This is a genomic window from Streptomyces sp. NPDC059740, assembly GCF_042733155.1.
GTDB lineage: Bacteria > Actinomycetota > Actinomycetes > Streptomycetales > Streptomycetaceae > Streptomyces.
The window spans coordinates 366,883-482,225 of sequence record NZ_JBHWGP010000001.1 but is presented as its reverse complement, the minus strand read 5'-3'; the positions used below and the strand labels follow the sequence as shown (position 1 = coordinate 482,225).

Below are 115,343 nucleotides of genomic sequence, written 5' to 3'. Positions count from 1 at the left end.
AGTCGGGGTAGACCGGGCGCACCGTGGGCAGCTCGTCGCCCGGGGGCCCGTAGCCCTCGCCGCTGGAGGCGTAGGGGTCGCCCTGCCCGCCGTAACCGTCGCCGTGCCCGCCGTAACCGGGGTGCGGGTCGTGCCCCTCGCCGCGTCCCGGGCCGTAGCCGTCGGCCATCCGTCCGTCGTAACCGCCGGCGGGCCGGCCGGCCTCGTACCCGTCACGGCCGTCGGCGACGTCGCCGCGGCGGCCGTAACCGTCGTTGTGGTCGGCGGTGCGCGGGTAGCGGTCGGCCGGCCGTTCGTAGTCGCGTCCCTCGCGGGGCTCGGGCTCCCGGTCGTAGGGGCCCCGGCCGCCCCGCTGCTCGTAGGACTGCCTGTCGTAGCCGGCGTGCTCGTAGGCCTCGCGGCCGTCGTAGCCGCCGTCGCGCTCGCCGTAGCCGTCGTAGCCGGTGGGCCAGGCGCCGCGGGGACCGCCGTCGGAGGTGGCGTGGGCGCTGGGCGCCGGGGCAGGGGGCGCGGGGGCCTCGGCCGAGTCGTCCACCGTGATGGCGATACGGATGGGGCGGCCGCACTCCTTGGTCAGGCCCTCGCCGATCAGCGGGGCGAGACGGCCCTCCAGGACGCCCTTGGCGAACTCGTTCGGCACGGCCAGCAGGGCGGTGTCCGCCACCAGGGCGAGCGGCTGGGTCCGCCGGAGCCAGTCCTGGTCCTTCGGCTTGAGGCTGTCACCCTCCGCACGCAGGAGGTGGTCCAGCACGCGGGGCCACACTGCGGCAAGATCGGCGGGTACGTCAGCCACAGGGCACGCTCTCTCGATGGGCCACGAAGGTGTGGGTCTCCGGACGGATGGGAAGGAAGTCGAGTTCGGCCACGGTAGTCAGCGGGGGTGTGCTGCATCAAGTCGTTGTCCACAGCCTGTGTACAGTCTGCCGGGTTTTGCCGTGTCCCCCTTACCACCCGGGCCGGACGAGCCCGGTGACGCCGCGCCCGAGGGCGTGCGGATCGGTGGCCGCAAGCACCTCCGTCCGGTCGGTTTGACCGGACGGCGCGGCCGCGCGTACCGTGACGAGGTCTAGTTGTCGATGGCTGCTGCCGCCTGCCTCCGAAGGGCAAGGACCGCAATCGCGTGGTCACATAGCGGTGCACTCGGGCGTTGCGAGCTTCTCGTGGGCGCACGGTGACAGCCAGTCGACGCCCCACACGCGTCTCGGCAGAGACACCAAGCATTACTGGAGCCCCCGAGTGAGCAAGCGCACCTTCCAGCCGAACAACCGCCGCCGCGCGAAGACCCACGGCTTCCGCCTGCGCATGCGTACCCGTGCCGGCCGCGCGATCCTGGCGACCCGCCGTGGCAAGGGTCGCGCCCGCCTGTCGGCCTGAGCAGCACCGACCTAGGTCCATGACGTGCTGCCTACCGAGCATCGGCTGAGGCGGCGCGAGGACTTCGCAGCCGCGGTACGGCGAGGGCGTCGGGCAGGCCGCCCGCACCTGGTCGTCCACCTACGCAGTGGTTCACGTGACCCGCACGACGCGGGGGGAACGCCTCCCCCCGCGCGTGCGGGTTTCGTCGTGAGCAAGGCCGTGGGTGGCGCGGTGATCCGCAACCGGGTCAAGCGTCGCCTACGTCACCTCATGGCAGAGCGCATCTCCCGGTTCGACGCCGGTAGCCTGGTGGTGGTACGGGCGCTGCCCGGTGCGGGTGACGCCGACCATGCCGAGCTGGCCCGTGAACTCGATGCGGCGCTGCAGCGGCTGTGGGAACACCCCGGCCCCCGTGCCTCCGGTCGGAACCCCTCCGACGGGCCGGCCCACGGAAGGCCGCAGGGATGAAGTACCCGCTGCTGCTCCTGATCAAGCTCTACCAATGGACCATCAGCCCTCTGCTGGGCCCGGTCTGCAAGTACTACCCGTCGTGCTCCCACTACGGCTTCACGGCCATCGACCGGCACGGCGCGGTGAAGGGGACCGCGTTGACCGCGTGGCGCATCCTTCGGTGCAACCCGTGGTCACTCGGTGGCGTCGACCACGTCCCTCCCCGGAAGCGTCCGGTCTGGCACCAGCGGCTGAGGAGCCGACTGGGCGGGCGACATGACGAGGATGTCCCCACCGCACAGTCCGAGACCCAGCCCAACGTCCAAGGAGCCTGATTCGTGGACACGATTCTCAGTCCCCTCTATACCGCCGTTTCCTGGATCATCGTCCAGTTCCACTCGTTCTACAGCCTGTTCTTCAACGCGAACAGTGGCGCGGCGTGGGGTCTGTCCATCGTCTCGCTGGTGGTCCTCATCCGGATCTGCCTGATCCCGCTCTTCGTCAAGCAGATCAAGGCAACGCGGAACATGCAGGCGCTCCAGCCGAAGATGAAGGCGATCCAGGAGCGCTACAAGAGCGACAAGCAGCGTCAGTCCGAAGAGATGATGAAGCTGTACAAGGAGACGGGTACCAACCCGCTCTCCAGCTGCCTTCCCATCCTCGTGCAGTCGCCGTTCTTCATCTCGCTCTTCCGGGTCCTCAGCCACATCGCCAAGGGCCAGACCGTCGGTGTGGTCGACCAGCCGCTGGTGGAGAGCGCGCAGCAGGCGCACATCTTCGGCGCTCCGCTGGCAGCCACCTTCCTGGACGGCGCTGACAAGATCGCGGCCCTCCACGCCTCCGTGGTGGACGTCCGGATCGTCGCGGCCATCATGATCGTCCTGATGTCGGCGTCGCAGTTCTACACGCAGCGCCAGCTGATGACCAAGAACGTCGACCTGTCGGTGAAGACGCCGTTCATGCAGCAGCAGAAGATGCTGATGTACGTCTTCCCCGTCATGTTCGCGGTCTTCGGTATCAACTTCCCCATCGGTGTCCTCATCTACTGGCTGACCACCAACGTCTGGACGATGTGCCAGCAGCTGGTCGTCATCCGGCGGAACCCCACCCCCGGCAGCAAGGCATTCCAGGAGCGTCAGGACCGGCTGCGGGCCCAGGGCAAGCTCAAGGAGGACCCGGCCGAGGTCGAGGCGAAGAAGGCGGCCGAGGAGGCCCGCCAGAACCGCCAGCAGCCCAAGCGCCAGACGAAGTCGAAGCGCACCGGTGGTGGTGCCGCCCAGCAGCGGACCGGTACCCAGGGCGCACCCCAGGCGCGCACCCGGGCCACCTCGTCCCAGCAGGCCTCTGCCACGTCCGAGGGTGAGCAGTCCGGACAGGAGCAGAAGTCCGAGGCCGGCGGTGCCACGAAGTCCCAGGGCGGGAAGTCCAAGGGCAGCTCCTCCTCCGGGTCCCGCAACACCAAGTCCGGCCAGCGCAAGGGGCAGCAGCGCCCCAAGCACCCGTCCAAGAAGTAAGAAGGAGTCCCTTCGTGACGGACACCACCAGCACCTCGCCCTCCCCCGCGGCAGCGGCAGAAGGGGACACCCTCTCGCGGCTGGAACAGGAGGGGGAGATCGCGGCTGACTACCTTGAGGGCCTGCTGGACATCGCCGACCTCGACGGCGACATCGACATGGACGTCGAGGCCGACCGCGCCGCTGTCTCGATCATCGGTGAGGGCACCAGCCGCGACCTGCAGAAGCTGGTGGGGCGCGATGGTGAGGTGCTGGAGGCCCTCCAGGAGCTGACGCGACTGGCGGTCCACCGGGAGACGGGCGAGCGCAGCCGTCTGATGCTGGACATCGCGGGGTTCCGGGCGCATAAGCGTGAGGAGCTGACCGCGCTGGGTGCCAAGGCGGTCGAGGACGCGAAGAACACCGGTGAGGCCGTGAAGCTGAAGCCGATGTCCCCCTTCGAGCGCAAGGTCGTCCACGACGCCGTGGCTGCGGCGGGGCTGCGCAGCGAGTCCGAGGGCGAAGAGCCCCAGCGGTGCGTGGTGGTCCTCCCCGACTAGGACGTCTCTCCGCCATGGGGCCGGCTGGGTTCTTCCCTCCTCGGCCCCGGTTCGGGAGGGGACTCCCGAACCACCTGGTTCCACGTGTGACCCTGGCCCCGTCTGTCCGCAGGCGGGGCCGCATGTTGTCAGCCCCTGGACGAGCCCTGAGGAAGGACCTATCTCGTGACGGAAGAAGCTGCGGAACTTCCCCCTGCGCCCGATGCGGCACGGGAGGTTTTCGGTGAGCGTCTGCCGGAGGCGGTGCGGTACGCCGAGCTTCTCGCCGACATCGGTGTACGCCGAGGTCTGATCGGTCCGCGGGAGGTGCCCCGGCTCTGGGAGAGGCACCTGCTGAACTGTGCCGTGCTGTCCGAGGTGGTCCCCGAGGGGGTGACCGTGTGCGACGTGGGGTCGGGTGCCGGCTTGCCCGGTATCCCGCTGGCGCTGGTCCGGCCCGACGTCTCGATCACCCTCCTGGAGCCGTTGTTGCGGCGGACCACGTTCCTGCAGGAGGTGGTCGAGTTGCTGGGGCTGGACCACGTCGAGGTGGTGCGGGGCCGTGCCGAGGAGGTCATGGACAAGATCCCCCCGAAGCACGTGGTCACCGCTCGCGCTGTGGCGCCGCTGGACCGGCTGGCGGGCTGGGGTGTTCCGCTGCTGCGGCCCTACGGGCAGATGCTTGCCCTGAAGGGCGACACGGCAGAGGACGAGCTCAAGGGGGCGCGGGCCGCTCTCAGCAAACTGGGAGTGGTGGACACCTCGATCGTGCAGGTGGGGGAGGGCCTGGTCGAGCCGCTCTCCACCGTCGTGCGGGTCGAGGTCGGAGAGAGCCCCGGAGGGGTGCGGTTCGCGGCCAAGCGCGCCAAGGCGGCACGTAGCGGTAGGGCTCCTCGGAGCGGTCGCCGACGCCGATGACCTGGAGCGGGGCGCGACGCTCTGCTCCATACAAGCAGCCAAAACTACACATTTCGGAGTGTCGCGGACCTGCGGTCTGTGGGGCGCATGCATCGTGTTTCACGTGAAACGTCGTTCTCTGTTGCATGGAATCATCGGCCGCGGTCGTGCGGCTTCCGAGCTGCGGGACCATCCACCCAGACGGGGCACGGATGTATCCACATCGCTGCGTTCATCCACAGGAGAACGGACCTCACTGGTTCATCGCCCCGAAAGCATGGCAGGCTCTGAACATTGCGAGCCTGAAGTCGAGGAGAGTGAATCCTTGCGGTCCGACGCCCATCTTGCGGGACCGATGACCGATCCGGTCCCCGGTCCCCGCACCGAGTCGTCCGGGGAGGACGTTTCACGTGAAACGCTTCCTCCCATGGATGACGAACCGATTGGTCGCGCGTCTCAGCAGGAGGTGACGGCCATCGCTCGCGGGGGCGAAGGCCTGCCGCGACCAGAGCAGACCAGAATCATGGTGGTCGCCAACCAGAAGGGTGGTGTCGGTAAGACCACCACCACCGTGAACCTGGCTGCCTCCCTGGCCCTTCACGGAGCCAGGGTCCTGGTGATCGACCTTGACCCGCAGGGCAATGCCTCCACTGCTCTGGGGATCGACCACCACGCCGAAGTGCCGTCCATCTACGACGTGTTGGTCGAGAGTAAGCCGCTCTCGGACGTGGTGCAGCCGGTGCCCGATGTGGAGGGCCTCTTCTGTGCTCCGGCGACCATCGATCTGGCCGGTGCGGAGATCGAGTTGGTCTCCTTGGTGGCCAGGGAGAGTCGACTGGACCGGGCCATCAAGTCCTACGAGCAGCCGTTGGACTACGTGCTGATCGACTGCCCGCCCTCACTCGGCCTGTTGACGGTCAACGCGCTTGTCGCGGGCGCTGAGGTGCTCATCCCCATCCAGTGCGAGTACTACGCGTTGGAGGGGCTGGGGCAGCTTCTGCGCAACGTCGACCTGGTGCGGGGGCACCTGAACCCGAGCCTTCACGTCTCCACGATCCTGCTCACGATGTACGACGGTCGGACACGACTCGCCTCTCAGGTGGCCGAGGAAGTGCGGACTCACTTCGGGGCGGAGGTGCTGCGGACCAGCATCCCGCGCTCGGTGCGTATCTCCGAGGCTCCTAGCTACGGTCAGACGGTGCTGACCTATGACCCCACTTCAAGTGGCTCTCTCTCCTATCTCGAAGCGGCTCGAGAGATCGCGTTGAGGGGGGCGCCGAGGACCGGTGGTCAGGGGATCGGCGTGAACTATGAAGGACAGCCACGGCTGTCGGAGGAGTCCCAGTGAGTGATCGACGCAGAGGGTTGGGCCGCGGGCTGGGAGCGCTGATCCCCGCAGCGCCACCGAACTCCGAGGAGAACAACCTCTCCATGGGGGTGGGAGCGACCTCGCCCACAGCGGTTCCTGTCATCCCTGCGGACAGAGGGGTCGCCGCCGCAAAGGTGACCTCTCTGCCGCGGCGGGCCGTTTCACGTGAAACCAGTTCTGAGGAGGCGGCGGAGGCCGGCGAGGAGATCGCGGCCGTAGCCGGCGCCCACTTCGCCGAGCTGCCCTTGGACTCCATCACGCCCAACCCGCGCCAGCCACGTGACGTGTTCGACGAGGACGCGCTGAGCGAGTTGGTCACCTCCATCCAGGAGGTGGGGCTGCTCCAGCCGGTGGTGGTGAGGCAGCTAGGGTCCGAGCGGTACGAACTCATCATGGGTGAGCGCCGTTGGCGAGCCTGCCGGGAGGCGGGGCTGGAGAAGATTCCGGCTATCGTCCGGGCTACCGAGGATGAGCGCCTTCTCCTGGACGCGCTGCTGGAGAACCTCCACCGGGCTCAGCTCAACCCGCTCGAAGAAGCTGCGGCCTACGATCAGCTGCTGCGCGACTTCAAGTGCACGCACGACGAGTTGGCAGACCGCATCGGGCGCTCCCGTCCTCAGGTGTCCAACACCCTGCGTCTGCTCAAGCTTTCCCCTTCGGTGCAGCGGCGGGTGGCGGCCGGGGTGCTGTCGGCCGGCCATGCGCGGGCGCTTCTGGGAGTGGACGAAGCGGAGGAACAGGACCGCCTCGCACACCGCATCGTGGCCGAGGGGCTGTCGGTCAGGGCGGTCGAGGAACTGGTCACGCTGCTGGGTTCTCGCTCCAAGGCTGCGACCAAGGCCAAGGGCCCGCGCGCAGGGGCGCGGGTCTCCCCGGCGCTGTCAGACCTGGCGTCACGGCTCTCTGACCGTTTCGAGACCCGGGTGAAGGTCGACCTGGGGCAGAAGAAGGGGAAGATCGTCGTCGAGTTCGCCTCCATGGACGACCTGGAGCGCATCCTCGGCACGCTCGCTCCCGGAGAGGGAAAGGTCCTGGAGAGCCGACTCTCCGAGGATCAGGACGAGGAGGGCTGACACAGCAGCCCGCGTCCTGCGACACCTCTTTGCAAGGGGACGGTTAGGGAAGGCCGGCACGGCCGCCCTCTCCGTCCCCTTTGCTGTTTCGCGGTGTCACCGTGTGCGTGCCCTGGTTACGATGCGAGCGGACGGGCCGTGGCGGGGTAGACCACTCTCCAGATGCTGGAGGGTGGTCGAGACAGTTAGGGAACGGGCTTCATGGGGCGTCGGCTGGCACCGCTCACACTGGACAACCTTTCTGACGTGCCGGAGGCTTGCCGGACCTGTGTCTTCTGGGAGTTGGACCCCGTGAGTGGGGAAGCCGCCGCGAAGGCCCGGCGGTCAGCGTCCGAGAAGGAGGCGTGGGTTTCCGCCGTGCTCCTTGAGTGGGGCTCCTGCGGGCGTGTGGTGTACGTGGACGATGAGCCGGCAGGGTTCGTGATGTACGCCCCGCCCGCGTACGTGCCGCGATCGATGGCCTTCCCCACCAGCCCCATCTCGCCGGACGCCGTCCAACTGCTGACCGCCTCCCTGCTGCCTGCCTACCAGGGGCAGGGACTGGGCCGCGTGCTGGTGCAGACGGTGGCCAAGGACCTGGTGCGTCGAGGGGTGAAGGCGATCGAGGCGTTCGGAGACGTCCGCTGGAAAGGGCCGGCCTGCCTGCTGCCGACAGAGCACCTTCGGGCAGTCGGCTTCAAGACCGTGCGCCACCATGAGCGCTTTCCCCGCCTCCGCCTGGAGCTCCGCTCCACCCTTTCCTGGAAGGGAGACGTCGAAATGGCCTTGGACCGGCTCCTGGGAGCCGTACAGAAGGATCCTGCGCTGCGGCCTCTGTGAGCAGGGTCTGCGGTAACGGCTCTGAAGGCCGCACAGCGAAGGGCCCGCGCCTCCTGGCGCGGGCCCTTCCCTCTACTGCTCGTCAGGTCCTCAGGCGAGGAACTCCGCGAGGTCACGCTCAAGGCCCGCCTTGGGCTTCGCGCCCACGAGGGTCTTGACGACCTCGCCGCCCTTGTAGACGTTCATGGTCGGAATCGACATGACGCCGTACTTGGCAGTCGTCGCCGGGTTCTCGTCCGTGTTCAGCTTGGCGATGACGATCTCGTCGTGCTCAGCGGCAATGGCTTCGAGCGACGGGGCGATCTGGCGGCACGGGCCGCACCAGGTGGCCCAGAAGTCGACGAGCACCGGCTTGTCGCTGTTGAGGACGACCTCTTCGAAGTTGTCGTCGGTGACGGTCACCGTGGCACCGGCCATGGCTCTCTCCTTGGATGGAAGCGGGTGGGGGCGGGGAGGTTCCGGAGTCAGACGGCGGCCGTCTTCTCAGGCTCCGGCGTGGCCTCGCCGTCGGTGAGGGCGGCGAGGAAGCGTTCGGCGTCCAGGGCGGCAGAGCAACCGGTACCGGCCGCGGTGATCGCCTGCCGGTAGGTGTGGTCCACGACGTCGCCGGCAGCAAAGACACCCGGGAGGTTGGTGTGCGTGCTGGGCGAGCTGACCTTGAGGTAGCCCTCATCGTCGAGGTCCAGCTGGCCCTTGAACAGCCCGGTACGAGGGTCGTGTCCGATGGCGATGAAGAGCCCTGTCACGTCGAGGGCGGAGGTCTCACCGCTCTTGACGTTGCGCAGCGTCAGGCTCGACAGCTTCTGCTCACCGTGGACCTCGCTGACCTCGCTGTCCCAGACGAAGGAGATCTTCGGGTCGGCGAAGGCCCTCTCCTGCATCGCCTTGCTGGCGCGCAGGGTGTCCCGGCGGTGCACGATGGTGACCGACTTGGCGAAGCGGGAGAGGAAGGTCGCCTCCTCCATCGCCGTGTCGCCACCACCGATCACCGCGATGTCCTGGTCCTTGAAGAAGAAGCCATCACACGTGGCGCACCACGAGACGCCTCGGCCGGACAGCTCGTCCTCGCGGGGCAGACCCAGCTTGCGGTGCTGAGAACCGGTCGCCACGATCACTGCCCGCGCGTGGTGCACTGCCCCGGAGGTGTCCGTGACCGTCTTCACGTCGCCAGTCAGATCCGCGGAAACGATGTCGTCGGGGACCAGTTCCGCACCGAAGCGCTCGGCCTGGGCCCGCATGTTGTCCATCAGGTCAGGGCCCAGGATGCCCTCGCGAAACCCGGGGAAGTTCTCCACGTCGGTGGTGTTCATCAGCGCGCCGCCGGCGGTCACGGCGCCCTCGAAGACCAACGGCTTCAGGGAGGCGCGGGCGGTGTAGAGCGCGGCGGTGTAGCCCGCGGGGCCGGAGCCAATGATGATCACGTTGCGGACGTCGCTCACGGGTTTCTTCCTTGTCTCTGCCGACTGCTTGCTGGCTGACTGGGGCACTCACCCCACCCAACGGAATCCTACGGGGCCGCATTCCCGGCAGGCTCCGCCGCAGGGTACGGGGCTCAGCGAGGCACCGCAGCCGGGCTTGTCCATCTGCTCACGGTCAGCGACGCGGATAGGACCGGGAGAGAAGCACCTCACCCGGGTGCGTCGAGGACGTCCGTGTGCACGAGGAGGCCACCAGGTAGGCGGTGACCTGTCGGAGGTCGGAGGAGTGCGGGAGGACCAGGAGATAGGCGGCCTGCCCCTGGTAGGTCTCGCGTGAGGCGGCGAGTGGTGCCTCGTTCCGTCGTGTGCCGGCCGCCACACATGGGGGGACGTTGAGGATTGTTCCCCGCAGGGGGGCAACGGAGGATCCGTGGGCTTCCGACTGCCCGGCCCCGGTCCCTGAGGCTTTGGCGGTGTGCAGGAGGGCATGCACGCGACGGTCGACGTCGGCTTCCGAGAGCCCGTCCCGACCGGACGTGCCATGCGGAGAGGCCGCCGCAGTGGTCGACTCCGGTGGCCTCGTCTCCAGGGAGGCTCGGACGACCGCGATGCCCGTGCCGAGAACTGCCACAGCGGCTGCTACCGCGAGCGACCGGCGTGCCCAGTGACGATGCTGACGCGGCTCGCCCGCCCCCTGCCCGAGACCGCTGGTCTCGGGCGGGGCAGCTGCCGTCCTCCCGGTAACCCCGCGGGCCCACCTGGCGCGCGGCTTGGACCCGCTCTGCCGTGAGGGGTGCGTTTCACGTGAAACACGCCCGCTGCACTCAGACGACTTGGTGGACCTGGGGGCTCCCAGTGCATGAGGGGGTTCGTGCGACCGAGCCGCCGTTTCACGTGAAACCGACGGGGAGGCTTGCTGGCTGCGGGTGGACTCGAGCAGTGCTTCGGCTGCGAGTGCCGCGTCGATACGCTCCTCGACGTCCACGGGGGTGCGCACCGGGCCTGGGAGCCTACCGAGCAGTGACCGGATCTCCTCCAGGGAGAGGCGTACGTCCTGACAGGTGGCACACGCCGCCAGGTGCCTGCGAAGTTCTACGTCGCGCGCGTGGGGCAGGAGGCCGTCAGTGAGCGCCGAGATCTCCACTACCTCGGGATGCTGTTCCGCACCGGTACTCGACGTCACGTCTTTGCACCTCCGCCCTTCACTCCACCTGGCTGCTGTGGTGCTGTCGCATGTGGGACGGCTGTCCCCTGCGACCGGTTCCTTCCCCCTCCCCCGCCGTCGTTACCCCCGCGATGGGGACGCAGATGGGTGAGCAGGGGGAGGAGCCGAGCCCGACCGCGTGAACAACGGCTCTTCACGGTTCCCGCCGCCACACCGAGGATCTCCGCGGCCTCGGCCACCGGGTAACCCTGCATGTCCACCAGGACGAGGGCGGCGCGTTGCTCGGGCGGCAGCGTGCGCAGCGCCTTGAGGAGTTCGCGGGTGAGGTCCTCGCGCTCGGCCGGCACCTCGGCGGACTCGTGAGGCTCGAGTACCTGTTCCAGACGCTCGGTCTCCGCCACGGGGTCGGTCCGGCGCGAGGCGGCCTTACGGGCCCGGTCCAGGCAGGCATTGACCGTGATGCGGTGCATCCATGTCGTCACCGCCGCGTCGCCACGGAAGGTTTTGGCAGCACGGTAGGCGGAGAGCAGCGCGTCCTGGAGGGCGTCCGCCGCTTCCTCACGGTCGCCCAGTGTGCGCAGGGCCACCGCCCACAACCGGTCGCGGTGCCGGCGGACGAGTTCGGAGAAGGCATCGGGATCGCCTTCCACATGGCGGGCGAGCAACGCCCGGTCGCTCACGTCGAGGGGTTCGTCGCCGCGGACCGCCACATGTCCCCCAGACGCCGGCTCCAGGTGCCCCAGTCATTGAAGCCGCTGGGTCACCAGAAGTAAACAGAGCAAAGGCGCACGGTAGGGCCCTGAACAGGCCGATGGGGCGCCGCGCAGGACGCCCCATCGCAGGATCCGGCTGACTCAGGAGCGGGGCCCGGAGAAGGAGACCTCCTTCAGGGCCTGCTTGTAGCCCGGACCGCTGTACCCCACCTGGCCGGATTTGGGCACAGCCGTGATCCAGACCACGATGTACCGGGCCTTCTCAGGGTTCTTCAGTGAGACCTTCGCCTGGTTCCCCTCGGTGGTCTGCGCACCGAGCTTCTTCATCGAATCGACCGATGCGTTCGTGGAGAGGGAGTCGGCGGCGTAGAGGGAGACGGCGGTGTACGGACCGGAGTCCCGGAACTTCAGCTCGGCCTCGGAGACCTTGTGGTCGGCCCCGAGGTCGTAGACGATGCCGACGCCCTTCTTGAACGGTGCCAGTTTCGGGCCGTCGTCGTAGGTCTTGGTGTCCCAGGAGGTGCTGTCGTTCTTGTCGTACGTCAGGTCCACCTGGTTGGGGTGCTGCGGGCTCTCGTCCGGTGCGTACTCCTGGGCACCGGCGATGGGCAGTTTCTGTACCGCTGAGCTCGGTGTGGTGACCCGGCTGTCGCCCGTGGAGGTGTGGGTGTTCTGGTCGCCCTCGTGCTTGAGGAGGGTGTCGGCCAGCTGCCAGCTGCCCAGGCCGAGAGCAGCGATCAGCAGGGCCGACACCGTCCACTTCAGGGCTTTGCCGGTGCGGCTCTGCAGCGGCTGCGGCGGGACCGGCGGGGCGGCCTGGGGACGGGGCTGACCGTTCCGGTTCGGCGGCTGGCCGTATGCCCCCTGGGGGCGCTGGTACTGCGGTGGGGCGGCGAAGGTTTGCTCCGGCGGGCGGATTCGGGGCATCGCCGCGACGGCTTTCGCCAGCTCCTCCGGGGTGGTGCAGGGCTGCTCCAGGCGGGAGGCGGTGGCGCCGTCGTTGACCAGTGCGCGCATCGCGAGCTCTGACAGGCCTCGGTGGACCCCGGCCCGTACCTGGTCGGGCGGGAGAAGCCCGACGTCGCGCGGCAGCCCGCTCATGCCGTAGGCGTCGCTCTCGTACGGCCACCGCTGGGTCAGCGCGGCGTAGAGCAGCGCGCCGATGGCCTCGGTGTCGGTGCGCTGCGGGGCGTCACAGGTGATGCCCCGCAACGCGGCCATCACGGCGAGGCCGCGGATGCGGTACTGGCCGGACTCGGTACGGAGCACCGAGCCGGGGGTGAGCCGCAGGTGGGACAGACCTTCGCGGTGGGCAGCCGCCATGGCCTGGGAGACCTGGCTGACGAGCTGGTACGCGTCGTGGGGCTCCAGCGGGCCCGAGGCGAGGACGGCTGTGAGCTCGGTGGCGTCCGGCAGCCATTCGTGGACGACGTAGACGAGGTCGTTCTCCTCGACGGCGTCCAGCACCTGGACGAACCGCGGATCACCGAGAAGGGCGGCGGAGCGGGCCGAAGAGAGCACGGGACGGGCACGTGGGTGGTCCGCCGGGAGGACGTGCACGCCTACGGCGCGACGCAGCTTCTCGTCGACCGCACGCCAGCTGCTGAACCCGTCCAGTCGGGTGAGGCACTCCTCAAGGCGATAGCGTCTTGCGAGCTTGTGGCCGCTGTGCAGTTCCGGCGGCTGCGCCTCGGACGTGCCGGTCGGCTCGGTGCCGTGTTGACCACCGTGCTGGTTTCTTTCGGCTACCCTCTCGGCCTTCGCACCGTCGGCCGTGGCTTTCCCCGCCTTGGCGGGCGGCGGTTCCTCACCGCTCGTATCAGCCACGTCGACGGCAGCCGTGCTCCGTTCCGCCACCGTCGTTCCTGCCTCCCCATCCGTTCATGCTCCAAGAGCCACGACAATTGTGCCCACAGTTCGCCGCCATGCACGACACATGGAGGTGAGCGATGGTTGCGCCGATTCAGCGACCGAGCTTCCGCCGCACCATTCCGACCAGCGCGTTCATCTCCTCCACACGCATTCTTCGCGCGGCGAGGAAGAAGACGACGGCCAGCACGAGTGCCCCTGCCACCAGCGCGGCGAGCGATCCGAGGAGGCCGCTGCCCAGGGACTGCATGAGGACATACACCACGACACCGGAGAGGGCCGTCGCAGGAATGCTTGCCCCGGCCAGCCGGGCGTATGTCCGGACGATGCGTGCGCCGTCCAGGTCTACGCCCATCCGCTGCCGAAGACGGCGCCAGGCCACGCCCACCCCGATGATGTAGGCGAGCCCGTACGAGGCCGCCATGCCCACCACCGCCCAGCGGGCCGGCAGCACCAGGAAGCAGAGAGCGGAGGCGGCGGCGTTGACGCCGGCGACGATCACCGTGTTGTAGAAGGGCGTCCGCGTGTCCTCGTATGCGTAGAAGGCGCGGAGGACCACGTACTGCACCGAGAACGGGATGAGGCCGACGCCGAAGGCCATCAGCATGTACCCCATCGAGACACCGGCACCCGAGGACTGGTAGATGAGGGTGCACATGGGCACGCCGAGGGAGAGGAAGCCGAAAGCGATCGGCACGATGGCCACCGCCGAGGTACGCAGCCCCTGGGACATGTCGTCGCGCACCGCTCCGGCGTCGCCGTCGCTCGCCGAGCGGGAGAGCCGGGGCAGCAACGCGGCCATCACCGAGACGGTGATGATGGCCTGGGGCATGTTCCAGATCAACTGGGCGTTGGAGTACGCCATGTATCCCGTGCCGGAGACGCCCTGCTTGTCCGCGGAGTTTCCGGCCCAGGTCGCGAGCTGGGTGACGACCAGCACGCCCGCCTGGTTGGCCAGCACGAACAGGACCGTCCACTTGGCGAGGCGGGCGGCCTTGCCGAGGCCGTGGCCCCGCCAGTCGAACCGCGGACGCATCCGGAAGCCGGCCTCGCGCAGGTAGGGGACCATCGCCAGCGCCTGGACGACCAGGCCCAGGATGGTACCGACCCCCAGCAGCCGGATGCCGGCGTCCGGGATCGTGGTGACCCCGAGGTGTGAGTGCTTGGCGGACCCGTACACCCAGATGAACAGGCCGAAGGTGGCGATCATGACGACGTTGTTGAGGACGGGCGTCCACATCATCGCGCCGAAGCGGCCGCGGGCGTTGAGGATCTGCCCCATCACCACGTGCACGCCCATGAAGAAGATCGTGACGACGCAGTAGCGGGTGAAGGTGACGGTCACCTCGTTCGTCGCGGGGTCCTGGGAGAAGTCATAGGACATCGCCTTGACCAGCAACGGGGCGGCGGCGACCGCGATCACGGTGACCGCACCCAGCACGACGACGACCAGGGTGAGCAGCCGGTTCGCGTAGGCCTCGCCACCGTCCTCGTCCTCCTTCATCGCCCGCACCAGCTGCGGGACGAAGACGGAGTTCAGGCCACCACCGATGGTCAGGATGAAGATCATCGTGGGCAGTGTGTACGCGATCTGCCAGGCGTCACCCAGGACGGCGGCACCGAGCGCCGAGGCGATCAGCGCGGAGCGGACGAACCCGGTGAGGCGGGAGACCATGGTGCCGGCCGCCATGACCGCACTGGACTTCAGCAGGCCCCCGCCGCGCTTTGCTGCTGCCACCCGGGGCTGGGGCTGGCTCTGCGGCCCGGGCGCCTCGCCCGGCTGCGGCGGCACGGACTCGTCGGCCGGCTCCGGGGCGAGCGGCTGGGGCGGATAGGTGGGGTACGCCGTGGCGCCCGTCGACGGGCCCTGCGGGCTCCCCTGGAGACCTGGGGAGGGCGGGGGCTGCGGCGGACGATAGCTCGGGCCCGGGTGCTGTGGCTGCTGCCAGGCCGGTCCGGAAGAGGACGGGGCCCCCTCCTGGTCCTGGGCCGTGACCGCCTGCCGAGCCGGCCCACCGAAGCCGTGAGCGGGCGCCTGAGGCCTGGCGTCGCCGTAGCCCTCCTGGTCGCGGAAGAGGTGGGCGAAGGCGTCCTGGGCGGGCTGCGGGGCCTGTGGAGGGGCCTCCTGGCCGCCTCCGGAGTACGGCCCCTGCCCGGCGTACGGGGTGGGGGTGCCTCCGTACTGCTGGGGGGGCTGCCCCGGTGCCCACGCGTCGGCGTCGGCGGTGGAAGCCGGGTGTGGAGCGGACGGGTAGGGGCCGGCAGGGGCCTGCGCCGCCTGGTACGGCGAGGAACCCGCGCCGTCACCCGCAGTCGGGGAAGCCGCCGTCTGACCGTCGAAGGGGGACCCGGGGCCGGCCGGAGAGTCGTGGCGGTAGGAGCCGTAACCCTCCGGAAAGGGGCCCCCGGCCTGGTAGGCGCCCTCACCCGGGTAGGCGTCCTCGCCCGGGTAGGCGTCCGGCGCCGGACTGCCGTTCTGTCCGGGGTACGCAGCGGGCGGGACGGGTTCGTTCCCCGGCTGGGCGTCTGATCCACGCCGACCGCGGTCACCCTCGTACGGCGCGTTCATCCTTGCCCCACTTCGTCTCTGTCCGGTGCTGGGAGCCGGTCGTGCATCAACGGTCCACCTTCTCACCCGGGCCGGGTCCGTCTGTCGTGCGCGATCCGGTGTCCGGGGTGGGGTCACTCGGGTGCGCGGGGCCCTCGTCGGCGCCACCGTTCCCGTCGTCCCCAGGGCCCTCGTCGGCTCCGCGCCGCTTGCGCTTGAGGTAGATCCGCACGCCCGCCAGCACGAGCAGCAGTACTCCGCCCGCGATCACCAACATCACCGCAGAGGTGATCTCGGTGACGTTGACGACGAAGTTCATGGGCCGGCCGTACGGCTTGCCGTCGGCGGTGTACAGCCGGGCGGTGACCCGGACCGGGCCGTTGGCGTGCGCCGTGGTGTCGAACTTGAACGACTGACTGTGACCACCGGTGACGGTGATGACCTGCGACTTTCCGGTATCCAGACGGTTGGGCTGGGAGGACTTCATCACCAGCCGCAACCCCTTCACGTCCTGGACGAGGTTGTTCTGCACCGTCACGGGAATGGTCGCGCTGCGACCGGAAAGCGTCGCGTTCGATTTTTGGATAAGGCTGACCTTGTGGGTCAGGCCGTTCAGGTAGTCACGGACGGAAGCCCGGAACCGCGTGGCGCCTTCCGGGTCCCCCCGCCACTGGGTCGACATCGCGCGCATCATCGCGTTGCCGAACGGGGTCTCCACCCGCTCGGGCGAGGAGAGGACCGCCTTGAAGGCGGTCACCGAGGACTGGATCGACTGGATGTCCTGGAACGCCTCGGTGGGCAGTTCGCTGCGGCTCAGTGACGCTGGGTAGCTACGCCGGCCGGGTACATGACGCGTGGCGGACGGGTCCGGGGAGGCCTTGGAAGCGTCCTCGAGGGAGAGGGCCTCGGTCCACCGATCGCCGCTCAGCGCCTTCAGGCCGGCCGCCATGGCCTTCGCCTGGTCAGTCGAGGGGGTACGGGAGGGGGCCACCACGATGCTCCGCTGCCGGGCGGGGTCCTGGAGGCTGATCAGGAGCGTCTGGGCCGCGAAGTCCTGCGAGGCACGGGAGATCGCCTCCTTCGTGGACATGTCGCCCTCGAAGGCGGTGGACAGCGTGTCGTCAGCGACGACCGCCGTCGTCCCGCCGCCGATCGGACGGGCGGCCGTCGGCGTGTACGGGAGGCTGGTGCTCTCGCGCATGCTGTCGCTGCGGGCGATGACGTTGTGTGCACCCGCGGAGGTGGCGACGTCCACGATGGAAGGGTCGACCGCACCGTCAACGGGCCAGGCAAAATCCGTCTTCGGCTTCACGTGGAGGACGGTGTCCACCGTCGTGTTCGCCAGGTCCGTCGCCGCCCCCAGGTGCCCGAGCGCGCTCGGCACGTTCCGCCCATGGTGGGCGAGGGAGGCCAGGTCAGGGTCGGCGAAGGGCAGTGCCACCACCTCGTGCGACTTGGCCAGGCCCTCCACGTCGTCGAGCCACTCGTTGGCCACCTTCTGGTGCTTGCCTTCAACCGTGCCGTGGCCCGTCTCGACCTTGTAGTCCTTGCGCATGGCGTCGACACTCGCCAGCAGGTCGGGGTCGATGACCAACGTCACGGGGAGCTTCTTCGCCAGGCTGACCATCTGCTGCAGACGCCCGCCCGGAGCGATCTCCTTGGCGAGCTCGTCGTCGCGGAACACAGGTGTCTGCGTCAGGTTGGCATCGGTCTCCGCCGTCAGGTGGGTGGTGGAGATCAGCGGCCACAGGTAGGTGAGCTGGGTCTTCTTGGCCGCGTCCGAGGTCTTCCAGGGCAGGAAGGTCGTCTGGGTGCCCAGGACCTGGTCGTAGGTGGTGCGAGGCTTCCTGCCGGTGAGGCTCACACCCAGCTCGTACACGCCGTCCCGGCCGAGGTGGAGGTCCTTGGCCGGGACCTCCAGGGTGAAGGGCTGGTGGGCGCCGGCCCCGAGCGTGCCGATCTCCTGCTCGTGCCCCTTCACCTCCTGGCCCACCGCCTGCGGGGAGAAGCCCCCCCGGCCCGCCGCGTGAGCCAGTGCGCTCCTGCTGGTGATCTCCGCCCCTCGGCGCAGACCGACCTGGAGGGAGGAGAGCGATGCGGTGGTGTCGTTGGTGACAGTGCCCGAGACGGTGACCTTTCCGTCCTTGGTCGGAGCGGAGGGGGAGACCGAGTTGATGGCGATGTCCACCGGCTGCGAACCAGTGGTCTCGGCTCGTGCCGCGGGAGCCTGCGGCAGTTGCCACGCGGTGGCCAGAACGGGCACTGCGACGAGTGCCGCCACAGCCGAGTGCAACCATCGGCGCCGCGGCCGTTCAGTCGCCTGGAACCCTGCCGCCTCGGCCACGCGCTCGCCCGTCCCTCGTCGTCGTCAGTGGTCGTCGGTGTTGCGTCCACGAATGGTAACGAGGGCCGGCAAGCGGAAGTGCTGCGGACCGGCGCTCCAAGGCGGTGAGACCGCCCACGCGAAGAGCGCCGCTGGTCGGGCCCGGTGTGTGCGACCTCTCAGAGGACTACACGGAGAGAAAGCGGATGGCGGTTCCACGGGGCGGCCGGCCGGGTCGCCGGACACGTAACCTGTTCTGCTGTGCCGAACGCCAACTTTGACTCCCAGAACCAGAGCCCCGGACGGTCCGCTCCGGCAGCCGACGCACTGAACGCGGTCCAGCGCCGTGCGGTCAGTGAACTGCTGCGGGTCTCCCCCGTGGCAGACGACCTCGCTCGCCGATTCCAGGCGGCAGGTCGCTCCCTCGCGCTGGTGGGAGGGTCGGTGCGGGACGCACTGCTGGGCAGGCTGGGCAACGACCTCGACTTCACCACTGACGCCCGCCCCGAGGAGATCCTGGAGATCGTCCGACCCTGGGCGGACGCAGTGTGGGACGTCGGCATCGCCTTCGGCACCGTCGGCTGCAAGAAGAGCTCCTTCGACATCGAGGTCACCACCTACCGGTCGGAGGCGTACGACCGCAGCTCGCGTAAGCCGGAGGTCTCCTACGGCGACTCCATCGAGGAGGACCTGGTCCGCCGGGACTTCACGGTGAACGCGATGGCAGTGGCCCTGCCGCAGAAGGAGTTCATCGACCCGCACAACGGGGTGGAGGATCTGGCCGCCCGCGTGCTGCGCACCCCGGGCACCCCCCAGGAGTCCTTCTCCGACGACCCGCTGCGCATGATGCGTGCGGCGCGTTTCGCCTCCCAGCTCGACTTCGAGGTGGCAGCGGACGTGGTGACGGCGATGACCGACATGGCCGACCGTATCGAGATCGTCTCGGCGGAGCGCGTCCGGGAGGAGCTCAACAAGCTGCTGCTGGGGGAGAAGCCGCGGAAGGGACTGTCCCTGCTGGTCGCCACCGGCCTGGCCGAGCGGGTGTTGCCGGAGCTGCCGGCGCTCCGCCTGGAGAGGGACGAGCACCACCGGCACAAGGACGTCTACGAGCACTCGCTGACGGTCCTGGAGCAGGCCATCGACCTGGAGGAGGAGGGGCCGGACCTGGTCCTCCGGCTCGCCGCCCTCCTCCACGACATCGGCAAGCCGCGGACTCGTAGGTTCGAGGACGACGGACGGGTCTCCTTCCACCACCACGAGGTGGTGGGCGCGAAGATGACCAAGAAGCGCATGATCGCGCTGAAGTACTCCAACGAGATGGTCAAGGACGTCTCCCGCCTCGTCGAGCTGCACCTTCGGTTCCATGGATACGGCACCGGCGAGTGGACCGACTCGGCCGTGCGGCGGTACGTCCGGGATGCCGGCCCGCTGCTGTCCCGGCTCCACAAGCTGACCAGGTCGGACTGCACGACGAGGAACAAGCGCAAGGCCAACGCTCTGGCCAGGGCCTACGACGGGCTGGAGCACCGCATCGCCGAACTGCAGAAGCAGGAGGAACTGGACGCCATCCGTCCTGACCTCGACGGCAACGCGATCATGAAGGTTCTGGAGATCGGTCCGGGGCCCGAGGTGGGGCGTGCCTACAAGCACCTGCTGGAGCTTCGGCTGGAGAACGGTCCGATGGAGCCGGACGTCGCTGTGGCGGCCCTCAAGGAATGGTGGGCCACCCAGCAGTGATGTTTCACGTGAAACGGGCCAGAGAAGCCCGTTTCACGTGAAACCACGGGGTACCGGACCTCTACTTGTCCTTGAGGCAGAGCACCACGGAGGACCGGTGGCGACGTGAGCCACTGGTCTCTGCGTACGCCGAGTACTTGGTCCGGTCGCACTGGCTGAGATCGCTGGTGCTCTCGTGCACCTCCGCCACCTCGAACTCGGCGTCAGCCGCACCGCAGTCGACGGTCTCCATGTCCGGATCCGCGTCTGTCCCGCTGTTTTTCATGCAGTCGCCCACCGAGACGGTCTGTGCGTCCGTGCCGAAGATGTTGTTCCAGACGCTGTAGAAGCCGGCCAGCGCCGCGATCACCACGCCGATCACCACGAACGACATGATGACCCGCACGATCCTCCGTCCCACCGGCACCGGCTGGACGATGCTCGACCGGGGAGGAACGGGCTGTCCCTGCGGGGCGCCGTAGGGGGCCTGCTGCGGTGGGAACTGCCCCTGAAGGGGCGGCTGTTGCCCTGCGTGAGGGATGCCGGCGTACCCCTGGGGAGGTTGCCCGTAAGGCGGCTGCGGCCCCCCTGCGTAGGGGCCCTGCCCGGGTGCGGGTGCACCGTAGGGGTTGGGGCCGGGAGGCGGTGGTGTGGACACGAGGTTCCCCCTTGACGTGAGCCTGTCGGCTGCATGAACTCCGTAACGTAGCGCGGCGTTACGTGGGGGCGTGAGCGGGGACGCCGGGAGGTGTCTAGTCCCGTCCACTGCGCGGGGGGCCTCGGCGCGTTCCGCAGTCGAGACGGCCCCCGGCTGTCCGCTTGTCCGTCCCCCCGGCAACGCGACAGGCCCCCGGCAACGTGCCGGGGGCCTGATCAGCGGAGGAGGGTCAGCGCTCGACCTCACCGCGGATGAACTTCTCGACGTTCTCCCGCGCCTCGTCGTCGAAGTACTGCACCGGCGGCGACTTCATGAAGTACGAGGAGGCGGAGAGGATCGGGCCGCCGATGCCGCGGTCCTTGGCGATCTTCGCCGCGCGGGCCGCGTCGATGATGACGCCGGCGGAGTTCGGGGAGTCCCACACCTCGAGCTTGTACTCAAGGTTCAGCGGCACGTCACCGAAGGCACGACCCTCCAGGCGCACGTAGGCCCACTTGCGGTCGTCGAGCCAGGCGACGTAGTCGGACGGGCCGATGTGCACGTTGTCGGCGCCGAGGTCCCGGTCGCGGATCTGCGAGGTGACGGCCTGGGTCTTGGAGATCTTCTTGGACTCCAGGCGCTCGCGCTCCAGCATGTTCTTGAAGTCCATGTTGCCGCCGACGTTCAGCTGCATGGTGCGGTCCAGGACGACACCGCGGTCCTCGAACAGCTTGGCCATCACCCGGTGGGTGATGGTGGCGCCCACCTGCGACTTGATGTCGTCGCCCACGATCGGGACGCCGGCCTCGGTGAACTTGTCCGCCCACTCCTTGGTGCCCGCGATGAAGACGGGAAGAGCGTTGACGAAGGCCACCTTGGCGTCGATGGCGCACTGGGCGTAGAACTTGGCAGCCTCCTCGGACCCCACGGGGAGGTAGCAGACCAGAACGTCGACCTGGCGGTCCTTGAGTACCTGGACCACATCGACGGGAGCCTCGTCGGACTCCTCGATGGTGGCCTGGTAGTACTTGCCCAGTCCGTCCAGCGTGTGACCGCGCTGGACGTCCACGCCGGTGCGCGGCACGTCGCAGATCTTGATGGTGTTGTTCTCGCTCGCGCCGATGGCGTCGGCGATGTCCAACCCGACCTTCTTCGCGTCCACGTCGAAAGCGGCAACGAACTCGAGGTCCCGCACGTGGTATTCGCCGAACTGCACGTGCATGAGACCAGGCACACGACTGTCGGGGTCGGCGTCCTTGTAGTACTCGACACCCTGCACCAGCGAGGCGGCGCAGTTGCCCACACCGACGATCGCTACGCGAACCGAACCCATTCCGGTTGCTCCCTGTGTTCTCGTGAGGCCCCGCGGGGCGGTGCCTCAGGTGGTGGTCTCGTCGGAGGGGCCAGTACCGGTTTCGCCCCGGTGGTGGAATCCGCCGTCCGTGTCGTCGACCTGTTGCTTGTGGTCCGTGTCGGCGGGGTCCCCCGGACGCCGTTCGCGTCCCGCCCGCTCGCTCTCGATCAGCTCGTTCAGCCAGCGGACCTCTCGCTCGACCGACTCCAGCCCGTGGCGTTGCAGCTCAAGGGTGTAGCCGTCCAGCCGTTCGCGGGTACGGGCCAGCGAGGAACGCATCTTCTCCATGCGTTCCTCAAGTCGGGTGCGCCGTCCTTCCAGGACGCGCATGCGCACGTCGCGAGAAGTCTGACCGAAGAACGCGAAACGCACGCCGAAGTGCTCGTCCTCCCAGGACTCCGGGCCGGTGTTGGCCAGGAGTTCTTCGAAGTGCTCCATGCCGGCGTCGGTCAGGCGGTAGACGATCTTCGCCCGGCGGCCTGACAGGGAGGTGGAGGGGACACCCTCGGGTGGCGGGGAGCTCTCCTCGGCGATCCAGCCATGGGCCACGAGGGCCTTCAGGCAGGGGTAGAGGGTGCCGTAGCTGAACGCCCGGAACACCCCCAGTGAGGTGTTGAGACGTTTACGCAGTTCATAGCCGTGCATCGGGCACTCTCTCAGCAGGCCGAGCACGGCGAACTCGAGGATGCCGGACCTTCTGCTCATCCTCGCCTCCCTGCTCCCGGACCTGTGTCGAGCTGATGTATCGACCCGATACATCGAGACGATAGAACGCGGGGCGGAGAGGGGCAAGAGGGGCGGTAGTGAACGGCGTCACAAACAACTTCGAGGGTTGTCTGTGCCGATTTGGAGTGAATTTCGGTACTGGGCTTCTTTTGGCCCTGCGTAGTCTGTGCGGCATGCAGACCGCCAGGAGCCGAGGGGCGCGCGACGACGTCCCGGCCCCTGGTGCAGTGCGGCCTGGATCTCTGGGGAGGGCCGCGCACGGGGGGACCTACGAGTCATTGCCGCCTTCAGGCGAGAGAGCGCGCCTGCCCTAGGAGTTTTCGTTCCATGAGCGAGCACCGTCGCAAACCGCCGCCACCGGCCGGCGGACGTGCCGCCGCACGAAGGGCTGCTCAGCAGTCCTCCGGCCGTCGTGCCGCGCCCCCGCGCGGTTCCGCAGCCGGACCGGCGTCACCGCAGGCCGAGCCGGAGCGGCCCTACGGCGGCAGAGCCGAGGCCCGCCGTGCAGCACAGCGCGGCGGCCGTCGACGCGCGGCCGAACCAGCGACCATGGCGGAAGGCGGTGGCCGCGGCGGACGCCGTGGCTCCGGCGGTGGCCGTCGCGGTGGCGAGCCGCCCAAGAAACGGTTTGTGGACTACCCCCGTGCCGGACGGTACGGCTGGAAGCGGTGGGTACCGTCCTGGCGCCTGGTGACCGGTACGGGAATCGGCTTCTTCGGCGCTCTCGTGGCGGCGGCGGGCATCTCGTACGCGATGGTCGGGGTGCCGAACATGGCCGATTCCGCCAAGGCCCAGAACAACGTCTACTACTGGGCCAACGGCAAACCGATGGTCGCGGCCGGAGGCTCGGCGACCAACCGGCAGATCGTCGACTACGACGACATCCCGAAGTACATGCGGTACGCGGTGATGTCCGCCGAGAACAAGACCTTCGAGACCGACAGCGGCGTGGACCCGATGGGCATCGCCCGCGCCCTGTTCAACATGGCCAAGGGTGGCGAGACGCAGGGTGGTTCGACCATCACCCAGCAGTACGTCAAGAACGCCATGCTGGACGACCAGTCGCAGTCGATCAGCCGGAAGTTCAAGGAACTCTTCATCTCGATCAAGGTGGGGGCCGAGGTCCCCAAGGACGAGATCATGAGGAACTACCTGAACACGGCGTACTACGGCCGCGGTGCCTACGGCATCCAGGCTGCGGCCCGGACCTACTTCAACAAGGACGCCTCCAAGCTCGACCCGAGCCAGTGCGCCTTCCTCGCCTCGATGCTCAAGGGCGCCACGTACTACGACCCCGCCGGCAACGCGGCGATCGACCCGGTCAACGCCACTCCGGACAAGAACCGGAAGCGGGCGGAGGCGCGGTGGTCGTGGATCCTGAGTGAGGAGAAGAAGGACCACCCGTCCGAGCGTGCGAAGCTGAGCCGCTACACCAGCTTCCCGAAGGTGCAGGCCCCGCACAGCAGCGGCCAGTTGAGTGGTCAGATCGGGTACCTCGTCGACCTCGCCAACGCTTACGTGGAGAACCACTCCGGTATCTCGGAGAAACAGCTCCAGCGCGGCGGATACGAGATCCACACGACCTTCGACAAGGCGAAGGTCGACAAACTCTCCCGCGCAGTGGAGAACGTCCGCAAGAAGAACATCGATCCCAAGAAGCGCCCTGACAAGGACACCTACGTACAGTTCGGTGGCGCCTCCGTCTCGCCGAAGAACGGTGCGATCCAGGCGATCTACGGCGGTGAGGACGCGACCAAGCACTTCACCGACAACGCCGACGTGACCGGTGCGCAGGTGGGATCGACCTTCAAGCCGTTCGTGCTGGCCGCCGCGCTGCGGGACGGCGTGCGTGACCCCGACGGGCCGAAGGACCAGCCGGCGAGCATGCGGACCCCGGTCTCCCTGAAGAGCCTGTACAGCGGCAAGAACAATCTCAAGATCAAGAACTATGACGGCACGACCTGGACGGACAAGAAGGGCAGGGAGTGGCTCCAGGCCAACGACGGCCACGAGTCGGTCAACCCGCCCAGCTACCTCGTCGACCTGCGCAGGGCGATGATGCTGTCCACCAACTCCGTCTACGTCCAGCTCGGCATGGACGTGGGGCTGGACAAGGTCAAGCAGTCGGCGATCGACGCGGGCATCTCCCCGGACAGCCTGACGGGTGCCGCCGACTACCCCTCCTTCTCGATCGGCACCACGGACCCGAGCGCCATCCGCATGGCGGGGGCCTACGGGACCTTCGCCAACCAGGGACAGCAGAACGATCCCTACTCCGTGGAGTACGTGAAGCGGGAGGGCGACGAGGTCTACCGTCACCACGAGCAGACCAAGGCGGCCTTCGACCCGAAGGTGGCCAACAACGTCACCGACGTGCTGAAGTCCGTCGTCGACGGTGGTACGGGCACCAACGCCCAGCTTCCCGGTCGTCAGGTCGCGGGAAAGACCGGAACCACCGACGGCAACAAGTCGGCATGGTTCGTCGGCTACACCCCCCAGCTGTCGACCGCGATCACCATGTACCGGTACGACGACAACGCCAAGAGTCAGGGCCGCAAGTTCCTGGAGATGTATGGCACCGGCGGTCAGGACAAGATCCACGGTGCCTCGTTCCCCTCGGAGATCTGGCACGACTACATGGCGAACGCACTGGCCGGAACCAAGGCGGTGAACTTCCCGGCACCCGAGCCCATCGGTTCGGTGGTGGGCCTCCACAGCCCCTCGCCGACCCCCTCGCCTTCGGCCTCGCACTCCGACGAGCCCTCCCACAGCCCCTCGCCGTCCACCTCGGCTTCCGGTTCCGGGCAGCCCAGTCCCAGTGACACCTGCTCACCATGGGATGTGGCCTGCAAGAACCAGACCGGGGGCGACGACGGAGGTGGCCAGACGGGTGGCGACACGGGAGGACCCAGCTCCGACCCGTCCACCGAGCCACCAGGGCAGGACAACGGCGGCTGGTGGGGTGGTGGCGGCTGAGAGGGGTAGAAGTCGGGCACTCTTCGTGACCGCTCCTGTTTCACGTGAAACAACCCCGATGAGACCGTCCGCCACGCACCCGCGCGGGTCCGGATAGGACGGGCCTCGGCCGGCGCCGGCCACCGCTTCGACAAGCCGAAGCCTCCGCTCACGGAGGCTTCGGCTTGTTCGGTGCCGGGGGTGGAACGAGGCGGCTGACGGCCTCCGGCAGGCCGGTGTCCCGGCGGTTCCCTGCCCCGTTCTCGGCACTGCGCGCGGCGCACCAGCAGGGGCAGCGCACACGCCGATCCGGGAAATGTCAGCCGACTGGGCGACGAAGTCGGAGCGATCGGGTTACTGCGCGTACGGACTGTGGCCTTACCGCGAGATCCGTCACTCTCCGGCGTGGTCTTCCTCGTCCTCAGCCGGTACGGCTTGCGGCAGGATGGTGGGCATGACGCGAGTGCGAGAGGACGAGCCCGTCGCGCCCACTGTCCGCGACGACGTGGCGGCCTCCGGAAGTGAACTCTTCGGTGGCCCGATCGGCCGGCACGCCCTGCTGGGCCGGTCCTGGTGGACTCCGGCGCGAGTGATCGTGATGGTGGCCATCGCCATGTTCGCCCTGGGCATGGTGCAGAAGCTGCCCTGCTACGACGGCGGCTGGTTCTTCGGCGCGACCGCGCAGTACACGCATGCCTGCTACTCCGACATCCCCCACCTCTACGCCGGCCGTGGGTTCGCCAGCGGGCTGATCCCCTACTTCGACAAGCTGCCCGGCTCCATGGACTATCTGGAGTACCCGGTTCTCACCGGCCTCTTCATGGAGGTCGCGTCCTGGCTGACCCCCTCGGGGGACGGTGTGCACCAGGAACAGGTCTACTGGCTCGCCAACGCGGGCCTGCTCCTGGTCTGCACGGCGGTGGCGGTGGCCTGTGTCGTCCGTACCCACCGCAGGCGTCCTTGGGACGGCCTCCTGGTGGCGTTGGCGCCGGCAGCAGCCCTGACGGCGACCATCAACTGGGACCTCTTCGCCGTGGCTCTGACGGCCGCGGCCATGCTGATGTGGTCGCGCAGCCGGACGGTGGCCGCCGGCGTCCTCATCGGGCTGGCGACTGCGGCCAAGCTCTACCCGGTGTTGCTGCTCGGCCCCCTCCTGGTGCTCTGCTGGCGCGCCGGGCGCTGGCGGGCCTTCGGCGGGGCGCTGGGGGGAGCGGTGGTCTCCTGGCTCGTCGTGAACCTGCCCGTGATGGTCGTGCATGACGGGAGCGGCTTCCACCTGCGCGAGGGCTGGCTGAAGTTCTACACCTTCAGCCAGGAACGCCCCGTCGACTTCGGTTCGCTGTGGCTGATCATCTCGCAGCGGACAGGGAACCCGTTGGCCGACGTGAACACCTGGGCGACCGGGTTGATGCTGGTGGGCTGTGCGGCCATCGGCGTACTCGCCCTGCTGGCACCCCGGCGCCCGCGGTTCGCGCAGCTCGCGTTCCTCGTGGTGGCGCTGTTCGTGCTCACCAACAAGGTCTACTCGCCCCAGTACGTCCTCTGGCTCGTCCCCCTGGCCGCACTCGCCAGGCCCCGCTGGCGCGACTTCCTGATCTGGCAGGGCTGCGAGGTCGCCTACTTCCTCGGCATCTGGTCGTACCTGGCCTACACCGGCAGCGGGGACAAGCACCAGGGGCTCCCGGTGGACGGCTACCAGCTCGCCATCGCCGCACACCTCCTGGGCACGGCCTACCTCTGTGCGCTCGTCGTACGGGACGTGTGGTGGCCGGATCGGGACCTGGTCCGCCGGGACGGGGAGGACGACCCCTCCGGCGGCGTGCTGGACCAGGCACCGGACGTCTTCGCGCTGCGGTCCCGGCCGCGCGAGGGACACGAGGCCATGGAGAGGGCAGGGACCACGGTGAACTGGGGCGCGGAAGCGGACTGACCCCGCGCGTGCACGAGGGGCGGCCCGGCAGGGGAGCGATGCTCCTGCCGGGCCACCCCTCGTGCCGCGTTCCGGGCCGGGGCGCCGGTGTCAGCGGTCGACGATGCGGTCGAACTGCGTCGTGGTGTGCCGCAGGTGTGCCACCAGCTCGTCCCCGACCTGCGGCTGGGGTGCGTCGGAGGGGACGAAGAGGATGGAGACCTGCATGTGCGGGGGCTCTGCGAACCAGCGCTGCTTACCCGCCCACACGAACGGCGAGAGGTTGCGGTTGACGGTCGCCAAACCGGCGCGGGCGACCCCCTTGGCCCGCGGCATCACGCCGTGCAGTGCCTTCGGTGACTCCAGCCCCACCCCGTGGGAGGTGCCGCCCGCCACCACGACGAGCCAGCCCTCCGCGGCGGACTTCTGCTGGCGGTAACCGAACCGCTCGCCCTTGGCCACCGGAGAGACGTCCAGGACGGAGCCGCGGTACTGGGTTGCCTCGTCGTCCCCCAGCCAGAGCCGGGTGCCGATGCGGGCCCGGAACCGGGTCTGCGGGAACTGCTGCTGGAGTCGTGCCAGCTCGTCCGCCTTGAGGTGGCTGACGAACATGGTGTGCAGCGGGAGACGGGCTGCTCGCAGCCGGTCCATCCAGGAGATGACCTCCTCCACCGCGTCGGAGCCGTCGGTGCGGTCCAGCGGGAGGTGGATGGCGAATCCCTCCAGCCGCACGTTGTCGATGGCCGCCGCCAGCTTGGGGAGGTCCTCAGGCGTCACGCCATGGCGCTTCATGCTGCTCATGACCTCGATGACGACGCGGGCCCCCACCAGGCCGCCCACACCGTCCACCGAGGAGACCGAGCGCACCGCACGGTCGGGCAGCGGTACGGGCTCCTCCCCCGGGCGGAAGGGCGTCAGGACGAGCAGGTCGCCACCGAAGTAGTCCTTCATGCGTGCGGCCTCGTAGGTGGTGCCGACGGCGATCATGTCGGCGCCCAGGGCGGTCACCTCGTCGGCGAGGCGTTCGTGTCCGAAGCCGTAGCCGTTCCCCTTGCAGACGGGGACCAGGCCGGGAAACTGCTGCACGATGGTGTGCTGGTGCGCCCGCCAGCGCGCGGTGTCGACGTAGAGGGAGAGCGCCATGGCCGGCCCGAAACCTTTCTCGTAGCAGCGTGGGAGGTCGGTGGCGCCAGGGGCGCCACCGGATAGAGCGACAAGCGTAGGGGGAGGAGATGCAGGTGCGCGTCAGCGCAGCGACATGGCGACGTCGAAGGCCTTCTGCAGCAGCTTGTTGAGTGTGAAGTCCCACTCGCCGAGGTACTCGGCCGCCTGACCACCGGTGCCGACCTTGAACTGGATGAGGCCGAAGAGGTGGTCGCTCTCGTCCAGCGAGTCACTGATGCCCCGCAGGTCGTAGACGTGGGCACCCAGGGCGTGGGCGTCTTGCAGCATCGTCCACTGCATGGCGTTGGACGGCCGCACCTCGCGCTTGTGGTTGGCGGACGCTCCGTAGGAGTACCAGACGTGACCGCCGACGATCAGCATGGTGGCCGCGGCGACGTTCTCCCCCTCGTGCTGGGCGAGGTAGAGACGCATCCGGTCGGGGTCCTCCTTGTTCAGGGAGGACCACATGCGCTGGAAGTAGGAGAGAGGACGGGGCCGGAACTGGTCACGCTCGGCCGTGATCTCGTACAGGCGCTGCCACTCCTGCAGGTCGTCGTAGCCACCTCGCACGACCTGGACGCCGGCCTTCTCGGCCTTCTTGATGTTGCGCCGCCACAGCTGGTTGAAGCCCTTGTGGATCTCTTCGAGGGAACGGTCCTGCAGCGGCACCTGGAAGACGAAGCGGGGCTGGACGTCGGCGAAGCCGGCACCGCCGTCCTCGCCCTGCTGCCACCCCATGCGCCGCAGCCGGTCGGCCACCTCGAAGGCGCGGGGCTCGATGTGGGTGGCCTCCACGTCGCGCAGCCGCTTGACGTCCGGGTTCTGGATGCCGGACTTGATGGCGGCCGCGTCCCAGCGCCGGATGACCACGGGCGGGCCCATCTTCACGGAGAAGGCGCCCTTCTGCTTGAGGTGGGCCAGCATGGGCTGCAGCCAGTCCTCGAGGTTGGGCGCGTACCAGTTGATGACCGGGCCCTCCGGCAGGTAGGCGAGGTACCGCTTCATCCTGGGGACCTGCCGGTAGAGGACGAGGCCAACGCCCACCAGGCGACCGTCGGTGTCGAACCAGCCGAGGTTCTCCGACTGCCACTCGGCCTTGACGTCAGCCCATGCCGGAACCTGCATGTGACTGGCCGAGGGCAGGTCCTGGATATAGGCCAGGTGCTGCTCTCGGCTGATGGTCCTCAGGGTCAGGCTCATGCGGGGCGCTCCTCAGCAGGTGTGTCCCCGATGGTCGGGGTTCCGGCTCTCGCGGCGAAAGCCTACTGCGAGCGGGGAGCACCTGGCCTGGGCACACGGCCCGCTTGCCGCAAGCCGAAACCCTCAGGAGCGATCCGTGGGACGGACACGGCTGATCGACCCTCCGCAGCGGCCGGTGCACGGCCCGCCACCGCAGAGGGCATGCGCACAGCGGGGCCCGTCCCGGCCAGGTACCGGTGGGACGGGCCGAACGGCGCGAACCTGTCAGACGACGCCGCCCAGCAGTCCCCCGTGGGCCAGGCCCAGACCGAAGCCGAGCGCCGCCATCCCCATGCCGATGACAAGGAGGAACCGTTCCCCCGTGGTGGCGGAGATGAACTGTCCCCAGGCGCCGGTGACGATGGCCACGAGGCCGAACCAGCAGGAGATCAGATGGAGGTTGTAGAAGGCGGCGGTCGCCACGGCCACTGCGCCCAGTACGAAGGTGATCGCCGCCAGGGCGTTCTCCTTCGGGTGCGACCTGCCGTCGTTGTTGAGGAGGGAGAGGAGACCGTGGTGGGGTCGGGCTGCCTGAGTCATGCGACACCTCCAGGACGAGGCGGCGGATGTTACGCCGCTCACAGTCGTCGTAGACCAGATTGACGGCATCAGGGTCGGGATTTCAACCGGAAGGCCTCAGGCAGGTAGTCTGTAGCGTCTGCGCCCTGGTCTGTCCGGATTGCCTCCAGCGACCGAGCAGGGAGGGCGCGGCAACGCATACGACCCTCCTGCCACGGAACGACCGTGGCCGCTGAGTCCAGAGGAGGTGGGTTCCACATGCGTCACTACGAGGTGATGGTCATCCTCGACCCCGATCTCGAGGAGCGCGCTGTCTCCCCGCTGATCGAGAACTTCCTTTCCGTCGTCCGTGAGGGCAACGGCAAGGTCGAGAAGGTCGACACCTGGGGCCGTCGTCGTCTCTCTTACGAGATCAACAAGAAGCCCGAGGGCATCTACTCGGTCATCGACCTGCAGGCCGAGCCTGCGGTCGTCAAGGAGCTCGACCGTCAGATGAACCTGAACGAGTCGGTTCTGCGGACCAAGGTCCTCCGTCCCGAGACCCACTGAACGCTTCAGCGTCAGCGGTAAACGGGTTCGAGTAGCAACAGCAGCCAGCAGCACACCCGCCGAGAGGTTCCCCTAATGGCAGGCGAGACCGTCATCACGGTGGTCGGCAATCTTGTCGACGACCCCGAGCTGCGCTTCACCCCGTCGGGTGCGGCGGTCGCGAAGTTCCGTATCGCGTCCACCCCCCGCACCTTCGACCGCCAGACCAACGAGTGGAAGGACGGCGAGAGCCTGTTCCTGACCTGCTCGGTGTGGCGGCAGGCGGCGGAGAACGTCGCAGAGTCCCTCACTCGCGGTACCCGCGTGATCGTGCAGGGGCGCCTGAAGCAGCGGTCCTTCGAGGACCGTGAGGGCCAGAAGCGCACGGTCTACGAGCTCGACGTCGACGAGGTCGGCGCGAGCCTGCGCAACGCCACGGCCAAGGTCACCAAGACCAGCGGTCGAGGCGGCCAGCAGGGGGGCGGCTTCGGCGGTCAGCAGGGCGGCGGAGGCGGTGGCTGGGGCGGCCAGCAGGGCGGTGGCGGCGCACCCGCCGACGACCCCTGGGCGACCAGCGCTCCCTCCGGCGGCCAGCAGCAGGGCGGCGGAAGCTGGGGCGGCGGCCCCGGCGGCGGCTACTCGGACGAGCCGCCCTTCTAGCCCCGGCGGTCACGCCCGAAAGGCGTGTGATCGCGCCGTTTCACGTGAAACATCGCGGAACGGGCGGGCTGGCGAGGGCCAGCACACACTTCTTGAATTCACTGGAGAGAGACAATGGCGAAGCCGCCTGCTCGCAAGCCGAAGAAGAAGGTTTGCGTGTTCTGCAAGGAGAAGATCTCCTACGTCGACTACAAGGACACGAACCTGCTGCGGAAGTTCATCTCCGACCGCGGCAAGATCCGTGCCCGTCGTGTCACGGGTAACTGCACCCAGCACCAGCGTGACGTCGCCACGGCCGTGAAGAACAGCCGTGAGATGGCGCTGCTGCCCTACACCTCCACCGCGCGATAAGGGAAGGGTGACCGACCAATGAAGATCATCCTCACCCACGAGGTCTCCGGCCTCGGCACTGCCGGTGAAGTCGTGGACGTCCGCGACGGTTACGCCCGCAACTACCTGGTCCCGCGCGGTTTCGCGATCCGCTGGACCAAGGGTGGCGAGAAGGACGTCGAGCAGATCCGCCGCGGTCGCAAGATCCGGGAGATCGCCACGATCGAGCAGGCCAACGAGGTCAAGGGCCAGCTCGAGAACGTCAAGGTGCAGCTGGCCGTCCGTGCCGGTGACGCGGGCCGCCTGTTCGGCTCGGTGACCCCGGCCGACATCGCCTCGGCGATCAAGGCTGCCGGTGGCCCGGACGTGGACAAGCGCCGCGTCGAGCTCGGTGCGCCGATCAAGAGCGTGGGCGCCCACCAGGTGTCCGTGCGTCTGCACAGCGAGGTCGTTGCCCAGCTGGGCATCGAGGTCGTCGCTGCCTGATTCAGGCAGCCCACCCTGAGCGGTGGACGAGGGGCCGCATCCCGCAGCGGGATGCGGCCCCTCGGTCGTTCGTCAGCGCCTGCTGAAGATCCGTGCGCTCAGCGAGTGGCGCCTGTGACCAGCCATCGCCCGGATCGGGAGCGAAGCCAGAGGGTCACCATGCGGGTCACCATCATGAGGCCCATGGCGCCCCACAGGGCTGTCAGGCCGCCGCCCAGGCTGGGGACGGCGAGTGCCACCGGCGCGAAGACGGCGAGCGTGACGATCATGGCCCAGGCCAGGTACCGGCCGTCGCCGGCGCCCATGAGGACGCCGTCGAGGATGAAGACCACCCCGGCCACCGGTTGGACCACGGCCACCACGAGCAGTGCCAGGAACAGGGCGTTCCGCACTGCCGGGTCCGAGGTGAAGACCGGGATGAAGAGCGGACGGGCGAGGACGACCAGCAGGCCGAGCACGACCCCTGCGAGCAGGCCCCACTGGACCATGCGGCGGCAGGCGGCCCGTGCACCCTCCGGGTCCCCTGCCCCCAGGTAGCGGCCGATGATGGCCTGACCTGCGATGGCGATCGCGTCGAGAGCGAAGGCCAACAGGGACCACAGAGTGAGGACGACCTGATGCGCGGCCACGTCAACATCGCCGAGTCGGGCTGCGACGGACGTGGCGATCACCAGAACGGCACGGAGGGAGAGCGTGCGCACCAGCAGCGGGACGCCTGCCCGTGCGCAGGCGCGGATGCCGGAGACGTCCGGTCGGAGTGAGGCACCGTGGCGTCGGGCACCGCGGACGACCACGCTGAGATACACGGCGGCCATGGCGCACTGGGCGATCACCGTTCCCCAGGCGGAGCCGGCGATCCCGAGCCCGGCCCCGTAGACCAGGCAGAGGTTGAGGACGGCGTTGGCGCTGAAGCCGCCGATGGCCACGTACAGGGGGGTCCGGGTGTTCTGAAGACCGCGCAGCACCCCGGTCGCGGCCAGGACCACGAGCATCGCGGGGATGCCGAGTGCACTGATCCGCAGGTAGGTGACCGCGAAGGGGGTGGCGGTGGGAGAGGCGCCGAGGAGGCCCACGATCAGTGGGGCGGTGGGGAGGACGGCCGCGATGACCAGCACTCCCAGGAGGACGGCGAGCCAGATGCCGTCCATGCCCTGCCGGATGGCGGCGGGCAGGTCCGCGGCACCCACCCGGCGTGAGACGGCTGCCGTGGTCGCGTAGGCGAGGAAGACGAAGACGGAGACCGCGGTGGTCAACAGGGAGGACGCCACGCTGAGGCCGGCCAGCGGGGAGGTACCCAGGTGCCCCACCATGGCGCTGTCCACCATGACGAAGAGTGGTTCCGCGATCAGTGAGCCGAGGGCGGGAAGGGCGAGCGCGACGATCTCGCGGTCGTGGCGGCGGAGTGCCCGTCGCGGCGTGGCGGGAGCCTGCGTCATACCGTCAATCTAATCTTCCACAGGTAAGAGTCGCAATGGTCTGTGGGCCATTACATGTCCGCTGTGCGGAAGTGTGCCGGTGAGGCATACGGACGGATCTTCGCGCAGGGGTGAAAGTTTTTCTCCCCCACAGCCTATGGACGACAAACGGGCAGGTCAGATGGTGTTCGTCTGAGGGCGTGTGGGCTTGTCCACACCTGTTTCCCCCGGCGCGTGCACAGGTTCGGCGGGGTTCTCCACAGGAACGGGCCCATCATCCACACGCCCTGTGGATAACCAGATTGGTGCACGGTGCCCGGGGGCCTACCGTAGAGCGGCGCAGCAGACCCGGTTCAGGCCTTCCGGCCCGGTCCCCGAGGCGCCGAGGCCGACGCAGGACGTCGACCCGAAGTCAGCATCGTGCCCCTGGAGACCGGAGGGTACGGACGAGGTTCGCGTGGCGGACGGGAGGAGGTGGCTGTCGTGAGCATTCCGGAGCCGCTGGACGATCCCTGGGCCGAGAGCGGACCGAGTGACAGGCTGCCGGCCGCCCGTGGCCGCCGCGGCGACCGGGGACGTGGCCGTGAGGACCAGGAGGACGGCTCCGGCCCGTGGTCCGGTGGATTCGAGCGGGTACCGCCGCAGGACCTGGAGGCCGAGCAGTCCGTGCTCGGCGGCATGCTGCTCTCCAAGGACGCGATCGCCGATGTCGTCGAGGTCCTCAAGGGCCACGACTTCTACCGTCCGGCGCACGAGCTGATCTACACCGCGATCCTGGACCTCTACGCACGGGGCGAGCCGGCGGACCCGATCACCACGGCCGCCGAGCTGACCAAGCGGGGCGAGATCGGCCGGGTCGGCGGCGCCTCGTACCTGCACACCCTGGTGCAGTCGGTGCCGACGGCGGCCAACGCGGAGTACTACGCCGAGATCGTCCACGAGCGGGCGGTGCTGCGTCGGCTGGTCGAGGCCGGCACCAAGATCACGCAGATGGGATACGCCGCCGACGGGGACGTCGACGAGATCGTCAACAGCGCCCAGGCGGAGATCTACGCCGTCACCGAGCAGCGGACCAGCGAGGACTACCTGCCGCTGGGCGACATCATGGAGGGCGCACTCGACGAGATCGAGGCGATCGGCTCGCGCCAGGGCCAGATGACGGGTGTCCCGACCGGCTTCACCGACCTCGACTCGCTGACCAACGGCCTGCACCCGGGCCAGATGATCGTCATCGCGGCCCGACCGGCGATGGGTAAGTCCACGCTGGCCCTGGACTTCGCCCGCGCCTGCTCCATCAAGAGCAACATGCCCAGCGTCATCTTCTCGCTGGAGATGGGGCGCAACGAGATCGCCATGCGCCTGCTGTCTGCCGAGGCCAGGGTCGCCCTGCACCACATGCGCTCCGGCAGCATGACCGACGAGGACTGGACGCGGCTGGCGCGACGCATGCCCGACGTCTCCTCGGCCCCCCTCTACATCGACGACTCGCCCAACCTGTCGATGATGGAGATCCGGGCCAAGTGCCGGCGCCTCAAACAGCGGCAGGGGTTGCAGCTGGTGGTCATCGACTACCTCCAGCTGATGCAGTCCGGCGGCGCCCGGCGGCCCGAGAGCCGCCAGCAGGAGGTCTCGGACATGTCGCGAAACCTCAAGCTCCTCGCCAAGGAGCTGGAGATCCCGGTGATCGCCCTGTCCCAGCTCAACCGTGGTCCGGAGCAGCGCACCGACAAGAAGCCCATGGTCAGCGACCTGCGTGAGTCCGGCTCCATCGAGCAGGACGCCGACATGGTCATCCTGCTGCACCGCGAGGACGCCTACGAGAAGGAGTCCCCCCGGGCCGGCGAGGCCGACCTCATCGTGGCCAAGCACCGTAACGGCCCGACGGCGACCATCACCGTCGCCTTCCAGGGCCACTACTCCCGCTTCGTGGACATGGCTTCCACCTGAGGGGCGGCTGCGAGGCCTGGAACCCGGCTGCGTCATCACCGCTTCGAGCCGCATGCGGGGGCCGATGCCTCCGAGGCCACCCGGGCTCTCGCCGACTTCTCCTCGACGCCCCCGGTGTCCACACGGTCTTCGCCGACGTGGAGCTGTCGAACCCGGCCTCCGTCCGTGTGCTGGAGAAGGCCGGCTTCCAGCGATGGGGTACCCAGGAACACACGGCCGCTCATGCGGCTGACGCCAGCAGCTTGGAGTGCACGCCAGGTCAAGGGGTGTCGACGACCCCGGGTGGCGGCTGCCGGGAGCGCAGGCCACAGCGCCGGCGGGTGACGGACCTGCGGACCCCCGCTTTCGCACCGGTCGCCGGGGCCGAGGCGCGCGGGTTCCGCGGTGCGGTTCAGGCGGAGAGGGGCTGTGGCTGCTCCTCCGGTCCGGCTTCCTGGGCGCAGGCGGCGGCCAGTTCGTCCAGTGACACCCCCAGTGCGGTGGCGAGGGCGGCCACGGTGAAGAAGGACGGAGTCGGGGCCCGTCCGGTCTCGATCTTGCGCAGGGTCTCTGCCGAGACGCCTGCCGCTGCGGCCACCTCGACCATGCTGCGGTCGGCACGGGCCTGCCGCAGCAGCGTGCCGAACAGCTCTCCGCGCTGTCGTTCCCAGGGGCTCAGGGGAGTTCGCACCATACCCGTGATACTAATACCGGTATAAGTATTGGGTGGCGTCGGGCCGGGTGCTGGTGTCAGTGCCGGTACGGCTGCGAGAGCAGGGAGTGCGGAACATGGTGGAGATCAAGACGGACGCGGCGCTGGAGGCGATGCGGGAGGCCGGGCGGGTCGTGGCCCGTGCGCTGGCTGCCGTACAGGACGCCGCCGCGGTCGGTGTGTCGCTACGGGAGCTGGACGAGGCGGCCCGCGCGGTGCTGGACGAGGCCGGAGCCCGTTCGCCCTTCCTCGGCTACCGGCCCTCCTTCGCGCCCACCCCTTTTCCTGCGGTGATCTGCACGTCGGTCAACGACGCCGTCGTCCACGGCGTCCCCAGCGGCTACCGGCTGCGTGACGGCGACCTGGTCAGCATCGACTGCGGCGCGGAACTCGACGGCTGGACCGGTGACGCCGCCGTCACGTTCACCGTCGGCACCCCGCGACCGGACGACCTGGAGCTGATCAGCGCCACCCAGCGGGCTCTCGACGCCGGTATCGCCGCGCTCACCGTGGGAAACCGCATCGGCGACATCTCCCATGCCATCGGCAGCGTCGCCCGGGCGGCAGGTTGCGGCATGCCGGCCGACTTCGGCGGCCACGGCATCGGCCGGCGTATGCACGAGGACCCCCACGTCGCCAACCGGGGACGTCCCGGCCGTGGCTTCCCCCTCCGGCACGGCCTGGTCCTCGCCATCGAACCCATGCTCATGGCGGGCGGACGCGACGACTACCGCACCGGCACCGACGGCTGGACCCTCTACAGCGTCGACGGCAGCCGAGCCGCGCACATCGAGCACACCGTCGCGGTCACCGAGCAGGGGCCCCGCGTCCTCACCGCCCTCTGACCGGTAGTCGGGGGCAGCGGCGCCGACGGGCCCCGGGGGCGGCCGCAGCCGGAGGACGTGCGGGCCGTCGGTCAGCCGGACCTCCCGGTGGAGCGGCCGGTTCCGGAGGCGGTGCCTCCCGCCCGGAACGCCCGGCGGTAGGCGCCGGGAGTGGTACCGAGGGCGCTGTGGAAGCGCCTGCGGAGATTGGTGGCGGAGGACAGGCCGACGTGCCGGGCGACGCCGTCCAGCGGCAGGTCGGAGGACTCCAGGAGTTCCCGGGCCGCGTCGATGCGTCGGGCGAGCAGCCACTGACCGGGGCTGGTGCCGAGCTGGTCGGCGAACCGGCGGGCGAGTGTGCGTGCCGAGAGGCCCGCCTGTGCCGCGAGGTCGTCGAGGGACAGCGGTTCACCGAGTCTGCCAGTGGCCCATGCCAGCAGCGGGGCCAGCGTGCCGTCGATCTGGGTCGGGTGCGGCGGCGCCGCGTACTGCTGCTGCCCGCCCTCCCGGTGGGGTGGCATGACCATGTGGCGTGCCACCTGGGAGGCGTACCGGGCGCCGTGGTCGGTGCGGAGCAGGTGCAGACACAGGTCGATACCGGCGCCCGCGCCTGCGCTGGTGGCGACGTCGCCGTGGTCCACGTACAGCACGTCGGGGTCGACCCGGACGGCTGGGTACCGCGCGGCCAGCTCCGCTGTCCGGGCCCAGTGGGTGGTCGCCCGCCGGCCGTCCAGCAGCCCGGCGTGTGCCAGGGCGAAGGCACCGGAGCAGATGCTGACCACGCGCACGCCTCGGGAGTGGGCCTCGCGCAGCGCCCGGACGACCGCCGGCGACGGGGGTTCGCCGACGGGCAGCCAGCCGGGGACGATGACGGTGTCCGCGTGGTCGAGTGCCGCCAGTCCGTCGGTGACGTGCAGGGTGTACCCCGCGAGCGTGGCCACCGGACCGGGCTCTTCGGTGCACACGGCGAAGGTGTAGCGGGTGGTGAGACCACCTCGTGGGATGCCGAACACCTCGGCCGCGCAACCGAGTTCGAAGGTCGACTGGGGCGGTCGCACGAGTGCCAGCACACGATGCATGGCGAGAAAGTACCGCAGCGTGTCTTTCCTGACACTCCGCCGGGGGCAGACCGCACGGCAGGCTGACGGCATGACGAGAACATGGGACACCACAGGCTGCGAGTGGGCGACGGTACAGGACGCCCCCGTACGCGAGATCTTCCCCGGCATCCGGGTGCGACCGTTGTGGAGCGGGGACGGCGGCGCGAAGGCCCAGGTGCTGGAGATGGATCCGCACGCCTGCTGGCAGGGGGTGGACGTGCACGCCCCGGGCCCCGAGGAGGTCTACGTGGTGTCCGGCGTCTTCAACGACGGGGACCGCGACCACCCCGCCGGGTCCTTCGTGCACGCCCCCGCGGGCTCCTCCCACGTTCCGCAGACGACGACGGGTTGCACCTTGTTCGTGTTCTATCCGCAGGGATGAGCGGACGGGCACGTCAGCCGTCGACACCGACGTCAGGAGGTGTAGGCGCGGCGTGCCAGCGGGGAGGAGTAGACGACGCTGGTGGTGACGGGGCCGAGGGTGGAGAGCCGGCCGGTGAGGGCCTCCAGGTCTCGCATGGACCGGGCGGTGAGCTTGATGACGAAACAGTCGTCACCGGTGGTGTGGTGGGCTTCGAGGATCTCGGGCATCGCGTCGAGCAGCTCGTGGAACGCCTTGTCGTTTCCGTGGGGGTAGCGGAGCCGGATGAAGGCCAGGAGGGGGCGGCCCAGACGCTCGGGATCGACCAGGGCGGTGTAGCCGGATATCACCCCGCTCCCCTCCAGCCGCCGGACCCGCTCGGCGACGGCCCTCGCGGACAGGGAGACAGCGCGGGCGAGTTCGGCGTAGCTCATCCGCCCGTCGCGTTGCAGGGCTTCCAGGATGCGCCAGTCGACGGCGTCCGGGGAGTACTCGGTCATCGGCTCAGCCAACCCGTGAAACCCCCACCCGACAAGGGAGTTGCCGGTCGACCGTGGTCCTTCTGACACCGGGGCACCACCAGCGTTCCGGGCATGAGCGAGCCCGTACCGACGCCCTCCGAGCCCCCGGCCCAGAGCGACTCGACGGCCTCGCCAGCACAGCCGGTGCCCGCCGGCCCGGAGCCTCGTCGGGGTGCGGCCCGAGCGCCGGCACCGAGCCCGCAGGCCACCCGGCCTCGGAGCGGTGCCGGCCCGGCCGGGTCGGAGGGTTGCGGCTGCTGAGGCGGTGGCGGTGAGGATGCCTCCTGCCGCCGGTGTGGGGCGCCGGAGAGCGCCGGACGTACAGTCGGGCGTGACCCGGAGCCGTGGCGAGAGCGGCTCTCACCCGCTGGAAGGCCGTCGTGACTGCGAACGTTGATGCCCCCGTCCTGTTGGACCTGCCGCCGTTGACCGCTGAGCACTTCGCGCGCATCGAGGACAAGGTGGCGTCCCTGATGCGGACGCGCGCGAACGTGGTGACGATGCAGGGCGAGGCGCTGCTGCCCCTGGAGGCCGCCATCCGCGGGGTGGCCGGCCCCGGGACCGTGGCGCTGAACATCATCACGGGGCCGTACGGCGAGACCTTCGGGCGCTGGCTGCGTTCCTGTGGGGCGCGGGTCGTCACGATCGAGGCCCCCTTCACGGGAGCCGTGGCCCCGGAGCAGGTCGCTGAGGCGCTTCGGCAGAACCCCGAGATCGACTTCGTCTCGCTGGTGCATGCCGAGGCCGCCACCGGCAACACCAACCCGGTGGCGCAGATCGGTGCCCTCGTGCGTGACCACGGGGCTCTCCTGATGCTGGACGCGGTCGCATCGGTGGGAGCCGAGCCGCTGCTGACGGACGAATGGGGGGTCGACCTGTGCATCATCGGCGGACAGAAGGCCCTCGCCGGGCCCGCGGGCGTCTCCTCGGTGTCGGTCAGCGACCGCGCCTGGGAGCGCATCACGGCCAACGAGCAGGCCCCGCGAGGGTCCTACCTCTCGCTCCTGGACTGGAAGGAGCGCTGGTGGGACCGGGGCCGAGCAGCGCTGCCCCACGCCCCCGCCCAGTGGGAGATGCTCTCCCTGGAGCAGGCCGTCGACCGGATCGAGGCAGAGGGCCTGGACCGCACGATCCAGCGTCACCGGGCCGCCGCTGCGGCGACGCGAGCCGGTGTGCCGGAACTGGGCGGCCTCACGCCGTACGTCATCCGTGACCAGGACGCCGCCCCTGCCGCCACGACGGTGCGCACCCCTGCGGGAGTGGACGCCCGCCAGGTGGTCACCGCCGCTCTGGCCGCAGACGCTTCGGTTCCCGTCCAGGCCGCCGCAGGAGCCCTGGCCGGAGAGATGATCCGGGTCAACCACTACGGTCAGGCCGCCGACCAGGACGTGGTCCGGGCATCCCTCGCGGCCCTGGGCGCCGGCATGCAGGCGCTGGGGCACGCAGTGGACCTGGAGGCCGCCGCCCGCCTCGCGGACACCGCCTGGGCTGAGGTCACCGGACGCTGAGCCACCGGTCACCGAGCCACACCGCCCGCGGACGCCTCAGGTGTCCGCGGGCAGCCTGACCGCGCCGGACCATGACCCATGGACGGTCCGGCGCTCGTTCCACGTGAAACATCGGCGGCCTTTGACGAGGTACTCCGACCTTCCGGAGTGACGGGCCCTTCGGACGCTCGGCCGCCCGACTCGGACAACCAGCCCGCCCCGCCCGGGCATCCGCCGGTTCGGTGCCTCACCCCACCTCACGTCCGAGGAGTCCTCCGTCAGTTCGGTCGCCCAGCTGTGCCCTGCCCTGCCCTCACGTCCGACGCGTCCTCCGTCGGTCCGGGCGCCCAGCTGTGCCCTGCCCTGCCCTCACGTCGAGCGCGCTGCTCTCGCCGGTTCGGCGTGCTCTTCCCGTCGGTTCGGTGTCCTGTCCTGCCTGACATCGGGTGTGCTCTTCCCCGCTCCTTCCCTCCTCGGTCGGTCGCTCCTCGTCCGGGCACTCCCTGGCCGGTCCCACCTCGTCCGGTCTCTCCTCGTCCAGGCCCTCCTCGTTCAGGCCCTCCTCGTCCGGTCCCTCCCCGGCCGGTTCCGTCTTTCCCGGCCCGGTGCGGGAGGTCGGTTACCGCGGTGGTCGGGAGGTGCTGGATAGAATCGGAACCTACGACCCGGTTGCTGGTCGGTCGGCCGGTGCCGTCCGGAGGCAGGAGGAGGCGCGGGTGGCGGAACGTCGTGCCGGATCGCCGGAGCGTGCTGACGCGCGGCGGAACCGTGCGCAGGTGCTTCGTGCGGCGAGGGAGGCGTTCGAGGAGCGGGGTTCGAGAACCTCACTCGGGGAGATCGCGCGACGGGCGGGGGTCGGAGCCGGCACGGTCTACCGGCACTTCCCGTCCAAGGAGGCCCTGTTCCGCGCGACGGTGGAGGACCGCATCCGGCTGTTCACCCTCACAGCGCGCGACCTGGCCGAGGTCGACCGTCCTGACCTGGTGTTCTTCCGATTCCTCGCGTCCATGGTGCGGGTGGCGAGTCAGAACGGTGCGTTGTCCGAGGCCCTGGCGGAGGTCGGCTGTGCCGATGCGGGGGCGTTGCCGGCAGCCGAACGCGAGCTGGACAGAGCGTTGGAGGTCCTCCTGGAGAGGGCTCGGCGGGCCGGTGCGGTCCGGGGCGACGTGCTCGTCGAGGACGTGTGGACGCTGGTCGCCGGCTGCCTGGCCATGGAGCGTGCGGCGGCCCGGCGCTCAGCACGGACCGCCGCGGAGCGGGCGGGAGGCGGACCCTCAGGGGTGCCCGGCAGAGCGACGCTGTTGGCGATCGATGCCCTGCGTCCCGGGCGACACGTGACGAAACTGCCCAGGAAAGCCCGGAAGCGTGACGAAAGAGCCTGTGCGGGCTGCGGGGAACCGGTGGGCGCCGCGAGGACGGGACGTCCGGCGCGTTACTGCGGAGCCGCCTGCCGGCAGAGGGCTTACCGAACACGCCGACGCGCGGCAGGCGCGGCAGAGCCGTCGGGAGAGCGCGGTGCGAGCAAGGCGCGGGGGCGAGAGCGGTACGCGGAGGAACACGACGGGGCGCGGCGGGTGGCGGAGTCGTTCCGCGAACTGGAGCGCCACCTCTCGGAGGAAGCCGCTGACCCGCCGGACTGAGACCCACCGGACTGAGACCCGCCGGACTGAGGCCCACCGGACTGAGGCCCACCGGACTGAGGCCCACCGGACTGAGGCCCACCGGACTGAGGCCCACCGGACTGAGACCCGCCAGATTGAGGCCCGCCGGACTGAGGCCCGCCGGTCTGAGGAGCCACCTGACTGCGCCTGGGACCGCACCACCTGGGACCGCACGAGGTGGCCGGGGCCGGCACCTGGCACGGGGGGCCGGAGAGTTGCACGGAGCGCCCCCGGGACCGGACTGGGAGAAGGCTGAACCGGCGGAAGCTGCACCGTGACCGCCCCCGACCGGCGGAAGGCCGCACCCTGACCGACCAGACTGACGGAACGCGGCACACAAGCCGCTCCGGACCGACCGAGCCCGGCTCACAAGCCCCGGTGCGTTGCGGCAGTGAGGTCAGAGGCTGAGTTTGAAGCCCAGGTGGGAAGCCTCGAAGCCGAGGCGCTCGTAGAAGCGGTGGGCGTCGACCCGGGTGACGTCCGAGGTGAGCTGCACCAACTGGCAGCCGAGCGTGCGGGACTCCTCGACGGCCCAGGTGATCAGCCGGGTACCCAGGCCTTCGCTGCGGACATCGCTGTGGATGCGTACGGCCTCGATGATGGAGCGGACCGTGCCCCGCCGGGACAGGCCGGGGATCACGCTGAGGTGGAGGGTGCCGATGGGCTGCCCCTCCCGCACGGCGACGACCAGGTGCTGGTTCGGGTCGGCGGCGATCCGCTCGAACGCCTCGTGGTAGGGCCGCAGGTCGTCCGGGGTCTCCCGGGCGGCGCCCAGGGGGTCGTCAGCCAGCATGGCGACGATCGCGGGGATGTCGTCGGCAGTCGCACGGCGGATCTCGACAGGGCTCATGGGGGGAAGCGTAAACCGCGCCCGGACGGGGAACGCGGGTCCCCCGGGTCTTCCTTACCGCGGGTACGGCATTCTCGTGCGCAGCGCTCGGAGCCACCTCGCAACGGCGGCTCGCAGGGCGCTCGTCAGGTGCTGTGCAGCCTCGGTCCGGTGCTCGGGTGGGGGAGCACAAAGGCTCCGGAGGTGGCGTAGCGAGACCGAACGGTAGCGGAGAGAGGTCATAGCGGGCCGGACCGGTGATCTGACGGGGCATTATTTTCAGTGAAAGGGCGTTGCATTCCGTGCGGGGCGATGCATTCCGGCTGTGGGGAGGATCACCGGGCGTAGGGACCGGACCGGGGCGTAGAAGCCGGGTGTTGTGGTTTCCCCCGGTGCCGGTATCGTCTGGCACGGTTCGTGGAACATGTATCTCCGCCCGGTTGCGGGGCGCTGTGAACCCGAGCGGACGCGCAGAGCCTGCCAGCTTAGCGTGCGCACGGCGTCGTCGCGCGGGTTCCGGAGAGAGATGGGGCCCGTTCCGGGTGACGATGGCAGGCTGTGCGGACCGGAGCGCCCCGCGGGTAGGCGCCCGTTCGCCGTCAGACGGTGACGGAAGCGTCCCGTACGTACCGAGGATGGAGCTTGTCCGCTTTGGAGAGCGTTGCCGGTTGGTAGGAGACGAATAACAATTCCGGAGCGGTGCGGGGGATTTCGGGCAGGTTCCTTATTGTGAGGAAACTGCGAAAACGAGTGAAAGACGTTCGAGGCGAGGCAGACCATGGACGCTCCGACCACCACGGCAGCCGGAAACGGCTCGTCCGGCGGCGACAGTGGCGATTGGGGTTGGTTCACTCGCGCGAAGAAGTCGCGTGAGGAGCAGGACGCGGACCCGGCCCGTCCCGACGAGGCCGCGGCTGCCGGCCCGGAACGCCCGGTGAGCCCGATACGCCCGGTGGGGACCGCTGCCGAACGGGGTGCCGCAGGGGCGGCCGCCGCAGGTTCCGCCGCGGAGGGCCGTGCCAGGGGGGACCAGGGGCCCCAGCCGGAGCAGGAGCGTCACGGCGTCTCCCGCGAGCCGGAGCCCGACCACCGCGGCCACCGCACGTCCTCGCCGCTCCGCGGGCAGGAGCCGGTGACCGGCGAAGGAGCAGGCTGGTACCGCCCGGAGCCACCGCACCCGACCGCCTCCCACAGCTCCGCGGCCGCCCGCCACCCCGCCGCACCGCACCCCGCCGAGGACGAGGTCCAGGCACCGACGCGCGAGCCTGCGCCGACGCCGACGCCGACGCGAGGGCCGTGGACGCCACCGGCCCCCGCCACGAGCGTTTTCGAACCGGCCGCGCAGCGGCCCGGAGCACCGGCCGAGGAGCCGGCCGGACCCGCACACCACGCGGCCGGACCCGCACACCACTCGGCCGGGCCCGCCTACGGCTCCATGCCGTCGGCCCCGCGGCACCCGGACTCCTCCGAGGTGGGCCACGCGCCGCGGGAGCGGTCCACCCAAGAGGCCGCCGCCCCCGTCTCGTCCTGGTTCAGCGCCCCCGCGGAGCCCCGGCGCGCCGCCGAGGGGGACCGTCCGGTGCCCGGGCCGGGTGCCGACGGCCAACCAGGTCGACAGGACAGCGGCGCGGCGTCCCGGAGCGCGGAGGAGGCCCACCTCGCACGGGCGTCCTCCGACGTCTTCGTCCCGCCCCACCGACGTCCGGCAGCCGACGCACCCGGCGCTCCCCGGCGCGCCGAAGCGCCGGCCGCCGACCGCCCGGCGGCGCCACCGGAGCCCACCCACCCGCTCCCCGCGACCGGTCCGGCGGCGGAATCCTCCTCGGTGGCGGGTCCGACCGACGAGGGCTCCCCCGACGCGATACTGATCCGGCGCACGCTGGAGGAAGTCGAGCCGATCGCCGACAAGCTGACGGCCTACTTCTACGCCCTGCTCTTCGTCCGCCACCCGCACCTGCGCGACCTGTTCCCGGCGTCGATGGACACCCAGCGGGACCGGCTCTTCAGCGCCCTGCTGACCGCCGCGCGCAAGGTCGACGACACCGACCGGCTCAACGAGTACCTCACCCATCTCGGGCGCGGCCACCGCAAGTACGGCACGCTGCCCGAGCACTACCCGGCCGTCGGCGAGTGCCTGCTGGCCGCACTGTCGCGGTACGCCCCGCACACCTGGGGCGAGGAGGCGGAAGCGGCATGGGTGCGGGCCTACACCGAGATATCCCAGACCATGATCGACGCGGCGGCCGAGGACGAGGCCTTCGCACCGGCCTACTGGGAGGCCGAGGTCGTCTCGCACGAGCTGCGCACCCCCGACATCGCGGTGGTCACCGTCCGCCCCGACCAGCCGTACCCCTTCCAGGCCGGGCAGTACACGAGCCTGGAGACGCCGTGGTGGCCGAAGGTCTGGCGCCACTACTCCTTCGCCGCAGCCCCCCGCTCGGACGGCCTGCTCTCCTTCCACGTCAAGGCGATTCCGGCGGGCTGGGTCTCCAACGCGCTGGTGCACCGGGCGCGCGCCGGTGACGTGGTGCGCCTGGGCGCGCCCGCAGGCACGATGACGGTCGACCACACCAGGGACAACGGTCTGTTGTGCCTCGGGGGCGGCACCGGCATCGCGCCCATCAAGGCGCTGGTCGAGGACGTCGCCGAACACGGCAGACGCAGACCCGTCGACGTCTTCTACGGCGCGCGCAGCGACCACGACCTGTACGACATCGACACCATGCTGCGCCTGGCCCAGACCCACCCGTGGCTCCAGGTACGGCCGGTCGTCCTGCAGACACCCGTCGCCGATGTGCTGGACAGCGTGGTCGGCCAGCTCCCGGAGGCGGTCAGACGGTACGGGCCGTGGAGCGGATACGACGGCTACCTCTCCGGACCGCCCGGAATGATCCGCAGCGGTGTGGAGGCCCTGGTCGGGGCAGGCATCCCGACCGCACGCATACGGCACGACTCCCTGGACGAGCTGATCGCCGCCGGCGCTCCGCCCACCGCGGACCTGTGAGACGGCGGTTCGGGGCGACCCGTGACGGCAGCCGACGCCGCTGGGCGCCGGCAACGGATGAGTGGTGGCACCGGGAACACACGACGGAGGAGCAGTGCACGATCGATACGGCCAAGAGCGGGAGCAGGGCCCCCGGGAGGAGGCCGGCGACCGGTCCGAGGCCGCCGCAGGTCCGGCCCGGCACGCCGGCGCCCCGGCTGAGCCGTTGACGCCGCAGGTTCCCGGTGCGTCCGGCACTGCGGAGGTACGGGACGCCGCCCCCGGCGCTGACCGCCCGCAACCGCCCGCCACGGCACCGCGGCACGCCGCGCCGCAGGCAGCGCAACGCCCCCTTCCCGAGGCACAACCGACCGGTTCGCGCGAGGCCGAAGCCCCCGAGGCCGCGTCCACCGGAGCCGCGGCCGGCGCGGAGGGCGAGGAGAAGCCCATGACGGCCGCGGGCCTGCCGTTGCGCGTGCCCGCCCCGGAGCCGGCCATCTCCGCCCGGCGCCGCGCGCGACTGGCCGCCCGGGCCGCAGCCGAGACGGAGCAACGGGCCGCCTCCGCCACGGCGTCGGCCCCGCCTGCCGGCCCCGGGGGAGAGTCGCCCGCCGGTACCGGCGGGGAGACGTCCGCAGCCTCGTCGTCCGCCACCGGGCAGAACTCCCCGACGGGCCGGGAGACGGCTCCCGCAACGGTCGTCCCGCTGAGCGACGCACGCGCCTTCGGCGGCGGTGCCGTGGGTGGGGCTCACACCACCGGCCCTGAGGCGGCAACGGGGCCCGAGGAGGCCACCCGCCGCGACGGACCCGCCGGCCCGCTGCCCCAGCAGGACCCGGCGGCGCGATCCCGGACCGTCTCCGCCACCGCGGGAGCGGCCCCGTCCGCCTCCTCGGAGCCCGGCGGCTCCGCCTACCCGACCACCGGGTCCGCGCTCAACTCCGCGCCTCCGGCATCCGGTGCGTCCGCCGTCGCGCCCCCGGCGTCCGACGCGTCCGCCGTCGCCTTCGGCACGTCCACCACCGCGACCGGGGCCGCCGGTGCCGCCGGTGCGTCCGGTGCGACCGACGCACCTGAGGAGCCTGCGCCCCAACGGCCGTCCGCGGCCGCGCCCGTGCCTCAGCAGCCGGCCCATGACGCCTCCGTGCCCCAGCAGCCGGCTTCCGACGCGTCCGCCGTGTCCCAGCAGCCGGCTCCCCCTGCCGCCGCGCGCCCACAGCAGGTTTCTGCCACCTCCGGAGCCCAGGGGCAGGTCCTTGCCGGCCCCGAACCGGAGCAGCTGGTTCCGGCCGTCGCCGCCGCGGTGCCCGAGCCGTATCTCCCGCCCACGATCCGTCCGGTGGCGGTCCCCCGGTCGTCGGCCATCCTGCCGAGGGGGACGGCCGGCCTCACCTGGACGCCTCCCGCCCACCTCTCGTCCGGCTCGCGGACCTACGCGCCGGGTGCCTCGTACATGTCCGTACCGGGCGTCGTGGAGGGCGGTCACACGGAGGTCATGCCCGAGCGGCCGGGCAGTGACGGCGAGCACCTCGTGCAGCGGTGGATGGGCACGACGGAACGGGCGGATCGTTTCTACAACGAGCAGATGCTGGACCGGCTCAACGAGCAGATGCAGGAGTTCGTGGCCCGCCAGGAGATGTTCTTCCTGGCGACCGCCGACCGCAAGGGCGAGTGCGACTCCACCTTCCGGGCCGGTCCGCCGGGATTCGTGCAGGTCCTCGACGCCCACACGCTGGCCTACCCGGAGTACCGCGGCAACGGCGTCCTGGCCTCCGTCGGCAACCTCTCGGAGAACCCGCAACTGGGCATGATGTTCATCGACTTCACCCGGGACCGCATCGGGCTGCACGTCAACGGAAAGGCCCGGATCAGCCTCGACGAGGAGATGCGCGAACGCCACCCCGACCTGCCCTTCGAGACCGCCCCCGGGCGGCGTCCGCAGCTCTGGGTGGAGGTGGAGGTGGAGGAGGCCTTCATCCACTGCCGTAAGCACATCCCCCGCATGGTCCGGGTGGCGCCGCAGGACGGCAGCGACCGCAAGTGGGGAACCGACGACAAGCGCCACAAGGGCGGCGACTTCTTCGGAGCCGCGGCGGAGGCGGCCGAGGAGGCATCGGTCGTCCAGGCCGCGGTGACGGCGGGCGGGCCGGTGGAGTACCCGGCGGAGGCGGCCGTGCCCCCGCAGACCCCGGAGGGCTTCCGCCGCGAGGCCCGACGGGCCCTGGAGCGGGCGGGCCTGGACGCCGGCACGCTGGAGGAGACGCTTCCGGTGACGACGGCGCCGGATGCCTGGGTGGCGGCCGGGACCGGCCCCTGGCCGGCGTCGGACGCCGGTCCCTGGCCGGCTGCGGGCTCCGGCGACGACGCGGCGCTACCGGGCCCGCAGGTGGAAGCGGAGAGGTCATGGCTCCCTGCGGTCGCCGACCGGACCGCGGGCAACGGCTGGAACGGCGGACAGGCGGGGGAGGAGCCGGCTGCGGACGACGGCCGGTCGCGGCGCCCGCAGGAAGCTGAACGCTCCTTCGCCTGGTTCGACTGACCGGCTCCGCAGGCGGTGGGCGGGGGCCGCGTGCCGCCGCCCACCGCGAGGCGGCGTACGCCGCCCGGCACCGCCCCCGAAGTCGCCTCGCCGGGACGGGCGCACGCGAAGTCGCCCCGTGCCGAGGTCGGTCCGGGCGAGGCCGTGGTTGACGCGCAGTCGGGCCCAGCGGAACCGTGACGCAGGACAGTCGTGCCTCACGCGGAAGCGTGGGTCATGCGCAGTCCTGCCTCACCCGAAGTCGACGGCGTGCATGGCCCGTACGCCCTCGATGTTGCCGTCCAGGAAGTGGCGGAGCGAGAGCGGCACGACCTCCACCGAGGCGATGCCGACACGGGTGAAGGGGACCCGGACGATCTCGTACTCGCCGCACGGCTCCTCGACCTCCGGGCCGTGCCGGCGGGCGAGGTCCATCGACTTCAGGCGGCAGAGGAAGAAGTGCTGCACCTTCACCCCGTCCTCGCCCTCCTCGTCGAAGTGCTCGACGGTGTCGACGAACACCGGCAGCACGTCGGTGACCTCCGCCCCCAACTCCTCGTCGAGTTCGCGGTGCAGGGCGTCGAGGACCGTGGCGTCCGAGGGCTCGACGCCGCCTCCCGGGGTGATCCAGTACGGCGGATGTCCGGGTTTGGTGCGCTTGATGAGGAGGAGGTCCTCCCCGTCGAGAAGGACGGCGCGGGCGGTGCGCTTGACGACTGGACGTGCGGTCATACGCCACAGATGCCGCGGCGTCCCCCTGCCGAAACCCCCGGTTCCGGTGGTGTGCGCGAAGTGCCCGGCCGCCGGGCGGACTTGCGTGCGCCGGTCACTCGGCGTGCCGGGCGGCCGGGGCCCCGTCCGCCGGGGAGGGAGGACGCGCAGGGGCCGCCCGCCACGGGGAGACGCCGCCCGGGTGCCCCTTCCGCGGGACGGAACGGCTCCCGGGCGCCCTTCGCTACGGTCGCCGGGCCGCCTCGTCCAGGGCGCGGGCGACGTCGGCCACCAGGTCGTCGGTGTCCTCCACGCCCACCGAGAAGCGCACGAACCCCTCCGGCACGTCGTCCCCGCCCCACCGCCCCCGGCGTTCGGCGGTCGAGCGGACCCCGCCGAAGCTGGTGGCGTCGTCGACCAGGGTCAGGGCGGCCAGGAAGCGTTCGGCGTGTGCCCGGTCCGGCAGGGTGAAAGAGACCACACAGCCGTACCGGTCGCCGTGCATCTGCCGCCGGGCCGGCTCGTGCGCGGGGTCGCCCGGCGCGCCGGGGTGGCGGACCGAGGTGACCTCGGGGCGGTCGCGCAGCATCCCGGTCAGCGCCAGGGCGGTACGGGCCTGCTGGTCCACCCGGAGCGCCAGGGTGGCCAGCGAGCGGTGCGCCAGCCAGCTCTCCATGGGGCCGGGGACGGCACCGCTCAACTTGCGCCAGGACCGCACCCGGTCGGCCAGGTCGGCGTCCCGCGTGCAGACGTACCCGAGCAGCACGTCGCCGTGGCCGGTGAGCGCCTTCGTGCCGCTGGCCACCGCGAAGTCGGCGCCCAGCTCCAGGGGACGCTGTCCGAGCGGGGTCGCCAGCGTGTTGTCCACCGCCACCAGCGCCCCCTCCCGGTGTGCCGCCGCGGCCAGCCGACGCACGTCGCACACGTCCAGGCCGGGGTTGGACGGCGTCTCCAGCCACAGCAGCCGGGCGCCCGCCACCGCGTCGAGCTGGGCGTCGCCGGCGGTGGGGGCGGTGCGCACCACCACCCCGAACTCGGTGAGGCGTTGGCGCACGGTCGCCAGCAACTGGTAGCCGTCGCTGGGCAGTACCACCACGTCACCGGGGCGCAGGCAGGAGAAGAGGACGGCGGTCACGGCGGCCATGCCGGAGCCGAACGCCACGGTGTGGGCACCGCCGGACGGGGACTCCAGCTCCCCGACGGCCTGTTCCAGCCGTGTCCAGGTCGGGTTGGCGTCGCGGCCATAGGTGTACGGACCCACCGCCTCACCGGGGAGGTGGTAGTGGGCAGCGAACACGGGCCCGGGGAGCGCGGGCTCGTAGGCGCCCGGCTCAGGGAGCCCCGCCCGTACCGCGCGGGTGCTGTCACCGGTCATGTGCCCTCCTCGACGTGGCTTTGGGGCGCACCCGCAGACCTGTCAGTCGTCGTCCGGCAGGGCGGCGTGCACCGCCCAGGAGACCACCGCGATGATCACACCTCCCAGCACCGCCGTCCAGAACCCGCTCACGTGGAAGGCCAGATCCAGCTTGCCGGCCAGCCACGAGGTCAGGAGCAGCATCAGGGCGTTGATCACCAGGGCGACCAGGCCCAGCGTCAACAGGAACAGGGGGAGGGAGAACAGCTTCACCACCGGCTTGACCAGCAGGTTGACCAGCCCGAACAGCACGGCCACGGCGAGCAGGGTGAGCACCCGGGTGGCGAGGTTGGTCCCCGTCAGCGTGATGGAGTCGAGCAACCAGACGGCTACTGCGAGTGCTGCCGCGTTGGCGACCGTCTTGACCAGAAGATTTCGCATGGGTGGGATCGTCGCAGAAACCCCTCGGGGCGTGCCCGGCGATGCGGCACACGACCGCCGACGAGGCCGTCGGCCCGCCCGTGGGGACCGGGACAGTGGCCGCAGCGGGACCACGAGGAGAGCGATGAGGGAGTTGGGGGCGTGAAGGCATTTCGGCTCGACGAGCTGGAGGCGGAGCGGGCGGCGCACGACGGTGCGTACCTGCGGTTCCTGCGGGAGCGGAACATGTCCGTCGGGCTCTACGCCCTGGACGCCGGCCAACTCGATCCGCAGCAGCCGCACCGGCAGGACGAGGTGTACCTGGTGGTCAGCGGGCGGGCCTCGCTGACCGTGGGCGCGGAGACGACGCAGGTGGCGCGGGGCAGCGTGGTCTACGTCCCGGCGGGCGCCCCGCACCGGTTCCACCACGTCACCGAGGACCTCCGCGTCATGGTGGTCTTCTCGCCGCCCGAGGCGTGACCCTCCTCGTCCCGCCCCGTCCCCCGGGCCCCCGGGGAGGGTACGACCGGGCCCTGGCGGCCCCTCGCGGACGCTCCCTGACCTGCGTGTCCCAGGCGTCCGCGGTGTACGGCGGGCAGGCGTGCGGGGCCCGCGGCGGGGCCCTGGGCGGGAGCGCTCCGGGGGACGGGGTTCCGCATCCCGTAGGGGTCGGTTCAGGGAAGGGCCCGGGGCGACGGGGGCCCCGCAGGCTCCCGCCGCGTCCTAGCATCGGGGGTACGAGGCGACATCCGTCGTGGGAGAGGCGCCGTGCGGGGACGTGCGGCCCGGAAGGCAGGGCAGAGCGGTGGCTGTGAAGGACGTCTTCGCTGGAGTTCCGTGGTGGGTGAAGTGGATCGCCGTACCCGTCATCGTGATCGTGGTCTTCGGCGGGCTGATCGGCACGCTGATCGGGTTCCTGGTGGGCCTGCTGTTCAAGGTGCTGGTGGCCGCCGCCCTCATCGCCGGGGTGCTCTACCTCGTCAGGCGGGCGAAGGGTTCCGGTTCCGCCTCGCGCAAGGACTGGTGAGGCCTCCGCGGCTGCCCCGGCCCGAGGGCCCGGCCCCGCCGGCGGCACCGCCGCGCACCCGCTCCGCACCGGCCTCCACGCCCCGTGCCGCCCCAGGCGGTCACGGGGCGTCCGTCTGCCCGCCCGCCCCCCGGCCGCTCCCGGGCCCCCTGTTCACGTGCGGGGGCGGACCGCTACGGTGGGGGCGATTTGCCATCGCGGGAGCTCGGAGCACCGGGCTGAGAGGGCGCTGACCTCCGCGGAGGGCCATGGGCGTGTGCACGCGCACCGGGCCGGCTCCGGGAGACGGCTGCGTCGACCGCTGAACCTGTTACCGGGTAATGCCGGCGTAGGGAGTGGGTCTTCTCATGACTCTCAAGAATGCACGTACGCCCGAAAACGGTCCGCAGGGCGCTCGCCCGGAGGACGCGGCCGGAGCCGACCGGGGCGCCGCCGCGCAGCCGCTCGGCTCGCACAAGGGCTACCTCAGCGGCTCGCGCCCCGACATCCGGGTCCCGGTCCGCCGGGTCCACCTCACCGACGGACGGGACGTGACGCTGTACGACACCTCGGGTCCGTACACCGACCCCGAGGTCGACACCGACGTCCGCCGCGGTCTGGCACCGCTGCGGGAGAACTGGATCACCGCGCGCGGTGACACCGAGGAGTACACCGGGCGCCCGCCGCGGCCGGAGGACGACGGCCTGCGGCACACCAGCCCCCGCGGCGGGTTGCGCAACCTCGACGCGGTCTTCCCCGGCCGCCCCCGCCTGCCGCGGCGCGGACGCGAGGGCGCGGTGACCCAACTCGCCTACGCCCGGCGGGGCGAGGTCACCGCGGAGATGGAGTACGTCGCGGTGCGCGAGAACGTCTCGCCGGAGTTCGTCCGGGAGGAGATCGCCGCCGGCCGGGCGGTCCTGCCCGCCAACGTCAACCACCCGGAGATCGAGCCGATGATCATCGGCAAGAACTTCCTGGTGAAGGTCAACGCCAACATCGGCAACTCCGCCGTCACCTCGTCCATCGAGGAGGAGGTGGAGAAGATGACCTGGGCCACCCGCTGGGGCGCCGACACGGTCATGGACCTCTCCACCGGCCGCAACATCCACACCACCCGCGAGTGGGTGCTGCGCAACTCGCCCGTCCCCATCGGCACGGTGCCGCTCTACCAGGCGCTGGAGAAGGTCGACGGCCGGGCGGAGGAGCTGAGTTGGGAGGTGTACAAGGACACCGTCATCGAACAGGCCGAGCAGGGTGTGGACTACATGACGGTCCACGCCGGGGTGCTGCTGCGGTACGTGCCGCTGACCGCGCGCCGCAAGACCGGCATCGTCTCCCGCGGCGGTTCGATCATGGCGGCCTGGTGCCTGGCCCACCACAAGGAGTCCTTCCTCTACGAGCACTTCGAGGAGTTGTGCGAGATCCTCGCCTCCTACGACGTGACGTACTCGCTCGGCGACGGCCTGCGCCCGGGTTCGATCGCGGACGCCAACGACGAGGCGCAGTTCGCGGAGTTGCGCACCCTGGGCGAGCTCAACACGATCGCCAAGCGGCACGGTGTGCAGACGATGATCGAGGGCCCCGGCCACGTCCCCATGCACAAGATCAAGGAGAACATCGACCTCCAGCAGGAGATCTGCGAGGAGGCCCCGTTCTACACGCTCGGCCCGCTCACCACCGACATCGCGCCGGCGTACGACCACATCACCTCCGGGATCGGCGCGGCGATGATCGCCTGGTGGGGCACCGCGATGCTCTGCTACGTCACGCCCAAGGAACACCTGGGCCTGCCCGACCGGGACGACGTGAAGACCGGCGTGATCACGTACAAGATCGCCGCCCACGCGGCCGACCTCGCCAAGGGCCACCCCGGGGCGCAGGAGTGGGACGACGCCCTGTCCGACGCCCGTTTCGAGTTCCGGTGGGAGGACCAGTTCAACCTGGCGCTCGACCCGGACACCGCCCGCTCCTTCCACGACGAGACGTTGCCCGCGGAACCGGCCAAGACGGCGCACTTCTGCTCCATGTGCGGTCCGAAGTTCTGCTCGATGAAGATCAGCAGGAGTATCACCGAGCAGTTCGGCGGTGACGAGCCGGCGGCTTCCGAGGCGGAGATCGCCGAGGGCATGCTCAAGAAGTCCGCGGAGTTCGCCGCGGCGGGGAACCGGGTCTACCTGCCGCTGGCGGAGTGAGGACCCGCGCCCCGCGGTGACGGCCGGGCCGGGGCCGGGGCGGGGAGGGCGCTGCCGTCGCCGCGCAGCGGGCCGGCGACCGCTCACCGGCGCGGCTGCCGGCCCCGCCCTCCTCGGCCCTTCCCGGTTCCGTGCCCCCAGCCGTCCCCGGCACCGGCTGCGCCTCCCCTCAGCCGTCCCCGGCTCCGGCTGCGCCTCCCCCCAGCCGTCCCCGGCTCCGGCTGCGCCTCCCCTCAGCCGTCCCCGTCCCGGCCCCGCCTCCCTCAGTCGCCTCCTGGCCCCGCGGCCTCCGCCGTGGGGCCGGGGTCGGTGGTGCGGGGCCGGGGGCGGGGGCGGAGCCTGCCGAACGCCGCCGACCGGTCGTCCTCCGCCGGGCCCGGCCGGGGTACGTGGTGCGGGGCGGTGGCCGGGTCGGTGAGCACCTCGCGGAGGAAGGGCTCGATGCCGCGGTGGAGCAGCGCCTCGTGCCAGGCGTCGCGGGCCCGCCCCACCTCCGAGCAGTGCTGCCCGTCCGCGTCCCGGCCCCCGTTCGCTGACGCTCCTGCCGGGCCACCGTTGCGCAGGGCGGTCAGCAGCAGCCCCACCATCGCGCCGAGCACACCGACCGCTGCGAGGAGAGCGAAGATCCACCCGGCTGTCACCAGGGCGCCCGCGGTGGCGTCGGTGGGGACGAGGGCCCGCGTGACGTAGCCGACGAGCAGGAACAGCACGGCCGCGACGGCGGAGAGCACCGGCAGCAGCACCGTGGTCATCGCCACCGCCCCCGCCTTCGCCCCCCGTCCCGCCTCGGTCCCGGTCCCGGCTCGGGCGGGGAGCACCGGGAAGTTGCCCGCACCGCCGTCCTCGGCCCTGGCGGACACGTCCGCCGCGTCCGGTGCTGCGGGGCGGACGGGTACCTCGGGTGGGGCGGGGCGGGCCTCGGCGGCGCCCGCCGCCTCACCGATGGTGGCGGGGCCGGTGGCCCGCGTACCCGCCGGCTCCTCGGTCCCCCCGTCGGCCGGTGGTGCGGAGGGCCCGCCCGGTGCCGGTGCGGTCCGGGCCGCTGTACGGACCTGGACGTAGCGCTGGTACTCGGCGGTGGCTCCGGCGGCGATCGCGGGCATGGCGGAGAGGGCCATGAGGCGCAGTTGCCCGGTCGCCGGCCGGTCGGCGACCGCAGGGCCGCCGGACGCCCGGGTGCTGGCCAGGGCCTCGTCCAGCAGGCGGACGAAGTCCTCGCGGTCCTCGCCTTCCAGGTGCCATGTGGTGTTCATCGCGCATCCCCCGATGCTCCGCAGGGCGTGGCGGTGGACGGCAGTGGGCCGTTCAAGGAAGCGGAAGAAAGCCCTCTACGGATAGGTCGATGGTAGGGCGGTGGCTGAAGTCCGTGACAGAGGGATTCCGGAAAACGCCCCGCCGGAAGCGGTGTTCAGAGCCGTAGTTGAGCTTCGGGCAGCAGAGCCCGCGCGCCGCCGGAGACGTCGGGGACTCATGGGACTCACGTGGCGCACGGGGCGCACAGGGCGTGGAGGCCGTCGGGAGCAGTGGGGCGGACCGGGGCAACCGGGAGCCCCGAGGAGAAGCACGGCCACCGGGAGCCGCGGGGCCGGCGGGTGCGCACGGCCGGGTTCGCACGGCCGGGGGCGACGGCCGGGACGGCACGGCATCAGGGACCAGCCGCATGCGGACGGGAACACATCGGCCACCGAGCAGTCAGCCTGCACGGGGACGGATCACATCGGCCACCGGCAGACCGAGGCCCGGAACATCGCCCACCGAGCCCGTCTGCACCGGACCGTGCGCACCGCACCGAACCGCCCCGAGAAACCGGTGGCCTCGGGACCTCGGGGTCTCCGGGGCTCGGTGTCGTGGGGCTCGGTGCTCCGGCCCTCAGCCCACCAGGGGGAGTTGGACGACCAGCAGCTGTCCCGCCATGGTCACCCCGCCGTCCATCGCGACGGCGAGCCCGTCCGCGTAGACGTGCGGGCCGTCCACCGTGATGCCGCCGTCCTCGCCGTCCTCGCCGCCGACCTCGCCCAGCAGGTAGGGGATCGGGCTGTGGCCGTGGACGACGCGGTGGCCGCCGTAGGCGCCGAGGAGTTGGCGTACCGCCTCGGCACCGCCCTCGTCGCGGAAGGCGAAGCGCTTGGTGAACTTCCGGAAGAGGTCCCACACCTCGTCGGCGTCGCTGCGGGTGAGGATGTCGTGGACGGTGTCGTTGACGCCCTCGATGGTCTCGCCGTAGTCCAGGTAGGCCGTGGTGTCGGAGTGGACCAGCAGGTGGCCGTCCTCCTCCATCACCGCGTCCAGCCGCGACATCCACTGCAGGTGGTGGTCCTCCAGGCGGTCCATGTCGGTCTTCTGGCCGCCGTTGAGCAGCCACGCCGCCTGGAACGAGGCGGTGCCCGCGCCGGAACTCACCGGGGTGTCGCCGAACCGCTTGGCGCCGAGCAGCAGCAGCTCGTGGTTGCCCATCAGCGCCTTGCAGTAGCCGCCGGCGGCCGCGGCCTCGGCGGAGAGCTGCATGACCAGGTCGATGACGCCGATGCCGTCGGGGCCGCGGTCGGTGAAGTCGCCCAGGAACCACAGGCGGCTGGTGCCGGCCGCCCAGTGGCCCTCGGCGTCGATGAGCCCCTCCGCCGCGAGCGCCGCACGGAGTTGGTCGAGGTAGCCGTGGACGTCACCGACGACGTACAGCGGCCCGGGGCCCGTGGCGGGGTCCTGTGCCGAGCGGGTCTGCGGGACGGGCACGTCCTCCTGGCCCTGTCCGGCCGGTGCCTCGCCGAGGGGCCCGCCGAGGACGGGGAGGTCCCGCACGGTCGGGGTGTACTCCTCGGGGACGTCCTCGGCCGGGGCGGTCGCCGGTGCCGGGGCGGGAACCCCGGGGGCGGGGGCGTCCGTGGTGCCGCCGGCGGGCGGTTCGGGGAGGGCGGCACCGGGCGGAGGGTCGAAGGGCGAGGGGGTGAAGGGCGAGGAGCGGGTGTCGGTGCGCAGGTACGCGACCCCGCCGGCGACCGGTGGCACGGGCGTGGGGACCACCGAGGAGGGAGGCTCTCCCTCCGTGGTCCGCACCATGGGTCCCTGACCGGCCCCCTGAGTCATCGACCCCTCCACCGTTGTGCCGCCGCCGTGCGCCACGGGGACCCGGCCTGGTCGAGGGCGGTCCGTGGTGCCGTGCGCCCATCATAGGAACGCTGCTTGCTGCTTGTGACGCACCCGGGGGTGGTCATTCCACCCCGCAGCGGCGTTCCCTGTCGGTTTCTCCCCGTCTGCGCGGTATTTCCGTCAGGGCCCGCCGCCTTCACCGCGACCGCTGCGCCCCCACGGCCGGGCCGTGGGGCGGCGACGCCCGGCCGGCGTCGGGCGGTCTGCCGGTCCGTGGGCCGCCGCGAGGCGTGCCCCTCCCCCGGTAGTCGTGCCCCTCCGCCCCGCTCAGTACTCACCACGGGGCTCGCGTGGCGGGACGACCGTGGCGCGCCGAGGGGGACGTCGCTGGGAGGAGGCCCGCACGATGAGGTGGGTGGGGACGATCTGCTGGACCGGTTCCCTGCCGCCGTGCCCCTCGATCGCGTCGATGAGGAGGTGGACCACGGCCGTCCCGATGTGCCGGGGCTTGAGGGAGAGGGTGGTCAGGGGCGGGTCGGTGGTGGCGTAGGCGGTGGACTCGCTGCAGCAGACCACCAGGAGGTCCTCCGGGACGCGCAGCCCGTAGCGGCGGGCGGCGGCCAGCAGGTCGGTGCCGTTGGGGTCGAAGAGGCCGTAGACCGCGTCGGGCCGGTCCGGTCGGGCCAGGAGGCGGTCGGCGGCGAGGGCGCCCGCGCCCGGGTCGTGCGCCGGGTACGCCTCGTAGACCGGGTCCTGGCCCCGACGGCGGCACCAGTCGAGGTAGGCGGTGGTGGACAGCCGGGTGTAGGTGTCGGTGGTGGTGCCGGTGAGGAGGCCGACGCGCCGGGCTCCCGCCTCCGCCAGGTGGTCGAGCAGACCGGAGACGGCCGCCTCGTGGTCGTTGTCCACCCAGGCGGTGACCGGGAGGGAGCCACCGGGCCGGCCGTCGGAGACGACGGGGATGCCGTGCCGCAGGAGTTCGGTGACCACCGGGTCCCCCTCGGCGGGGTCGATGACGACCGTGCCGTCGAGCGCCACGTTGGACCAGATGTCGACGGGGCTGCGGCGGGAGGGCGCCGGGAGGATCACCAGGGCGTAGCCGCGGGCCAGCGCAGCCGAGGTGGCGGCCCGCGCCATCTCCGCGAAGTAGGGGAACTCGGTGAAGGTGAACGGTTCGTCACCGTAAGTGGTCACCGTCAGGCCGATCAGTCCCGACTTGCCGGTGCGCAGGGTGCGTGCGGCAGCCGAGGGGCGGTAGCCGAGCCGGTCGGCGACCTCCCTGACGTGACGGCGGGTGGCCTCCGGGAGCCGCCCCTTGCCGTTGAGGGCGTCGGAGACGGTGGTGATGGACACACCGGCGGCGGCGGCCACGTCGCGGATGCCCGCCCGGCCCTGCCGGTTCTTCGGGCGTGCGGCCTCCGCACGATTCACCTGGTGCTTCCCTGCTGCTGTCATGGCGAGCCGATAGTAGAGGTCTCCGTGGGCCCTCACGGTGATGCTGAGATGCCTGCTCAAAGGCACGTTTCTGCAAGGTGACGGGGCGTCAGTTCCGTTGTTTGGCAGCTTACTTCTCTCCTGAGCCGCAGTTCTGCCGGGCGTAGGTGACGGCTGGCCTGTCGTCCCCCGCAGATATCGAACAGGTCTCAAGTCACCGCTTCGGGTGATGCGCGCCAGGGCGTGAGCCAGAGGCGCGGACCGGAGGGAAGGGGCGCGCTCCCATTTCCTGCGCGCTCCTGGGCGGCGGAGGGGCGCAGACGGGCCGGGGCGGCGGGTGGGCCGGTACGCCGTGACGTGGAGCTGGGCGGGCCGCTGGTCACGGTCGGTGACGCCGGGGCTGCGGGACTGTGGCGCATGCCTCGGGGCGGGTGTGCGCCACGCCCTACGCGTGCCGGCGGGCCGCGGCCTAGGCTGAGGTGTTCCCACCCCACAAGGACCGGACACCGGTCGAGGAGGACCCGAGGTGAGCGAGAACACTCCCCCCAGGCTGCGTGCCGCGCTCGACGGCATCCCTGCGTACAAGCCGGGCAAGCCGGCAGCCGCGGCGGACGGACCGGTGTCCTTCAAACTCTCCTCGAACGAGAACCCCTACCCGCCGCTGCCGGGGGTGCTGGAGACCGCCGTCGCGGCTGCGGGCACCTTCAACCGGTACCCCGACATGGGCTGCACCGCTCTGGTCACCGAGCTGGCGGCCCGCCTCGACGTGCCGGCCGCGCACCTGGCGACCGGCACGGGTGCGGTCGGCGTGGCGCAGCAGCTCCTCCAGATCACCACGGAGCCCGGCGACGAGGTCGTCTACGCCTGGCGTTCCTTCGAGGCGTACCCGATCATCGCCCAGATCGCCGGGGCCCGGTCGGTGCAGGTTCCCCTCACCGCGGACGAGCGGCACGATCTCGACGCGATGGCCGACGCGATCACCGACCGGACCCGGCTCGTCTTCGTCTGCAACCCGAACAACCCGACGAGCACCGTGGTACGGCGGCGGGAGCTGGAGGCGTTCCTGGCGCGGGTGCCGCGGGACGTGCTGGTGGTCCTGGACGAGGCCTACCGCGAGTTCGTCCGGGACGAGGACGTGCCGGACGGCCTGGAGCTGTACCGGGAGCACCCCAACGTCTGCGTGCTGCGCACCTTCTCCAAGGCCTACGGGCTGGCCGGCCTGCGGGTGGGGTACGCGGTCGCGCACGAGCCGGTCGCTGCGGCGCTGCGCAAGACGGCGGTGCCCTTCGGGGTGAGCCAGCTCGCGCAGGACGCCGCCGTCGCCTCGCTGCACAGCGAGCCCGCGCTGATGCAGCGGGTGGAGGCGCTGGTGGCGGAGCGCGCGAAGATGGCGAAGGCGCTGGTGGCCCAGGGGTGGGCGGTGCCGGAGTCGCAGGCGAACTTCGTCTGGCTGCGGGTGGGGGAGCGGGTCGCCGACTTCGTGGCCGCCTGTGAGAGCGCGGGTGTCGTGGTCCGTCCCTTCGACGACGGGGTCCGGGTGAGCATCGGCGAGGAGCGTGCGAACGAGCTGTTCCTCTCGGTCGCCGAGGCGTTCCGGGGCGAGTTGTAGGACTGCGGAGGACGACCGCGCGGCGCAGCCGCGGCCGGTCGGGCCCGGGCGGCGGCCCGCTCACCGAGAGGTGGGCGGGCCGTTCGTCGTAGGGGGCCGCGTGCAGGGCCCGCGCCCTCGCGCGCGGAGGGGCCCGCTTCCTCGCGTCGCGGGGGGACCGCCGGCGTCCTTCGTCCGCGGTCCGCGGGGGCGGCCGGCTGCTGTCCGGTGCCGCCGTGGAGCGGTGTCGCAGGTGGGGTCAGGGGTGCCTTTGCGGTGGAGCGGGCGGCCTTCTCCGCATCGTGAGGACCGTCACGTACCCCCAGGTCTGGGGGGATCCGCCAGGTGGGTGATAATAGCTTGTGAATGTGAACGCTTTCACAAGCGCACGCGCTTTGGGGATGTTCGTCCCCGTTGGTGATCTGTGCGCGAGGCGATGCCAACCGCAGACGGCGACGTAAGGAGGGCCCTGAGATGAACCTGGCGTTGGCGCCGGAGACCCTGGCCCGATGGCAGTTCGGGATCACGACCGTCTACCACTTCCTCTTCATCCCTCTCACGATCTCGCTCGCCGCCCTGGTGGCCGGCCTGGAGACCGCGTGGGTGCGCACCGGCAAGGAGAAGTACCTCCAGGCGACGAAGTTCTGGGGCAAGCTCTTCCTGATCAACATTGCGATGGGCGTGGTCACCGGCATCGTCCAGGAGTTCCAGTTCGGCATGAACTGGTCGGACTACTCCCGGTTCGTCGGGGACGTCTTCGGTGCGCCGCTCGCCTTCGAGGCGCTGATCGCCTTCTTCTTCGAGTCCACCTTCATCGGGCTCTGGATCTTCGGCTGGGACAAGCTCCCCAAGCGGGTCCACTGCTTCTGCATGTGGATGGTGTCGATCGGCACGATCCTCTCGGCCTACTTCATCCTCGCCGCCAACTCCTGGATGCAGCACCCGACGGGGTACCACTACAACAAGGCCACCGGACGCGCGGAGCTCACCGACTTCCTGGCGGTCCTCACCCAGAACACGACGCTGGTGGTGGTCTTCCACACGCTGACCGCCGCCTTCCTCACCGGTGCGGCGTTCATGGTCGGCGTCTCCGCCTTCCACCTGATGCGCAAGAAGCACGTCCGCGTCATGCGTACCTCGCTGCGGCTGGGCCTGGTGACCCTCCTCATCGGCGGCATCATGACGGCCATCAGCGGCGACACGCTCGGCAAGGTGATGTTCGAGCAGCAGCCGATGAAGATGGCCTCGGCCGAGGCGCTCTGGGACACCGAACAGCCCGCGCCCTTCTCGGTGTTCGCCTACGGCGACGTCGCCAAGGGCCACAACACGGTGGAGCTGGAGATCCCGGGCCTGCTGTCCTTCCTGGCCCACGACGACTTCACCTCCTCCGTCCCCGGCATCAACAACGTCAACCACGCCGAGCAGCAGCAGTTCGGGCCCGGCGACTACCGGCCCGTCATCCCCGTCACCTACTGGGGCTTCCGATGGATGATCGGCTTCGGCATGGCCTCCTTCTCACTGGGCGCGGTGGGGCTGTGGCTGACCCGGAAGAAGTTCTGGCTGGCCCAGCACCTGCGGACCGGTGAGGACGAGGTCCCGAACCTGGCGCTGGCCAGGAACCGGTTGCTGCCCACCCGCATCGGGCGCTGGTACTGGCGGCTCTCCGTGCTCACCCTCGGCTTCCCCCTCATCGCCAACTCCTGGGGCTGGATCTTCACCGAGATGGGACGCCAGCCGTGGGTGGTCTACGGCGTGCTGCGGACCTCCGACGCGGTCTCCCCCGGTGTCTCCCAGGGTGAGGTGCTCACCTCGCTGATCGCCTTCACCTCGCTCTACGCGATCCTCGCCGTCGTCGAGTCGAAGCTGCTGGTCAAGTACATCAAGGCGGGCCCGCCCGAGCTCTCCGAGGACGACCTCAACCCCCCGACGAAGATCGGCGGTCACCACGACGCCGACAGCGACCGGCCGATGGCCTTCTCGTACTAGGAGTCCGCCGTGCATCTCTACGACGTCTGGTTCGTCCTGATCGCCGTCCTGTGGACGGGCTACTTCTTCCTGGAGGGGTTCGACTTCGGGGTCGGGGTCCTGACCAAGCTGCTGGCCCGCGACCGCACCGAGCGCCGCGTGCTGATCAACACCATCGGCCCGGTCTGGGACGGCAACGAGGTCTGGCTGCTCTCCGCGGGCGGCGCGACCTTCGCCGCCTTCCCGAACTGGTACGCCACCCTCTTCTCCGGCTTCTACCTGCCGTTCCTGGTGATCCTGCTCTGCCTCATCGTGCGCGGCGTCGCCTTCGAGTACCGCGTCAAGCGGGACGGGGAGCGTTGGCAGACCAACTGGGAGCGGGCCATCTTCTGGTGCTCCCTGATCCCCGCGATCCTGTGGGGCGTCACCTTCGGCAACATCGTGCGGGGCGTGCGGATCGACGCGCACATGGAGTACGTCGGTTCGCTGGGCGACCTGCTCAACCCCTACGCCATCCTGGGCGGCCTGGTCACCCTGGCCCTGTTCACGCTGCACGGTTCGGTCTTCGTCGCCCTCAAGACGGTCGGCGACATCCGGGCCCGTGCCTGCCGTACCGCGCTGCGCGTGGGGCTGGTCGCCGCCGTCCTGGCCCTGGCCTTCCTGCTGTGGACCCAGGCCGCCCACGGCAACGCCGCCAGCCTGGGCGTCATGCTGCTCGCCGTGGTCTGCCTGGTGGCCTCCCTGGCCGCCAACCAGCGGGGCCGGGAGGGGTGGGCGTTCGCCTTCTCCGGGGTGACCATTGCGGCTGCGGTGGCCATGTTGTTCCTGACGCTCTTCCCGGACGTCATGCCCTCCTCGCTGGACGGCAACTGGTCCCTGACGGTCAGCAACGCCTCGTCCAGCCCGTACACGCTGAAGATCATGACCTGGTGCGCCGGCATCGCCACCCCGCTGGTGATGCTCTACCAGGGGTGGACTTACTGGGTCTTCCGCAAGCGGATCGGTACCCAGCACATCAGCAGCGCCCACTGACCGTCACGGTCACCGTCGCCGCCGAGCCGGCCACCCCCGGGGCGGCCCCGGCACCCTCCGAGGGAGGAGGTTTCACGTGAAACCCGTCGACCCGCGTCTGCTCCGGTACGCCGGGGCCACCCGCGGCTTCCTGGTCGCCGTGGTGGTCCTCGGTCTCGCCGGGGCCGGACTGGTGATCGGGCAGGCCGTGCTCATCGCCGAGATCGTCGTCGGAGCCTTCCAGCACGACCGCACCGCCGGCGAGCTCCTCACCCCCCTCGTGCTGCTCGCCGCCGTCTCCGTGGGGCGCGGTGCGGTCTCCTGGCTCACCGAGCTGGCGGCCCACCGCGCCGGCGCCCGGGTCAAGTCCCAGCTCCGCACCCGCCTGCTGGAGCGCGCCACCGACCTCGGCCCCTCCTGGCTCTCCACCCAGCGCACCGGTGAACTGACCACGCTGGCCACCCGTGGCGTGGACGCGCTGGACGACTACTTCGCCCGCTACCTGCCGCAACTGGGGCTGGCCGTCGTGGTGCCGGTCGCCGTCCTGGTCCGCATCGCCACCGGGGACTGGCTGTCGGCGCTCATCATCCTCGTGACGCTGCCGCTGATCCCGCTGTTCATGATCCTCATCGGCTGGGCGACCCAGTCCCGGACGGACCGGCAGTGGCGCCTGCTCTCCCGCCTCTCGGGGCACTTCCTCGACGTGGTCGCCGGCCTCCCGACCCTCAAGGTCTTCGGCCGCGCCAAGGCACAGGCCGAGTCGATCCGGGCCATCACCGACGACTACCGCTCGGCCACGATGCGGACGCTGCGGATCGCCTTCCTCTCCTCCTTCGCCCTGGAGCTGCTGGCCACCCTGTCGGTCGCGCTGGTCGCCGTGAGCATCGGGCTGCGCCTGGTCAAGGGGGAGCTGGACCTCGCCACCGGGCTGACGGTGCTGGTCCTGGCCCCGGAGGCGTACCTGCCGCTGCGCCAGGTGGGGGCGCAGTACCACGCGGCGGCGGAGGGGCTCTCGGCGGCGGAGGAGGTCTTCGCCGTCCTGGAGACCGAGCCCGCTCCGGCCGGTTCGCGGCCCCTGCCCGCCCGCGGCGCCGACCTCGACCTCGTGGTGGAGGACCTGGTGGTGCGGCACGAGGGCCGGACCCGCCCGTCCCTCCCCCGCACCTCCCTCACCGTCCGCGCGGGCGAGACCGTGGCCCTGGTGGGACCCTCCGGTGCGGGCAAGACCACGCTCCTCAACGTGCTCCTGGGCTTCGTGCGGCCCAGCGAGGGACGGGTCCGGGTGGCCGGCGTCGACCTCGCCGACCTCTCCCCCGAGGAATGGCACCGCCACGTCGCCTGGGTCTCCCAGCACCCCCACCTCTTCGCCGGCACCCTCGCGGAGAACGTACGGCTCGCCCGTCCGGAGGCCGACGATGCCGCGGTCCGGCGGGCGCTGCGGGAGGCCGGCGCCCTCGACTTCGTCGACGCCCTGCCCGACGGCCTCTCGACCCGCCTGGGGGAGGCGGGCGCCGGACTCTCCGCCGGGCAGCGGCAACGCCTGGCCCTGGCCCGTGCCTTCCTCGCCGACCGCCCGGTCCTGCTGCTGGACGAGCCCACCGCCAACCTCGACGGTGCCACGGAGGCCGGGATCGTCGAGGCGGTGGGACGGCTCGCCGAGGGGCGCACCGTGCTGCTGGTCGTGCACCGCCCCGCGCTGCTGGCCGTCGCCGACCGAACGGTGGCCCTGACCGGCCCTCTCCCCGAGGACGCCGGCACCACCGCTGCCGGGGCGCCAGCCGTCGCTCCCGCTGCCGTCGGCCCGACAGCGGTCCGGGAACCGGCGGCGGAGTCCGTGGCGGCCACGCGGACGACGGGCAGCGCCGGCGGCGAGGCGGGCCGCACCCGCCGGGGCCGGCGGGCCACCGCACGACTGACCGGGCTCGCCCGGACGCGGCGGGCCCGGCTGCTGCTCGCGCTGCTCCTGGGCAGCCTCGCCCTGGGCAGCGCGGTGGGACTGATGGCGACCTCCGGATGGTTGATCTCCCGCGCCTCCCAGGAGCCGCCGGTGCTGTACCTGATGGTGGCGGTGACCGCGACCAGGACCTTCGGCATCGGCCGGGCCGCCTTCCGGTACGCCGAGCGGCTCGTCTCCCACGACACGGTCTTCCGGATCCTGGCGGACGTGCGGGTCGCCGTCTACCGGCGGCTGGAGCGCCTGGCCCCCGCCGGACTGCGCGACCGAGGGCGGGGCGACCTGCTGTCCCGGCTGGTCGCCGACGTCGACGCGGTGCAGGACCACTTCCTGCGCTGGCTGCTGCCCGTCGCCACCGCCGTGGTGGTCGGCGCCGCGGCGGTCGGTTTCGCCTGCTGGCTGCTGCCGGCGGCGGGTGCCGTCCTCGCGGCCGGGCTGGTGCTCGCCGGTGCGGTGGTGCCGGTGCTCTCCGCCGGCCTCGCCCGCCGGGCCGAACGCCGCCTGGCCCCGGCCCGCGGCGTGCTCGCCGAGCGTGTGGTGGGACTGCTGACGGGGGCCGGCGAACTGACCGTCGCCGGTGCCCTGCCCGCCCGCCGCGGCGAGGTGGCCGAGGCCGACGCGGAGCTGACGGGTGTCAGCGCCCGGTCCGCTGCCGCCGCCGGGGTGGGCGCCGGGCTCTCCGCCCTGGTCTGCGGCCTCACCGTGGTGGCTGCCGCGGCCGTGGCGGTGCCGGCCGTCCACAGCGGTCGCCTGCACGGTGTCGACCTGGCCGTCCTGCTGCTGATGCCGCTCGCCGCCTTCGAGACGGTCGCCTCCCTGCCGGCCGCGGTGCAGTTCCGCCAGCGCACCCGCAAGGCCGCCGAGCGCGTCTTCGAGGTGCTGGACGCCCCCGCTCCGGTACGGGAGCCGGAGCACCCGGAGGCGGCCCCGAAGTCCCCGTTCCCGCTGAGCCTGCGCGGGCTGACCGTCCGCCACGAGGGCGGGCAGGTGCCCGCCCTGCACGGCGTCGACCTGGATCTGAGCCCTGGGCGCCGGGTCGCGGTCGTCGGTCCCTCGGGCTCCGGCAAGACCACCCTGGCGCAGACGCTGCTCCGCTTCCTCGACCGTGAGCAGGGCACCTACACCCTGGGCGGTACGGACGCGGCCGACCTGGACGGCGACGCGGTCCGGCGGCTGGTCGGGCTGTGCGCCCAGGACGCCCACCTCTTCGACAGCTCGCTGCGCGAGAACCTCCGGCTGGCCAGGCCGGAGGCCGAGGAGGCGGACCTGTGGTCGGCGTTGCGCCGGGCCCGGCTCGCGCAGTGGGTCGCCGAGCTGCCCGAGGGACTCGACACCATGATCGGCGAACGCGGCACCCGGCTGTCGGGCGGACAGGGCCGGCGCCTGGCGCTCGCCCGCGCCCTCCTCGCCGACTTCCCCGTCCTCGTCCTGGACGAGCCGGCCGAACACCTCGACCTGGCGACGGCGGACGCCCTCACCGCGGACCTGCTCGCCGCCACCGAGGGGCACTGCAGCGTCCTCGTCACCCACCGCCTCGCCGGGCTGGAGGCCGTCGACGAGGTGGTGGTGCTCGACCGCGGCGAGGTGGTGCAGCGCGGCCCCTACCGGGAACTGGCCGAGACGGCCGGACCCTTCCGCCGCATGCTCGACCGGGAGCGGGCCGTGGACGGCGCGGTGCGAACCCCGGAGGTGGCGGGCGCCGGCCGCTGAACGGGGCGCGCCGGCCCCGGCCGGAGTGCGGGGGCCCGCTCCGAGGACCGGCCGGGCCGACCCGCGGTGACACGCAGGGCCCGCACCGCCGGACCGGCCCGGCCGACACGCGGGGCCGCACGGGTGACGGGGGCGGAAGGTCCGGAAGCCGGGGAGGGACGGGGCCGGGGGCCGGGTGGTGTCCGCCGTTGGTGGTGCGCCGGGGGAGCGGTCGGCCCGGAGGGGGGACACATGGGTCATGATCCCTTCCAGTTCCTCGACCTCGCGGCCGGACCGTACCGAGCGCGCCACCAGCAGGGCGCGGTCCCCCCGGCTCTGGCGCACGGCCACGGCAGCGGTCGGCCTCATGGCCGGCAGCCTGATAGTGCCGCTCGGCACGCTCGGGACGGCCCCCTCAGGGCAGCCGGCGCACGCACAGCGGGCCACCGCCGCGCCCGGTGGCCACCGCCCGACCCGGGCGGCCAGGGCGGCGCCCCGCCCCACCCGCGGCGTCGCCCGCCCGGGCCTGCGCGCAGCGCGCCGCTCCGCCGTGGCAGGGGACCGGCTCACGCGGCCCCTGGGTGCGGGGCAGGCACCGAGTGCGAGTCCCGCAGACCGCGTCGCTGCCGGCCGCGGAACCGGGACGGCCGGCCGGACGACGCGGTCCACACCGCAGGAGAACGACGAGGCCCCCGTCGTCCACGACGCCGAGTACCGCGCCTCCGTACAGCTCGCGGACGCCGGCCTGGCCGTCCTGCGGCTGGCGGGCAACGCGGAACGTGCGAACCGTTCCCGTGCCGCCCGCCGCTCCCCCGACCGCGACGCCCCCGCCGACCCGGGCCTGACGGCCGCGCGCGACCGGCTCACGGCCCTGGCCCACGCCGCCGTCACCAGCCCTGGCTGCGGGCGCCTGCCCCGTGCCGCCGCCGACGCGGCGGGGTTGACCGCACCGGTCACCACGCCCCACAGCGGCTGGGCCCCGCCCGTCACCGGCTACCGGCTCTCGGCCCCCTACGGTGGAACCGGCGGGCACTGGGCGAGCACCCACACCGGCCAGGACTTCGCCGTACCCGTCGGCACGCCGGTACGCACCGTGGGCGCCGGCACCGTCGAACGGGTCGACTGCGGGGACGCCTTCGGCATCAGCATGGTCGTCAAGCACGGGCCCGGGCGGTACACCCACTACGCCCACCTGTCCGCGGTGGTGGCCGCCCCCGGTAGCAGGGTCCGCCCCGGAGCGTTGATCGCGCTCTCCGGCGACACCGGCAACTCCACCGGCCCGCACCTGCACTTCGAGGCCCGCCGCACACCCGACTTCGGCTCCGAGGTCGACCCCGTGGCCTGGCTGGCGGCCCGAGGCGTCCGGGTGGGCTGAGGAGCGCCCGCCGCACGCGGTCCCGGGGGCCGGGGAGGCCCCCGACCGCCGTGGGCCCGGCTGCCGGGGAGGCCCGGCCGCACGTGGGCCCGGGTGCACGCGGGCCGGGGTGCTCGGGAGGTCCGGGCTGGGCGAGGGAGGGCCGGGCCGGGCGAGGGAGGGCCGCTAGCGCCCGTCCACGAGCTGCTCGATCACCGCGGCGACGCCGTCCTCGTTGTTGGAGGCCGTGCGGTGGGTGGTGGCGTCCAGCACATGGGGGTGGGCGTTGGCCATGGCGTAGGAGGTGCCGGCCCAGGTCAGCATCTCGATGTCGTTGGGCATGTCGCCGAACGCCACCACCTCCTCGGGCCGGACCCCGCGCTCCCGGCAGCACGCCTCCAGGGTGCTCGCCTTGCTGACCCCGAGGCCGCTCACCTCCAGCAGTGCCGTCGGGCTGGAGCGGGTGAACGAGGCGAGCGCGCCGGCCCGCTCGCGGGCCAGCAGCAGGAAGGCGTCCGGGTCGAGTTCGGGGTGGTGGGCGAGGACCTTGAGCACCGGGCGGTCCTGCGGCGAGACCCCGGCGCAGAGCAGCTTCTCGGCAGGGGCGATCACCGCGGAGGGGTCGAGGTGGAAGGGCGGGTACCGCGGCTCGTAGTGGATGCCGTCCACCCGCTCGACGGCGAAGGAGGTGCCGGGCGCCGCCTCGCGCAGGGCCGTCACCACTCCCATCGCCTCCTCGCACCCCAGCGGCCTGGTGCGGAGGATCTCCCCGCCGGCGTGCAGGTCGACCAGGGCCGCCCCGTTGGCGCAGATGGCGAGGCCGTGGCCGTGGACGTGGTCGCTGACCACGTCCATCCAGCGGGCCGGCCTGCCGGTGACGAAGAAGACCTCGATCCCGGCCCGCTCGGCTGCCGCGAGGGCGGCGACCGTGCGGTCGGAGACGGTCTTGTCGTCGCGCAGCAGCGTTCCGTCGAGGTCGGTGGCGATCAGCCGTGGCCGCCGTGCGGGCGGGGACGGCAGGGCGGCTTCTGTCAGGTGGCGGGCGGTCACCCCGACATCTTCGCCCATGGGGCGGTACAGATGTGCGAAGAGGAGCACATCTGAGGGGCCCTCACCTCGGCGGACCGGAGGCGACGGGCAACACCCGGGCGCCGGTGGGACAGCCGGGCCCCCCTCGCCCGAGGGTTGGGGCGCCGGGCTGCCCGGAACTGCGGGGAACGCCGCGGTAATGTCCCCGTCACCCTCGGGGCACGCGGGCGGCATGGGAGAGATCCGGGTCGGCACGTGCTCGTGGACGGACCGGGCGCTGGTCTCCAGCGGCTGGTATCCGAGAGGCCACCGGGACGCGGAGGGCAGGCTGCGCCACTACGCGGGCCGGTTCTCCGTGGTGGAGGTGGACGCCACTTACTACGCCCTGCCCAGCAGGCACAACAGTCTTCTGTGGGCCGAGCGCACCCCGGCCGGCTTCCGCTTCGACGTGAAGGCGTTCTCCCTGCTCACCGGGCATCCGACACGGCCGAGCGCGCTGCCCGCCGAACTGCGTCCGGCCCTCGCCCGGCAGCGGGACCGGGCCGGCACCGACCCCGGACTGCTCGACGAGGTGTGGGACCGGTTCAGCGCGGCCCTCACCCCGCTGCGGGACGCCGGCCGGCTGGGGACCCTGCTGTTCCAGTTCCCGCGGCAACTCGCTCCGGGAAGGGCGGCGGCGGCGTTCCTGAGGCAGTGCCGGGCACGGGCGGCGGGGTGGCCGGTGGCGGTGGAGTTCCGGCACCCCGGCTGGTGGCGGGAGGACCGGCGCGCCGGGACGACCGCGCTGCTGCGGGAGTTGGACGCCGCCGCCGTGGCCGTGGACATGGTCCAGACACTGCCCGCCTCCGTCCCCCCGGTCGCGCCGGTCACCTCCCCGCACCTCGCGGTGGTCCGCTTCCACGGGCGCAACAGCGCCTGGGGGACCGGCACCAAGGAGGAGCGGTTCCGGCACTCCTACACGGCCGGTGAACTGTCGGAGTGGACGCCGCGCATCCGCACCATGGCCGAGCAGGCAGGCGAGGTGCACGTCCTGTTCAACAACTGCTGCGGCGCGGCGGCTGTGCACGCCGCGGAGACCATGAGCGACCTGCTCGGCCACGCCGCGCCCGCCGGGACGGGGCACTCCTGACGGACGGTGTGCCGCGGCCGGGGCCGCCGCACACCGCACCGGAGCGTCGCGGTCACCCCAGCTGGGCGACCGCCTCGGTGGCGATCCGCTCGAAGACGGCCTGGTCGGCGGCGAAGTCCGAGTCCGGAATCGGCCAGTGCAGCGCGAGTTCGGTGAAGCCCAACTCCCGGTGGCGGCCGGCGAAGTCGACGAAGGCGTCCAGCGACTCCAGCGGCCGGGACCGCTCCGGGGTGAAGCCGGTGAGCAGGACCTTGTCCAGCTCCGTCACGTCCCGGCCGGCCTCCGCGCACGCCGCGCCGAGCCTTGCGACCTGACCGCGCAGAGCGTCGTCGGACTGTTCCGCCGTGCCCTTCGCGTACAGCTTCGGGTCGCCGGTGGTCACCCACGCCTGCCCGTGCCGCGCCGCCAGCCGCAGCCCGCGCGGCCCGGTCGCGGCGACCGCGAACGGCAGGCGGGGGCGCTGGAGGCAACCGGGGATGTTCCTGGCCTCCTCGGCCGAGTAGAACGCGCCACGGTGCGACACGGCGTCCTCGGTGAGGAGCCGGTCCAGCAGCGGTACGAACTCGCCGAACCGGTCGGCACGCTCGCGCGGGGTCCACGGGTCCTGGCCGAGCGTCGTGGCGTCGAAACCGTTGCCGCCCGCCCCGATGCCGAGCGTGATGCGGCCGCCCGAGACGTCGTCGAGCGAGATCAGCTCCTTGGCGAGCGTCACGGGGTGCCGGAAGTTGGGCGAGGTGACCAGGGTGCCCAGCCGCAGCCGCTCGGTCGCGGTGGCTGCGGCGGTGAGGGTGGGCAGGGCGCCGAACCAGGGGCCGTCGCGGAAGGAGCGCCAGGACAGGTGGTCGTAGGTGTAGGCGGCGTGGAAGCCCAGGTCCTCTGCCCGCTGCCACTGGTCGCGACCGCCCTCGTGCCAGCGGCGGACGGGAAGGATGACGGTACTCAGGCGCATGGGGCGAGCCTATGCGCAAGGCTGCCGGCGCCTCTGACGGCCTCCCTCACGCCGTGTTGACCACTGGTGACTGGTTGGTTGCTCACCGTGTCGCCCCGGGTGTCCCGGGGGCCGCCCGGCGGGGTGCCGGGAACCGGAAGACAGCGAAGATCGTCGTTCCGCTGACCCGGCCTCGAACTTTTGTCAGGCTTTCCGTCAGCGCGTGATACACCGTTCACCGAGAGACAGGTGTGGTGGTCCTGGTCGAGGCGTCCGGCTGCGGCACGGAGGCGGGGTGGGTGACTCCGGCGTGCGCGGTACCGGGCCGTGGGCCGGGAGTACCGCCGCTTCGAAGCGAAGGACGCTGATGGGTGACGTTCCGGACTCGCAGGGTGGCCCTGTGCACATATCCCGCATCGGGGAGTCCGTCCGTCTGAGATGGCTGGGCGCGGCCGGCGCTGCGGCGCTGGGACTGGCGAGCTGCCGGGCCGGGGCGCTGCCCGCGCTGCGCCCGGTGATGCACTGGTTCCAGCCGCAACCCGCCCTGACCCTGCTGGCCGCGGCGCTCGGGTATGCGGGGCTGGTGGTCCTGGTGTGCTCCTGGTGGCGGCTGGGCCGGCTGGCCTCCTCCGGTGCGGCCGGCGGGCCACGCCAGATGCTGGTGACCCTCTGCCTGTGGGCGGCCCCGCTGGCGCTCGGTGCGCCCCTGTTCAGCCGGGACGTGTACAGCTACGTCGCGCAGGGGGCCATGGCGGCGCGCGGGATGGACGTCTACCAGGCCGGGCCGGCGCTCCTGGGCGGCCCGCTGTCGGCCGCGGTCCCCGCCATGTGGCAGCACACGCCTGCCCCCTACGGCCCGGTGTTCGTGTGGCTCGCCGACCACGTGGTGCGGCTGACCGGCGAACACGTGGTCGCGGCGGCGCTCGGCATGCGGGCCGTGGCCCTCCTCGGCCTGGCGCTGATCGTCTGGGCCGTGCGCAACCTGGCCCGGGACCTGGGGGTGATGGAGGCCGGGGCGCTGTGGCTGGCCGCGCTCAACCCGCTGGTACTGGTGCACTTCGTCAGCGGTTCGCACAACGACGCGCTGATGGTCGGGCTGGTCCTGTCGGGGCTGGTGGTCGCCCGGCGCGGCAGGCCGGCCTGGGGGGCGGTGGTGATCACGCTGGCGATGCTGGTCAAGGCGCCGGCCGGGCTGGCGCTGCTGTTCCTCATACCCGCGCCGGCCGCCGGGCTGCGGGCGGTCGCCCGCAGGGCGGTGACCGTGGTGGTCTCCTCGGCCGTGACCGTGCTCGCGGCCACCCTGGTGCTCGGCTACGGCCTGGGGTGGCTGTCGACCCTGTCCACCCCGGTCTCCGGGGCGGGGGTCCTCTCGCTCGTCTCGGACGTCGGCCGGGTGCTCGGGGCCTTCACCGGCGGGCTGGGGCTGGTGGGCGGCGGCACCGTGATGTCGCTGACGAGGACCGCCGGCATGGTCCTCGCGCTGGCCGCCATCGGCTACTGGTGGACTCGGACCCGCGCGGTGGGGGTCGAGCGCGGCCTCGGCCTCGCGCTGCTGTCCCTGGTGGTGTTCGCCCCCGCCGTCCAGCCCTGGTACTTCCTGTGGGGCGCTCTGCTCCTGGCGGTGACCGCGCAGGGCCGCACCCGCACCTGGCTCGCCGCGGTCTCCGTGGGCCTGCTCTTCGCGGCGTTCCTCGACGGTCAGGTCGCCGACGTCTCCTATGCGGCCTGCGGGTACGCGGGGGCGGCGCTGGCCCTGGCCACCCTCTACCGGCTGGAGCGCACCCCCGGGAGGGGGTGGCGGTTCCGGCTCACCCCGCGGACGCCGGCGGTGCGTGGGGCCCTGCCGGCCGGGGCCCGCGGGACCGTCCGCGTGCCGCGGCCCCGGCCGAGTGTGCTGGGGGACGACGCGGCCACGGCGAGGGCCGAAGGCGGCTGAGGCCCGGCCCCCGCCCCGCCCCGTGCTGCTGCCGCCCGCCCGTGGCGTCCGGGACCTGTGGCGTCCGGGCCCTGTGGCGTCCGGGCCCTGTGGCGTCCGGGACCCGTGCTGCCGCCGCCCCGCCCTGCCGTCCGCCCTCGCCGCACTCTCCACAGAACGGGAGAAAGAGGGAGAATCGTGCTGAGGGCGGCAACACGGTGGTACGAGGACCGGGCGCCGACCGGGTCCGCGGCTGCGGGCCGCCCGCGCGGCAGGTGGGTGCGGGCCGGTCCGGACGCCACTTTGCTGCGTGCCTGCCACGGGTTGGGAGGACGACAGACCATGACACAGACACGATTCACGCCGGATCGCGGACTGACCTCACGCATGGCGACGACCATGTTCCTCATCGGCCTGCTGTACGTGGTCGTGGTGGGAGCGCTGGTCGTCCTGCTGCACGGGGCCTGGGTGGCGGTGGCCGTGATCGCCGGCGTTCTGTTCGTGGCGCAGTTCTGGTTCAGCGACCGCATCGCCGCCTTCAGCATGGGAGCGCGCGAGGTCACCCCTGACCAGGCGCCCGAGCTGCACGGAGCGGTCGACCGGTTGTGCGCGCTGGCGGACATGCCCAAGCCGCGGGTGGCGGTCGCCGACTCCGACGTCCCCAACGCCTTCGCCACGGGACGCAACCGGAAGAACTCCATGGTGTGCGTGACCACCGGCCTGCTGCGCAGACTGGAGCCGCAGGAACTGGAGGGCGTGCTCGCCCACGAGCTGTCCCATGTCGCCCACCGCGACGTGGTCGTCATGACCATCGCCTCGTTCCTCGGGGTGCTCGCAGGCGTCATCACCCGGGCCGCGCTGTGGAGCGGGGTGACGAGGAGCCGCGACCAGAACACCGCGCTGATCGTCCTCGCCGTGACCCTGGCGAGCGCGGTCATCTACGCCATCAGCTTCCTGCTGACCCGGCTGCTCTCCCGCTACCGCGAACTCTCCGCCGACCGGGCCGCCGCCATCCTCACGGCCCGCCCCTCCGCACTGGCCTCGGCACTGACGAAGGTCACCGGGCAGATCGCCCGCATCCCCACCCGCGACCTGCGGCGCGCCGAGCCCTTCAACGCCTTCTTCTTCGCCCCCGCCTTCTCCAAGGAGAGCGTGCACCACCTGCTCTCCTCGCACCCCACGCTGGAACAGCGCCTGGACCAGCTCGGCCGCCTCTCCCAGCAGCTCGGCCGGTGAACGCCGGCCACGGGGGCGGGTCCGGGTACTCGCGCCCACCACGAGCCGGTCCCGGGCCCCCGCCCCGGCGCAACCCCGGTGACGGCCCACCGCGCCAGGTGGCCGCCTCGACGGCTCCCCGCCTCCGGCCGCGACGACCAGCTCTGGAGCGTACGCATGGGTCTCCTGGACGCCCTCCTCGGGCGGAGCAAACCGGTCCGCCCCGACCTCGACCGGCTCTTCGCCCTCCCGGCAGCCGCCGTCACCCTGGAGGCCGCCGCCGGCTTCCGCCCGACCGGCTACGGCTCGGTCTGCTTCGCCGGCGGTGAGGGCGCGGGCTTCGCACGCATGGAGGAGGAGGCCGGCGCGCTCCTCACCGGCTCACCGGAGTTCCGCCGCGACGACTACGGCTACACCTGGCTGCTGACCCGCCACGACAGCGAGGACGTCGCCGGGCTCGTCAACGACCTGCACGCCGCCAACGTGACCCTCCAGGACGGAGGGTTCGCCCCCCAGCTCCTGTGCTCGCTGGTGGGCTTCCGCGACGCGCACAGCAGGTCCCTGGCCATGGTCTACCTGTACAAGCGCGGCACCTTCTACCCCTTCGCGCCGCAGCCGGGCGGCGGCGAACGGCGCGACAACGGCCTGGAACTCCAGGCGCGGGCGCTCCTCGCGGACGACCTGCGGATCGAGGAGGACCTCTCGCGCTGGTTCCCGGTCTGGGGCGCCCCGGGCCTGTGAGGGCGGGGGCGGCGCTGCCCGGGACCGCGGGAGCCGGGGCGGCGCCGCCCCGGCGCCGTCTGCGCCACTCACAGCGGCGGCCTGACCCGCGCCAGCGCACGCAGCGCCTTCGGTGCGGCACGGGAGAGGAACCGGGCGCCGCGGGCCTCCGGGGTGACGGCCACCACCGCCTGATCGCGCAGCACCGCCCGCAGGACCGCGTCGGCCACGCGCTCCGGCGGGTAGCCGCGTATGCCGTACCAGCGCGTCACCCGCTCGCGCATCCGGCGCTCCTCCTCCGGGGAGGCGCCGGCGAACCGGGCGGTGGCGGTGATCGGTGTCCGCACGATGCCGGGACACACCGCGCTGACCCCGATCCCGCGCCCCGCCAACTCGGCCCGCAGACATTCGCTGAGCATGAGGACGGCCGCCTTGGAGGTGCTGTAGGCGGGCAGCGTTCGGGAGGGCTGGTAGGCGGCGGCCGAGGCGGTGTTGACGATGTGGCCGCCCTGTCGCCTCGCCGCCATCTGCGCCCCGAAGGCCCGGCAGCCGTGGACGACGCCCATGAGGTTGACGTCGAGGACCTGCCGCCAGTCCGCCACGGTGGTGTCCAGGAAGGCGCCGGAGAAACCGATGCCGGCGTTGTTCACCAGGACGTCGACGACCCCGGCCCCAGTGGCCGTCCGCTCGGCGAGTTCCGCCATCGCCGTGGCGTCCGCGACGTCCACCACCTCCGCCCAGGCCTCGGCGGCGCCCTGGTGCTCCGCCTCGGTGACGGTGCGGGCCGCACCGGCGGCGTCGCGGTCGGCGACGATCACGCGGGCCCCGGCGCGGGCGAAGGCGAGCGCCGTGGCCCGGCCGATGCCGCTCGCCCCACCGGTGACGAGGACCAGTTGCCCCCCGAAGCGCTCGGCCGCCTCCCGGCGCAGCGCCGACTGCCCGCGTGCCGGGCGCCGCCGCGGCCCGCCGGGGACCGCCGGCCGGGGGCGGCGGGTGAGGACCGTGGCCCCGGCGCCGCCGGCTTCCTCCGAAGACGGCGGCGCCGGGTGCTCAGCTGTGAAGTCGCCGATCCAGCGCACCAGTTGGTCGGGCCTGGTCCGCGGGAGCCAGTGTCCGGCCGGGACGGTGCGGCGCACCAGGCCGGGCGCCCACCGGTCGAGGTCGTCGTAGAGGCGGGGGGAGAGGAAGACGTCACCGGTGGGCGTGACGAGCTGGACGGGGCAGTGCGCGACGGGTTCGGGCCGCGGACGGGTCAGCCTGGCGCGCACGTTGTCCCGGTAGAGCCACGCGCCGTGCGCGGCGTCCTGCGGCAGGGACGCGGTCGGGTAGGGGCCCGGCGGCAGCTTCTCGACGCGGGCCAGCATCCGCGGCCACCGCGCACCCAGCGGTCCGCGCCAGAACAGCTCGGGCAGCACCGGGACGTGCAGCGCGTAGACGTACCAGGACCGCATCCCCTGCCCCACGAGCTGGGCCCAGCCCCGCGGGTCGAGCCGTTTGCGGCGCTCGGCGATCCAGTGGCCGAAGTGGTCCAGCGAGGGGCCGGAGACCGAGGTGAACGAGGCGAGCCGGCCGCGGGTGCGGGGCGTGGTGGCGAACTCCCACCCCTGCACCGAGCCCCAGTCGTGCCCCACCAGATGGACGGGGGCGGTGGGGGCCACGGCGTCGAGCACGGCCAGGAAGTCGTCCGTCAGCCGCTCCAGGGTGAAGCCGCCCCGGAGCGGGACCGGCGCGCCGGAGTCGCCGTGGCCGCGTACGTCATAGGCCACCACGTGCAGTCCGCGGGCGGCCAGCCCCGGCGCCACCAGCGACCAGACCTCCTTGTTGTCGGGGTAGCCGTGGACCAGCACCACCGTGGGCCGGGACGGGGCGGGCTCCCCCCACTCCTGCACGCACAGGTCGACCTCGCCGGACCGCACCCGGCGCTCCCGGGGCGAGCCGCCGCCCCCGGCGGCCCGCCGCGTCGTGTCACCGCGCGGGTCACTCCCCGATGTCGTGGCCACGTTGCCTCCGCTCTCCGTCCCCCCGACCGCCGCACAGCAGCCGGTACCGGCCCGGGCCCGCACGCCCCCGCCGCAGCCGCGGGCGCCCCGCCGTCCCCGTGTCGCCGGGGGCGGGCCCCGTCCGGCCACGACGAATGTCGCAACCCCGGCCGACCGGGTCAAGGGGCCCTGGCCGCCTGTGGACAACCCGCCTCTCCCCGGCTGCCTGCGAGAACGCCCGGCTCCGGTGCGGGGGCGGCCCGTCGGCGGGAGCGCCGGAGCCCGCCCGGCAGCGCGGGCCGGCCGGCGCCGCGGTCCACCCCGGCGTGAGGCCCCCGGCATCCCGCCGAGGACTCATCCGGCCTCCACCGCAGTGGCGCGGGAACCGGAACCCTGGTGCGACCCCTACGGGCCCCCTACACCCCTGGGTTGAGGGGCATGCCCTCTCCCAGGCTGACGCCGGGCCCGGCTCCCGGCCCTACCGTCGAACCCGTGACTGTGATCGAGATCGAGCGACTCACCAAGCGGTACCCCGTGCGGGGGCCGGCCGGCAAAGGCGGCCAGGTCACCGCCCTCGACGGCCTCACCGTCTCCGTCGGCGAGGGCGTCACCGGGCTCGTCGGCTCGAACGGCGCGGGGAAGTCCACTCTGCTCAAGGTGTTGTTGGGGCTCTCGCCGGCGACCGAGGGGCAGGCCCGCGTGCTCGGTCGGGACGTCGCGCGGGAGGGCGCGGCGATACGCGAGGCCGTCGGGTACATGCCCGAACACGACTGCCTCCCGCCGGACGTGTCCGCCACCGAGTTCGTCGTCCACATGGCGCGGATGTCCGGCCTCCCGCCCGCTGCGGCCCGGGAGCGGACCGCCGACGTCCTGCGGCACGTCGGACTCCACGAGGAGCGGTACCGCCCCGTCGGCGGCTACTCCACCGGCATGCGGCAACGCGTCAAGCTGGCCCAGGCGCTGGTGCACGACCCGCGACTGGTCTTCCTCGACGAACCCACCAACGGGCTCGACCCGGTGGGCCGGGACGAGATGCTGGCCCTGATCCGCCGTGTCCACCGGGACTTCGGCATCTCCGTCCTGGTCACCTCCCATCTCCTGGGCGAGTTGGAGCGCACCTGCGACCACGTGGTGATCATCGACGGCGGGACGCTGCTGCGCTCCTCGGCCACCGACGACTTCGTCCGCGCCACCACCAGCCTCGCGGTGGAGGTCAACGACACCGCGCGGTGCCCGGACGCCACCGCGGCGCTGCACACCGCGCTCCGCAGCCGGGGCGTGGCCGTGGAGGTGCCCGGTGGTGCGGACGTGACGCTCGCGCCGGGCACGGCGGGCCGCGTGCTGTACGTCGAGGCCGCCGACCCGGCCACCTCGGACGTGATCCGGGACGCCGTGGTGGACCTCGGCGCCGGACTGGTCCGCATGGAGGTGCGGCGCCACCGGATCTCGGAGGTCTTCCAGGAGCACCACACCGGCCCCGCGCCCGCTGCGACCCGGCACCCGGCCCCGTCCGGGGCGCCCCGGGCCGTACCCGACCACGGAGGAACCTCCGATGCCCCCTGAGACGCGCCCGACCGCCCCGCCGACCGCTCACCCGAGCGGCCCGCCGGGCAGCGAGGACCGCCGCAACGTCATCCACGACATCGGCTACCGCCACTACGACGGCCCCCGGCTGGGCCGTTCCTACGCCCGCCGTTCGCTGTTCACCCAGAGCCTGCGGGGCGCCTACGGCCTGGGGCGGTCCGCCCGCACCAAGGTGCTGCCGATGATCCTGTTCGCGGCGATGTGCCTGCCGGCGGGCATCATCGTCGCCGTCACCGTCTTCGCCCACCTGCGGGACCTGCCGGTCGAGTACACCCGCTACGCGGTCTACCTGCAGGCGGTCATCGGCCTCTTCCTCGCCTCCCAGGCCCCGCAGGCGGTCTCCCGCGACCTGCGGTTCGGCACCATGCCGCTCTACTTCTCCCGCCCCGCCGAGCGCGTCGACTACGTGGTGGCGAAGTTCGCCGCCCTCACCTGCGCCCTCCTGCTGCTGACGGGCACCCCGCTGGTGATCCTCTACCTCGGTTCGCTGCTGGCCAAGCTGGACTTCGGCCACCAGACGGCGGGCTTCGCCCAGGGGATGGTGGCGGCCGTCCTGCTGTCGCTGCTGTTCGCCGGTATCGGTCTGGTGATCGCCGCCCTCACCCCGCGGCGCGGCTTCGGGGTGGCCGCGGTGATCGCCGCGATGACCGTGCCGTACGCCGCCGTCAGCGCCGTCGAGGGCATCGCCTACGCACGGGGCGCCGGCACGGCCGAGACCTGGGTCGGGCTGTTCTCACCGATCACCCTCGTCGACGGGGTGCAGTCGGCGTTCCTCGGCGCGACACCCGCCACCCCCGGCGGAGCGGGCCCCTCCGCCGCCGTGGGCTGCGTCTACCTGCTGCTGCTCCTCGCGGCCGTCGCGGGCTCCTACGCACTGCTGCTCCGCCGCTACCGGAAGGCCGGGTTGTGACCACCCTCGTCCTCGACCACGTCTCGCGCTGGTTCGGCAACGTCGTCGCCGTCAACGACGTGACGCTCAGCATCGGCCCCGGCGTCACGGGTCTGCTCGGCCCCAACGGAGCGGGCAAGTCGACGCTGATCACCATGATGGCCGGCTTCCTCGCGCCCTCCGACGGCACGGTGACGCTCGACGGCCGCCCGGTCTGGCGCAACGCGTCGGTCTACCGCGACATCGGGATGGTGCCGGAGCGCGAGGCGGTCCACGAGTTCCTCACCGGCCGCGAGTTCGTGCTCGCCAACGCCGAACTGCACGGCCTGGGCGCGGCCGAGGCGGACCGGGCGCTGGCGACGGTCGACATGCGCCACGCCCAGGACCGCCGCATCTCCACCTACAGCAAGGGCATGCGGCAGCGCGTGAAGATGGCCTCCGCTCTCGTCCACGACCCGTCGGTACTGCTGCTGGACGAACCGTTCAACGGCATGGACCCGCGCCAGCGCAGCCACCTGATGTCCCTGCTGCGCGACATGGGGGAGGCCGGCAGGTCGGTGCTCTTCTCCTCGCACATCCTGGAGGAGGTCGAGCAACTCGCCTCGCACATCGAGGTGGTGGTGGCCGGCCGCCACGCGGCCTCCGGGGACTTCCGCGAGATCCGGCGCCTGATGACGGACCGGCCGCACCGCTACCTCGTGCGGTCCGACGACGACCGGGCCCTGGCCGCGGCGCTCATAGCCGACCCCTCCACCTCGGGCGTCGAAGTGGACGAGGCCGAGGGGGCCCTGCACGTCCAGGCGGTCGACTTCGCCCGCTTCACCGAGCTGTTGCCGCGCGTCGCCCGCGACCACGGCATCCGGCTGCTCACCGTCTCGCCGGCGGACGAGTCGCTGGAGTCGGTCTTCTCCTACCTCGTCGCCGCCTGAAGGAGCCCGCAGTGCCCACCCCTTCCTCCCCCTCGACCCCGGTGGCCGGCCCGGGCGCCACCACGGCGCCGCCCCCGCCCCCGGTGCGCTCCGGCCTCTACCACCCGACGGTGGCCCGGCTGACCTTCCGGGCGCTGCTGGGACGCCGCCGCGCCCTGGTACTCCTCGCCCTGCCGGTGCTGCTCCTGCTGATCTCGGTGGCGGTCAGGCTCCTGACCGGGGCCGACGACGCCACGGCGAACACCGTCCTCGGCGGGTTCGCCCTGGGGACCATGGTGCCGCTGGTGGGTGTGGTGGTCGGCTCCGGAGCGATCGGTTCCGAGATCGACGACGGGTCGGTGGTCTACCTCCTGGCCAAGCCGGTCTCCCGCGCCACCATCCTGCTCACCAAGCTGCTCGTCGCCGTGGGCGTCAGCGCGGCCCTCTGCGTGGTCCCGGTCCTCCTCTCCGGCCTGGTACTGGCCGGCGGCGGACAGGGCATCGCGGTGGCCTACGCGCTCGCCACCCTGGTCGCGTGCGTGGCCTACGGCGCCGTCTTCCTGCTCCTGGGCGTGGTCACCCGCCATGCCGTGGTGTTCGGGCTGGTCTACGCGCTGGTGTGGGAGGCCTTCGTCGGCAACCTCGTGCCGGGGGCGCGGACCCTCAGCGTCCAGCAGTGGGCCCTCGCGGTCGGCGGGCGGGCCGCCGCCGACTCAGCGGTGACCTCGGACGTCGGCCTGCCGCTCGCGGTGGTCCTGCTGGTCGCCGTCACCGTCCTCGCCACCTGGTACGCGGTGCGGCGGCTGCGGACGCACACGGTCAGCGGCGAGGAGTGACCCGGACGCGGTACGCCGGGCGCCTGCGGGCCAGGACCTCGCGGACCAGGGCGGCCCGGCGGGCGGAGAGGCGGCTCAGCGGGCGAAGAGGCGCTCCAGGACGACCGCGATGCCGTCCTCGTCGTGGGAGGCGGTGACCTCGTCGGCGACCGCCTTCAGCTCCTCGTGGGCGTTGGCCATGGCCACACCGTGGCCCGCCCAGCCGAACATCGGCACGTCGTTGGGCATGTCGCCGAAGGCGATGGTCTCCGCCGCGGTCACCCCGAGGCGGCGGGCGGCGAGGGAGAGACCGGTGGCCTTGCTCAGGCCCAGCGGCAGCAGTTCGACTATGCCCTTCCCGGCCATCGTCACCCCGACGAGCTGCCCGGCGACCTGCCGCGCGAGCTGCGCCAGCTCGTCGTCACCGAGCTCCTCGTGCTGGAGGTAGAGCTTGTTCAGGGGCGCCGCCCACAGCTCGGCGGTGTCCTCGACGCGCAGGTTCGGCAGCGGGCCCTCCTGCACCCGGTAGCCGGGGCCGACGACGACCTGGCCGGTCAGCCCGTCCCGGCTCGCCGCCAGTCGCAGCGGCCCGGCCTCCGCCTCGATCTTCGCCACCGCCAGAGCGGCGAGCTGCCGGTCCAGGGTGACGGAGGTCAGCAGCCGGTGTTCGCCCGCGTGGTAGACCTGCCCGCCCTGACCGCAGACCGCGAGGCCCTGGTAGCCGAGGTCGTCGAGGATGTGCCGGGTCCACGGCACGGCCCGCCCGGTGACGACGATGTGCGCCGCCCCCGCCGCACTCGCGGTGGCGAGTGCGGCGCGGGTACGCGCGGAGACGGTGTCGTCGCTGCGCAGCAGCGTGCCGTCCAGGTCGGTCGCGACCAGCCGGTAGGGCGGCGTGGGACTCTCGGCCGGGTGGCCGTCCGCGGTGGCGGAGGGGCAGGGGGCGGTCATCGGGCGACCGGCTCCAGGCTCTCCCGGCCGCCGAGGTAGGGACGGAGCACCGGCGGCACCCAGACCGAGCCGTCCGCCTGCTGGTGGTTCTCCAGCAGCGCGACGATGGTCCGCGGCACGGCGCACAGCGTGCCGTTGAGGGTGGCCAGCGGCTGCACCTTCTTGCCGTCCCGCATACGGACCGAGAGCCGGCGGGACTGGAACTCGTCGCAGTTCGAGGCGGAGGTCAGCTCGCGGTACTTGCCCTGCGTGGGAATCCAGGCCTCGCAGTCGAACTTCCGCGAGGCCGAGGCCCCCAGGTCGCCGGTGGCCACGTCGATGACCTGGAACGGCAGCCCCAGGCCGGAGAGCCACTGCTTCTCCCAGTCCAGCAGCCGGGCGTGCTCGGCCTCGGCGTCCTCCGGCGCGACGAAGGAGAACATCTCGACCTTGTCGAACTGGTGGACGCGGAAGATGCCCCGGGTGTCCTTGCCGTAGGTACCGGCCTCGCGACGGAAGCACGGCGAGAAACCGGCGTACCGCAGGGGGAGCCGGTCGGCGTCGATGATCTCGTCCATGTGGTACGCGGCGAGCGCCACCTCGGAGGTGCCGACCAGGTAGTAGTCGTCCTTCTCCAGGTGGTAGACGTTCTCCGCCGCCTGGCCGAGGAAGCCGGTGCCCGCCATGGCGTGCGGGCGCACCAGGGCCGGGGTCAGCATCGGCGTGAACCCGGCCTCGGTGGCCTGGGCGACGGCGGCGTTGACGAGCGCGAGCTCCAGCAGGGCGCCCACGCCGGTCAGGTAGTAGAAGCGCGAGCCGGAGACCTTGGCGGCCCGCTCGACGTCGATGGCGCCGAGGGCCTGGCCGAGCTCCAGGTGGTCCTTGGGCTCGAAGCCCTCCGCGGCGAAGTCCCGGATGGTGCCGTGCGTCTCCAGGACCGTGAAGTCCTCCTCGCCGCCCACCGGGACGTCGGGGTGGACGATGTTGCCGAGGCGCTGGAGCAGCTCCTGGGTCTGCTCCCGGGCCTCGTCCTGCTCGGCGTCGGCGGCCTTGACGGCGGCGGAGAGCTCGGCTGCCTTCTTCAGCAGCTCGGCCTTCTCCTCGCCGGTGGCCTTGGGGATCAGCTTGCCGAGCGCCTTCTGCTCGGTGCGCAGCTCGTCGAAGCGGACACCGGAGGACCTGCGTCGCTCGTCGGCGGAGAGGAGCGCGTCGACGAGTGCGACGTCCTCTCCTCGGGCGCGCTGGGAGGCGCGCACACGGTCGGGGTCCTCACGGAGCAGGCGAAGGTCAATCACCCCACCAGGCTACCGGCCGTGCGGCACGGTCTCGACGTGATATCCCCGGGCCCGGCCGCGGCCCGCCCTTTTCCCCCGCCATTCCACGATGTGGGACGGGTCAATGCGGGGTGCGGGCGGGGCCCGGTGTTCCGGCGAGTGCGGGCGGTGTTTCCGGAGTGCGACGGAAGGGCGGTTTGCAAGGGAAACGGTGGAAGAATTCCCGTCGTACTCCTCTCGTCGGCACTGCGGAACATCCTGCCGTTCCGCGGCCGGGGCCCTGGCCGATTCCCGCCGCTCCCGTACAGCCCGTTGGTGCCAGTGCAGTTGACGGATGCCCTCACGGTGTGGACGGCGATCTTTCTGTCCACAGGTGTGTCGAGGAAAGGGCCTGTTGTCCACAGGTTGTGTGTGTGCACTGTGGAAGTCGGAGGGTGACATTCCGATTCGCCCCTCCTGCGGCAATCACCGACACTCTTCCGTGTCGCAAACCTCCCTCGCGCACTCTTTCGGGTGGCTTTGGCTCCCTCGTCGGGGCGAAGGTGTCGTCTTCGCTGACATGGAGGGCCGCGATGGCGCCTGGCGTGCTCTGGGGTGTTTTGTCGACCCTGTTCCTTTTGTCGGTTGTCGCCGTGTCGACTTATCCCCAGCCCTGAACGGCCTGGACGGTCAGCCTGTGGATAACTCTGTGGACAACTACGGCCGTCCCGTTTCGGCCTGCGCGGAAGCCCGTCCCGCCGCGTCTCCGCCAGCCAGTGGACAGTTGACCGACACGTCACCCTCGGTGTCCGGTCACCCGGAAGCCGGCTACGTGCGCTCCGGTCGTCCGCGTCCTGAGGGGCGGGCCCTCACGCCCGCGTCCGGTGCCTTGAGCCCGCTCCCTGCGCCGGGAGGCGGCGGCCGGGGCGAGCACCCGTCACCGGTGGTCGCCCAGGGCGTGGGCCACCGGCGCGGCGGACGACGGGACCCGGCCCCGCGTCGCCCCGCCCGGCTCCTTCCGCTTCCCGGGCCGCCCGGCTCCCCCCGCTTCGGGGGCCGCCCGGCTCCCCCCGCTTCCGGGGTCGCCCGGCCCCGGCCCGCCCACCCGCGGGCCCGGTTCGCCGCCCTCTGCCGCCGCGCCTGCGCCGGGTCCCTCAGACCCGGCCGTCCAGACACCGCGAGAGCCAGTCCGCGGCCTGGGTGAACGCCGCGTCGGCGGTCTCCGCGCGCACCTGGGGCTCGACGCGGTCGGCGCGCGGATAGGAACCGAGGAACCGCACCCCGCGGCAGACCCGGTGCAGCGCCATCAGGACCTCGCCCACCCGGCGGTCCGTGACGTGTCCCTCGCAGTCGATCGAGAAGCAGTACCGGCCGATGCCCTCGCCCGTGGGGCGCGACTCGATGCGCATCATGTTCACGCCCCGGGAGGCGTACTCGTGGAGCAGTTCCAGCAGTGCGCCCGGGTGGTCCTGTTGCAGCCACAGCACGACGGAGGTCTTGTCGGCCCCCGTGCGGGCGGCGGGCCGCGCGGGCCGGCCGACCAGGACGAACCGGGTGGTGGCGTTCTGCGCGTCGTGGATGTCGGTGACCAGCGGCTCCAGCGCGTACCGCTCGGCGGCGAAGACACCGGCGAACGCCCCGTCGTACCGGCCCTCCTGCACCAGCCGGGCACCGTCGGCGTTCGAGGCGGACGACGACCAGGCGGCGTCCGGCAGGTGCTCGGCGAGCCAGCGGCGCACCTGCGGCTGGGCCACCGGATGCCCGGTGACGGTCTTCACGTCCGCCAGCGCCGTACCGGGCCGCACCAGCAGCGCGAAGGCGATGGGCAGCAGCACCTCGCGGTAGATCATCAGCGGTTCGCCGGCGGACAGCTCGTCCAGCGTGGCGGTCACGCCGCCCTCGACGGAGTTCTCGATGGGCACCAGAGCACCGGCCGCCTCGCCGGACCGCACGGCGTCGAGTGCCGCCGGTACGGAGACCGTGGGCGTCAGCTCGCGCGTCGCGGCCTCCGGCAGCGTGCGCAGCGCCGCCTCGGTGAAGGTTCCCTCGGGGCCGAGGTAGGTGTAGCGGCTGGTCGACATCAGCGATGTTCTCCTCCGTACGGGAGGGCCAGTATCACCCATTCCGCCCTTCCCCCGGACGGGCAGGTACGGCCCCCGGCCCTGCCCCGCGGCCCGCCTCCGGGGCCCGCGCACCGGCGCTTCTTCCGCCCCGCGGCCAGGCCCCGCGTGCCCGCCCGGGCAGTGCACCGGCCACCGGCGGTGCTCCCGCGCCGGCGGAGAGGGTGCCTACCCCAGCAGTTCCTCCCCCACGTAGCCGTTCTTCCCCTGCGGGGCCCGGGGCACGGCGTACAGCCCGCTCGCCTCGTGACGGATGAAGGGGGAAAGCGCGTCGCCCCGGTCCAGCTTCGTCTGGATCGGCGTGAAGGCCCGCAGCGGGTCGGCCTGCCAGCAGACGAAGAGCAGCCCCGCGTCCGGGGAGCCGTCGTCGAGCAGCCCGTCGTGGTAGGAGAAGGTCCGGCGCAGCAGCGTCGCCCCCTGGTTGGCCGCGGGTGCCGCGATACGGGCGTGGGCGTCGCCGGGGATCACCGGAGTGCCGTCCGGCCCGGTGCGGTCCAGGTCCAGCGGGGTGCTCTCGTGGCCGCCGGTGAGCGGGGCCCCGTCGGACTTGCGGCGCCCGATGACCCGCTGCTGCTTGTCCAGGGTCTGCTTCTCCCAGTCGTCCAGCAGCATGCGGATCCGGCGGAAGACGGCGAACGAGCCGCCGCGCATCCACTCCTGGGAGGTGTCCGAGCCGGCGAAGATCTTCCCGTCGAAGTCGTGGTCGGCCGGTTTCGGGTTGCCGGTGCCGTCCACCTGCCCCATCAGGTTGCGCACCGTCATCGGCTTCGGCGTCGCCCCCGGGGCCCGGTTGAAGCCGCTCATCTCCCAGCGGGGCCGGGCGGCGTCCCCGGCGGCCTTGCGCAGCGCCCGCAGCGCGTGGAAGGCCACCAACGGGTCGTCGGCGCCGATCTGCACCCACAGGTCGCCGTTGCTGCGCCGGGCGTCCAGCGCGTCACCGGAGAAGTGGGGCAGCGGGTCGAGTTCGACCGGACGGTGGGCGGTGAGGCCGGTGCGGCCGAAGAAGCTGTGCCCGAAACCGAAGGTCACGCTCAGCGACGAGGGACCGGCGTCCAGCGCCACACCGGTGTCGTGCACGGTGGGCTGTCCGGCCATGACCTCGCGGGCGGTGGTGGTCCACCGGCGCATGAGGGCGACGGCCTCCTTGCGGCCTGCGCCGGGGGCCAGGTCGAAGGCGAGGAGGTGGCCGCAGGCCTGGGCGCGGGTGACGATGCCGGACTGGGGGGCGCCGTACGCGGTGCGGTGCGAGGCGGCCGTCCCGAGCCGGGTCGAACCGACGCTGTCCAGCGGTGTGGTCCCCCGGTCGTGCGCCGCGACGGCCACGCCGCCACCCGCCGTCCCCACGACCAGGCCCGCGGCACCGGCGGCCGACACCGTGCCGAGCAGGCGCCGCCGGGAGAGCCCGCCACCGCCCGCTGTGGCCGCGGCCCCGGTCCCGGCGGCCCTGCCCCCGGCCGCTCCGGCACCGGCTGGGGGTGTCCCGTCCGGGCCGTTGCGACCGTCCCGGGCCCCTGCCGGCGCTCCGGCGGTCCGTGCCGCAGCTTGCGCCTCTCCTCGCGCCCCGCCGTTCGCCGCTCCCCGGGTCCTCGCGCCCGGAGCCGACCGCCGTGCGCTGGGGCCGTGCTCCTCCGGCCCGCGCCCCTCGGCACGGCCCCGCGACTCCGACCTGACCTGCTTTGCCATCAGCTGACCTGCACGTTCCTGTACTCGGTGATTTCGTCGATGTCGGAGGTGCGCACCGTCAGCGCGAGCTGCCAGGTGCCCGGCACCGGCAGCTGCACTCCGGCGGCCGCCCAGTGGCCCTGGTCGATCCGGGAGACGTCGACGGGCAACGGCCCGAGGTGCTTCGCCTTCTGGGTGAGGGCCACGCGGACCTCGGGCACGTCCATGCTCGCACCCGAGGGCCCGGTGAGCGTCAGGTGCACGGTGTTGGGCGCCCCGGTGCGCGCCGGGTCCAGTTCGAGGTGTGCCGTCCCGCTGCCGTGCGGCCCGCCGGTGTCGAACGGCACGGTCAGCGAGACCGGTCCCGCGGGGGCCGGCGTCCGGGACCCGGCGGTGGACGCGTGGACGGCCTCCTCGGTGCGGGCCGGTTCCGTGGTGCTCAGCGCGGTGGCCACGACGAGCAGCACCACCGCCACGACCGTTTCGAGCAGCACCGAGCGCCGCAGACCGGAGCGGAACGGGTCCGACTCGCGTTCCCGGCGCCGCCGCGCCCGTTCCGCCGCCACGCGCTGCCGGTCCAGCTGGGCCGCGCGTGCACTCCCGGCCGGAGCGGACGGCGCGGACGGCGAGGACGGCGCGGCAGTGGCGGACGGCAGGGTCCCCGCAGGCCCCGCAGACTCCGCAGGCTCCGCAGACCCCCCAGACTCGGCAGGCTCCGCAGATCCGGACGAAGGAGAGCACGCAGACCCCGCAGAGGCCGCAGACCCCGCAGAGGCCGTAGACCCCGAAGAGGTCGAGGAGGCCGCAGAAGTGAGGGACGGCGAGGAAGTGACGGACGCCGCGGACGCCGTCGGGGCCGGGCCTGCCCCGCGCGCGGCCTCGGCCGTCAGCCGGCCGGTCCAGCGGCGGGAGAAGGCCGCGGCGGCGACCATCACGGCGACCAGCGCGACCTTGAGCAGCAGCAGCTTGCCGTAGGTGGTGTCGACCAGCCCGTGCCAGGTCCCCACCTGCCGCCACGACTGGTACAGCCCGGTGGCCACCAGGACGAGCACTGCCGTGAAGGCGGCGCGGGAGAACCGGCGCACCGTCCTGGCCGGCACCGCGGGACCGCGGTACAGGGAGACCAGCAGGGCCGCCAGACCACCCAGCCAGACGGCGACCGCCAGCAGGTGCAACATGTCGACGGGGACGGCGAGTTGCGTCTGGAGCCCGGTGGAGGCGTGCTCGGACATCGACCAGGTGGCCGCCAGGCCCGCCGCCAGGACGGCACCGCCCACCGCGAGCCCCGCAGCGGGGTCCCCGCCGCCCACCCGGCCGGACCGCTGCCCGCTACCGGTCTCCCCCGCCCCCGGCGAGGCCCCCGCGGAGCCCGGCACGGGCGACCCGGCCGCGGCGGTGTCGGCCGCGTCGGTGTCGGCTGCGGGGGTGTCGGACGCGGGGCCCGCCCCGGCCTCGCCTGTCTCTCTGGCCTCGACTGTCCCGTCAGCCTCGCCCGTCCCGGCAGCCCCGGCCTCCTCCGCGTCCTCCCGGGTCCTGGCCCGCGCGTACGAGCCGAACAGCACGGCCATGAAGAGCGCCGCCGTCGCCAGCAGCAGCAGCCTCGCCAGCAGTGCCGCGCCCGGCGCGGTCGCCAGGGTGTGGCGCAGGCCCATGAGGTCGAGGACGTCGGAGAGGTGCCCCGAGCCGGTGTACGGCGTGCGCAGCAGCAGCATGGCGATGGTGGAGCCGACCAGCACCCCCCAGCCGGCCACCAGCAGCCGCTGCACGGGACGGTGTCCGGCCGCAGCGGGCCGGCAGGCCAGGACGGAGAAGGCGGCGCCGACGAACACCACGAAGCCCGCGTACGCGAGGTAGCGGCACACCTGGTAGAGCCCGCCCACGAGCCCGCCGCCCGCCGGTGTGCCCGGTACCTTGGCGGCGGTCCTGGACGGCGCGCCGACGGAGAAGGTGAAGGCGCCCGAGACAGGGTGGCTGTCCGCCGACACCGCCTGCCAGGCCACGGTGTACGTGCCGTGCCGCAGCGTGGCGGGCAGCAGGGCCCCGTAGGTCACCGTGGATCCGTGGCTGAGGTCGACCAGCCGGTGCCGGTCCACCCGCTTGCCCGCCGGGTCCAGGACGCGTACCGAGTCGTCGTCCACCGTCACGCCCTCGGAGAACGTCAGGGTGACGCGTGCGGGCGGGTCGGCCACCACCGATCCCGCCGCCGGGGTGCTCGCGGTCAGCGCCGCGTGCGCCGAGGCGGGCGCGGCGCTCCCCAGCAGCGCGGCCAGCAGCAGCGCCGCCAGGACCAGCAGGCGACGGACCAGCGGCCCGGCGCCCGGCGTCCGGCGGTCCCGCAGCCGACGGCCCCGGGGCGGTGGGAGCAGGCTGTCCGGTCCCCTCCGGTGCTCCGGGCGGCGGGTCGGGAGAACGGTGGCTGGCATACGGCGTCCCTAGGAGTGGGAGGTGGGCGGCACGTACGTGGCGGAACGGACCGGGACCTTCACCGTCACCGGCCGGGACTTGGCGAAGTGGAGTGCGAAGGTGACCTGGTCACCCTCGACCACCGTGCGGCGCAGGTTCATCAGCATCAGGTGGTTGCCGCCGTGGGCGAGGGCGAGCCGGCCGTGCGCCGGGACGGGCAGGGACGACACCTGCTGCATGGCGCCGCCCTTCGTCCGGTGGATGGTGACGTCACCGGCGACGTCGCTGGTCACCGAGGTCAGTTTGTCGGCGGTGCCGCCGCTGTTGGTGATGTCGAGGAAACCGGCCGCCATGTCGCGGTTCACGGGCTGCGGCAGGTAGGCCCCCGAGACCGTGAGGTGCGGCGGTGCGGCGTGGTCCTCGGACGTGGTGGAACAGCCGGCGGTGGTGAGCCCGACGGCGAGAGCGAGCAGGGCGGGGGCGAGGGTGCGGCGGCGGGTCACGGGGTGCGCCCCTGGGTGAGGTGGGACAGCGCCGTGCGGTACCGGTCGGCCGTCGCGTCCTGCATGCCGATCCAGTGGATGCGGTCGTCCTTGGCGGAGGCGAGGAGCACCTGCGCGCCGTGGGTGGAGACGATGTCGCCGTTCTTCTTCCTGTACGGCTTGGCCAGGGCGACGTTGACGCTCTTCGCGGCCTTCTGGATGGTGGTGAAGTCACCGGTGAGGCCGACGAAGTCGGAGTCGATGCCGCCCAGCCACTTCTTCAGCGCCGTGGGGGTGTCGCGCTGCGGGTCGGAGGTGATGAACACCACCCGCAGGTCCTTGCGCTGCTCGGCGGGGAGCCGCTTGGCGGCCACGGCCAGGTTCGCCATCGTCAGCGGGCAGACGTCGGGGCAGTGGGTGTAGCCGAAGTAGATCAGCGTGGGGTGGCCACGGGTCTCCTTGCGCAGGTCGTACGGCTTGCCGTCGGTGTCGGTGAGCTTCACGTCGGGCTTGGCCAGCGGGGTGCCGGAGTCGATGATCGTCTGGCGGGGGGAGGCCGAGACCTCCGCGGCGGGCTTGTCGCCGGAGCCCTGGTCGCCGCAGGCGGTCAGGGTGAGGGCGGCCGTGGCCGCTGTCAGGGCGGCCACGAGTGTGGTGCTGATGCGCATGGTGATGGCGGTCCGTGTTCCTGGTCGTTGAGGTGCGGGGACGCGGGGGCGGGCGGGCCGGTGGCGGTCCGCCCGCCCCCGCGGTCGGTCAGGCCTGGCGGCGGCGGCCGGCCAGGACGGCGAAGGCGACGCCCACGACACCCACCACGATGCCGACGATGCCCAGGACGCGTGCGGTGGTGTCGCTGCCGCCCTCGTCCGGGGCGGCCTGCGCCTTGCTGTCGTCCTGGTGGGCGGAGGCGGCCCCGGCGTTGTCCGTGGAGCCCGTGTCACCGGTGTCGGCGGCGGTGAGCTTGAGGGTGGGCGCGGGGTTCTCCGGCTCGGGGGCGCCCTTCTTGGTGGGCTCGATCCAGCGGACCACCTCGTGGTTGGAGTAGGTCTGCAGCGCCTTGAAGGTGAGGGAGTCCACGTCGTCGGGGAGAGCGCCCATCGAGACCGGGAACTGCTGGAACTCACCCGGGTTGATCTTCCCCCCGGTCCACGTGATCTTGCTGACCGCCTCGTCGACCTTCTCGCCGTGCACCGTCACCGGCTCGGCCAGCTTCTTCTTGGTGACCTCGGCCTTCCACCCCGGCACGGGCTGGGCCATCACCGAGGCGAGCGGGTGGGAGGTGTCGAAGTCCACCTCGACCTTGACGGTGGAGGCGTTGTCCCGCTCGTTGGGGACCTTCACGTTCACGGTGGCGTAGCTGCCCTTGGGCGCTTCCGCCGGGTTGACGGTGACGTGGGCGAACGCGGGCGTGGCCAGCAGCAGGACGCCGCCGGCGGACAGGCCGGCGAGGAGCGGCAGCCGCCGGACGGAACGGCGGGCGCTCGTGCCGGCGGCGGACACCGGGACGGAAGAAACGGACTTACGGGACATCTTGACTCCTCGTGGTGGGAGAACGCGTGACGGTGGTGGCGCGGTGCGGCAGCGACGGGCCCCGTCGGGCGTCCCCCCGGCCGCGCCGGGCGGCGTCGGAGGAAACGGACGCGCCGGCGGACGGCGGACCGGTTCCGGGCACACGGCGCCGGCCGGGTCCCGCCGGGCAGGGCGGACCGGTCCGGGCCCCCGTGCCGTGCGGCGGCAGCCGGGCCGGTGCCGCGCGGTGCGGTGCGGGACGGGTCGGAGGGTGGGGTCGTCAGGCCGCGAGGGCGAGAGCGGGCGGCCCGCGGCGGACGAGAGAGTGCGTGAGGTACCAGCGCGTCGTCGAGGCCTGCTCGTCCCGGCGGACGGGCCTGCGGGGGCCGGCCCCGGCACCGGTCGTCGCGGCGCACAGCGCGCACAGCAGCAGCCAGGCGCGCCATGCCGCGGCCAGTGGGGCCCAGGCGGCCAGCGCCCGGGCAGCCGCACCCGAGAGCCGCACCAGCCGCCACAGCGCGGCCTCGCCCCGCCGCAGCAGCCAGCCGACGGCGAGGGCGGCCAGCAGGTGGCCCAGCAGCATCGGCGCCGACGGCAGCAGGCCGTGCGCGGCGCCGGAGGCGGTGGTGCCCTGCCCGAGCAGGTCGCTCAGGGCGTGCGGGTCCAGCCGCGAGTCCACCACCGTCGTGCGGGCCTGGCCCGGCGTGAGAGCCCGGCCGTCCAGCCCGCACACCAGCTGGTGGGCCAGGGCCGCCGCGTCGCGGCCGGAGAGCGAAGAAGCGGACGGTGACGAGGAGGCCGCGCGGTCCGTGTCCATCACCATGCCCGTGCCGGCGCGCATCTGGGCCCAGCCGAACAGGACGTGCAACCCGACCTGCCCCGCCGCCAGCGCCACGGCGATCCCCGGCAGCGTCCGCTCCCGGCCGGCCAGAGCGGCCACCACGGCGAACACGGCGACGCACGCCGCGGCCAGTGCCCACAGCGGGACGGTCGTACAGGAACCCATCATGTGCCCGGCGGCGGACAGCGCTACGCAGACCGCGGTGAACACCGCGGCCCTCAGGAGCCGGAGATCGGCGGCTGCGCGCGCTACGGGGGCAGACATGGCCGCGCAATCATCCCATGGGGGGACGTACGCTCCGCCAGGGGTGTGCCCCGGGGTGGCCGGGGGCGCATCCAGGGCGCATGGGAGGACTCCTGTGCACGCCCGGTGGAAGGAGGCGCGCCGCCGCAAGGGGTGGAGCCTCGCGCGGTCCGGCTCGGCTGAACGAGCGGACCGCTCTTCCCACCACGCTTACGGCCCTTGCCAAGGGGCAATACGTATCGGTATGTCGAGCCGCGGCCAGGAGGCTGGAGCGATGAGCATGTGGTGGTCTTTCCATCTGCGGCGCGAGGCTGCGAGCGTCCCGCTCGCCCGACGGCTCCTGCTGGGAACCATGGAGACCGCCGGCGTGGACCCGGACGTCTCCTTCGACCTCTCCGTCGCGTTGACAGAAGCGTGCGCCAACGCCGTCGAGCACGGTGGCGGCGCGGACTGCGGGAACTACCGGGTGACCGCGTACATCGTCGGTGACACCTGTCGCATCGAGGTCACCGACTCGGGCCCGGGCCTCCGCGAGCAGCCGGCGCCGGTGTGCACGGCCCCGGCGGGGGCGAGCGCCGCGACGGCCGAGAGCGGCCGGGGGCTGTGCATGATCGAGGCACTCACCGACCGGGTGCGCTACCGCAGCCGCTCCGGCCGCAGGGGCACGACCGTCAGTTTCGACAAGGCCCTCAAGTGGCGCGAGGGCGCCCCGCTGGCCGCCCTCTGACCGCCCGGCGCAACTCCCCCCACACGTACGGGTGACAGCCCGGGCGCCCCGCCCCGCCCGAGGGCGGCAGACGCCACCATGCCAGCCATGAACGCCGGTCACCCCTCGCGCGCCCTGTGCCCGAGCTGCCGCACCCCCATGTGGTGGGACGTCACCTACCCCTACCTGCCCACCTGGTACTGCTCGGGCTGCCGCTTCCCGGCCCCCGCCCGGCGCACCCCCGACCCCCGCCTCACCGAGGAGCGGGCCGCCCCCCAGCCTCCCGGACGCTGAACGGCGCGCCCACCCGGACGCCGAACGGCGCGCCCGCGGCAGACCCGCAGACGCGCCGTCGTACGACCCGGTCGGCGGCTCAGCCGCGCTCGGCCGCCAGCCGTGCCATCCACGCCTCGACCTCGTCGGACCGGCGCGGCAGCGCGGCCGAGAGGTTCCGGTTGCCGTCCTCGGTCACCAGCAGGTCGTCCTCGATACGGACGCCGATGCCGCGGTACTCCTCCGGGACGGTCAGGTCGTCGGCCTGGAAGTACAGGCCCGGCTCGACGGTGAGGACCATCCCCGGCTCCAGCGTCCCGTTGACGTACGCCTCGGTGCGGGCCGCGGCGCAGTCGTGGACGTCGAGGCCGAGCATGTGGCCCGTGCCGTGCAGCGTCCAGCGGCGCTGCAGCCCGAGCTCCAGGACCCGCTCGACCGGGCCCTCGACGATGCCCCACTCCACGAGCCTGGCGGCCAGCACACGCTGCGCCGCGTCGTGGAAGTCGCGGTACTTCGCCCCCGGCTGCACGGCGGCCATGCCGGCCTCCTGCGCCTCGTAGACCGCGTCGTAGACCCGGCGCTGCACCTCGCTGTACGTGCCGCTGACCGGCAGGGTGCGGGTGACGTCGGCGGTGTAGAGGGTGTGCGTCTCCACGCCGGCGTCCAGCAGCAGCAGGTCGCCGGAGCGGACCGGGCCGTCGTTGCGGACCCAGTGCAGCGTGGTGGCGTGCGGGCCGGCGGCGCAGATCGAGCCGTAGCCGACGTCGTTGCCCTCGACGCGGGCCCGCAGGAAGAAGGTGCCCTCGATCCAGCGCTCGGAGGTCGCCTGCGCCTTGTCCAGCACCTTCACGACGTCCTCGAAGCCGCGGACCGTGGAGTCCACGGCCTTCTGCAGCTCACCGACCTCGAAGTCGTCCTTCACCGCACGCGCCTCGGAGAGGTACACGCGCAGCTCCTCGTCGCGCTCGGCGGTGACCTTGTCGGTCAGCGCCTCCTCGACCGCCGCGTCGTGCCCGCGCACCACGCGCACCGGCCCGGTGGCCTCACGCAGCGTGTCCGCCAGCTCGCGCACGTCCTTGCAGGGGACGCCGAGCAGCGCCTCGGACTCCGCCAGGCTGTGGCGGCGGCCCACCCACAGCTCGCCCATGCCGTTGAGCCAGAACTCGCCGTTCTCGCGGTCCGAGCGGGGCAGCCGGTGGAGCACGGCCTCGTGCCCGCCGCCGCTGCGCGGCTCCAGGACCAGCACCGAGCCGTCCGTCTGGTCGCCGGTGAGGTAGACGTACTCGGTGGCGGCGCGGAAGGGGTACTCGGTGTCGTTGGAGCGGGTCTTCAGGGTCCCCGCGGGGATCACCAGCCGCTCGCCGGGGAACCGCTCGGAGAGCGCCGCGCGGCGGCGGGCGGCGTTCCCGGCCTGCTCGATCGGCTTGAGGTCACGCAGCTCGGTGTCGGCCCAGCCCGACTTCATGTTCTCGGCGAGCTCGTCCGAAACGCCCGGGTACAGGCCGTTCTTGCGCTGCTTGATCGGCTCTTCCGCCTCCGCCTCCGGGGTCTCCGGGGTGAGCTCGTCGGCCACAGTGCCTCCTGGTGTGCGCGTCGGATGAGGACCTTTCCGACTTCTACGGTTCCCCTTCCATCGTATGGGCGTGCGCACCGCGGCACAGGGGGTGGGACTGTGACCTTTGCGTCCCGACCGTCCGGAGCCGGGCGGAACCCGGCCTACCGCTCGAAGCGTGCCGCCAGCAGCACGACGTCCTCCGCGGAGTCCGGGGCGTCGAGGCCGTCGGGCAGCAGCTGGGACACGACGTGGTCGACGAGCGCCTCCACGTCCGCGCGCGCCGCCCGGGGAGCCGAGCAGGCCGCGGCGTGCAGCCGCGTGAAGGCCCGGTCCATCGGCTCGCCGGTGCGGTGCAGCAGGCCGTCGCTGTACAGCAGCAACGTCTCGCCCGGTTCCGGCGTGATCTGGACGCTGGGCGCCTCCCAGCAGGCCAGCATGCCCAGCGGCGCCGAGACCGTCGTCTCCACGTACTCCGCCCTGCCCTCACCGACCAGCAGCGGCGGGCAGTGCCCCGCCCCGGCCAGCAGGACGCGGCGGGCGGCGGGCTCGGCGAAGGCGAACAGCGCCGTGGCGCTGCGGGCCGGCTCGGTCAGCCGCAGCAGCAGCTCCAGGTCGGAGAGGACCGCCACCGGGTCCTCCCCCTCCATGACGGCGTACGCCCGCAGGCTGGAGCGCAGCCGCCCCATCGCCGCGACCGCCGCCGGGCCCGACCCGGTCACCGCCCCGACCGCCAGGCCCATCGCGCCCTCCGGCAGGGACAGGGCGTCGTACCAGTCGCCGCCGCCCCGGGGGCCCGAGCTGTGCCGCACCGCCAGCCGGACACCGGGGATGCGCGGCAGCCGGTGGGGCAGCAGCTCCTCGCGGAGCGTGGCGAGGTCCGCCACGTGGCGGTGCAACTCCAGCAGGCAGGCCAGGTGCTGCTCGGCGTGCGACTGGTAGAGCCCCACCAGGTGCCGCTGGCGTTCGGTGGGCTGCGCGGGCTCGTCGAAGAGCCACATCGCCGCCCCGAGGGTGTCGGCGGCCGGCCCCCGGGCCGCCGCCGCGTCCCTCTCCCGCGCGAGCGGGACGGTGTAGGTGGCGGCGCACCCCAGGCGGCCGGCGACCTCGCGCAGCCGGGGGTGGAGGTCGCTCTCGCCGAGGAGGTCGGGCCGGCACGCCCCGGTGCGCACCGGGGCCCCCGCGGGCGCCTCGGCAGCCGGCCGGGGGCCGCTGAGGCCCGCGCCGGGGCCGGGCAGGGGAGCGTCGTGGGTGGGGGTGGCCGGCCGCGGCCTGCCACCTGCGGGAGGTTGCACCACGGGGACGGGGTCGTCCGGGGCCGCTGGCGGGGTCGCCGGGTCGGGCTCGGGCAGTCCGTCGAGGATGCGCCCGTAGGAGGTCGCGCAGCGGGGGACGGTCTCCAGGTGGCCGATGTCGGCCGGGCCGAGGCCGAAACCCACCGTGGTGGCGGGGCCGAGGCCGTCGGAGGGTTCGAGGGTGACCAGCCCCCGCCGGGCGCCGACGAGCCAGGCGCCGGCCCGGGCGGTCTCGCGCAGGGCCTCGTGCAGCGTCCTGGTGCGGGTCAGCGAGGAGGTCAGGTCGTGGAGGGTGGCGAGGTCGGCGAGCCAGCCGGCCATCCGGTCCTGCACGGCGGCGAGTTGGCTGCCCGTGGCCATCGCGGTGGCGGCCGTGGGGAGTTCGGCAGTCTGGGTCGGGGCCGGAACGCTGGGTTCGATTCCGGCCACTTTCGGGGCGTGGGGAGCGGTCATGCCGGACGACTCGTGGTGCCGACGGGACCGCCCCAGGTCAGGACGGTGGGTGGCACGGCCTGTGGCGGCCGCGGGGACGGAGGGCGGTCCGCCCGTTCGTCCACAACGCTCAGCAGCATCGCAAACCCCCATGTCCTGCTGTTCCGCTGGCAATGTGTCCACATCTACACGGACCTGTCACGAGTGTCCAGCACTGTCCGTTCGGCCCGGTCGGTGTCCGGACCCCCGAGGAGTGGCGGCTCCCGCAGGCCAGGGGAATTCGGCTGAAAATCGCCCTGTGGTGCCGGGCGGTGCGATCGGATGACGGACATCCACAGCGCGTCATGTACACGATGGCGGGTACGGAACGGTTGTGTGCGGTGCACGCGCAGTACGGGGAACCTTCCGACGAGCACGGCCGTCCTCACCGGTGACGACCGTTGTGCACCTCGCGGCGGGAGCGCGGTTGCGGGCCAAAGGGCCCACCCGTGCAGCTCTGGCCCGCCACCTGTTCGGTGCCCGAAGTGACGTGCTGTCCGTACGCAAGGTCAGAAGAACCGCTAGTGGCGTGAAACGGTAGGCACGCGTTCCGCTGCCGGTGACACGCCGCACGACTGTCGAGACCGCGGCACCCGCCTCGGTGCCGGTCGCCCTCGACACGCAGGCGCGATGGAACAGCCCCAGGGCCGCCAGCTTTCGGAACAGGCCCCGCGAGCCCGGCACGCTCCGAAGGAAAGGCCCTGGGAACCTCGGCGTTCACGGAAAGGAACGAGCGCTCATGCGCGAGATCCCTGGAAGGCGACGCAAGATCCTCAGCGGGCTCGGCGGGAGGCCGGACCTCGCCGGGACGGCGCTGCTGTGCGCCACCCGGTGGGGTTGGCCGGTAGTCCCCGGTGCCGGCCCGGCCGGTGAGCCCGCGGCGGTCCCACCCTCCGGCGGCGGCATGCGGATGGCCGGTGCGGTGCGGCGTTCCCTCGGCCGCGCCCGGCGCACCCGCCGGCCGGACACCGCGGCCGCAACCCTCCGCTGCGCCTGCGAGGACCCCGGCTGCGTCGTGCCCGGCGCCCACCCCTTCGACCCCGGTCTGCTCGCCGCCACCACCGACGAGCGGATGGTGCGGTGGTGGTGGACCCGCCGCCCCGACGCCCCCGTCGTCCTCGCGACCGGAGGCCGTGCCCCCTGTGCGCTGAGCCTGCCCGCCGAGGCCGGCGCGCCCGCCCTCGCGGCCCTCGACCACTTCGGCGTCCCGACCGGACCGGTCCTCGCCACCCCCACCCGGTGGGCGCTCCTGGTGGCGCCCTACTCGCTCGGCGCACTCGGCGAGCTGCTCAACGAGCAGGAATGGGTGCCCAGTTCGCTGCGCTTCCACGGCGAGGGCGGCTACCTGGCGCTGCCGCCGTCACCGGTCGGCACCGGACGGACGACCTGGGTCCGGCCGCCCCTGCCCGGTCCCGCCGCGCCCTGGCTGCCCGACGTCGCCACCATCGTCGACGCCCTGGTGCGCGCGAGTGTCGAGGCGCCCGACGGGGACAGCAGGCTCGCCTACTGAGGGCCGTCCCGTGGCCGAGGCCGGGGGGGCGGGCCCGGCGGGAACGGCAGCCTCGTGCGCCGGATGACACGTACGGGTGTCAACCGGCGCCGGTTGTCCGGGAAATGGGTGTCTGTCCACCGGAACGCCTGACGGGAGCCGATATGTTCGGGCCTCCGTCAAGCATGACCTCGTGGGATGGGTGAGACAGGTGGGACAACCCGAGCGGGCTTCGAACCTCCGGGTGACCGCACTCGCAAGTGCGGTGGCCCTCGCTGTCGCCCTGCCCCTGGCCGCCGCGACCGCCAGACCGGCGAGGTCCGAGCGCACCCCGCCGCAGGACCCCCCGCAGGGTTCGGCCCTGCTCCCGGCGACCGGTGCCGTCGGTTCCGGGCTGTTCCTCACCGGCGAGCGGACGGACCCGGGCGCCGGCCGGGGGCCCACCTCCGGGCCGCACCGCGGCCTGCTCACCGGCAAGGGTGACGGGGCCGGAACACCGCTGACCGACGGCGGGGGCCCACAGGCGTCCGAGGACCACGCGACGGTGTGCGGGCCGGAACTCGCCGCCCCGCAGGGGCTCCAGGCGCAGACCTGCGTCACGGCTGCCGACGGGCGCGTCGGAGCCGTCTCGTACTACCGCAACTCCTCCGGCGCGCCGCTGCGAGCCGTCGTGACGCTGATGGGACGGGACGGCGCAGTCCGGCAGGCGCACTGCGAGGTGCCGGCCGCCGACGAACCGGGCGAGTGCCGCACTTCGACCCGCCCCCTCGGAACGGACACGCCCGCGTCGGCGGTCGCCGCGCACGAGGCGGTCACCGAGTTCTCCGACCCGAAGGGCGAACGGCTGCTGCTCCGCGTCGGCAGCGCCCGGACCGCCGCGGCCGGATCGGACTCCGTGCGCTCGTGATCAATGCACCTAGCCGGAGTGGACTTCGTGCAGGGGGCGGAGCCGGGCGCGGGGGCGGGAGCGGAACGAGACTCCGGGACGGAACGCGGCCCGGGGGCCGGGGGGATACGTGCGCCGGGACCGGTGTGGCGGGAAATCGCCTGTCGCGTCAGGTCTGCCCACGGCTGTGAGGCGTCAGACGGGAGTGCCGAACACGTCCGACAGGTCGGGGAGCCTGTGTGAGCGGCACCGGGTGCCCTCGGTCGTACGGGCGGGGGCGAGGGGATCGACCGCTGCACCAAGAGGCGTCGGTGCCGTCCGCACATGGAAACGCCCGGTCGCTGGCGACGGGGGATGCACCAGCGACCGGGCTGCTTAGAACCGTAACAAGAGTTGCCCCGATCGCAAATCCGAACGTGCTTTTCCAGACGCGTCGTCCCCGGTGGATATGGCGGCGCGTGACACGTTTCACGTCCCACGCCCGGCACATCCTCATCCGGAGGATTTGCCGTGTTCGGTCCGGCACCGGGTGCCGGACCGACCGGGGCCGGGCGTCAGCTCAGCGTCACCTGACGGTTGATGAGACCGCCGCGGGCCCGGCGCTCCGCCGCGCTCAGCGCACCGGTCGCCGCCAGGGCCTTGGTGAACCGCTCGCCGAACTCCTGCGCCGGACCCGCCACCGCCTCGGCGTCCATGCCCGTGGGCAGGTCCCACACCGGCACCACGAGGCCGTGCGCGCGGAACGAGCCCACCAGGCGGGTGCCCTGGCCCAGAGTGCTCTCCTCGGCGGCGTGCAGCCGGGCCAGGGCGTCCAGCAACTGCTCCTCGGGGTGGTCCATGACCCAGCGCAGGTGGTTCTTCTCGCCGGCGTCGCACCAGTACGCCCCCGTCAGGCCGGGCAGCCTGCGGGTCGGGATCGCCGCCTCGTTGGCACGCTCCAGCGAGGCGGTGACCTCGGCGGAAGCACTCTCGGCGTTCTCCACCCAGAACTCGAACCCGCTGTGCACCTCGGGGGTGAACGGGGCGTCGGGATCGAGGAGGTCCTGAAGCCGGGGTCCGTCGGAGGCCGGACGGCCGGCGGCCACCGGCGTCCCCGGTGCCGCGCCCAGCGCCCGCTGGAGGGTGTCCGCGAGGTCGCGGCTGATGTCACCGGAGGCCGTGTCGTTCTGCAGGCCGAGGAGGACCGAGCCGTCGTCACGTCGCAGCGCGGGCCAGGCCATGGGCAGGACGGTGGCGAGGGTCACCGAGGGCACCCCCTCGGGCAGGCCGTCCCGCAGCGTCAGGGGCGCCGTCGCCGCCGGCACCAGCTCCCGCAGCGCCACCCAGTCGCACTCGCCGGGCAGCCCCTCGAAGGGCCTGCGCACCAGCTCGGTGACGGCGTGCGAGGCCGCCCGCCCGTGGCAGGCCTTGTAGCGGCGGCCGGACCCGCAGGGGCACGGCTCGCGGGCACCGACGACGGGCACCTCGCCGGAGGTGGTCTGCGGGGTCGAGGACTTCGTCTGGGGGCGGCGCTTCTTGGCCATACGGGAGGTCTCCTGGTCGTGCGGACGCCTACCCGCGGGAGCCTAACGCCACGGCCGCGTCCCAGGCCGGGGGTTGCGCCCGGCGAGAGGGCAGCCGCCCCCTGTCAGGCGATGTCGTCCAGGTCCGCGAAGGCGAGTTCCGGCGGCAACCCCGCGGCGAGCCGGGCCTGCACGTCCGCCGGCAGCCCGTGCGCGGCGGACGAGGCCGCACCCGGCGCGTAGGCGTCCTCACCGGGCAGCACCGCCCACACCGTCACCTCGGGGCCGCGGCTGCGCACGCCCCAGTCCTTGGCGAGCGACCTGATGATCGCCAGCCCCCGGCCGCCGTGGGCGGTGATCGACGGAGTGGCCGGAAGTGGTCGGGTGGGCCCGCCACCGTCGGTGACCGACACCGTCAGGCACGCCTGCGCGTCGAGACTCCAGCTCGCCCGTACGTACTCCGTCCTGTCGCCGTAGGCCGCACCGGAACGCTCGGGTGCCGGGAGCACCGGGAGCGGCCGGGCGTGCCGGCAGGCGTTGCTCAGCAACTCCGACAGGACCAGCACCGCATCGTCCACGACCTGCTCGGCGACGCCCGCGGCCCGCAGTTCCTCTCGCATGCGCCGCCTGGCCACACCCACGCCCGCAGGGCTGTGGGGTACGGCCATAGCCGACGCCGCCGGCACCTCGTGTGCCATTACCAACGTCACCCCCGAGACCTCCTTTGCCCCACGCCACGGGTTGAATGCCCAGGTGGGCCCGACCGGAAACCGGCCAGTCGCGCTCCTCCGGGTCACCGTCCCCCGCGCGCGTGCGCCGGGTGCGCCGGGGTGCACGCCCGCAGGGCGGAGGGTGAGGAGACCGCCCGGGCCCCGAGGACGGCCCGTGGCCCGATTCAGCCCCCCGCCGGAGCGAGCTGACGGCGTACCGGCCCCGGACGGTTGGTGATGACGGCGTCCACCCCCAGCTCACGGCAGAGGTCGACGTCCTCGGGGCGGTCCACGGTCCAGACGTGCACCTGGTGCCCCCGCGCATGCGCCCGCTCGACGTACCAGGGGTGGGCGCGCAGGGTGCGGATGCCGGGGGCGGCGATGCGGACGCCGGGCGGGAGGGTGCCGTCCCGGTGCCGCGGACTGAGGAACTGCATGAGCAGCACACCCGGCACCGCGGGCGCCAGGGCGTGCACCCGGTGCAGGGAGCGCGCCGAGAAGCTCATCACCCGGGCCGCCGGAGGCGAGCCGTCCCGGGGCGCCGCCGTCAGCCCGAAGCGGTCCAGCAGTTCCACCAGGCGGGTCTCCACCTGGCCCGCCCAGCGGCTGGGGTGCTTGGTCTCCACCGCCAGCTCCACCCGGCGGCCCGCGTCGACGACCAGTTCCAGCAGCCGCTCCAGCGTCAGGACGGAGGTGCGGTCGGCGAACTCGGGATCGTCGGCGTGGTCGTGCTGCCGGTCGGGTTCCTCACCGAAGTCGGCGGTGACCGGGTGCTCCACGGCCGCGCCCCCGCCGCCCGGCACGACGACCGCCGCGGCACCGCCGGAGGGGGTGGCACGCCGGCCCGTCCGGCCCCGCCCGGTGCCGGCCGTCCGGCCGCCCACCCGCAGGGCCCGTCCGCGGTTGCGGGCCAGGTCGCGCCGGACCCCGTCCTTCCACGAGCCGAAGTCGAGCGCCGCCAGGTCGGCCAGTTCCAGCGCCGAGACCGCGCCCCTGCCGTTGGACGTGCGGTTGACCCGCCAGTCGTGCACGCAGACGAGGTGACCGTCGGCGGTGAGGCGCACGTCACACTCCAGCCCGTCCGCGCCGTCCTCGATCGCTCTGCGGTAGGCGGCCAGGGTGTGTTCGGGCACGTCCTCGGACGCACCCCGGTGGGCGACGATCGAGGGGACCGGCGGCCTGCCCTCGCCGACCGCGGCCGGGCGTTCACAGCTCACCGGGTTATCGTGCCACCGGCCGGGCCGGACATGCCCCGGACGGGTGCACCCGGTGCGCCCGCGCCGTGCCGGGGCCCCGTCCCGGTCACGGGCGTACCAGGGAGCTCATTGGTTTTGCGCACCCCTTCTCGCCGGGAAAGGATGAGGGGACGGTCACAGTCTCGGCTTACGGCACTCTGACAGGCGGTGGGCGAGGCTGGACGCGGGTACACGTGCCACGCTTGACGGACATGTTCCGGTACGCCTGCACGACGCACCACCGGCTCGCCCACCATGCGAGCCGGGACACGGGGCCCGGACGCGGGCCGGCTTTGTTGCGACGCTGAGGAGAGAGCCGTGAGCACCGAGAACGAGGGCGCAGCCGTCCCGCCGGAGGGCGAGCCGCCGGTGGCGCCTCAGGCGGCGGACCGTGCTCCCGAGCCGGGCGGGAAGGCTCCGCAGGTTCCGGGTACACCACCGTCCACTGAGCCCAGCCTGGACAAGGGCGGGCCGGGCCGTGAGATGCCCGCCCGTCCGGACTTCGCTCCCGGCGCGCCGCAGCACGCGCCGCAGCAGGGCGACACCGCCGCGCTGCCCCCCGTGCCCCACAGCGCCCCCACCCCCTTCGCGGCCGACCCCGCGCAGCCGCAGGCGCAGGCCGGCGAGTTCGGGCCGTACGGCGCGCCGACGGGCCCGGCCGGCCACGCCCCGACCGCCACCTGGCAGACCGCTCCCGGCGGCTACGCCGGCGGTCCCGGCGCCCCCGCGGACCCGTGGGGCGCACCGGAGCCCGCGCCGCGTCGGCGGCGCGGCGGGCTGGTGGCGGCGGTCCTGGTGGCGGCGCTCGTCGCGGGTGGCGTGGGCGGCGGCATCGGCTACTGGGCGGCCGGCCAGGGCGACCAGGGCTCCACCACCGTCTCCTCCGCGAGCGACCCGGGCGCCGTCAACCGGAAGCCGAACTCCGTCTCCGGAATAGCCCAGAAGGCCCTGCCCAGCGTCGTCACCATCGAGGCCCAGGGCTCCGGTGGCGAGGGCGGCACCGGTACCGGCTTCGTCTACGACAAGCAGGGCCACATCCTCACCAACAACCACGTGGTCGCCAGTGCCGCCCAGGGCGGCAAGCTCACCGCCACCTTCTCCAACGGCAAGAAGTACGCCGCCCAGGTGGTCGGCCGCGCCGAGGGCTACGACGTGGCGGTCATCAAGCTGAAGAACCCCTCCGGCGCCACGCTCAACCCGCTGCCGCTCGGCCGCTCCGGCAACGTGCAGGTCGGTGACGCCACGATCGCCATCGGCGCCCCCTTCGGCCTGTCCGGAACCGTCACCACCGGCATCATCAGCGCCAAGGACCGCCCGGTGGCCTCCAGCGACGGCGGCGGCTCCAACGCGTCCTACATGTCCGCGCTGCAGACCGACGCCTCCATCAACCCCGGCAACTCCGGGGGCCCGCTGCTGGACGCGGCGGGGAACGTCATCGGCATCAACTCCGCCATCCAGTCCGCGGGCGGTGGCGGCGGCGGCTTCGGCGGCGAGTCCGGTCAGGCGGGCAGCATCGGCCTGGGCTTCGCGATCCCCATCGACCAGGCCACCCGGGTCGCGCAGGACCTGATCAAGACCGGGCAGCCGGTGTACCCGCGGATCGGCGTGCAGGTGACGATGAAGGAGGGCGGTGGCGGAGCCACCATCCCCCAGACCGGCGAGGACGGCGCCAACCCCGTCACCGCAGGCGGCCCCGCCGCCCACGCCGGCCTCAAGCCGGGCGACGTCATCACCAAGCTGGACGACACCCCCATCGACAGCGGCCCGACCCTCATCAGCGAGATCTGGCAGCACAAGCCCGGTGACACGGTCACCCTGACCTACAAGCGCGGCGGCCAGGAGCACACCACGAAGGTCACCCTGCAGGCGCACAAGGGCGACGACTGACGCGCTACCCTGATCCCCGCGCCCGGTGCTCCGCGGCGCGGGGAGAGTTGCCCGAGCGGCCTAAGGGAACGGTCTTGAAAACCGTCGTGGTGGCGACACCACCGTGGGTTCAAATCCCACACTCTCCGCAGGTGAACGGCCCCCGACCGGCGTTTCCGGTCGGGGGCCGTCCGCGTTGCCGGGGGCTGCTGTGTCCTCCTCCGTGCAGCCTTCCGGTGCTCGGGGCACGGGAAGGGCGCGCCTTCCGCGTCGAGCCCCCTCACCCCGCCCGCCGCCCCCCGCCCGCCTTCTTCGACGTGCTCTTGGCCGTCTTGGAGGCGCTGGACGTGCCGGACTTGGCCGAGGTCGACTTCTTGGCCGCCGTCTTCTTGGCGGTGCCCTCGGACTCGGCCCCTTTGCGCGGGGCGGAGCGCTTGGCGGTGGACTTCGCGGACTTCTTGGTGGCGCTCGTGGAAGTGCTCTTGCGGGTCGGGGCGGAGGACTTCGAGGCCGGGCCGGACCGGGTGCCGCCCGTGCGGGAACCGCCACTGCGCCCGCCCCGCAGCGGGGTGACCGAGCCCTCGCCGCCTTCCGCCTCCGGTACCTCCGCGTCCTTGGCAGGGGTCTCGCCGCGGGACTCCTTGGCGGCGCGGACGCTGTCCTGGAGGGCGGCGGTGAGGTCGAGGACCTTGCCGCCGCGGGGGGTGGCGGGGGCCGCGGCGGGTTCGGTGCCCTCCAGCTTGGCGGCGACCAGTTCCTCCACGGCCTCCCGGTAGTCGTCGTGCATCTCCTCAGGCTCCAGCTCGCCCAGGGAGTCCATCAGCACCTGGGCCAGGTTCAGCTCGCGGTCGGTGACCGTGATGTCCCCGGAGGGGGCCAGGCCCTCGGGGGAACGGAGCTGGTCCGGCCACAGCAGCGAGTGCATGACGATGGCGTCCTCGTGGACGCGGAGCATGGCGAGGGTCTCGCGGTTGCGCATCGCGACCTTGCCGATGGCGACCTTGCGGTGCTGGACCAGTGCCTCGCGCAGCAGGACGTAGGGCTTGGCCGCGGACTTCCCGTCGGCGCCCAGGTAGTAGGCCTTGCCCAGTTGCAGGGGGTCGATCTCCTCCGCGTCGACGAAGGCCAGGATGGTGAGCGTCTTGGTGGTGGGCAGCGGCAGGGCGGCGAGGTCGTCCTCGGTGATCGGCACCACGGTGTCCCGGCCCGCCGGGTACGCCTTGCCGATCTCCTCCGTCGGGACCTCCTCGCCGTCCAGCTCGCACACCTTGCGGTAGCGGATGCGGCCGCCGTCCTTCTCGTGGATCTGGACGAAGGAGACGGACGCCGTGGAATCGGTGGCGCTGTACATCTTCACCGGGATGGTGACGAGACCGAAGGAGATCGCCCCGCTCCAGATCGCTCGCATCGTCGCCCTCTCTCCTGGTCCCGAGCCTGCCGGCCTGAAGCCGTCCGTCGCGAGGCAGCCGGCCTCCGGCCGCGGCACCTGCCCCTCCGGTGCGGAACCTCGCGGTCCGCCGCTCGGGAGGCCGGTGCGCTCCCGGGTGCGCAGTGGCGGCACCGCCGGTCGGCGCCCGGCTGGTTCGGGGACGACATCTGACCGTTATGTGGGTATTCGTGACAGTCTCAGGGTATGCCGATCACCGAGATCGAGGGGCGGCGGCTGTCGGTCAGCAACCTGGAGAAGGTCCTGTACCCGGCGACCGGCACCACGAAGGCCGAGGTCCTGCACTACTACCTCACGGCCGCCGACGTCCTGCTGCCGCACCTGCACGACCGTCCCGTCTCCTTCCTGCGCTTCCCGGACGGTCCCGGCGGCCAGCGGTTCTTCGCCAAGAACGTGCCGGCCGGTACGCCCGCGTGGGTGAGGACGGCGGAGGTCCCGCACCGGAGCCGTGAGGCGGCCCGGCAGGTGGTGCTGGACGGGGTGGCCCCGCTGGTGTGGGCGGCCAACCTCGTCACCGAGCTCCACACGCCGCAGTGGCGGGTGGACGCGCCCCGGGTGGCGGACCGGCTGGTGATGGACCTGGACCCCGGGCCGCCCGCCACGGTCGTCGAGTGCTGCCGGGTGGCGTTGTGGGTCCGCGAGAGGCTGGCGGCGGACGGGCTGGAGGTGACGGTGAAGACCAGCGGCTCCAAGGGACTCCACCTCCTGGTGCCGGTCGAGCGCACCTCGGACACCCACACCACCGCCTACGCGCGGGCGATCGCCGTGGCGGCCGAGCGCGCCCTGCCGGAGCTGGCCGTGCACCGCATGACCAAGGCACTGCGGCCCGGCAAGGTCTTCCTGGACTTCTCGCAGAACGCCGCGGCCAAGACCACCGCCACCCCGTACACCCTGCGCGCCCAGGAGCTCCCGGCCATCTCCGCGCCGGTGACCTGGCGCGAGGTGGAGCGGTGCACCGACCCCGAGCAGTTGGTCTTCCTGCACGACGACCTCCCGGGCCGGCTGGAGGAGGTGGGGGACCCGCTGGCTCCGCTGACCGATCCCGCCTGTGCGCGGGCGCTTCCGGAGGTGGACGGCTGAGGGGGCGGCCGCCGGGCAGGGCGAGCCGGCGGGCGGGTGCCGCGTCGGTCGGTGTGCGTCCGTGGTCGACCGGGGGACTGTGACCGGTGTGTGTCCGTGGTCGACCGGGGGACTGTGGCCGGTGGGCGTCCGTGGTCGACCGGGGGTCCGTGGTCGGTGTGCGTGCGTGGGGCCCGTCGGACGGGAGTCGCCAGCGTGTTCGAGCGTGCTGCGGCTTCCGGGGGCGTACGCGGTGGTGAGTGCGGTGTCCTGTCGGCGTGCGCGGGAACGATTCGCCCGCTGCCGGGGCGGGGAGCGGGAAGGTCGCGGCGGGGGCGCACGGGGTGGTGGGAGGTGAGGTGTGCTGCGGGGGTTTATTCCGGGTTCATCATGCTTGCGAGGTAATCAGACGGTGAGCGCTGGTTCGCCGGGGATTCGGTGGGCAGTGTGGTGGCGCGACGTCGTGACAACGCCCGGTCGGTCGGCCAACTGGCCCGGCGCACCCCGTAGTTGTTCCTTCAGGAGGAAAGACATGGCAAGCACCCGTACCGCACGCGTCCTCGCAGCAGTCTCGGCGCTGCCCCTGGCGGCGGCGCTCTTCGCGGGAGTGGCGCAGGCTGACAACGGCGGCTTCGCGGACGACGGTTCCAGCGCGGCGTCCGTCAGCCAGAGCGGCACCGGGGTCGGCGACAACAACAACGGCAACTCCACCACCACCCAGCAGGTGGCCAACGGGGCCGGTGCGTCGAACCAGAACAACACCGCCAGTGTGGTGGGTTCGGGATTCACCCGCATCAACCAGTCCAACGCCACGGTGAACTTCACCCGCCTCTGGTGAGGCGGCGCCCGTGACGACGTGCTTGCGGCGGCTCCTCGTCACGGTGGGCCTGACACGGGAGGGCTCCTGGTGGTCACCAGGGGCCCTTCCGGTCGTGTGGTGCGCGCAGGGGCGGGGTCGCGCAGGGCGGGGCGGGGATGGGCTGCCGCCGATCGGCCGCCGGGCCGCCACCGCAGCGCCGCCGGGCGAGTGACGGGAGGACCGGTGTGATCATCAGGCATACGGCTGAAACGCGGAACGGCCTGTGCGTGTCCGGCCGGTGGCGGGCAACCCGGGATCGTTGACTCACCGTATGCGTTCGACGAAGCAGATCATCCGAAGGGGCCTGCTCCTGTTCACGGCCCTGTCCTCCCTGGCCGTGGGCGCCGACTCGGCGGGTGCCACCGACCCTGCGGCTGCTGACGCACACTCCGCCCGTGGCACGGCCGGCCGGCCGGAAACCGCCGGTGCCTCCCACCGTGCCGCTCCCACCGGCCCGGCCCGGCAGCGGCCGGCCGCGCCCGGCTCCGCCCGTCCGATCCCGACCCGCGCGCCCTCCGCCACGGGGAAGCCGAAACCGCCACCCGGTGACGGTCTCCCCCCGATCCCGCCCTCCCCGTCCTCCCACCCGCCGTTGCCCACCGGCGAGCCCCGGCCGGCGAAACCCCACACGAAGCCGGGCGGGTCCCCGTCGCCCACCGCGGGGAATGCCCCCGCGGGGGGCCACGCGGCGTCCCGGAGCAGCCGGGCGGCCAAGCCGAGGATCTTCGAGGGGCGGGCCCTGGACACCTGCCTCACGCCCCCGCTGACGACCCTCGATGCCTGGCGCGACTCCCCCTACCGCGGGATCGGCGTCTACTTCGGCGGACGCGGACGTGCCTGCCCGGACCAGCCCCGCCTGGACCGGGACTGGGTGCGCGGTGCCGACCGCAGGGGCTGGCGGGTGCTGCCCGTCTACGTCGGATCGCAGGCGCCCTGCATCAGCGACCACGCCAAGCAGCAGGTCAGGCTGGGGGAAGACCCGGAGGGCCAGGGCGTGCGCGAGGGCAGGGACGCGGTGGCGCGGGCCCGGGAACTCGGCATGGCGCCCACCAGCCCGCTGTACCTCGACATGGAGGCCTACGACATCCACGACGCGGACTGCTCGGCCACCACGATGACCTTCGTCCGAGCCTGGAGCCGCACGGTGCGGGCCTGGGGCTACCTTGCCGGGTTCTACAGCAGCGCCGACTCCGGTGTCGCCCAGCTCGCCGCGGCCCACCGGGCGAAGGCCACCGACCTGCCGCAGGCCGTGTGGTTCGCGCGCTGGCACGTCCCGCCGGCGCTGTACGAGGAGAGGGCACTGCCGGACAAGGCGTGGCGCCCCCACCGGCGCATCCACCAGTACGAGGGCAACGTCGACGAGGAGTACGGCGGCGTCCGCATGCACATCGACCGCAACCAGGTCGACGCCCCGGTGGCGATCCTCGCCCGCTGAGCCACGCCGGCGTGGTGGGCACGGTGGTGGTTGGCGGACAGGGCGGTCGGGGTGGAGGTCAGGGTCGCCCCCGACGCCCGGCAGACCCGCCGCCCTCCCTGAGGGGTGCTTCCGGGCACCGCCGTCCACCCTGAGGCGGAGGACGGTTCGAGACCCAGGGCCGATCCCGGGGCCGTCCGCAGTTCCTAGCGTGGAGTCATGACCACGCCCGTGCAGACCGGTGCCTCCGCCACCCTCGTGTACCCGTCGTTCGCCGCCTACGTCCGGGCGCGCGAACCGGCACTGGTGCGCGCGGCCCGGTCGATGACGAGCGATCCCGACGACGCTCAGGACCTGCTCCAGACGGCACTGGTCAAGACCTACGTGGCCTGGGACCGCATCGAGAACCACCGTGCGCTGGACGGGTACGTGCGGCGCGCCCTGGTCAACACCCGTACCTCGCAGTGGCGTCGGCGACGGGTGGAGGAGTTCGCCTGCGAGGAGCTGCCCGAACCCACCCCGCTGCCCGTGGACGACCCGGCGGAGCTGGAGGCGCTGCGCGAGGCGGTGTGGGCGGCCGTGCTGCGCCTGCCCGCCCGGCAGCGTGCCATGGTCGTCCTCAGGTACTACGAGGACCTCAGCGAGGTGCGGACCGCCGAGGTCATGGGTGTCTCGGTGGGCACCGTCAAGAGCGCGGTCTCGCGGGCGCTGGCCAAACTCCGCGAGGACCCGGAGCTCACCGCGGTCAGATGAGGCACGGGCGGGCCCCGGCCGTGCACCACCGGCCCCACGCCGGCCCGGCCCACCGGCTGCCGCGGCGCGCACCGCCCGTCCTCGCCCGGCCCCGTCCTCGCCCGGCGGCCGGGGAGAACACCGCGGGGTAGTGACATACCGGCCGGTCGGACCGGAGAATCACCGTCACGACGACCCACCCACGCCCGCGGGAGGCGCCCCGGTGATGATCAGCACCATGCAGGACGTACCGCTCAACGTCCGCCGCATACTCGAACACGGTTCCACGGTGCACGGCCGGTCCACCGTGACCACCTGGGCCGGCGAGGACGAGCCCCGCCGGCGGAGCTACGCGGAGGTCGGCGCACGCGCCGCCCAGCTCGCCCACGCCCTGCGCGAGGAACTCGGCGTGACCGAGGGGAGCATCACCGGCACCCTCATGTGGAACAACGCCGAGCACCTGGAGGCGTACCTGGCGATCCCCGCCATGGGCGCCGTCCTGCACACCCTCAACCTGCGGCTCCCCGCGGCCCAGCTCGCCTGGATCATCGACCACGCCGCCGACCGGGTGGTGCTCGTCGACGGTTCGCTGGTGCCGCTGCTCGCGCCGCTGCTGCCCCGGCTGTCCTGCGTGGAGCACGTGGTGGTCTCCGGGCCCGGCGACCGGACGCCGCTGGACGGCCTGGACGTCACCGTCCACGACTACGAGGACCTGCTCGCGGGGCGCCCGACCCACTACGACTGGCCCGAGGTCGACGAGCGGGCGGCGGCCGCCCTCTGCTACACCTCCGGCACCACCGGCGACCCCAAGGGCGTCCTGTTCAGCCACCGGTCGATCTACCTGCACTCCCTCCAGGTCAACTCCGGCGAGGCGTTCGGCCTGACCGCCAGGGACACCGCGATGCCGATCGTGCCCCTCTTCCACGTCCTGGGGTGGGGCATGCCGCACGCCGCGTTCATGGCGGGCTGCTCGCTGCTGATGCCGGACCGCTTCCTCCAGCCCGGGCCGCTGGTGGACATGGTGGAACGGGAGCGGCCGACCATCACCGGTGCCGTACCCACCATCTGGCAGGGCGTCCTGGACGTCCTGGACACCGCGCCCCGGGACGTCTCCTCCCTCCGCACCGTCATCGTGGGCGGCTCGGCCTGCCCGCCGGCGCTCATGCGGGCCTTCCAGGAACGGCACGGCCTGCGGGTCATCCAGGCGTGGGGCATGACGGAGACCTCCCCGCTGGGCTCCGTCGGCCACACCCCGGCCGGCGTGGAGGGCGAGCAGGAGTGGGCCTACCGCGTCACACAGGGCCGGCTCGCCTCCACGGTGCAGGCCCGGCTGACCGGTCCGGACGGCGAGCGACTGCCCTGGGACGGCACCTCGGTGGGCGAGCTGGAGGTCCGCGGACCCTGGATCGCCGGGGGCTACTACGGCGGCCGGGACGCCGAACCGCTGCGGCCCGGGGACAAGTTCACCCCCGACGGCTGGCTGCGCACCGGCGACGTCGGAACCCTCACCCCCGACGGCTTCCTCACCCTCACCGACCGTGCCAAGGACGTCATCAAGTCGGGCGGTGAGTGGATCTCCTCCGTGGAGTTGGAGGGGCACCTCATGGCCCACCCCGCGGTGCGGGAGGCCGCCGTGGTCGCGGTGCCCGACGAGAAGTGGGGCGAGCGTCCCCTGGCCACCGTCGTGCTGCGCGAGGGCGCCACCGCCGACTGCCAGGAGCTGCGGGCCTTCCTCGGCGAGCGCGTCGCGCGCTGGCAGCTCCCCGAACGCTGGGCACTGGTCGAGGAGGTCCCCAAGACCAGCGTGGGCAAGTTCGACAAGAAGGCGCTGCGACAGCGCTACGCCGAGGGCGGCCTGACGGTCACCCGGGTCACGCCCGGCACCTCCGGGGCCAACCCCCCGGACGCCCCGGCCGGTCGGTAGCCCGGGCAGTCACGAAGGCCCCGGCACCCGGACCGGGGCCGCCGCTCGGCTGCGGGCCCACTCCACGGTCCCGCAGCCGGGACAGGCCCGGGACGCGGCCCGGCGGCCGGGTGGCGGGCCCGGCTCAGCGGACGGAACCGAAGGGACGGAGCCGAGGGGACGGAGCCGAGGGGTCGGACCGGTTCAGTGGGTGCCGACCTTCGCCAGCAGGTCGACGATCCGGGCCTGGACGTCCTGGCTGGTGGAGCGTTCGGCGAGGAAGAGGACGTTCTCGCCCGCGGCCAGTCGGGGCAGCTGGGCCGGGTCCATCTCGGCCGAGGTGTAGACGACCAGCGGGGTCCGGTGGAGCAGCCCGTTGGCCCGCAACCAGTCGACGATCCCCGCGCGGCGCCGACGCACCTGCATCAGGTCCATCACCACCAGGTGCGGGCGGACCTGTGCGGCGAGCCCGACCGCCTCCGCGTCGGTGGCCGCCCGCGCCACCTCCAGGCCCCGCCGCTCCAGGGAGTCGGTCAGAGCACCGGCGATCGCGTCGTTCTCCTCGGTCAGCAGCACGCGCGGCGGCTGGTGCTCGGCCTCCCGCGGCGCGAGGGCCTTCAGCAGCACCGCGGGGTCGGCGCCGTACGCCGCCTCCCGCGTGGCGAGCCCGAGCCCCGCGGTGACCAGCACCGGGACCTCCGCGGTCACCGCGGCCTGCCGCAGCGACTGCAGCGCCGTGCGCGTGATGGGACCGGTCAACGGGTCGACGAACAGGGCCGCGGGGAAGGCGGCGATCTGCGCGTCCACCTCCTCGCGGGAGTTGACGATCACCGGTCGGTAGCCCCGGTCGGTGAGCGCCTGCTGCGTGGAGACGTCCGGCGCCGGCCACACCAGCAGCCGCCGCGGGTTGTCCAGCGGCTCCGGGGGCAGCTCGTCGTCCATCGGCTGCGGCGGGTTGTCCAGGACCTCGACGGCACCGTTCGGCCCGTCCAGCGGCTCCGGTCCCTCGCTGCCCTCGTCCGGGGCGGAGACCGTGAAGGCCCGGCCCTCGGAGGCCTCGTGCAGGTGCGGCTGCGGGCCACCGCCCCGCGTCGCGGGCCGGAACCCGGTCACCGACGGGGAACCGGCGCCCTGGCCCGGTCGGGCGGTGCCCTGCGCCGGGGTGCCGGGGCCCGCCTGAGCCGCCGGGCGGCCGCCCTCGGCCGGTGGAGCGGCGAGCTTGCGACGGCGCGTCGGGGCGGAGGGGGCCGTGGGCGCGGACGGAGCCGGCGACGCAGACGGCCGCCCGGCTCCGGCCTGGGGACCGGCTCCGGGCTGTCCGGTGGCGGGCTGCTCGCCGAACTGCTGGGCGAAGGGGACGCCCTGGCCGAGCGTGCGGACGCTGTAGCCCCGCTGCTGGCCGCCGGCGGCCCCCGCGTCCTCGTCCGCCTCCGGAAGCGGCTGCGCGGCGTGGCCGCCCGGTGTCTCGGGGCCCGGCCGGTGGACCGGCTCGACGGCCCCGGGCAGGTGCCCCGGCTCCACCGCGGCCTCGTCGGGGAACGCCTCCGGAGCCGCCGCCCCGGCGCCGCTCCCGGGACTGCCGCCGTGCGCTGCCGGGGTGTGTGAGCCGTCCTCGTACGGGTCCCAGGACTCGGCGGCGGCGTGCGGACGTTCCTCGGGGCTCGGCAGGTGCAGCGGACGGCGCCGGTGCTCCGGGCCGCTCTCGCGGCGCACGCCGTGACCCGCGGGCGGCGTGTGGTCCTCCGCGGTGTGCGCCGGCGCGTGGCTGTGCGCGCCCGTGCCCGCCCCCGGCGGCACCTCGCCGTCCGCGGCCTCCCCGGTGGGGCCCGGCACGGGCCGACCGGCGACCGGCCAGACGTCCGCGGGCTGCGGGACCTGGACAGGTTGCGGAGCCCGGTGGGGGTGCGGTTGCTGTCCGGCGGCGTCCGAGGGCGCCGCGGTCTGCTCACCCGCGGCGGCGGACTGCTCGGGCACCGCCCCGGCTCCTGGTACAGCTGTGGGGCCCGGCACAGCCGCGGGACCCGGTGCGGGCTCCGGCTGAGGCTGGGCGCGGCGGCGGCGTCCGGTCGGGGGCGGCACCTCACCGGACTCGTGGTTCTCCTCGGCCGCCGCCGAGGCGTGGCCGTGCCCCCGTCGCGCTCCGGCAGCCTGCTCCCGGGCAGGAGCCTGCTCCGGGGCCGGAACCGGGGTGGCACCCGTCTCCTCGGCCGGCTGTGCCACCAACCCCTCGGGGCCCGCGACGAACGTGCCGCCCGTATCGGCGTCGGCCATCGCGGCCGCCGCGCGCTCCTCGGCCGCGGCCCGCCTGGCCCGCCGTCGGCCGGTCGGCGCCGGAAGCTGGTCGGCGGGCAACTCCTCGCCCGCCACCGCGGGCAGCCCGAGCGCACCCTGCTCCCCGGACGGCCGGGCCCGCCGACGCCCGGTCCCCGGAGCGGGCTGGGAGGACTGGGCGTCCTCCGCGACCGCGGGCAGCGCCGGCAGGCCCGGCGTGGCCGGCGCCTGCTCGGGCCCGGACGGAGCGGGGGGCAGCGCGAACGGGGTGCGGCCCGGGGTGGGACGACCGGCGGGGGCCAGCGCCTCGGCACGGTCTGCGGGCTGCTGGTGGGGGATGGCCGGTTCGCCGGCCGGCGGGAGCGCGCGCCGCCCCCGACGGCCGGTCGGCTGCTGCTCGGCCTGCTCCTCCCGGCCGGGCCCGGGGCCCGAGGCGCCGGCCGGGACCCGTACCGGTTCGATCGCGAAGGGCCCCTGGGGCGCCCCGGTGGCGGGCGCGGGGACCGCCGCGTCCGCGTTCGGCCTGCGGCCGTCCGCGACGCCGTTGCGCGCAGCCGGGCCGTCCGTGAGCGACCGGCCGGACTGCTGGTCCGGCGTGGGCCGGCCGGCCTGCGGGGCGGCGGCACCCTCGACGGGGAAGGGCGTCCCCCCGCCCGCCGCCCCGGCGCCGTACCCCTCTTCCTCACCACCGCGGGCCGCCTGGTCGCCACCGTGCACGGCGTGCGGCGGTGTGCCGCCCTCAGCGCCGCGCTCCCGGCTCGCCGT

General features: G+C 72.5%; 92 protein-coding genes, 1 tRNA gene and 1 riboswitch (2 of these 94 only partly in view). Of the genes, 50 read left to right on the top strand and 43 right to left on the bottom strand.

Annotated elements, in window-relative coordinates:
* Positions 1-793, bottom strand: the beginning of a protein-coding gene (gene dnaA, locus ACFV3R_RS01765; RefSeq protein ID WP_385573522.1) for a chromosomal replication initiator protein DnaA. It extends 1,433 nt beyond the left edge of the window; 793 of the gene's 2,226 nt are visible here — the first part of the coding sequence; its start codon is at positions 791-793; its stop codon lies off the left edge, out of view.
* A gap of 443 nt (positions 794-1,236) precedes the next feature.
* On the opposite strand from dnaA, the gene rpmH reads away from it, so the two are divergent.
* The 9 genes from rpmH to ACFV3R_RS01720 all read left to right on the top strand — a co-directional run bounded on the left by rpmH (position 1,237) and on the right by ACFV3R_RS01720 (position 7,996).
* The gene (gene rpmH, locus ACFV3R_RS01760) at positions 1,237-1,374 is read left to right on the top strand and encodes a 50S ribosomal protein L34 (protein ID WP_030354375.1); all 138 of its coding nucleotides are present in this window, start codon (positions 1,237-1,239) and stop codon (positions 1,372-1,374) included.
* 24 nt (positions 1,375-1,398) lie between these two features.
* Entirely contained in the window at positions 1,399-1,824 is a 426-nt protein-coding gene (gene rnpA / locus ACFV3R_RS01755) for a ribonuclease P protein component (protein WP_385573518.1), read from the top strand.
* Complete coding sequence (gene yidD / locus ACFV3R_RS01750; protein ID WP_385573515.1) at positions 1,821-2,141, top strand: membrane protein insertion efficiency factor YidD; 321 nt, start codon at positions 1,821-1,823, stop codon at positions 2,139-2,141. The genes rnpA and yidD overlap by 4 nt, the downstream gene beginning before the upstream one ends.
* A gap of 3 nt (positions 2,142-2,144) precedes the next feature.
* Positions 2,145-3,320, top strand: coding sequence for a membrane protein insertase YidC (gene yidC / locus ACFV3R_RS01745; RefSeq protein WP_385573512.1), 1,176 nt, complete (start codon positions 2,145-2,147; stop codon positions 3,318-3,320).
* A gap of 14 nt (positions 3,321-3,334) precedes the next feature.
* Positions 3,335-3,859 (top strand): protein jag, encoded by a 525-nt coding sequence (locus ACFV3R_RS01740; RefSeq protein WP_385573508.1) that lies wholly within the window; start codon positions 3,335-3,337, stop codon positions 3,857-3,859.
* Between the two features lie 165 nt (positions 3,860-4,024).
* Positions 4,025-4,756: a 16S rRNA (guanine(527)-N(7))-methyltransferase RsmG gene (rsmG, locus tag ACFV3R_RS01735; RefSeq protein WP_385573505.1), complete on the top strand. Its 732-nt coding sequence runs from the start codon at positions 4,025-4,027 to the stop codon at positions 4,754-4,756.
* 256 nt (positions 4,757-5,012) lie between these two features.
* On the top strand, positions 5,013-6,083 hold the full coding sequence (locus ACFV3R_RS01730; protein ID WP_385573502.1) for a ParA family protein: 1,071 nt from the start codon (positions 5,013-5,015) through the stop codon (positions 6,081-6,083).
* A complete protein-coding gene (locus tag ACFV3R_RS01725; protein WP_385573499.1) occupies positions 6,080-7,177 on the top strand; it encodes a ParB/RepB/Spo0J family partition protein in 1,098 nt (365 codons plus the stop codon). Before ACFV3R_RS01730 ends, ACFV3R_RS01725 begins: the two co-directional genes overlap by 4 nt.
* Before the next feature lie 201 nt (positions 7,178-7,378).
* Positions 7,379-7,996 carry a GNAT family N-acetyltransferase gene (locus tag ACFV3R_RS01720; RefSeq protein ID WP_385573495.1) on the top strand — a complete coding sequence of 206 codons (618 nt, stop codon included), beginning with the start codon at positions 7,379-7,381 and terminating at the stop codon, positions 7,994-7,996.
* Positions 7,997-8,086: 90 nt separating this feature from the next.
* On the opposite strand, the gene trxA is transcribed toward ACFV3R_RS01720, so the two are convergent.
* From trxA to ACFV3R_RS01690, 6 genes are all read right to left on the bottom strand, one after another.
* A complete protein-coding gene (trxA, locus tag ACFV3R_RS01715; protein ID WP_385573492.1) occupies positions 8,087-8,413 on the bottom strand; it encodes a thioredoxin in 327 nt (108 codons plus the stop codon).
* Between the two features lie 47 nt (positions 8,414-8,460).
* Positions 8,461-9,435 carry a thioredoxin-disulfide reductase gene (gene trxB, locus ACFV3R_RS01710; protein ID WP_385573489.1) on the bottom strand — a complete coding sequence of 325 codons (975 nt, stop codon included), beginning with the start codon at positions 9,433-9,435 and terminating at the stop codon, positions 8,461-8,463.
* 1,158 nt (positions 9,436-10,593) lie between these two features.
* Positions 10,594-11,259, bottom strand: coding sequence for an RNA polymerase sigma factor SigM (gene sigM, locus ACFV3R_RS01705; protein ID WP_385573485.1), 666 nt, complete (start codon positions 11,257-11,259; stop codon positions 10,594-10,596).
* A 174-nt stretch (positions 11,260-11,433) separates the two neighbouring features.
* The gene (locus ACFV3R_RS01700; RefSeq protein ID WP_385573481.1) at positions 11,434-13,149 is read right to left on the bottom strand and encodes a protein kinase family protein; all 1,716 of its coding nucleotides are present in this window, start codon (positions 13,147-13,149) and stop codon (positions 11,434-11,436) included.
* A gap of 106 nt (positions 13,150-13,255) precedes the next feature.
* On the bottom strand, positions 13,256-15,730 hold the full coding sequence (gene murJ, locus ACFV3R_RS01695) for a murein biosynthesis integral membrane protein MurJ (RefSeq protein ID WP_385573478.1): 2,475 nt from the start codon (positions 15,728-15,730) through the stop codon (positions 13,256-13,258).
* Positions 15,731-15,776: 46 nt separating this feature from the next.
* Positions 15,777-18,053 carry a DUF6049 family protein gene (locus ACFV3R_RS01690; RefSeq protein ID WP_385573476.1) on the bottom strand — a complete coding sequence of 759 codons (2,277 nt, stop codon included), beginning with the start codon at positions 18,051-18,053 and terminating at the stop codon, positions 15,777-15,779.
* A gap of 240 nt (positions 18,054-18,293) precedes the next feature.
* Here ACFV3R_RS01690 and ACFV3R_RS01685 point away from each other — a divergent pair, with 240 nt between their 5' ends.
* A complete protein-coding gene (locus tag ACFV3R_RS01685) occupies positions 18,294-19,769 on the top strand; it encodes a CCA tRNA nucleotidyltransferase (protein WP_385573474.1) in 1,476 nt (491 codons plus the stop codon).
* Positions 19,770-19,830: 61 nt separating this feature from the next.
* Here ACFV3R_RS01685 and ACFV3R_RS01680 read toward each other — a convergent pair whose 3' ends face one another.
* From ACFV3R_RS01680 to ACFV3R_RS01670, 3 genes are all read right to left on the bottom strand, one after another.
* Positions 19,831-20,142 carry a hypothetical protein gene (locus tag ACFV3R_RS01680; RefSeq protein WP_385573472.1) on the bottom strand — a complete coding sequence of 104 codons (312 nt, stop codon included), beginning with the start codon at positions 20,140-20,142 and terminating at the stop codon, positions 19,831-19,833.
* Between the two features lie 493 nt (positions 20,143-20,635).
* A complete protein-coding gene (locus ACFV3R_RS01675) occupies positions 20,636-21,718 on the bottom strand; it encodes an inositol-3-phosphate synthase (RefSeq protein ID WP_385573470.1) in 1,083 nt (360 codons plus the stop codon).
* Positions 21,719-21,763: 45 nt separating this feature from the next.
* Positions 21,764-22,444: a PadR family transcriptional regulator gene (locus ACFV3R_RS01670; protein WP_385573468.1), complete on the bottom strand. Its 681-nt coding sequence runs from the start codon at positions 22,442-22,444 to the stop codon at positions 21,764-21,766.
* 348 nt (positions 22,445-22,792) lie between these two features.
* Here ACFV3R_RS01670 and ACFV3R_RS01665 point away from each other — a divergent pair, with 348 nt between their 5' ends.
* Entirely contained in the window at positions 22,793-25,441 is a 2,649-nt protein-coding gene (locus ACFV3R_RS01665) for a transglycosylase domain-containing protein (RefSeq protein WP_385573465.1), read from the top strand.
* A gap of 433 nt (positions 25,442-25,874) precedes the next feature.
* Positions 25,875-27,350 (top strand): glycosyltransferase family 87 protein, encoded by a 1,476-nt coding sequence (locus ACFV3R_RS01660; protein WP_385573463.1) that lies wholly within the window; start codon positions 25,875-25,877, stop codon positions 27,348-27,350.
* Between the two features lie 90 nt (positions 27,351-27,440).
* Here ACFV3R_RS01660 and ACFV3R_RS01655 read toward each other — a convergent pair whose 3' ends face one another.
* The 3 genes from ACFV3R_RS01655 to ACFV3R_RS01645 all read right to left on the bottom strand — a co-directional run bounded on the left by ACFV3R_RS01655 (position 27,441) and on the right by ACFV3R_RS01645 (position 30,272).
* Entirely contained in the window at positions 27,441-28,472 is a 1,032-nt protein-coding gene (locus ACFV3R_RS01655) for an alanine racemase (protein WP_385573460.1), read from the bottom strand.
* A gap of 102 nt (positions 28,473-28,574) precedes the next feature.
* Positions 28,575-29,693 (bottom strand): lipid II:glycine glycyltransferase FemX, encoded by a 1,119-nt coding sequence (locus ACFV3R_RS01650; RefSeq protein WP_385573458.1) that lies wholly within the window; start codon positions 29,691-29,693, stop codon positions 28,575-28,577.
* A 264-nt stretch (positions 29,694-29,957) separates the two neighbouring features.
* Entirely contained in the window at positions 29,958-30,272 is a 315-nt protein-coding gene (locus tag ACFV3R_RS01645; RefSeq protein ID WP_385573456.1) for a hypothetical protein, read from the bottom strand.
* Between the two features lie 237 nt (positions 30,273-30,509).
* On the opposite strand from ACFV3R_RS01645, the gene rpsF reads away from it, so the two are divergent.
* The 4 genes from rpsF to rplI all read left to right on the top strand — a co-directional run bounded on the left by rpsF (position 30,510) and on the right by rplI (position 32,255).
* Positions 30,510-30,800: a 30S ribosomal protein S6 gene (gene rpsF / locus ACFV3R_RS01640; RefSeq protein ID WP_003978891.1), complete on the top strand. Its 291-nt coding sequence runs from the start codon at positions 30,510-30,512 to the stop codon at positions 30,798-30,800.
* A 75-nt stretch (positions 30,801-30,875) separates the two neighbouring features.
* Positions 30,876-31,439 (top strand): single-stranded DNA-binding protein, encoded by a 564-nt coding sequence (locus tag ACFV3R_RS01635; RefSeq protein WP_385573452.1) that lies wholly within the window; start codon positions 30,876-30,878, stop codon positions 31,437-31,439.
* Between the two features lie 114 nt (positions 31,440-31,553).
* Positions 31,554-31,790, top strand: a complete 237-nt coding sequence (rpsR, locus tag ACFV3R_RS01630) for a 30S ribosomal protein S18 (protein WP_003978893.1) — start codon at positions 31,554-31,556, stop codon at positions 31,788-31,790.
* Between the two features lie 18 nt (positions 31,791-31,808).
* Positions 31,809-32,255 (top strand): 50S ribosomal protein L9, encoded by a 447-nt coding sequence (gene rplI, locus ACFV3R_RS01625; RefSeq protein WP_385573450.1) that lies wholly within the window; start codon positions 31,809-31,811, stop codon positions 32,253-32,255.
* Between the two features lie 98 nt (positions 32,256-32,353).
* Here rplI and ACFV3R_RS01620 read toward each other — a convergent pair whose 3' ends face one another.
* Positions 32,354-33,691, bottom strand: a complete 1,338-nt coding sequence (locus ACFV3R_RS01620) for an MATE family efflux transporter (protein WP_385573447.1) — start codon at positions 33,689-33,691, stop codon at positions 32,354-32,356.
* Between the two features lie 462 nt (positions 33,692-34,153).
* On the opposite strand from ACFV3R_RS01620, the gene dnaB reads away from it, so the two are divergent.
* Positions 34,154-35,617, top strand: a complete 1,464-nt coding sequence (gene dnaB, locus ACFV3R_RS01615; protein ID WP_385573445.1) for a replicative DNA helicase — start codon at positions 34,154-34,156, stop codon at positions 35,615-35,617.
* A 391-nt stretch (positions 35,618-36,008) separates the two neighbouring features.
* On the opposite strand, the gene ACFV3R_RS01610 is transcribed toward dnaB, so the two are convergent.
* On the bottom strand, positions 36,009-36,290 hold the full coding sequence (locus tag ACFV3R_RS01610; protein ID WP_385573442.1) for a helix-turn-helix domain-containing protein: 282 nt from the start codon (positions 36,288-36,290) through the stop codon (positions 36,009-36,011).
* A gap of 95 nt (positions 36,291-36,385) precedes the next feature.
* On the opposite strand from ACFV3R_RS01610, the gene map reads away from it, so the two are divergent.
* The gene (gene map / locus ACFV3R_RS01605; RefSeq protein WP_385573440.1) at positions 36,386-37,153 is read left to right on the top strand and encodes a type I methionyl aminopeptidase; all 768 of its coding nucleotides are present in this window, start codon (positions 36,386-36,388) and stop codon (positions 37,151-37,153) included.
* A 71-nt stretch (positions 37,154-37,224) separates the two neighbouring features.
* Here the strand turns inward: map and ACFV3R_RS01600 are convergent, their stop codons facing one another.
* Entirely contained in the window at positions 37,225-38,211 is a 987-nt protein-coding gene (locus ACFV3R_RS01600) for a helix-turn-helix domain-containing protein (protein ID WP_385573437.1), read from the bottom strand.
* 70 nt (positions 38,212-38,281) lie between these two features.
* Between ACFV3R_RS01600 and ACFV3R_RS01595 the strand changes: the two genes are divergently transcribed.
* Positions 38,282-38,614, top strand: coding sequence for a cupin domain-containing protein (locus tag ACFV3R_RS01595; protein ID WP_385573435.1), 333 nt, complete (start codon positions 38,282-38,284; stop codon positions 38,612-38,614).
* Between the two features lie 32 nt (positions 38,615-38,646).
* Here the strand turns inward: ACFV3R_RS01595 and ACFV3R_RS01590 are convergent, their stop codons facing one another.
* Entirely contained in the window at positions 38,647-39,093 is a 447-nt protein-coding gene (locus tag ACFV3R_RS01590; protein WP_385573433.1) for an Lrp/AsnC family transcriptional regulator, read from the bottom strand.
* A 401-nt stretch (positions 39,094-39,494) separates the two neighbouring features.
* Between ACFV3R_RS01590 and ACFV3R_RS01585 the strand changes: the two genes are divergently transcribed.
* On the top strand, positions 39,495-40,622 hold the full coding sequence (locus ACFV3R_RS01585) for a pyridoxal-phosphate-dependent aminotransferase family protein (RefSeq protein ID WP_385573431.1): 1,128 nt from the start codon (positions 39,495-39,497) through the stop codon (positions 40,620-40,622).
* Positions 40,623-41,206: 584 nt separating this feature from the next.
* Entirely contained in the window at positions 41,207-42,241 is a 1,035-nt protein-coding gene (locus ACFV3R_RS01580) for a TetR/AcrR family transcriptional regulator (RefSeq protein WP_385573429.1), read from the top strand.
* Between the two features lie 418 nt (positions 42,242-42,659).
* Here ACFV3R_RS01580 and ACFV3R_RS01575 read toward each other — a convergent pair whose 3' ends face one another.
* Positions 42,660-43,112, bottom strand: a complete 453-nt coding sequence (locus ACFV3R_RS01575) for a GNAT family N-acetyltransferase (protein WP_385573426.1) — start codon at positions 43,110-43,112, stop codon at positions 42,660-42,662.
* A gap of 757 nt (positions 43,113-43,869) precedes the next feature.
* Here ACFV3R_RS01575 and ACFV3R_RS01570 point away from each other — a divergent pair.
* Positions 43,870-46,095, top strand: coding sequence for a globin domain-containing protein (locus ACFV3R_RS01570; protein WP_385573422.1), 2,226 nt, complete (start codon positions 43,870-43,872; stop codon positions 46,093-46,095).
* Positions 46,096-46,189: 94 nt separating this feature from the next.
* A complete protein-coding gene (locus ACFV3R_RS01565) occupies positions 46,190-48,613 on the top strand; it encodes a pyridoxamine 5'-phosphate oxidase family protein (RefSeq protein ID WP_385573419.1) in 2,424 nt (807 codons plus the stop codon).
* Between the two features lie 231 nt (positions 48,614-48,844).
* Here the strand turns inward: ACFV3R_RS01565 and ACFV3R_RS01560 are convergent, their stop codons facing one another.
* From ACFV3R_RS01560 to ACFV3R_RS01550, 3 genes are all read right to left on the bottom strand, one after another.
* Positions 48,845-49,324 carry an NUDIX domain-containing protein gene (locus ACFV3R_RS01560; RefSeq protein WP_385573417.1) on the bottom strand — a complete coding sequence of 160 codons (480 nt, stop codon included), beginning with the start codon at positions 49,322-49,324 and terminating at the stop codon, positions 48,845-48,847.
* A 223-nt stretch (positions 49,325-49,547) separates the two neighbouring features.
* Entirely contained in the window at positions 49,548-50,678 is a 1,131-nt protein-coding gene (locus tag ACFV3R_RS01555; RefSeq protein WP_385573415.1) for a cystathionine gamma-lyase, read from the bottom strand.
* Between the two features lie 42 nt (positions 50,679-50,720).
* On the bottom strand, positions 50,721-51,098 hold the full coding sequence (locus tag ACFV3R_RS01550) for a phage holin family protein (protein WP_385573412.1): 378 nt from the start codon (positions 51,096-51,098) through the stop codon (positions 50,721-50,723).
* A 141-nt stretch (positions 51,099-51,239) separates the two neighbouring features.
* Here ACFV3R_RS01550 and ACFV3R_RS01545 point away from each other — a divergent pair, with 141 nt between their 5' ends.
* The 3 genes from ACFV3R_RS01545 to thiC all read left to right on the top strand — a co-directional run bounded on the left by ACFV3R_RS01545 (position 51,240) and on the right by thiC (position 54,275).
* The gene (locus ACFV3R_RS01545; RefSeq protein WP_385573410.1) at positions 51,240-51,557 is read left to right on the top strand and encodes a cupin domain-containing protein; all 318 of its coding nucleotides are present in this window, start codon (positions 51,240-51,242) and stop codon (positions 51,555-51,557) included.
* A gap of 331 nt (positions 51,558-51,888) precedes the next feature.
* The gene (locus ACFV3R_RS01540) at positions 51,889-52,104 is read left to right on the top strand and encodes a DUF5326 family protein (protein ID WP_385574235.1); all 216 of its coding nucleotides are present in this window, start codon (positions 51,889-51,891) and stop codon (positions 52,102-52,104) included.
* A 187-nt stretch (positions 52,105-52,291) separates the two neighbouring features.
* Positions 52,292-52,456: riboswitch (TPP riboswitch) on the top strand.
* Positions 52,452-54,275: a phosphomethylpyrimidine synthase ThiC gene (gene thiC / locus ACFV3R_RS01535; protein WP_385573408.1), complete on the top strand. Its 1,824-nt coding sequence runs from the start codon at positions 52,452-52,454 to the stop codon at positions 54,273-54,275. (Overlaps the previous riboswitch by 5 nt.)
* A 263-nt stretch (positions 54,276-54,538) precedes the next feature.
* On the opposite strand, the gene ACFV3R_RS01530 is transcribed toward thiC, so the two are convergent.
* From ACFV3R_RS01530 to ACFV3R_RS01520, 3 genes are all read right to left on the bottom strand, one after another.
* The gene (locus ACFV3R_RS01530; RefSeq protein ID WP_385573406.1) at positions 54,539-55,528 is read right to left on the bottom strand and encodes a hypothetical protein; all 990 of its coding nucleotides are present in this window, start codon (positions 55,526-55,528) and stop codon (positions 54,539-54,541) included.
* A 616-nt stretch (positions 55,529-56,144) separates the two neighbouring features.
* The gene (locus ACFV3R_RS01525; RefSeq protein ID WP_385573402.1) at positions 56,145-57,356 is read right to left on the bottom strand and encodes a metallophosphoesterase; all 1,212 of its coding nucleotides are present in this window, start codon (positions 57,354-57,356) and stop codon (positions 56,145-56,147) included.
* Between the two features lie 330 nt (positions 57,357-57,686).
* Positions 57,687-58,814: a LacI family DNA-binding transcriptional regulator gene (locus tag ACFV3R_RS01520; RefSeq protein ID WP_385573400.1), complete on the bottom strand. Its 1,128-nt coding sequence runs from the start codon at positions 58,812-58,814 to the stop codon at positions 57,687-57,689.
* Positions 58,815-59,319: 505 nt separating this feature from the next.
* Between ACFV3R_RS01520 and hisC the strand changes: the two genes are divergently transcribed.
* From hisC to ACFV3R_RS01495, 5 genes are all read left to right on the top strand, one after another.
* Positions 59,320-60,402 (top strand): histidinol-phosphate transaminase, encoded by a 1,083-nt coding sequence (gene hisC / locus ACFV3R_RS01515; protein WP_385573398.1) that lies wholly within the window; start codon positions 59,320-59,322, stop codon positions 60,400-60,402.
* 453 nt (positions 60,403-60,855) lie between these two features.
* The gene (locus ACFV3R_RS01510) at positions 60,856-62,367 is read left to right on the top strand and encodes a cytochrome ubiquinol oxidase subunit I (RefSeq protein ID WP_385573395.1); all 1,512 of its coding nucleotides are present in this window, start codon (positions 60,856-60,858) and stop codon (positions 62,365-62,367) included.
* 9 nt (positions 62,368-62,376) lie between these two features.
* A complete protein-coding gene (cydB, locus tag ACFV3R_RS01505) occupies positions 62,377-63,378 on the top strand; it encodes a cytochrome d ubiquinol oxidase subunit II (protein WP_385573393.1) in 1,002 nt (333 codons plus the stop codon).
* A 76-nt stretch (positions 63,379-63,454) separates the two neighbouring features.
* Positions 63,455-67,021: a thiol reductant ABC exporter subunit CydD gene (gene cydD, locus ACFV3R_RS01500; protein WP_385573391.1), complete on the top strand. Its 3,567-nt coding sequence runs from the start codon at positions 63,455-63,457 to the stop codon at positions 67,019-67,021.
* A gap of 238 nt (positions 67,022-67,259) precedes the next feature.
* A complete protein-coding gene (locus tag ACFV3R_RS01495) occupies positions 67,260-68,375 on the top strand; it encodes a peptidoglycan DD-metalloendopeptidase family protein (RefSeq protein WP_385573389.1) in 1,116 nt (371 codons plus the stop codon).
* Positions 68,376-68,540: 165 nt separating this feature from the next.
* Here ACFV3R_RS01495 and ACFV3R_RS01490 read toward each other — a convergent pair whose 3' ends face one another.
* Positions 68,541-69,422, bottom strand: a complete 882-nt coding sequence (locus ACFV3R_RS01490; protein ID WP_385573387.1) for an HAD family hydrolase — start codon at positions 69,420-69,422, stop codon at positions 68,541-68,543.
* A gap of 193 nt (positions 69,423-69,615) precedes the next feature.
* On the opposite strand from ACFV3R_RS01490, the gene ACFV3R_RS01485 reads away from it, so the two are divergent.
* Complete coding sequence (locus ACFV3R_RS01485; protein ID WP_385574232.1) at positions 69,616-70,512, top strand: DUF72 domain-containing protein; 897 nt, start codon at positions 69,616-69,618, stop codon at positions 70,510-70,512.
* A gap of 52 nt (positions 70,513-70,564) precedes the next feature.
* On the opposite strand, the gene ACFV3R_RS01480 is transcribed toward ACFV3R_RS01485, so the two are convergent.
* Positions 70,565-71,461 (bottom strand): LLM class flavin-dependent oxidoreductase, encoded by an 897-nt coding sequence (locus ACFV3R_RS01480; RefSeq protein ID WP_385573385.1) that lies wholly within the window; start codon positions 71,459-71,461, stop codon positions 70,565-70,567.
* Between the two features lie 346 nt (positions 71,462-71,807).
* On the opposite strand from ACFV3R_RS01480, the gene mptB reads away from it, so the two are divergent.
* From mptB to ACFV3R_RS01465, 3 genes are all read left to right on the top strand, one after another.
* On the top strand, positions 71,808-73,376 hold the full coding sequence (gene mptB, locus ACFV3R_RS01475) for a polyprenol phosphomannose-dependent alpha 1,6 mannosyltransferase MptB (RefSeq protein WP_385573383.1): 1,569 nt from the start codon (positions 71,808-71,810) through the stop codon (positions 73,374-73,376).
* 321 nt (positions 73,377-73,697) lie between these two features.
* Positions 73,698-74,591, top strand: coding sequence for a zinc metalloprotease HtpX (htpX, locus tag ACFV3R_RS01470; protein WP_385573380.1), 894 nt, complete (start codon positions 73,698-73,700; stop codon positions 74,589-74,591).
* 156 nt (positions 74,592-74,747) lie between these two features.
* Positions 74,748-75,311, top strand: coding sequence for a hypothetical protein (locus tag ACFV3R_RS01465; protein WP_385573378.1), 564 nt, complete (start codon positions 74,748-74,750; stop codon positions 75,309-75,311).
* 68 nt (positions 75,312-75,379) lie between these two features.
* Here the strand turns inward: ACFV3R_RS01465 and ACFV3R_RS01460 are convergent, their stop codons facing one another.
* A complete protein-coding gene (locus ACFV3R_RS01460) occupies positions 75,380-77,206 on the bottom strand; it encodes an SDR family oxidoreductase (protein WP_385574228.1) in 1,827 nt (608 codons plus the stop codon).
* A 561-nt stretch (positions 77,207-77,767) separates the two neighbouring features.
* On the opposite strand from ACFV3R_RS01460, the gene ACFV3R_RS01455 reads away from it, so the two are divergent.
* The 4 genes from ACFV3R_RS01455 (at position 77,768) to ACFV3R_RS01440 (ending at position 81,486) form a co-directional block, all read left to right on the top strand.
* A complete protein-coding gene (locus tag ACFV3R_RS01455; protein WP_385574225.1) occupies positions 77,768-78,832 on the top strand; it encodes an ABC transporter ATP-binding protein in 1,065 nt (354 codons plus the stop codon).
* Entirely contained in the window at positions 78,822-79,763 is a 942-nt protein-coding gene (locus ACFV3R_RS01450; RefSeq protein ID WP_385573376.1) for an ABC transporter permease, read from the top strand. The genes ACFV3R_RS01455 and ACFV3R_RS01450 overlap by 11 nt, the downstream gene beginning before the upstream one ends.
* Complete coding sequence (locus ACFV3R_RS01445) at positions 79,760-80,671, top strand: ABC transporter ATP-binding protein (protein ID WP_385573374.1); 912 nt, start codon at positions 79,760-79,762, stop codon at positions 80,669-80,671. The genes ACFV3R_RS01450 and ACFV3R_RS01445 overlap by 4 nt, the downstream gene beginning before the upstream one ends.
* 83 nt (positions 80,672-80,754) lie before the next feature.
* The gene (locus ACFV3R_RS01440) at positions 80,755-81,486 is read left to right on the top strand and encodes an ABC transporter permease (protein ID WP_385574222.1); all 732 of its coding nucleotides are present in this window, start codon (positions 80,755-80,757) and stop codon (positions 81,484-81,486) included.
* Positions 81,487-81,561: 75 nt separating this feature from the next.
* On the opposite strand, the gene ACFV3R_RS01435 is transcribed toward ACFV3R_RS01440, so the two are convergent.
* The 9 genes from ACFV3R_RS01435 to ACFV3R_RS01395 form a co-directional block, all read right to left on the bottom strand.
* Complete coding sequence (locus tag ACFV3R_RS01435) at positions 81,562-82,416, bottom strand: HAD family hydrolase (protein ID WP_385573371.1); 855 nt, start codon at positions 82,414-82,416, stop codon at positions 81,562-81,564.
* A complete protein-coding gene (serS, locus tag ACFV3R_RS01430; protein ID WP_385573370.1) occupies positions 82,413-83,690 on the bottom strand; it encodes a serine--tRNA ligase in 1,278 nt (425 codons plus the stop codon). The genes ACFV3R_RS01435 and serS overlap by 4 nt, the downstream gene beginning before the upstream one ends.
* Positions 83,691-84,802: 1,112 nt before the next feature.
* Complete coding sequence (pheA, locus tag ACFV3R_RS01425) at positions 84,803-85,729, bottom strand: prephenate dehydratase (protein WP_385573367.1); 927 nt, start codon at positions 85,727-85,729, stop codon at positions 84,803-84,805.
* A gap of 207 nt (positions 85,730-85,936) precedes the next feature.
* The gene (gene efeB, locus ACFV3R_RS01420) at positions 85,937-87,451 is read right to left on the bottom strand and encodes an iron uptake transporter deferrochelatase/peroxidase subunit (RefSeq protein WP_385573365.1); all 1,515 of its coding nucleotides are present in this window, start codon (positions 87,449-87,451) and stop codon (positions 85,937-85,939) included.
* Positions 87,451-89,853 (bottom strand): copper resistance protein CopC, encoded by a 2,403-nt coding sequence (locus tag ACFV3R_RS01415; RefSeq protein ID WP_385573363.1) that lies wholly within the window; start codon positions 89,851-89,853, stop codon positions 87,451-87,453. The genes efeB and ACFV3R_RS01415 overlap by 1 nt, the downstream gene beginning before the upstream one ends.
* 9 nt (positions 89,854-89,862) lie before the next feature.
* Positions 89,863-90,336, bottom strand: a complete 474-nt coding sequence (locus tag ACFV3R_RS01410) for a copper chaperone PCu(A)C (RefSeq protein ID WP_385573360.1) — start codon at positions 90,334-90,336, stop codon at positions 89,863-89,865.
* The gene (locus tag ACFV3R_RS01405) at positions 90,333-90,983 is read right to left on the bottom strand and encodes an SCO family protein (protein WP_385573358.1); all 651 of its coding nucleotides are present in this window, start codon (positions 90,981-90,983) and stop codon (positions 90,333-90,335) included. Before ACFV3R_RS01405 ends, ACFV3R_RS01410 begins: the two co-directional genes overlap by 4 nt.
* Positions 90,984-91,071: 88 nt before the next feature.
* On the bottom strand, positions 91,072-91,845 hold the full coding sequence (locus tag ACFV3R_RS01400; protein ID WP_385573355.1) for a YcnI family protein: 774 nt from the start codon (positions 91,843-91,845) through the stop codon (positions 91,072-91,074).
* A 259-nt stretch (positions 91,846-92,104) separates the two neighbouring features.
* Entirely contained in the window at positions 92,105-92,929 is an 825-nt protein-coding gene (locus ACFV3R_RS01395) for a hypothetical protein (protein ID WP_385573353.1), read from the bottom strand.
* Between the two features lie 253 nt (positions 92,930-93,182).
* Here ACFV3R_RS01395 and ACFV3R_RS01390 point away from each other — a divergent pair, with 253 nt between their 5' ends.
* Both ACFV3R_RS01390 and ACFV3R_RS01385 read left to right on the top strand, forming a co-directional pair.
* On the top strand, positions 93,183-93,635 hold the full coding sequence (locus ACFV3R_RS01390; RefSeq protein WP_385573350.1) for an ATP-binding protein: 453 nt from the start codon (positions 93,183-93,185) through the stop codon (positions 93,633-93,635).
* Positions 93,636-93,722: 87 nt separating this feature from the next.
* The gene (locus ACFV3R_RS01385; RefSeq protein ID WP_385573348.1) at positions 93,723-93,908 is read left to right on the top strand and encodes a hypothetical protein; all 186 of its coding nucleotides are present in this window, start codon (positions 93,723-93,725) and stop codon (positions 93,906-93,908) included.
* 79 nt (positions 93,909-93,987) lie between these two features.
* Here the strand turns inward: ACFV3R_RS01385 and ACFV3R_RS01380 are convergent, their stop codons facing one another.
* Both ACFV3R_RS01380 and ACFV3R_RS01375 read right to left on the bottom strand, forming a co-directional pair.
* Positions 93,988-95,460: an aminopeptidase P family protein gene (locus ACFV3R_RS01380; RefSeq protein ID WP_385573345.1), complete on the bottom strand. Its 1,473-nt coding sequence runs from the start codon at positions 95,458-95,460 to the stop codon at positions 93,988-93,990.
* 143 nt (positions 95,461-95,603) lie between these two features.
* A complete protein-coding gene (locus tag ACFV3R_RS01375; protein ID WP_385573342.1) occupies positions 95,604-97,187 on the bottom strand; it encodes a PP2C family protein-serine/threonine phosphatase in 1,584 nt (527 codons plus the stop codon).
* Between the two features lie 757 nt (positions 97,188-97,944).
* Between ACFV3R_RS01375 and ACFV3R_RS01370 the strand changes: the two genes are divergently transcribed.
* Entirely contained in the window at positions 97,945-98,715 is a 771-nt protein-coding gene (locus ACFV3R_RS01370; protein ID WP_385573340.1) for a bifunctional DNA primase/polymerase, read from the top strand.
* Between the two features lie 223 nt (positions 98,716-98,938).
* Entirely contained in the window at positions 98,939-99,601 is a 663-nt protein-coding gene (locus ACFV3R_RS01365) for a hypothetical protein (RefSeq protein WP_385573337.1), read from the top strand.
* 533 nt (positions 99,602-100,134) lie between these two features.
* Here ACFV3R_RS01365 and ACFV3R_RS01360 read toward each other — a convergent pair.
* The 3 genes from ACFV3R_RS01360 to ACFV3R_RS01350 all read right to left on the bottom strand — a co-directional run bounded on the left by ACFV3R_RS01360 (position 100,135) and on the right by ACFV3R_RS01350 (position 103,009).
* Complete coding sequence (locus ACFV3R_RS01360; protein WP_385573335.1) at positions 100,135-101,103, bottom strand: DUF5926 family protein; 969 nt, start codon at positions 101,101-101,103, stop codon at positions 100,135-100,137.
* 104 nt (positions 101,104-101,207) lie between these two features.
* Complete coding sequence (locus ACFV3R_RS01355; protein WP_385573333.1) at positions 101,208-101,879, bottom strand: ATP-binding protein; 672 nt, start codon at positions 101,877-101,879, stop codon at positions 101,208-101,210.
* A 98-nt stretch (positions 101,880-101,977) separates the two neighbouring features.
* Positions 101,978-103,009 carry a glycerophosphodiester phosphodiesterase family protein gene (locus ACFV3R_RS01350; RefSeq protein WP_385573332.1) on the bottom strand — a complete coding sequence of 344 codons (1,032 nt, stop codon included), beginning with the start codon at positions 103,007-103,009 and terminating at the stop codon, positions 101,978-101,980.
* Between the two features lie 336 nt (positions 103,010-103,345).
* On the opposite strand from ACFV3R_RS01350, the gene ACFV3R_RS01345 reads away from it, so the two are divergent.
* Together ACFV3R_RS01345 and ACFV3R_RS01340 are read left to right on the top strand one after the other, a co-directional pair.
* Entirely contained in the window at positions 103,346-104,914 is a 1,569-nt protein-coding gene (locus ACFV3R_RS01345) for a trypsin-like peptidase domain-containing protein (protein ID WP_385573328.1), read from the top strand.
* 41 nt (positions 104,915-104,955) lie between these two features.
* A tRNA-Ser gene (locus ACFV3R_RS01340) sits at positions 104,956-105,042 on the top strand.
* Positions 105,043-105,173: 131 nt separating this feature from the next.
* Here the strand turns inward: ACFV3R_RS01340 and ACFV3R_RS01335 are convergent.
* A complete protein-coding gene (locus tag ACFV3R_RS01335; RefSeq protein WP_385573325.1) occupies positions 105,174-106,301 on the bottom strand; it encodes a Ku protein in 1,128 nt (375 codons plus the stop codon).
* A 225-nt stretch (positions 106,302-106,526) separates the two neighbouring features.
* On the opposite strand from ACFV3R_RS01335, the gene ligD reads away from it, so the two are divergent.
* The 5 genes from ligD to ACFV3R_RS01310 all read left to right on the top strand — a co-directional run bounded on the left by ligD (position 106,527) and on the right by ACFV3R_RS01310 (position 112,328).
* The gene (gene ligD, locus ACFV3R_RS01330; RefSeq protein WP_385573322.1) at positions 106,527-107,420 is read left to right on the top strand and encodes a non-homologous end-joining DNA ligase; all 894 of its coding nucleotides are present in this window, start codon (positions 106,527-106,529) and stop codon (positions 107,418-107,420) included.
* Positions 107,421-107,931: 511 nt separating this feature from the next.
* The gene (locus ACFV3R_RS01325) at positions 107,932-108,237 is read left to right on the top strand and encodes a hypothetical protein (protein WP_385573320.1); all 306 of its coding nucleotides are present in this window, start codon (positions 107,932-107,934) and stop codon (positions 108,235-108,237) included.
* Positions 108,238-108,529: 292 nt separating this feature from the next.
* Positions 108,530-109,693 (top strand): glycoside hydrolase domain-containing protein, encoded by a 1,164-nt coding sequence (locus ACFV3R_RS01320; protein WP_385573318.1) that lies wholly within the window; start codon positions 108,530-108,532, stop codon positions 109,691-109,693.
* Positions 109,694-109,891: 198 nt separating this feature from the next.
* A complete protein-coding gene (locus ACFV3R_RS01315) occupies positions 109,892-110,425 on the top strand; it encodes a SigE family RNA polymerase sigma factor (RefSeq protein WP_385573315.1) in 534 nt (177 codons plus the stop codon).
* A 205-nt stretch (positions 110,426-110,630) separates the two neighbouring features.
* Positions 110,631-112,328 (top strand): long-chain fatty acid--CoA ligase, encoded by a 1,698-nt coding sequence (locus ACFV3R_RS01310; protein ID WP_385573313.1) that lies wholly within the window; start codon positions 110,631-110,633, stop codon positions 112,326-112,328.
* A 183-nt stretch (positions 112,329-112,511) separates the two neighbouring features.
* Here the strand turns inward: ACFV3R_RS01310 and ACFV3R_RS01305 are convergent, their stop codons facing one another.
* Positions 112,512-115,343: the 3' portion of a PAS domain-containing protein gene (locus tag ACFV3R_RS01305; RefSeq protein ID WP_385573309.1), read on the bottom strand. 1,764 nt of this gene lie beyond the right edge of the window; only the last 2,832 of its 4,596 coding nucleotides appear in the window; the start codon falls outside the window, past its right edge; the stop codon is at positions 112,512-112,514.

What these genes read in the sequence shown, in the direction of transcription:
- yidD (WP_385573515.1), top strand. Translation starts at nt 1,821, where the DNA reads ATGAAGTACCCGCTGCTGCTCCTGATCAAGCTCTACCAATGGACCATC.
- ACFV3R_RS01730 (WP_385573502.1), top strand. Translation starts at nt 5,013, where the DNA reads ATGGCAGGCTCTGAACATTGCGAGCCTGAAGTCGAGGAGAGTGAATCC.
- ACFV3R_RS01720 (WP_385573495.1), top strand. Translation starts at nt 7,379, where the DNA reads ATGGGGCGTCGGCTGGCACCGCTCACACTGGACAACCTTTCTGACGTG.
- trxA (WP_385573492.1), bottom strand. Translation starts at nt 8,413, where the DNA reads ATGGCCGGTGCCACGGTGACCGTCACCGACGACAACTTCGAAGAGGTC.
- murJ (WP_385573478.1), bottom strand. Translation starts at nt 15,730, where the DNA reads ATGAACGCGCCGTACGAGGGTGACCGCGGTCGGCGTGGATCAGACGCC.
- ACFV3R_RS01680 (WP_385573472.1), bottom strand. Translation starts at nt 20,142, where the DNA reads ATGTCGTTCGTGGTGATCGGCGTGGTGATCGCGGCGCTGGCCGGCTTC.
- ACFV3R_RS01675 (WP_385573470.1), bottom strand. Translation starts at nt 21,718, where the DNA reads ATGGGTTCGGTTCGCGTAGCGATCGTCGGTGTGGGCAACTGCGCCGCC.
- ACFV3R_RS01670 (WP_385573468.1), bottom strand. Translation starts at nt 22,444, where the DNA reads ATGAGCAGAAGGTCCGGCATCCTCGAGTTCGCCGTGCTCGGCCTGCTG.
- ACFV3R_RS01665 (WP_385573465.1), top strand. Translation starts at nt 22,793, where the DNA reads ATGAGCGAGCACCGTCGCAAACCGCCGCCACCGGCCGGCGGACGTGCC.
- ACFV3R_RS01660 (WP_385573463.1), top strand. Translation starts at nt 25,875, where the DNA reads ATGACGCGAGTGCGAGAGGACGAGCCCGTCGCGCCCACTGTCCGCGAC.
- ACFV3R_RS01655 (WP_385573460.1), bottom strand. Translation starts at nt 28,472, where the DNA reads ATGGCGCTCTCCCTCTACGTCGACACCGCGCGCTGGCGGGCGCACCAG.
- ACFV3R_RS01650 (WP_385573458.1), bottom strand. Translation starts at nt 29,693, where the DNA reads ATGAGCCTGACCCTGAGGACCATCAGCCGAGAGCAGCACCTGGCCTAT.
- ACFV3R_RS01645 (WP_385573456.1), bottom strand. Translation starts at nt 30,272, where the DNA reads ATGACTCAGGCAGCCCGACCCCACCACGGTCTCCTCTCCCTCCTCAAC.
- rpsF (WP_003978891.1), top strand. Translation starts at nt 30,510, where the DNA reads ATGCGTCACTACGAGGTGATGGTCATCCTCGACCCCGATCTCGAGGAG.
- ACFV3R_RS01635 (WP_385573452.1), top strand. Translation starts at nt 30,876, where the DNA reads ATGGCAGGCGAGACCGTCATCACGGTGGTCGGCAATCTTGTCGACGAC.
- rpsR (WP_003978893.1), top strand. Translation starts at nt 31,554, where the DNA reads ATGGCGAAGCCGCCTGCTCGCAAGCCGAAGAAGAAGGTTTGCGTGTTC.
- rplI (WP_385573450.1), top strand. Translation starts at nt 31,809, where the DNA reads ATGAAGATCATCCTCACCCACGAGGTCTCCGGCCTCGGCACTGCCGGT.
- ACFV3R_RS01620 (WP_385573447.1), bottom strand. Translation starts at nt 33,691, where the DNA reads ATGACGCAGGCTCCCGCCACGCCGCGACGGGCACTCCGCCGCCACGAC.
- ACFV3R_RS01610 (WP_385573442.1), bottom strand. Translation starts at nt 36,290, where the DNA reads ATGGTGCGAACTCCCCTGAGCCCCTGGGAACGACAGCGCGGAGAGCTG.
- map (WP_385573440.1), top strand. Translation starts at nt 36,386, where the DNA reads ATGGTGGAGATCAAGACGGACGCGGCGCTGGAGGCGATGCGGGAGGCC.
- ACFV3R_RS01600 (WP_385573437.1), bottom strand. Translation starts at nt 38,211, where the DNA reads ATGCATCGTGTGCTGGCACTCGTGCGACCGCCCCAGTCGACCTTCGAA.
- ACFV3R_RS01595 (WP_385573435.1), top strand. Translation starts at nt 38,282, where the DNA reads ATGACGAGAACATGGGACACCACAGGCTGCGAGTGGGCGACGGTACAG.
- ACFV3R_RS01590 (WP_385573433.1), bottom strand. Translation starts at nt 39,093, where the DNA reads ATGACCGAGTACTCCCCGGACGCCGTCGACTGGCGCATCCTGGAAGCC.
- ACFV3R_RS01575 (WP_385573426.1), bottom strand. Translation starts at nt 43,112, where the DNA reads ATGAGCCCTGTCGAGATCCGCCGTGCGACTGCCGACGACATCCCCGCG.
- ACFV3R_RS01570 (WP_385573422.1), top strand. Translation starts at nt 43,870, where the DNA reads ATGGACGCTCCGACCACCACGGCAGCCGGAAACGGCTCGTCCGGCGGC.
- ACFV3R_RS01560 (WP_385573417.1), bottom strand. Translation starts at nt 49,324, where the DNA reads ATGACCGCACGTCCAGTCGTCAAGCGCACCGCCCGCGCCGTCCTTCTC.
- ACFV3R_RS01555 (WP_385573415.1), bottom strand. Translation starts at nt 50,678, where the DNA reads ATGACCGGTGACAGCACCCGCGCGGTACGGGCGGGGCTCCCTGAGCCG.
- ACFV3R_RS01550 (WP_385573412.1), bottom strand. Translation starts at nt 51,098, where the DNA reads ATGCGAAATCTTCTGGTCAAGACGGTCGCCAACGCGGCAGCACTCGCA.
- thiC (WP_385573408.1), top strand. Translation starts at nt 52,452, where the DNA reads ATGACTCTCAAGAATGCACGTACGCCCGAAAACGGTCCGCAGGGCGCT.
- ACFV3R_RS01530 (WP_385573406.1), bottom strand. Translation starts at nt 55,528, where the DNA reads ATGAACACCACATGGCACCTGGAAGGCGAGGACCGCGAGGACTTCGTC.
- ACFV3R_RS01525 (WP_385573402.1), bottom strand. Translation starts at nt 57,356, where the DNA reads ATGACTCAGGGGGCCGGTCAGGGACCCATGGTGCGGACCACGGAGGGA.
- ACFV3R_RS01520 (WP_385573400.1), bottom strand. Translation starts at nt 58,814, where the DNA reads ATGACAGCAGCAGGGAAGCACCAGGTGAATCGTGCGGAGGCCGCACGC.
- ACFV3R_RS01510 (WP_385573395.1), top strand. Translation starts at nt 60,856, where the DNA reads ATGAACCTGGCGTTGGCGCCGGAGACCCTGGCCCGATGGCAGTTCGGG.
- ACFV3R_RS01495 (WP_385573389.1), top strand. Translation starts at nt 67,260, where the DNA reads ATGATCCCTTCCAGTTCCTCGACCTCGCGGCCGGACCGTACCGAGCGC.
- ACFV3R_RS01490 (WP_385573387.1), bottom strand. Translation starts at nt 69,422, where the DNA reads ATGGGCGAAGATGTCGGGGTGACCGCCCGCCACCTGACAGAAGCCGCC.
- ACFV3R_RS01485 (WP_385574232.1), top strand. Translation starts at nt 69,616, where the DNA reads ATGGGAGAGATCCGGGTCGGCACGTGCTCGTGGACGGACCGGGCGCTG.
- ACFV3R_RS01480 (WP_385573385.1), bottom strand. Translation starts at nt 71,461, where the DNA reads ATGCGCCTGAGTACCGTCATCCTTCCCGTCCGCCGCTGGCACGAGGGC.
- mptB (WP_385573383.1), top strand. Translation starts at nt 71,808, where the DNA reads ATGGGTGACGTTCCGGACTCGCAGGGTGGCCCTGTGCACATATCCCGC.
- htpX (WP_385573380.1), top strand. Translation starts at nt 73,698, where the DNA reads ATGACACAGACACGATTCACGCCGGATCGCGGACTGACCTCACGCATG.
- ACFV3R_RS01465 (WP_385573378.1), top strand. Translation starts at nt 74,748, where the DNA reads ATGGGTCTCCTGGACGCCCTCCTCGGGCGGAGCAAACCGGTCCGCCCC.
- ACFV3R_RS01450 (WP_385573376.1), top strand. Translation starts at nt 78,822, where the DNA reads ATGCCCCCTGAGACGCGCCCGACCGCCCCGCCGACCGCTCACCCGAGC.
- ACFV3R_RS01435 (WP_385573371.1), bottom strand. Translation starts at nt 82,416, where the DNA reads ATGACCGCCCCCTGCCCCTCCGCCACCGCGGACGGCCACCCGGCCGAG.
- pheA (WP_385573367.1), bottom strand. Translation starts at nt 85,729, where the DNA reads ATGTCGACCAGCCGCTACACCTACCTCGGCCCCGAGGGAACCTTCACC.
- efeB (WP_385573365.1), bottom strand. Translation starts at nt 87,451, where the DNA reads ATGGCAAAGCAGGTCAGGTCGGAGTCGCGGGGCCGTGCCGAGGGGCGC.
- ACFV3R_RS01415 (WP_385573363.1), bottom strand. Translation starts at nt 89,853, where the DNA reads ATGCCAGCCACCGTTCTCCCGACCCGCCGCCCGGAGCACCGGAGGGGA.
- ACFV3R_RS01405 (WP_385573358.1), bottom strand. Translation starts at nt 90,983, where the DNA reads ATGCGCATCAGCACCACACTCGTGGCCGCCCTGACAGCGGCCACGGCC.
- ACFV3R_RS01400 (WP_385573355.1), bottom strand. Translation starts at nt 91,845, where the DNA reads ATGTCCCGTAAGTCCGTTTCTTCCGTCCCGGTGTCCGCCGCCGGCACG.
- ACFV3R_RS01395 (WP_385573353.1), bottom strand. Translation starts at nt 92,929, where the DNA reads ATGTCTGCCCCCGTAGCGCGCGCAGCCGCCGATCTCCGGCTCCTGAGG.
- ACFV3R_RS01390 (WP_385573350.1), top strand. Translation starts at nt 93,183, where the DNA reads ATGAGCATGTGGTGGTCTTTCCATCTGCGGCGCGAGGCTGCGAGCGTC.
- ACFV3R_RS01385 (WP_385573348.1), top strand. Translation starts at nt 93,723, where the DNA reads ATGAACGCCGGTCACCCCTCGCGCGCCCTGTGCCCGAGCTGCCGCACC.
- ACFV3R_RS01375 (WP_385573342.1), bottom strand. Translation starts at nt 97,187, where the DNA reads ATGACCGCTCCCCACGCCCCGAAAGTGGCCGGAATCGAACCCAGCGTT.
- ACFV3R_RS01370 (WP_385573340.1), top strand. Translation starts at nt 97,945, where the DNA reads ATGCGCGAGATCCCTGGAAGGCGACGCAAGATCCTCAGCGGGCTCGGC.
- ACFV3R_RS01360 (WP_385573335.1), bottom strand. Translation starts at nt 101,103, where the DNA reads ATGGCCAAGAAGCGCCGCCCCCAGACGAAGTCCTCGACCCCGCAGACC.
- ACFV3R_RS01335 (WP_385573325.1), bottom strand. Translation starts at nt 106,301, where the DNA reads ATGCGAGCGATCTGGAGCGGGGCGATCTCCTTCGGTCTCGTCACCATC.
- ligD (WP_385573322.1), top strand. Translation starts at nt 106,527, where the DNA reads ATGCCGATCACCGAGATCGAGGGGCGGCGGCTGTCGGTCAGCAACCTG.
- ACFV3R_RS01325 (WP_385573320.1), top strand. Translation starts at nt 107,932, where the DNA reads ATGGCAAGCACCCGTACCGCACGCGTCCTCGCAGCAGTCTCGGCGCTG.
- ACFV3R_RS01320 (WP_385573318.1), top strand. Translation starts at nt 108,530, where the DNA reads ATGCGTTCGACGAAGCAGATCATCCGAAGGGGCCTGCTCCTGTTCACG.
- ACFV3R_RS01315 (WP_385573315.1), top strand. Translation starts at nt 109,892, where the DNA reads ATGACCACGCCCGTGCAGACCGGTGCCTCCGCCACCCTCGTGTACCCG.
- ACFV3R_RS01310 (WP_385573313.1), top strand. Translation starts at nt 110,631, where the DNA reads ATGATCAGCACCATGCAGGACGTACCGCTCAACGTCCGCCGCATACTC.